General features: G+C 73.5%; 108 protein-coding genes, 3 pseudogenes and 1 riboswitch (1 of these 112 only partly in view). Of the genes and pseudogenes, 71 read left to right on the top strand and 40 right to left on the bottom strand.

The genetic code is table 11. The annotated features are described in order from the left end of the window. The 4 genes in view from IF89_RS0105065 to IF89_RS0105050 are tightly spaced (at most 10 nt apart) and all read right to left on the bottom strand, a layout consistent with a single transcriptional unit that may run on beyond the window. On the bottom strand, positions 1–1355 hold the 5' portion of the coding sequence (locus IF89_RS0105065; RefSeq protein WP_051806803.1) for a GH1 family beta-glucosidase. The gene continues 25 nt to the left of window position 1, outside the view; only the first 1355 of its 1380 coding nucleotides appear in the window; the start codon lies at positions 1353–1355; the stop codon falls past the left edge of the window. Beyond that, positions 1352–2242, bottom strand: coding sequence for a carbohydrate ABC transporter permease (locus IF89_RS0105060; protein ID WP_051806802.1), 891 nt, complete (start codon positions 2240–2242; stop codon positions 1352–1354). The genes IF89_RS0105065 and IF89_RS0105060 overlap by 4 nt, the downstream gene beginning before the upstream one ends. Continuing rightward, a complete protein-coding gene (locus IF89_RS0105055) occupies positions 2232–3320 on the bottom strand; it encodes a carbohydrate ABC transporter permease (RefSeq protein ID WP_078628098.1) in 1089 nt (362 codons plus the stop codon). The genes IF89_RS0105060 and IF89_RS0105055 overlap by 11 nt, the downstream gene beginning before the upstream one ends. 10 nt (positions 3321–3330) lie before the next feature. Then, a complete protein-coding gene (locus tag IF89_RS0105050; protein WP_030761731.1) occupies positions 3331–4689 on the bottom strand; it encodes an ABC transporter substrate-binding protein in 1359 nt (452 codons plus the stop codon). A gap of 195 nt (positions 4690–4884) precedes the next feature. On the opposite strand from IF89_RS0105050, the gene IF89_RS0105045 reads away from it, so the two are divergent. The 4 genes from IF89_RS0105045 (at position 4885) to IF89_RS45830 (ending at position 8456) form a co-directional block, all read left to right on the top strand. Next, positions 4885–6189, top strand: coding sequence for an ROK family transcriptional regulator (locus IF89_RS0105045; RefSeq protein WP_030761728.1), 1305 nt, complete (start codon positions 4885–4887; stop codon positions 6187–6189). A 65-nt stretch (positions 6190–6254) separates the two neighbouring features. Next, entirely contained in the window at positions 6255–7088 is an 834-nt protein-coding gene (locus IF89_RS0105040; protein WP_030761724.1) for a class I SAM-dependent methyltransferase, read from the top strand. A gap of 98 nt (positions 7089–7186) precedes the next feature. Beyond that, positions 7187–7807, top strand: a complete 621-nt coding sequence (locus IF89_RS0105035) for a nucleoside/nucleotide kinase family protein (protein ID WP_030761721.1) — start codon at positions 7187–7189, stop codon at positions 7805–7807. Between the two features lie 124 nt (positions 7808–7931). Next, positions 7932–8456 carry a hypothetical protein gene (locus IF89_RS45830; RefSeq protein WP_030761719.1) on the top strand — a complete coding sequence of 175 codons (525 nt, stop codon included), beginning with the start codon at positions 7932–7934 and terminating at the stop codon, positions 8454–8456. A 60-nt stretch (positions 8457–8516) separates the two neighbouring features. Here IF89_RS45830 and katG read toward each other — a convergent pair whose 3' ends face one another. Then, positions 8517–10712 (bottom strand): catalase/peroxidase HPI, encoded by a 2196-nt coding sequence (gene katG, locus IF89_RS0105025; protein WP_030761716.1) that lies wholly within the window; start codon positions 10710–10712, stop codon positions 8517–8519. 313 nt (positions 10713–11025) lie between these two features. Between katG and IF89_RS0105020 the strand changes: the two genes are divergently transcribed. Then, positions 11026–11454 (top strand): Fur family transcriptional regulator, encoded by a 429-nt coding sequence (locus IF89_RS0105020; RefSeq protein WP_030761713.1) that lies wholly within the window; start codon positions 11026–11028, stop codon positions 11452–11454. Positions 11455–11469: 15 nt separating this feature from the next. Here the strand turns inward: IF89_RS0105020 and IF89_RS0105015 are convergent, their stop codons facing one another. After that, positions 11470–11691, bottom strand: coding sequence for a hypothetical protein (locus IF89_RS0105015; protein ID WP_030761710.1), 222 nt, complete (start codon positions 11689–11691; stop codon positions 11470–11472). A 185-nt stretch (positions 11692–11876) separates the two neighbouring features. Here IF89_RS0105015 and IF89_RS0105010 point away from each other — a divergent pair, with 185 nt between their 5' ends. Continuing rightward, positions 11877–12704, top strand: a complete 828-nt coding sequence (locus tag IF89_RS0105010) for a crotonase/enoyl-CoA hydratase family protein (RefSeq protein ID WP_078628112.1) — start codon at positions 11877–11879, stop codon at positions 12702–12704. A gap of 81 nt (positions 12705–12785) precedes the next feature. Here IF89_RS0105010 and IF89_RS0105005 read toward each other — a convergent pair whose 3' ends face one another. Then, positions 12786–12980, bottom strand: coding sequence for an antitoxin (locus IF89_RS0105005; RefSeq protein ID WP_030761704.1), 195 nt, complete (start codon positions 12978–12980; stop codon positions 12786–12788). Positions 12981–13147: 167 nt separating this feature from the next. Between IF89_RS0105005 and IF89_RS0105000 the strand changes: the two genes are divergently transcribed. Continuing rightward, the gene (locus tag IF89_RS0105000) at positions 13148–13384 is read left to right on the top strand and encodes a hypothetical protein (RefSeq protein ID WP_030761702.1); all 237 of its coding nucleotides are present in this window, start codon (positions 13148–13150) and stop codon (positions 13382–13384) included. Between the two features lie 160 nt (positions 13385–13544). Here the strand turns inward: IF89_RS0105000 and IF89_RS0104995 are convergent, their stop codons facing one another. Next, positions 13545–14042 (bottom strand): C40 family peptidase, encoded by a 498-nt coding sequence (locus IF89_RS0104995; protein WP_030761700.1) that lies wholly within the window; start codon positions 14040–14042, stop codon positions 13545–13547. Between the two features lie 261 nt (positions 14043–14303). On the opposite strand from IF89_RS0104995, the gene IF89_RS0104990 reads away from it, so the two are divergent. Then, on the top strand, positions 14304–15623 hold the full coding sequence (locus IF89_RS0104990) for an MFS transporter (RefSeq protein ID WP_043193020.1): 1320 nt from the start codon (positions 14304–14306) through the stop codon (positions 15621–15623). Beyond that, positions 15620–16882 carry an anhydro-N-acetylmuramic acid kinase gene (locus tag IF89_RS0104985; protein ID WP_078628097.1) on the top strand — a complete coding sequence of 421 codons (1263 nt, stop codon included), beginning with the start codon at positions 15620–15622 and terminating at the stop codon, positions 16880–16882. The genes IF89_RS0104990 and IF89_RS0104985 overlap by 4 nt, the downstream gene beginning before the upstream one ends. Before the next feature lie 28 nt (positions 16883–16910). Here the strand turns inward: IF89_RS0104985 and IF89_RS0104980 are convergent, their stop codons facing one another. Further along, positions 16911–17411: a hemerythrin domain-containing protein gene (locus IF89_RS0104980; RefSeq protein WP_030761690.1), complete on the bottom strand. Its 501-nt coding sequence runs from the start codon at positions 17409–17411 to the stop codon at positions 16911–16913. Between the two features lie 263 nt (positions 17412–17674). Here IF89_RS0104980 and IF89_RS0104975 point away from each other — a divergent pair, with 263 nt between their 5' ends. Then, positions 17675–18871, top strand: a complete 1197-nt coding sequence (locus IF89_RS0104975) for a serine hydrolase domain-containing protein (protein WP_078628096.1) — start codon at positions 17675–17677, stop codon at positions 18869–18871. Between the two features lie 107 nt (positions 18872–18978). Next, the gene (locus tag IF89_RS0104970) at positions 18979–20520 is read left to right on the top strand and encodes a glutamate synthase subunit beta (RefSeq protein ID WP_030761683.1); all 1542 of its coding nucleotides are present in this window, start codon (positions 18979–18981) and stop codon (positions 20518–20520) included. Positions 20521–20587: 67 nt separating this feature from the next. Here IF89_RS0104970 and gap read toward each other — a convergent pair whose 3' ends face one another. Both gap and IF89_RS0104960 read right to left on the bottom strand, forming a co-directional pair. Then, positions 20588–21586, bottom strand: coding sequence for a type I glyceraldehyde-3-phosphate dehydrogenase (gene gap, locus IF89_RS0104965; protein WP_030761680.1), 999 nt, complete (start codon positions 21584–21586; stop codon positions 20588–20590). A gap of 115 nt (positions 21587–21701) precedes the next feature. Further along, a complete protein-coding gene (locus IF89_RS0104960) occupies positions 21702–22658 on the bottom strand; it encodes a GlxA family transcriptional regulator (protein WP_030761677.1) in 957 nt (318 codons plus the stop codon). A gap of 106 nt (positions 22659–22764) precedes the next feature. Here IF89_RS0104960 and IF89_RS37675 point away from each other — a divergent pair. Then, a pseudogene (locus IF89_RS37675) lies at positions 22765–23998 on the top strand (FAD-dependent oxidoreductase). A gap of 57 nt (positions 23999–24055) precedes the next feature. On the opposite strand, the gene IF89_RS0104950 reads toward IF89_RS37675, so the two are convergent. From IF89_RS0104950 to IF89_RS0104930, 6 genes and pseudogenes are all read right to left on the bottom strand, one after another. After that, positions 24056–25780 carry an acyl-CoA dehydrogenase family protein gene (locus tag IF89_RS0104950; protein ID WP_030761674.1) on the bottom strand — a complete coding sequence of 575 codons (1725 nt, stop codon included), beginning with the start codon at positions 25778–25780 and terminating at the stop codon, positions 24056–24058. 90 nt (positions 25781–25870) lie between these two features. After that, positions 25871–26473 (bottom strand): PadR family transcriptional regulator, encoded by a 603-nt coding sequence (locus IF89_RS0104945; protein WP_030761671.1) that lies wholly within the window; start codon positions 26471–26473, stop codon positions 25871–25873. Between the two features lie 100 nt (positions 26474–26573). Further along, positions 26574–27314, bottom strand: a complete 741-nt coding sequence (locus tag IF89_RS48985; protein WP_267882087.1) for a carotenoid oxygenase family protein — start codon at positions 27312–27314, stop codon at positions 26574–26576. Between the two features lie 67 nt (positions 27315–27381). Next, positions 27382–27951 (bottom strand): annotated as a pseudogene (locus IF89_RS48980) (carotenoid oxygenase family protein); the annotation flags it as partial. Positions 27952–28026: 75 nt separating this feature from the next. Then, positions 28027–28503, bottom strand: coding sequence for an SRPBCC family protein (locus tag IF89_RS0104935; RefSeq protein WP_043193017.1), 477 nt, complete (start codon positions 28501–28503; stop codon positions 28027–28029). 35 nt (positions 28504–28538) lie between these two features. Next, entirely contained in the window at positions 28539–30041 is a 1503-nt protein-coding gene (locus tag IF89_RS0104930) for an MFS transporter (protein ID WP_063831246.1), read from the bottom strand. A 127-nt stretch (positions 30042–30168) separates the two neighbouring features. Between IF89_RS0104930 and IF89_RS0104925 the strand changes: the two genes are divergently transcribed. Next, a complete protein-coding gene (locus tag IF89_RS0104925; RefSeq protein ID WP_051806801.1) occupies positions 30169–30882 on the top strand; it encodes an IS5/IS1182 family transposase in 714 nt (237 codons plus the stop codon). Between the two features lie 56 nt (positions 30883–30938). Here IF89_RS0104925 and IF89_RS0104920 read toward each other — a convergent pair whose 3' ends face one another. Next, a complete protein-coding gene (locus IF89_RS0104920) occupies positions 30939–31505 on the bottom strand; it encodes a TetR/AcrR family transcriptional regulator (RefSeq protein ID WP_030761658.1) in 567 nt (188 codons plus the stop codon). A 152-nt stretch (positions 31506–31657) separates the two neighbouring features. Here IF89_RS0104920 and IF89_RS49585 point away from each other — a divergent pair, with 152 nt between their 5' ends. The 6 genes and pseudogenes from IF89_RS49585 (at position 31658) to IF89_RS41785 (ending at position 39802) form a co-directional block, all read left to right on the top strand. Next, entirely contained in the window at positions 31658–36520 is a 4863-nt protein-coding gene (locus IF89_RS49585; protein ID WP_420706880.1) for a DUF6777 domain-containing protein, read from the top strand. Between the two features lie 117 nt (positions 36521–36637). Continuing rightward, a complete protein-coding gene (locus IF89_RS0104910; RefSeq protein ID WP_078628095.1) occupies positions 36638–37102 on the top strand; it encodes a hypothetical protein in 465 nt (154 codons plus the stop codon). 226 nt (positions 37103–37328) lie between these two features. Beyond that, positions 37329–37931 (top strand): ECF RNA polymerase sigma factor SigK, encoded by a 603-nt coding sequence (sigK, locus tag IF89_RS0104905; RefSeq protein ID WP_030761652.1) that lies wholly within the window; start codon positions 37329–37331, stop codon positions 37929–37931. Continuing rightward, positions 37928–38680 carry an anti-sigma factor gene (locus IF89_RS0104900; RefSeq protein WP_030761649.1) on the top strand — a complete coding sequence of 251 codons (753 nt, stop codon included), beginning with the start codon at positions 37928–37930 and terminating at the stop codon, positions 38678–38680. The genes sigK and IF89_RS0104900 overlap by 4 nt, the downstream gene beginning before the upstream one ends. Positions 38681–38785: 105 nt before the next feature. Then, entirely contained in the window at positions 38786–38995 is a 210-nt protein-coding gene (locus tag IF89_RS0104895; RefSeq protein ID WP_030761647.1) for a hypothetical protein, read from the top strand. Next, positions 38992–39802, top strand: a pseudogene (locus IF89_RS41785) (DUF1365 domain-containing protein). Before IF89_RS0104895 ends, IF89_RS41785 begins: the two are co-directional and overlap by 4 nt. On the opposite strand, the gene IF89_RS0104885 reads toward IF89_RS41785, so the two are convergent. Next, the gene (locus IF89_RS0104885; protein WP_043193010.1) at positions 39730–40728 is read right to left on the bottom strand and encodes a GlxA family transcriptional regulator; all 999 of its coding nucleotides are present in this window, start codon (positions 40726–40728) and stop codon (positions 39730–39732) included. The pseudogene IF89_RS41785 and the gene IF89_RS0104885 sit on opposite strands and share 73 nt — an antisense overlap. Positions 40729–40798: 70 nt before the next feature. Further along, positions 40799–42925, bottom strand: coding sequence for an MMPL family transporter (locus IF89_RS0104880; protein WP_030761642.1), 2127 nt, complete (start codon positions 42923–42925; stop codon positions 40799–40801). A gap of 369 nt (positions 42926–43294) precedes the next feature. On the opposite strand from IF89_RS0104880, the gene IF89_RS0104870 reads away from it, so the two are divergent. Continuing rightward, positions 43295–44590, top strand: coding sequence for a ClC family H(+)/Cl(-) exchange transporter (locus tag IF89_RS0104870; RefSeq protein WP_051806800.1), 1296 nt, complete (start codon positions 43295–43297; stop codon positions 44588–44590). Positions 44591–44704: 114 nt separating this feature from the next. Continuing rightward, positions 44705–45220: an SRPBCC family protein gene (locus IF89_RS0104865; RefSeq protein ID WP_030761636.1), complete on the top strand. Its 516-nt coding sequence runs from the start codon at positions 44705–44707 to the stop codon at positions 45218–45220. 34 nt (positions 45221–45254) lie between these two features. Here the strand turns inward: IF89_RS0104865 and IF89_RS0104860 are convergent, their stop codons facing one another. Both IF89_RS0104860 and IF89_RS0104855 read right to left on the bottom strand, forming a co-directional pair. Further along, complete coding sequence (locus IF89_RS0104860) at positions 45255–46226, bottom strand: TIGR03557 family F420-dependent LLM class oxidoreductase (RefSeq protein ID WP_030761633.1); 972 nt, start codon at positions 46224–46226, stop codon at positions 45255–45257. A gap of 135 nt (positions 46227–46361) precedes the next feature. Then, complete coding sequence (locus IF89_RS0104855) at positions 46362–47297, bottom strand: SDR family oxidoreductase (RefSeq protein WP_030761630.1); 936 nt, start codon at positions 47295–47297, stop codon at positions 46362–46364. Between the two features lie 337 nt (positions 47298–47634). On the opposite strand from IF89_RS0104855, the gene IF89_RS0104850 reads away from it, so the two are divergent. The 5 genes from IF89_RS0104850 (at position 47635) to IF89_RS0104830 (ending at position 50820) form a co-directional block, all read left to right on the top strand. Continuing rightward, complete coding sequence (locus IF89_RS0104850; RefSeq protein WP_030761628.1) at positions 47635–47910, top strand: isoamylase early set domain-containing protein; 276 nt, start codon at positions 47635–47637, stop codon at positions 47908–47910. Between the two features lie 6 nt (positions 47911–47916). Then, positions 47917–48318 (top strand): cofilin family protein, encoded by a 402-nt coding sequence (locus IF89_RS0104845; protein WP_030761626.1) that lies wholly within the window; start codon positions 47917–47919, stop codon positions 48316–48318. Between the two features lie 76 nt (positions 48319–48394). Beyond that, positions 48395–48715, top strand: a complete 321-nt coding sequence (gene cutA, locus IF89_RS0104840) for a divalent cation tolerance protein CutA (RefSeq protein WP_030761624.1) — start codon at positions 48395–48397, stop codon at positions 48713–48715. Positions 48716–48725: 10 nt separating this feature from the next. Further along, positions 48726–49391, top strand: a complete 666-nt coding sequence (locus IF89_RS0104835; RefSeq protein ID WP_030761621.1) for a class I SAM-dependent methyltransferase — start codon at positions 48726–48728, stop codon at positions 49389–49391. A 262-nt stretch (positions 49392–49653) separates the two neighbouring features. Next, complete coding sequence (locus tag IF89_RS0104830) at positions 49654–50820, top strand: alanine--tRNA ligase-related protein (RefSeq protein WP_030761617.1); 1167 nt, start codon at positions 49654–49656, stop codon at positions 50818–50820. A 14-nt stretch (positions 50821–50834) separates the two neighbouring features. On the opposite strand, the gene IF89_RS0104825 is transcribed toward IF89_RS0104830, so the two are convergent. Both IF89_RS0104825 and IF89_RS0104820 read right to left on the bottom strand, forming a co-directional pair. Continuing rightward, positions 50835–51101: a hypothetical protein gene (locus tag IF89_RS0104825; RefSeq protein ID WP_030761614.1), complete on the bottom strand. Its 267-nt coding sequence runs from the start codon at positions 51099–51101 to the stop codon at positions 50835–50837. A 68-nt stretch (positions 51102–51169) separates the two neighbouring features. Next, on the bottom strand, positions 51170–51961 hold the full coding sequence (locus tag IF89_RS0104820) for an SDR family NAD(P)-dependent oxidoreductase (RefSeq protein WP_030761611.1): 792 nt from the start codon (positions 51959–51961) through the stop codon (positions 51170–51172). A 148-nt stretch (positions 51962–52109) separates the two neighbouring features. Between IF89_RS0104820 and IF89_RS0104815 the strand changes: the two genes are divergently transcribed. Beyond that, a complete protein-coding gene (locus IF89_RS0104815) occupies positions 52110–52688 on the top strand; it encodes a TetR/AcrR family transcriptional regulator (RefSeq protein ID WP_030761607.1) in 579 nt (192 codons plus the stop codon). A gap of 19 nt (positions 52689–52707) precedes the next feature. Here IF89_RS0104815 and IF89_RS0104810 read toward each other — a convergent pair whose 3' ends face one another. Then, positions 52708–53244 carry an NUDIX hydrolase family protein gene (locus IF89_RS0104810; RefSeq protein WP_199820462.1) on the bottom strand — a complete coding sequence of 179 codons (537 nt, stop codon included), beginning with the start codon at positions 53242–53244 and terminating at the stop codon, positions 52708–52710. A gap of 211 nt (positions 53245–53455) precedes the next feature. On the opposite strand from IF89_RS0104810, the gene IF89_RS0104805 reads away from it, so the two are divergent. Both IF89_RS0104805 and IF89_RS0104800 read left to right on the top strand, forming a co-directional pair. After that, positions 53456–54676, top strand: a complete 1221-nt coding sequence (locus IF89_RS0104805; protein ID WP_030761602.1) for a cytochrome P450 family protein — start codon at positions 53456–53458, stop codon at positions 54674–54676. Positions 54677–54769: 93 nt separating this feature from the next. After that, a complete protein-coding gene (locus IF89_RS0104800; RefSeq protein WP_030761600.1) occupies positions 54770–55726 on the top strand; it encodes an AraC family transcriptional regulator in 957 nt (318 codons plus the stop codon). Between the two features lie 13 nt (positions 55727–55739). Here the strand turns inward: IF89_RS0104800 and IF89_RS0104795 are convergent, their stop codons facing one another. Both IF89_RS0104795 and IF89_RS0104790 read right to left on the bottom strand, forming a co-directional pair. Beyond that, positions 55740–56159 (bottom strand): STAS domain-containing protein, encoded by a 420-nt coding sequence (locus IF89_RS0104795; RefSeq protein WP_158717802.1) that lies wholly within the window; start codon positions 56157–56159, stop codon positions 55740–55742. Between the two features lie 145 nt (positions 56160–56304). Then, positions 56305–57117, bottom strand: coding sequence for a peptidoglycan recognition family protein (locus IF89_RS0104790; protein WP_063831243.1), 813 nt, complete (start codon positions 57115–57117; stop codon positions 56305–56307). Positions 57118–57375: 258 nt separating this feature from the next. Here IF89_RS0104790 and IF89_RS0104785 point away from each other — a divergent pair, with 258 nt between their 5' ends. Continuing rightward, positions 57376–58035 carry a GNAT family N-acetyltransferase gene (locus tag IF89_RS0104785; protein ID WP_078628094.1) on the top strand — a complete coding sequence of 220 codons (660 nt, stop codon included), beginning with the start codon at positions 57376–57378 and terminating at the stop codon, positions 58033–58035. Between the two features lie 10 nt (positions 58036–58045). Here IF89_RS0104785 and IF89_RS37650 read toward each other — a convergent pair whose 3' ends face one another. The 3 genes from IF89_RS37650 to IF89_RS0104770 all read right to left on the bottom strand — a co-directional run bounded on the left by IF89_RS37650 (position 58046) and on the right by IF89_RS0104770 (position 60054). After that, positions 58046–58366: a hypothetical protein gene (locus IF89_RS37650; protein ID WP_234327656.1), complete on the bottom strand. Its 321-nt coding sequence runs from the start codon at positions 58364–58366 to the stop codon at positions 58046–58048. 85 nt (positions 58367–58451) lie between these two features. After that, positions 58452–58841, bottom strand: a complete 390-nt coding sequence (locus IF89_RS46885) for a hypothetical protein (protein ID WP_199820461.1) — start codon at positions 58839–58841, stop codon at positions 58452–58454. Positions 58842–58923: 82 nt separating this feature from the next. Next, positions 58924–60054: an NADH:flavin oxidoreductase gene (locus tag IF89_RS0104770; protein WP_030761588.1), complete on the bottom strand. Its 1131-nt coding sequence runs from the start codon at positions 60052–60054 to the stop codon at positions 58924–58926. 216 nt (positions 60055–60270) lie between these two features. Here IF89_RS0104770 and IF89_RS0104765 point away from each other — a divergent pair, with 216 nt between their 5' ends. The 5 genes from IF89_RS0104765 to IF89_RS0104745 all read left to right on the top strand — a co-directional run bounded on the left by IF89_RS0104765 (position 60271) and on the right by IF89_RS0104745 (position 63594). Then, the gene (locus IF89_RS0104765; RefSeq protein WP_234327668.1) at positions 60271–60708 is read left to right on the top strand and encodes a MarR family winged helix-turn-helix transcriptional regulator; all 438 of its coding nucleotides are present in this window, start codon (positions 60271–60273) and stop codon (positions 60706–60708) included. 121 nt (positions 60709–60829) lie between these two features. Further along, positions 60830–61510 carry a helix-turn-helix transcriptional regulator gene (locus IF89_RS0104760; protein ID WP_030761582.1) on the top strand — a complete coding sequence of 227 codons (681 nt, stop codon included), beginning with the start codon at positions 60830–60832 and terminating at the stop codon, positions 61508–61510. 32 nt (positions 61511–61542) lie between these two features. After that, a complete protein-coding gene (locus IF89_RS0104755) occupies positions 61543–62070 on the top strand; it encodes a DUF3291 domain-containing protein (RefSeq protein WP_030761580.1) in 528 nt (175 codons plus the stop codon). A 65-nt stretch (positions 62071–62135) separates the two neighbouring features. After that, positions 62136–62552, top strand: a complete 417-nt coding sequence (locus tag IF89_RS0104750; protein WP_158717801.1) for a hypothetical protein — start codon at positions 62136–62138, stop codon at positions 62550–62552. Positions 62553–62703: 151 nt separating this feature from the next. Continuing rightward, positions 62704–63594, top strand: coding sequence for an alpha/beta hydrolase (locus IF89_RS0104745; RefSeq protein ID WP_030761574.1), 891 nt, complete (start codon positions 62704–62706; stop codon positions 63592–63594). Positions 63595–63701: 107 nt separating this feature from the next. On the opposite strand, the gene IF89_RS0104740 is transcribed toward IF89_RS0104745, so the two are convergent. Then, on the bottom strand, positions 63702–64823 hold the full coding sequence (locus tag IF89_RS0104740; protein WP_030761571.1) for a nucleotide disphospho-sugar-binding domain-containing protein: 1122 nt from the start codon (positions 64821–64823) through the stop codon (positions 63702–63704). Positions 64824–65124: 301 nt separating this feature from the next. On the opposite strand from IF89_RS0104740, the gene IF89_RS0104735 reads away from it, so the two are divergent. The 6 genes from IF89_RS0104735 to IF89_RS0104710 all read left to right on the top strand — a co-directional run bounded on the left by IF89_RS0104735 (position 65125) and on the right by IF89_RS0104710 (position 70071). Continuing rightward, positions 65125–65367: a protealysin inhibitor emfourin gene (locus tag IF89_RS0104735; protein WP_030761568.1), complete on the top strand. Its 243-nt coding sequence runs from the start codon at positions 65125–65127 to the stop codon at positions 65365–65367. 149 nt (positions 65368–65516) lie between these two features. Further along, on the top strand, positions 65517–66995 hold the full coding sequence (locus tag IF89_RS0104730) for an RNB domain-containing ribonuclease (protein WP_030761565.1): 1479 nt from the start codon (positions 65517–65519) through the stop codon (positions 66993–66995). A gap of 194 nt (positions 66996–67189) precedes the next feature. After that, entirely contained in the window at positions 67190–67705 is a 516-nt protein-coding gene (locus IF89_RS0104725; protein ID WP_030761562.1) for a hypothetical protein, read from the top strand. A 169-nt stretch (positions 67706–67874) separates the two neighbouring features. Further along, positions 67875–68240: a hypothetical protein gene (locus IF89_RS0104720; RefSeq protein ID WP_234327655.1), complete on the top strand. Its 366-nt coding sequence runs from the start codon at positions 67875–67877 to the stop codon at positions 68238–68240. Positions 68241–68533: 293 nt separating this feature from the next. Then, a complete protein-coding gene (locus IF89_RS0104715; protein WP_030761556.1) occupies positions 68534–69406 on the top strand; it encodes an NAD(P)H-binding protein in 873 nt (290 codons plus the stop codon). A 62-nt stretch (positions 69407–69468) separates the two neighbouring features. Continuing rightward, the gene (locus tag IF89_RS0104710; RefSeq protein WP_030761553.1) at positions 69469–70071 is read left to right on the top strand and encodes a TetR/AcrR family transcriptional regulator; all 603 of its coding nucleotides are present in this window, start codon (positions 69469–69471) and stop codon (positions 70069–70071) included. 51 nt (positions 70072–70122) lie between these two features. Here the strand turns inward: IF89_RS0104710 and IF89_RS0104705 are convergent, their stop codons facing one another. After that, positions 70123–72276 (bottom strand): membrane dipeptidase, encoded by a 2154-nt coding sequence (locus IF89_RS0104705; RefSeq protein WP_199820463.1) that lies wholly within the window; start codon positions 72274–72276, stop codon positions 70123–70125. 126 nt (positions 72277–72402) lie between these two features. Continuing rightward, positions 72403–73188, bottom strand: coding sequence for a type 1 glutamine amidotransferase domain-containing protein (locus tag IF89_RS0104700; protein WP_030761547.1), 786 nt, complete (start codon positions 73186–73188; stop codon positions 72403–72405). Positions 73189–73439: 251 nt separating this feature from the next. On the opposite strand from IF89_RS0104700, the gene IF89_RS40635 reads away from it, so the two are divergent. From IF89_RS40635 to IF89_RS0104630, 14 genes are all read left to right on the top strand, one after another. Further along, positions 73440–74552 carry an AraC family transcriptional regulator gene (locus IF89_RS40635; RefSeq protein WP_051806797.1) on the top strand — a complete coding sequence of 371 codons (1113 nt, stop codon included), beginning with the start codon at positions 73440–73442 and terminating at the stop codon, positions 74550–74552. Positions 74553–74605: 53 nt separating this feature from the next. Then, positions 74606–74668: riboswitch (guanidine-III (ykkC-III) riboswitch) on the top strand. A gap of 75 nt (positions 74669–74743) precedes the next feature. Next, positions 74744–75181 (top strand): Ohr family peroxiredoxin, encoded by a 438-nt coding sequence (locus tag IF89_RS0104690; RefSeq protein ID WP_030761541.1) that lies wholly within the window; start codon positions 74744–74746, stop codon positions 75179–75181. Further along, a complete protein-coding gene (locus tag IF89_RS0104685) occupies positions 75174–75608 on the top strand; it encodes a hypothetical protein (RefSeq protein WP_030761538.1) in 435 nt (144 codons plus the stop codon). The genes IF89_RS0104690 and IF89_RS0104685 overlap by 8 nt, the downstream gene beginning before the upstream one ends. A gap of 242 nt (positions 75609–75850) precedes the next feature. Further along, positions 75851–76126: a WhiB family transcriptional regulator gene (locus tag IF89_RS0104680; RefSeq protein WP_051806796.1), complete on the top strand. Its 276-nt coding sequence runs from the start codon at positions 75851–75853 to the stop codon at positions 76124–76126. A 350-nt stretch (positions 76127–76476) separates the two neighbouring features. Further along, entirely contained in the window at positions 76477–77961 is a 1485-nt protein-coding gene (locus IF89_RS0104675) for an aldehyde dehydrogenase family protein (protein WP_030761533.1), read from the top strand. A 15-nt stretch (positions 77962–77976) separates the two neighbouring features. Next, entirely contained in the window at positions 77977–79587 is a 1611-nt protein-coding gene (locus IF89_RS0104670) for a GMC family oxidoreductase (RefSeq protein ID WP_078628092.1), read from the top strand. Continuing rightward, a complete protein-coding gene (locus IF89_RS0104665) occupies positions 79584–80696 on the top strand; it encodes a quaternary amine ABC transporter ATP-binding protein (RefSeq protein ID WP_078628091.1) in 1113 nt (370 codons plus the stop codon). The genes IF89_RS0104670 and IF89_RS0104665 overlap by 4 nt, the downstream gene beginning before the upstream one ends. Positions 80697–80898: 202 nt before the next feature. Further along, complete coding sequence (locus IF89_RS0104660) at positions 80899–82824, top strand: ABC transporter permease subunit (RefSeq protein ID WP_234327667.1); 1926 nt, start codon at positions 80899–80901, stop codon at positions 82822–82824. Position 82825: 1 nt separating this feature from the next. Further along, positions 82826–83815 carry an ABC transporter substrate-binding protein gene (locus IF89_RS0104655; RefSeq protein ID WP_051806795.1) on the top strand — a complete coding sequence of 330 codons (990 nt, stop codon included), beginning with the start codon at positions 82826–82828 and terminating at the stop codon, positions 83813–83815. Positions 83816–84044: 229 nt separating this feature from the next. Beyond that, the gene (locus IF89_RS0104650; protein WP_030761520.1) at positions 84045–84650 is read left to right on the top strand and encodes a hypothetical protein; all 606 of its coding nucleotides are present in this window, start codon (positions 84045–84047) and stop codon (positions 84648–84650) included. Between the two features lie 117 nt (positions 84651–84767). Beyond that, positions 84768–85517 carry a hypothetical protein gene (locus IF89_RS0104645; protein WP_030761518.1) on the top strand — a complete coding sequence of 250 codons (750 nt, stop codon included), beginning with the start codon at positions 84768–84770 and terminating at the stop codon, positions 85515–85517. Between the two features lie 199 nt (positions 85518–85716). Further along, positions 85717–86850 carry an LLM class flavin-dependent oxidoreductase gene (locus tag IF89_RS0104640; protein ID WP_030761516.1) on the top strand — a complete coding sequence of 378 codons (1134 nt, stop codon included), beginning with the start codon at positions 85717–85719 and terminating at the stop codon, positions 86848–86850. Further along, a complete protein-coding gene (locus tag IF89_RS0104635) occupies positions 86847–87554 on the top strand; it encodes a CE1759 family FMN reductase (RefSeq protein WP_030761514.1) in 708 nt (235 codons plus the stop codon). The genes IF89_RS0104640 and IF89_RS0104635 overlap by 4 nt, the downstream gene beginning before the upstream one ends. Before the next feature lie 450 nt (positions 87555–88004). Continuing rightward, on the top strand, positions 88005–89243 hold the full coding sequence (locus IF89_RS0104630) for a M20 metallopeptidase family protein (protein ID WP_030761512.1): 1239 nt from the start codon (positions 88005–88007) through the stop codon (positions 89241–89243). A 27-nt stretch (positions 89244–89270) separates the two neighbouring features. On the opposite strand, the gene IF89_RS0104625 is transcribed toward IF89_RS0104630, so the two are convergent. Next, positions 89271–90485 carry a hypothetical protein gene (locus tag IF89_RS0104625; RefSeq protein ID WP_030761509.1) on the bottom strand — a complete coding sequence of 405 codons (1215 nt, stop codon included), beginning with the start codon at positions 90483–90485 and terminating at the stop codon, positions 89271–89273. Positions 90486–90717: 232 nt separating this feature from the next. Here IF89_RS0104625 and IF89_RS0104620 point away from each other — a divergent pair, with 232 nt between their 5' ends. From IF89_RS0104620 to IF89_RS0104595, 6 genes are all read left to right on the top strand, one after another. Continuing rightward, positions 90718–93282 carry a molybdopterin-dependent oxidoreductase gene (locus IF89_RS0104620; protein WP_030761506.1) on the top strand — a complete coding sequence of 855 codons (2565 nt, stop codon included), beginning with the start codon at positions 90718–90720 and terminating at the stop codon, positions 93280–93282. Next, positions 93279–94250: an FAD binding domain-containing protein gene (locus tag IF89_RS0104615; protein ID WP_043192999.1), complete on the top strand. Its 972-nt coding sequence runs from the start codon at positions 93279–93281 to the stop codon at positions 94248–94250. Before IF89_RS0104620 ends, IF89_RS0104615 begins: the two co-directional genes overlap by 4 nt. A gap of 253 nt (positions 94251–94503) precedes the next feature. Beyond that, entirely contained in the window at positions 94504–95232 is a 729-nt protein-coding gene (locus tag IF89_RS0104610) for a ribosome-inactivating family protein (RefSeq protein WP_030761499.1), read from the top strand. After that, entirely contained in the window at positions 95229–96053 is an 825-nt protein-coding gene (locus tag IF89_RS0104605; protein ID WP_051806794.1) for a hypothetical protein, read from the top strand. Before IF89_RS0104610 ends, IF89_RS0104605 begins: the two co-directional genes overlap by 4 nt. Next, positions 96050–96931 (top strand): class F sortase, encoded by an 882-nt coding sequence (locus IF89_RS0104600; protein ID WP_267882086.1) that lies wholly within the window; start codon positions 96050–96052, stop codon positions 96929–96931. Before IF89_RS0104605 ends, IF89_RS0104600 begins: the two co-directional genes overlap by 4 nt. Positions 96932–97083: 152 nt before the next feature. Continuing rightward, complete coding sequence (locus IF89_RS0104595; RefSeq protein WP_030761489.1) at positions 97084–97377, top strand: WhiB family transcriptional regulator; 294 nt, start codon at positions 97084–97086, stop codon at positions 97375–97377. A gap of 9 nt (positions 97378–97386) precedes the next feature. Here the strand turns inward: IF89_RS0104595 and IF89_RS0104590 are convergent, their stop codons facing one another. Next, entirely contained in the window at positions 97387–97677 is a 291-nt protein-coding gene (locus IF89_RS0104590; RefSeq protein WP_030761487.1) for a hypothetical protein, read from the bottom strand. A 224-nt stretch (positions 97678–97901) separates the two neighbouring features. On the opposite strand from IF89_RS0104590, the gene IF89_RS0104585 reads away from it, so the two are divergent. From IF89_RS0104585 to IF89_RS0104570, 4 genes are all read left to right on the top strand, one after another. Continuing rightward, positions 97902–98378, top strand: a complete 477-nt coding sequence (locus tag IF89_RS0104585; protein WP_030761484.1) for a GNAT family N-acetyltransferase — start codon at positions 97902–97904, stop codon at positions 98376–98378. A 210-nt stretch (positions 98379–98588) separates the two neighbouring features. Further along, entirely contained in the window at positions 98589–99119 is a 531-nt protein-coding gene (locus tag IF89_RS0104580) for a DoxX family protein (protein WP_030761481.1), read from the top strand. Positions 99120–99204: 85 nt separating this feature from the next. Then, positions 99205–99816, top strand: a complete 612-nt coding sequence (locus IF89_RS0104575) for a TIGR03086 family metal-binding protein (RefSeq protein ID WP_030761478.1) — start codon at positions 99205–99207, stop codon at positions 99814–99816. Between the two features lie 60 nt (positions 99817–99876). Beyond that, positions 99877–101259: a mycothione reductase gene (locus tag IF89_RS0104570; RefSeq protein WP_030761475.1), complete on the top strand. Its 1383-nt coding sequence runs from the start codon at positions 99877–99879 to the stop codon at positions 101257–101259. 96 nt (positions 101260–101355) lie between these two features. Here IF89_RS0104570 and IF89_RS41775 read toward each other — a convergent pair whose 3' ends face one another. Further along, complete coding sequence (locus IF89_RS41775; protein ID WP_158717800.1) at positions 101356–103782, bottom strand: bifunctional serine/threonine-protein kinase/ABC transporter substrate-binding protein; 2427 nt, start codon at positions 103780–103782, stop codon at positions 101356–101358. A gap of 180 nt (positions 103783–103962) precedes the next feature. On the opposite strand from IF89_RS41775, the gene IF89_RS0104560 reads away from it, so the two are divergent. Then, positions 103963–105276 carry a hypothetical protein gene (locus IF89_RS0104560; RefSeq protein WP_030761470.1) on the top strand — a complete coding sequence of 438 codons (1314 nt, stop codon included), beginning with the start codon at positions 103963–103965 and terminating at the stop codon, positions 105274–105276. Between the two features lie 59 nt (positions 105277–105335). Here the strand turns inward: IF89_RS0104560 and IF89_RS41770 are convergent, their stop codons facing one another. From IF89_RS41770 to IF89_RS0104545, 3 genes are read right to left on the bottom strand one after another with little or no spacing between them, the layout of a single operon-like run. Then, a complete protein-coding gene (locus IF89_RS41770) occupies positions 105336–105902 on the bottom strand; it encodes a hypothetical protein (RefSeq protein ID WP_158717799.1) in 567 nt (188 codons plus the stop codon). Then, on the bottom strand, positions 105895–107748 hold the full coding sequence (locus IF89_RS0104550) for an alpha/beta hydrolase (RefSeq protein WP_030761465.1): 1854 nt from the start codon (positions 107746–107748) through the stop codon (positions 105895–105897). The genes IF89_RS41770 and IF89_RS0104550 overlap by 8 nt, the downstream gene beginning before the upstream one ends. An 8-nt stretch (positions 107749–107756) precedes the next feature. Next, complete coding sequence (locus tag IF89_RS0104545; RefSeq protein ID WP_030761462.1) at positions 107757–108218, bottom strand: hypothetical protein; 462 nt, start codon at positions 108216–108218, stop codon at positions 107757–107759. A gap of 481 nt (positions 108219–108699) precedes the next feature. Here IF89_RS0104545 and IF89_RS44445 point away from each other — a divergent pair, with 481 nt between their 5' ends. The 4 genes from IF89_RS44445 (at position 108700) to IF89_RS37640 (ending at position 111577) form a co-directional block, all read left to right on the top strand. Further along, complete coding sequence (locus IF89_RS44445) at positions 108700–109290, top strand: hypothetical protein (protein WP_051806791.1); 591 nt, start codon at positions 108700–108702, stop codon at positions 109288–109290. A 103-nt stretch (positions 109291–109393) separates the two neighbouring features. Then, positions 109394–109930, top strand: coding sequence for a serine/threonine-protein kinase (locus IF89_RS40625; protein WP_158717798.1), 537 nt, complete (start codon positions 109394–109396; stop codon positions 109928–109930). A 48-nt stretch (positions 109931–109978) separates the two neighbouring features. Then, entirely contained in the window at positions 109979–110998 is a 1020-nt protein-coding gene (locus IF89_RS40620; RefSeq protein ID WP_051806789.1) for a hypothetical protein, read from the top strand. Between the two features lie 93 nt (positions 110999–111091). Next, positions 111092–111577 (top strand): DUF4232 domain-containing protein, encoded by a 486-nt coding sequence (locus IF89_RS37640; RefSeq protein WP_051806788.1) that lies wholly within the window; start codon positions 111092–111094, stop codon positions 111575–111577. A gap of 238 nt (positions 111578–111815) precedes the next feature. Here the strand turns inward: IF89_RS37640 and IF89_RS0104520 are convergent, their stop codons facing one another. After that, the gene (locus IF89_RS0104520; RefSeq protein ID WP_043192995.1) at positions 111816–112058 is read right to left on the bottom strand and encodes a DUF6400 family protein; all 243 of its coding nucleotides are present in this window, start codon (positions 112056–112058) and stop codon (positions 111816–111818) included. Between the two features lie 190 nt (positions 112059–112248). Here IF89_RS0104520 and IF89_RS0104515 point away from each other — a divergent pair, with 190 nt between their 5' ends. Beyond that, positions 112249–112524, top strand: coding sequence for an isoamylase early set domain-containing protein (locus tag IF89_RS0104515; protein ID WP_030761445.1), 276 nt, complete (start codon positions 112249–112251; stop codon positions 112522–112524). Positions 112525–113139: the final 615 nt, after the last annotated feature.

Below are 113139 nucleotides of genomic sequence, written 5' to 3'. Positions count from 1 at the left end.
ATCCCGGCGTAGTGCCGGCCGCTCGACTTCACCGTGCGCCGCTGGGTGGCGTAGTCGACGTGCACCAGACCGAAGCGCTTGTCGTACCCGTAGGCCCACTCGAAGTTGTCCAGCAGGGACCAGGCGTAGTAACCGGCAACCGGCGCGCCCCTGCGGGCGGCACGGGCACATGCGGCGACGTGCGCCGTGAGGTAGCCGGCCCGTTCCGGGTCGTGGACGCTGCCGTCCGGGGCGACGGTGTCCGGGTAGGCGGAACCGTTCTCGGTGATGTGGACGGGCCCTGCGCCGTAGTCCAGGTGCAGACGCATGATCAGCGTCTCGAGACCGCCGGCGTCGACCTCCCAGTCCATACCGGTGCGCGGGACGCCCGGCCGCGCGACCTGCCGGGCGTACGGCGCGGGACCGTCCGGGTCGGCGGCGACGACCTGCGGGAAGTAGTAGTTCAGGCCGATCCAGTCCAGCGGAGCGGCGATCGCGGCAAGGTCCCCGGCGCGCTCGGGGAGCTCGACCCGGTACACCTCGCGCATGTCGGCGGGAAAGCCGCGGCCGTGGACCGGGTCGAGCCACCAGCGGTTGACGTGCCCGTCCATGCGGCGGGCGGCGGCCAGGTCGGCTTCGCGCGCAGTGGCGGGTTCCACGGTCGACAGGTTGTTGACGATGCCGAGGCGGGCGCCCGGCGCGGCGGCGCGGACGGCACGTGCCGCGAGCCCGTGGCCCAGCAGGAGGTGGTAGGAAGCCCGGACGGCGGCGGTCAGGTCGGTCAGACCCGGGGCCATCCGCCCCTCCAGATGTCCGATCCAGGCCGAGCACAGCGGCTCGTTGAGGGTGGCCCACTGCGTGACGCGGTCGCCGAGCCGGGCGGCCACCACTCCCGCGTACGCCGCGAAGTGCTCGGCGGTGTCCCGTACGGGCCAGCCCCCGCGGTCCTGGAGGGCCTGGGGCAGGTCCCAGTGGTAGAGGGTGACGCAGGGCTCGATGCCGGCCGCGAGGAGCCCGTCGACCAGGCGGTCGTAGAAGTCCAGTCCCTTGCGGTTGGCCGGGCCGTCGCCGCCCGGGACCACGCGCGGCCAGGCGACGGAGAAACGGTAGGCGTTGGTGCCCAGCTCCCGCATCAGGGCGATGTCCTCGCGCCATCGGTGGTAGTGCTCGCAGGCCGTGTCACCGGTGTCGCCGCCGTCGACGGCGCCCGGGACCCGGGAGAAGGTGTCCCAGATCGAAGGGGCCCGGCCGTCCTCGCCGACGGCTCCCTCGATCTGGTAGGCGGAGGTGGCGGTGCCCCAGAGGAAGTCGCGGGGCAGCGCGGCGACGTCGACGGTGTCCGCGCCGGTCGCGGGGAAGCGTGCGGAGGGGGTCATTTGACGGCTCCTGCCGTGAGTCCGGCCACCAAGTACTTCTGGAGCAGAAGGAATCCGGCGACGACGGGGATGCTGACGACCAGCGAGGCGGCCATGATCTGGTTCCAGTACACGTCGTTCTGCGTGGAGTAGCCCTGCAGGCCGACGGCCAGGGTCCGGGTGGCGTCGTTGGTCATGACGGAGGCGAACAGGACCTCCCCCCAAGCCGTCATGAAGGCGTAGACGGCGACGGCGACGATGCCGGGCACGGCGGCCGGCACCACCACGCGGAAGAGGGCGCCGAGAGGACCGCAGCCGTCGACGGTGGCCGCCTCGTCGAGGTCGCGCGGCACCGAGTCGAAATAGCCAATCAGCATCCAGATGGAGAAGGGGAGGGAGAAGGTGAGGTAGGTGAGGATCAGCGCGCCGCGCGAGCCGTGGAGGGCGATCCCGGTGACGTTGCCGAGGTTCACGAAGATCAGGAACAGCGGGAGCAGGAACAGGATCCCCGGGAACATCTGGGTGGAGAGCACCGTCAGGGTGAACAGGCGCCTGCCGCGGAAGCGGTGGCGGCTGACCGCGTAGGCAGCGAAGACGGCGATGACGACGGACGCGGCGGTGGCGCAGCCGGCCACGATCAGCGAGTTCACCAGGTACTCGGCGAGCGGGACCGTGCGCCAGATGTCGGTGTAGGGGCGCAGGGTGATCCCGCTGGGTATCCACCGGAAACGCCCGGTGACGTCCTGGAGCGGTTTGAGGGAGCTCGTGGCCATCACGAAGACGGGCAGCAGCGCGAAGGCGGCGAGCAGCGTGAGGAAGACGGCCCGCACCACCCGGAACGAGACCGGCGGATCGAGCGGGCTGCGGGTCCGGCGGACTCCCCCGGACGGGCGCGTACTAGTGGGCATCGGCGTCCTTCCGGCCGCGACCGGTCAGCAGCAGGTACGCGGCGGTGACGAGCAGCAGGAAGAGCAGCAGCAGGACGGACATGGCCGAGCCGGTGCCGAAGTTCCATGTGACGAAGCTCGATTGGTAGATGTGGACGGCGACGAGGTCGGCGGCCTCGGGGGCTGATCTGCCGAACAGCAGGAAGGGGGTGTTGAAGTCGTTGAAGGTCCACAGGAACAGCACCAGAACCAGCACCTGGTTGACGGCCCCGAGCGAGGGCAGGGTGATGCGGCGGATCTGCTGCCACACGCCGGCGCCGTCGAGTGCTGCGGCCTCGTAGAGGTCGCCGGGGATGTTCTGGAGGGCGGCCGTCACGATCAGGAAGGCGAAGGGCCAGGTCTTCCAGACGGCGACGGTCAGCATCGCCCAGAAGCTGTTGTCGCCGATCAACCAGAAGGTGTGCTCGCCGCCGCCGAGGCCCAGCTGCTCGTGGAGGACGTGGTTCACCAGGCCGTTGTCCCGCTGGAACATGAACGCCCAGGTGATGACCGCGGCGTAGGCGGGCAGTGCGTACGGGACGAAGAACAGCGCGCGCAGCAGCCCCCGGCCCCGGAAGGAGTGCTGGGTGAAGACCGCGGCCGCGGTGCCCAGCAGCCAGCACAGGGAGACGGACAGGAAGGTGAACAGGCAGGTGGTGAGGAAGGAGTCCAGGAGGGCCCTGCCGACGGGCCGGTTGATGTCCACCGCCAGCTCGTAGTTGCCCAGACCAGTCCACGGGGCCCGGGACCAGTCCCGGATGAAGAACTGCGTGAGCTTGCGGAAGCTCATCACGATTCCCATCACCATCGGGACGAGGTGGACGAGCAGTTCGAGCAGCAGGGCGGGAAGCAGGAGCAGGTAGGGCAGGGTCCTGCGGCGCGCCCGTCCCGGGCTGCGGGCGGCGCCGCCGGGCCGGGGGGCGCGTCCGCGGGCGCCGTCCGCGCTGGGGGCCGGGGTGGGTACGGCTGCGGAGGGGCTGCGGGAACCGGTCCGCGGCGGGACCGTGCCGGGCGTACCGGGTGCGGTGGGCCTCCTGGGCGTGCCGGGTGGTGATGTCATGGCCGCCGGCTCAACCGGTCATCTGCTGCTGGGCCTTGGCGAGCCGGGCTCCGACCGATTCCGTGGTCACCGGCCGGCCCGCAGCGGCATCGGCGAAGAGCTCCTTGACGGCGGTGCCGACAGTCGTCTCGAACTGGGACTCCTGCGGCACCTGGGGGAGCGGGGCCGCGCTGGTGGCGAGCGTGTCGCGCAGGACGGTGAGGTCCGGTCCGGCGAAGGCGGGATCGCTCTGCGCCGCCTTGACGGGAGGGATGGATCCGTAGGCCTTGTTGAGGACCTTCTGCTCCTCGTCGCTGGTCATGAACTCCACGAACTTCAGGGCGCCGTCGAGGTTGTCGGTGTTCTTGAAGACCGCCAGGTTGATGCCCGCGACCATGGAGTTGACCTGCGGGCCGTCCGCCCCCGGGGCGGTGCCGGCCGGGACCGGCACGGGCGCGGTGCCCCAGTCGCCCTCCTTCATGCCGTGGGCCTTGAAGGAACTGGCCGCGCTCTGCCACAGCACCATGGCGGTCCGGCCGCTTGCGAAGTCCTGGAGCGACTGGTTCTTGTCGTACTCGGCGTTGCCGGGCGCGATGATCCCGTCCTTGGCCATCAGGTCCACGTACTGCTTGACGGCGGCGACGTTGGCGGGGGTGTCGAAGGTCGGCCTGCCGGCGGAGTCGAAGAAGGACCCGCCGTGCTGGCGGGACAGGACGAAGACCTGGTGGATGTTGTTGGCGAGGTTGGCGCCCTCGGCGCCGAGCGCCCACGTGCCGCGCCGGCCGTCCCCGCTGATCCTGCGTCCGGTCTCGACAAGTTCGTCCCAGGTCGCCGGCGGCTTGTCGATGCCCGCGTCCCGGAACACCTTCTTGTTGTAGTACAGGGCGTAGGCCATCGAGTAGAGGGGCACGGCCGCCGGGTCCTGCCCGGGGGCTCCCGCCGAGCCCACGGCGGACGGCACGAAACGGTCGCGGCCGCCGATCGCCTCGAAGTTCTCGGTGTTCCAGGGCAGCAGGGCCCCGGTGGCCTGGAGCGACGCGGACCAGGTGTTGCCGATGTTCAGCACGTCGGGGCCCTGCCCGGAGGCGGTCGCGGCGAGGATCCGGCCCAGCAGGTCGGGCCAGGGGATGACTTCCAGCTTGACCTTGATGCCGGTCCGCTCCTCGAACTTCTTCAGCTCCGGGCCGAGTACGGCCCGGTCTGCGGCGATGTCCGCGCCCTGGTTGGAGGCCCAGTACGTGAGCTCGCCGGGGGCGGAGTTCGAGCCGGCACCGCCGGTGGATCCGCCGCCGCACGCGGTGGCGGCGGTGAGCAGGGCGGTGGCGGTGAGGGCTGCGACGGCGGCTCGGGCCGCGGTCCTGGCGAGGGGCTCACGGGTGGATCTGCGCATGGCGGCTCAGTCCCTTTCGGAGGGGTCGGGAGGCGGGGCCGGTGTCCTGCGGAACGGTTGCTGCGCTGGACCGAGCGATGCGGCCCACGGCTTAACTTAGGGCGTGAGTTAAGTCGGGGGGAAGGGTCGCGTCAAGGGGGCGGGCAGGGGTATGTTGCGAGCGGTGTCACGCGACGTGACGGCGGAAGGGACCACATGACGACAGGGCGAGGCGGACGCACGGTACGGGACCTGCGGCGCGGCAACCGCAGCGCCGTGCTCCAGCGGCTGTACTTCGGGGGCCCGATGAGCCGCCAGGAACTCGGACCCGCGACCGGGCTGAGTTCGGGTTCCGTCAGCAACGTCGTGGGCGAACTCGTCGCGGACGGACTGCTGGAGGAGGCCGGCGTGGTCGACTCGGACGGCGGCCGGCCCCGCACCCTGCTGCGTGTCCGCCCCGGCAGTGCGTTCATGATCGGCGTGGACGTCGGCGAGACCCGGGTCCGCGTCGAGCTGTTCGACCTCGCACTGACCGAACGCGCCCGCGCGGAGCTGCCGTTGCTGCCCCGCGGCTGCTACGACGTCGGGCCGATCGTCGAGCACATCCGGACGGGCGTCGCCACCGTCCTCGCCGACGCCGGGATCGGCGCGGACCGGCTGCTCGGCGTAGGGATCGGCGTTCCCGGCATCGTGGACCAGGACGCCGCGGGCGGATCCGTGGTCCACGGCCAGACCATCGGCTGGGACGCAGTGCCGCTGGAACGGCTGCTGCGGGCCACCGGGGCGGTGCCCGAGGAGGTCCCGTACCTCATCGACAACGGCGCGCGCACCCTCGGCCAGGCGGAGATGTGGTTCGGTGCCGGGCGCGGGGCCAGGGATGCGGTCGTCGTGCTCTTCGGCTCCGGCGTGGGCGCGAGTCTGATCACCGACGGCTCGCCGGACGGCGGAGCGACCGCCGGGACGCCCCTCGAATGGGGGCACCTGACCGTTTCCGTGCGCGGCAGGCGCTGCCGCTGCGGCGCCCTGGGCTGCCTGGAGGCCTACACGGGTGCGGAAGCGCTCCTGGCCCGCTGGGCGGAGCGGGGCGGCGGCCCGGCGCGGTCCGGGGCGGCGGATGAGGAGGAGGCCCTCGCGGAACTGCTCGCGGGGGCCCGCGCGGCGGACCCGGTGGCCGTCGAGATCCTGGACGAGACGGCGGAATACCTGGGTGCGGGCCTGTCGGACCTCATCAACCTCTTCCAGCCGGAGCGGATCCTGATCGGAGGCTGGGCGGGGCTGATGCTCGGCCCGTACATCCTTCCCGCGCTCCGGGAGCACGCCACCCGCTACTCCCTGCGGCACCCGGCCGGCCGGGTCACGGTGGGTCTCGGCTCACTGGGACCGGACGCGGTCACGGTCGGCGCGGCGACGCTCCCGCTGTCGGCGTTCTTCGCCACCGGCGGCCGCCGGGCCGCGCCGGAACCCCCGGCGGAACCCCCCGCCTGGCACGCATCGCTGTCCGCCCGCGCCGGCGGAGCCTGACACCACCGATCCGGGCCGCCCGTCCCGGTCCGGCGCGCGGGGCCGATCGAGGGGACAATTGCCCCATGGCAGACACAGGGACGCCGCCGGCCGGCGCCGGATCCCCGGCCGGGGGACGCTACGGCGAGCAGGTCTTCCGGCCCGACCGGGGCGGCGAGGGCGACCGGATCGACCTCGGCGCCCTCACCTACGACGACACCACCATGGCCCGGCTCCGCGCACTGGGAGCGGGCCCCGGCTGGAGCTGCCTGGATGTGGGGGCGGGAACGGGCACGGTGGCCCGCCGCCTCCTCGCGGAAGCGGGCGTAGCGGAGGTCGTCGCCGTCGACCGCGACGTGCGCTTCCTCGCCGAACATCCCACGGCCGGACTGACCGTGCTCCAGGCGGACGTCACCACCGCCGGTTTCACCGCAGGCCCCTTCCAGCTGGTCCACGCCCGATTCGTGCTCATGCACCTGCCCTCCCCGCGCAGCATGGTCGCCCGACTGAGCGAACTCCTCGCCCCCGGCGGCGTCCTGGTCATCAGCGACGCGGTCGACCTGACCACGGACTCGGCTCCGCCTACGCCGTACACCCGCGCCATGCGGGCCATGTGGCAGGGCCTGCGCCACACCATCGGCACGGACGTCACCCAAGTGCCGCATCACCCGGAGCTGTTGCGCGACGCCGGCCTGGAAGGGGTGGCCGCGGAGATCCACGTACCGCCCCTCCTGCCGGGCAGCCCGATCAGCCGGTTCTGGGCGGACACCTGGGAGCGTGCCCGCGACGCCATGGTGGGCACCGGCATCGTCGACGACGACGGACTCGACGAAGCCCTGCGCCACCTGGCCGCCTCCGACCGCACCGGCCTGTCGCCGGGAATGCTCACGGCGTGGGGCCGCAAGCCCGCGGCACCCTGAGGAACCGGCGGAGAGTGCGCGGGCGCCGACGCGGCGGGCGGCTGCGCTGCTCCGTGCGCGCACTCCTCCGCAGTCGCGCCGTCGGGCAGGATACGCACGTGCAGACGACGGCGGAGCTGGTGGAGAGGGCGGCCGCGCTGGCCGCCCGGGGTGGTCGGCGGATCCTCGGCGTGACCGGGCCGCCCGGTGCCGGCAAGTCCACCCTCGCCGCCCGGCTGGCCGAAGCGCTCGGTCCGCACTCCGCGGTGGTCGTCCCCATGGACGGCTTCCACCTCGCCCAGGCCGAGCTGAACCGGCTGGGCCGGGCGGACCGCAAGGGCGCACCGGACACCTTCGACGCGGCCGGGTACGTGGCGCTGCTGCACCGGCTGCGCGCATCCGGCGGCGCCACCGTCTACGCGCCGGCCTTCGATCGCTCCCTGGAGGAGCCGATCGCCGGCAGCATCGCCGTGCCTGCGGAGGTGCCGCTGGTGATCACCGAGGGGAACTACCTGCTGCACGACGCGGGGGAGTGGGCCGAGGTCCGGCCGCTGCTCGACGAGACCTGGTACTGCGCCCCGCCGGAGGGCAGGCGCGTCGGGCGCCTGGTCGAACGGCATGTGCGGCACGGCAGGGAACCGGCCGAGGCGCGGGCCTGGGTGGCCCGTTCGGACGAGGCGAACGCCCGACTCGTGGCCCCGGGACGCCACCGCGCCGACCTCGTCGTCGACCCCGGCTGACCGTGGGCGTGGGCCTCAGGGCGCCGGTGTGGCGAAACAGCGTTGTCCGAATCCGCTGTTAGGGTGACGTGTGCTCGTCAAGGCGGGCGTCTTTCGGTTTCTGACATTCCAACGGGGTTCACACGTGAAGTTTCGTCATGTCCGTGCAATAGCCGTCTTCGGCATCGCCATCGTCGCGCTGACGGGTGCCCGCGGTTCCGGCGGCGGCAGCTGCAGTGGCGGCAGCAGCTCCAGCTCCAGCTCCAGCAGCTCCGGCGGCAGCACCAGCGGCGGCACCGACAGCACCAGTGGTACCAGCGGTTCGAGCAGCAGTTCCGGCGGCACCACCACCACCGGCGGTACCAGCAGGGACAAGGCCGAGCGCGACATCCGGATCGACAGCTGCAAGCTGGACAGTACCGGCAAGAACCTGGTCGCCCGGCTGACCGTCACCAACAGCGGTTCGCTGGACCAGGCCTACAACATCACCATGAAGTTCAACCCGGCCGCCGGATCCAGCGCGGTCGCGGCCCAGGCCCGGGTGAGCGGCCTCAAGGTCAAGGCGGGCGCGTCCCAGCAGACCGAGGCCACCACGCCGTACACCGGCAAGGGCGACGGAAGCGAGTACAAGGAGTGCGTCGTCTCCACGGCGTCGAAGAGCTCCCTCTGACACACCGCCCGAGGTCCCGGCCGGCCGCTGCGCGCAGCCGGCCGGGCCCGGGACTTCGCGTCAGGCGAGGTCGAACCGGTCGAGGTTCATGACCTTGTTCCAGGCCGCGACGAAGTCACGGACGAACTTCTCCCGCGCGTCCTGGGCCGCGTAGACCTCCGCGATGGCCCGCAGCTGGGAGTTCGAACCGAAGACCAGGTCCACGGCGGTGGCGGTCCACTTGGGTTCGCCACCCTCCACGCCGGCGGCGCGTCCTTCGAAGACGTTCTCGTCGGTGGCCGACGCCTTCCACTGCGTGCCCATGTCGAGCAGGTTGACGAAGAAGTCGTTGGTCAGGGTCTCCGGCCGGTCGGTGAACACACCGTGCGCGGACTGCCCGAAGCCGGTGTTGAGGGCGCGCATACCGCCGACGAGCACCGTCATCTCGGGCGCCGTCAGGTTCAGCATGCCGGCACGGTCGAGCAGCAGGGTCTCCGGCGACAGCTTCTCCCCCGCCGACAGGTAGTTGCGGAACCCGTCGGCCCGCGGCTCCAGGACCGAGAACGCCTCCACGTCCGTCTGTTCCTGCGTGGCGTCCGTGCGTCCGGGCGCGAACGGGACCGTGATGTCGTGCCCGGCGTTCTTCGCGGCCTGCTCGACCGCCGCGCACCCGCCCAGGACGATCAGGTCGGCGAGCGAGATCTTGGTCCCCCCGTTCTGGGAGGCGTTGAAGTCCTGCTGGATCCCTTCGAGGGTCCGCACGGTCTCGGCGATCTCCGGCAGGGCGTTGACCTCCCAGTCCTTCTGCGGCGCGAGCCGGATGCGGGCGCCGTTGGCGCCGCCCCGCTTGTCGGTGCCGCGGAAACTGGCCGCCGACGCCCAGGCCGTGGTGGCCAGTTGGGAAACGGTCAGTCCGGAGGCGAGGATCCGGCCCTTGAGGGCGGCGATGTCCCCGGCCGTCACCAGCTGGTGGTCGACCGCCGGTACCGGGTCCTGCCACAGCTGCGGTTCGGGGATCCACGGACCGAGGTAGCGCGAGATCGGTCCCATGTCGCGGTGCAGCAGCTTGTACCAGGCCCTGGCGAACGCGTCGGCGAGCTTGTCCGGATTCTCGTGGAAGCTCTTCGAGATCCGGGCGTAGACGGGATCCACCTTGAGCGCGAGGTCCGTCGTCAGCATCATCGGAGCGTGCCGCTTGGCGGGATCGTGCGCGTCGGGCACCGTGCCCTGCGCCGCGGGATCCTTCGGGGTCCACTGCTGCGCCCCGGCGGGGCTCCTCGTCAGCTCCCAGTCGAAGCCGAACAGGTTGTCCAGGTATCCGTTGTCCCACTTCGTGGGCTCGTTCGTCCACGCGCCCTCGAGCCCGCTGGTGATCGTGTGGACACCCTTGCCGCTGCCGAACGAGTTGTGCCAGCCGAGGCCCTGCTGCTCCAGCGGGCCGGCCTCCGGTTCCGGACCGACGTACTCGGGATCGACCGCGCCGTGGCACTTGCCGAAGGTGTGGCCGCCGACGATGAGCGCGACCGTCTCCTCGTCGTTCATCGCCATGCGCGCGAAGGTCTCCCGGATGTCGCGTGCAGCGGCGAGGGGATCCGGATTTCCGTTGGGCCCTTCGGGATTGACGTAGATCAAGCCCATCTGCACCGCACCGAAAGGACCCGTGAGTTCCCGGTCACCGCTGTAGCGCTCGTCTCCGAGCCAGGTGTCCTCCGGCCCCCAGAAGACCTCCTCCGGCTCCCAGATGTCCTCCCGGCCGAAGCCGAATCCGAACGTCTTGAACCCCATGGACTCCATGGCGCAGTTGCCGGCGAAAACCAGAAGGTCGGCCCAGGAGATCTTCCTCCCGTACTTCTGCTTCACGGGCCACAGGAGCCGGCGCGCCTTGTCCAGACTCGCGTTGTCCGGCCAGCTGTTGAGAGGGGCGAAGCGCTGCGCGCCGGAACCGCCGCCGCCGCGGCCGTCGGCGATGCGGTATGTCCCCGCCGCGTGCCAGCTCATCCGGATGAAGAGCGGTCCGTAGTGGCCGTAGTCGGCGGGCCACCAGTCCTGCGACGTCGTCATCACCTCGAAGACGTCGCGCTTCAGCGCGTCGACGTCCAGGGTCGCGAATTCTTCCGCGTAGTCGAAGTCCTCGCCCATCGGATTGGCCTGGGGCGGGTTCTGGTGGAGAACCTGGAGGTCCAACTGGTTCGGCCACCAGTCCCGGTTCGTCCTGGGACGAGTGGTCGCGGGAGTGGGGGAGGGGATTGCTGGGTTCTCGCTTTCGCTGCCGGACACGTCCGTCCTTCTTCCTGTCTCGGAGTCTCGGTGCTTCCATCTGGCTGCTCGCTCTTGACGGCGTCCGTATGGTCGCGCACCGCGGACCGCCCGGCGGAGAGAACACGCAGGGCTTCCCCGCCCAAGAAACTTTCCCGCTCCGGCCGGGCGGGACCGGGAAAGAACGGGAAAGATCGTACGATCACCGATATCGCTGGCGCCGGTATCGGAAAAGCCCGGCCGTATCCCGCCGGGTACCCTGTAGCTGCCTTTTCGGCCCCGTCACCGGTCGCGCCGAAATCCTGTCCTGCCTAACCCGAACTGGTGAACCAAGATGAGTGACCTGCTGGAGCGGCTGCGGGTGCGTGGCTGGCGCATGACGTCCCAGCGGCGTGTCGTCGCGGAGGTCCTCGACGGCGAGCACGTGCACCTCACCGCCGACGAGGTGCACGCCCGCGCGGCCCAGGCGCTGCCCGAGATCTCCCGGGCGAGCGTATACAACACGCTGGGCGAGCTGGTCGCCCTCGGTGAGGTCGCGGAACTCTCCGCGCACGGGCGGGCCAAGCGCTACGACCCGAACGCGCACCGCCCCCACCAGCACCTGGTGTGCTCCGGCTGCGGCCTCATCCGCGACGTCCGGCCGACCGGCGACCCGCTGGCCGGCCTGCCCGCGCAGGAGCGTTTCGGTTTCGCCGTGTCCGACGTCGAGATCGTCTACCGCGGGCTCTGCCCCTCCTGCACGGCGGCTCCGCCGCACGCGTGACGCCAGGGCGCGGAGCTACCACTCGGGGTGGACGTCATGGCTGTCGTAGCGCTCGCCGGCCGAGGTGATCCAGGGGCGGAAGCGGCCGGGACCGGTGGTGTCGTGGGCGTAGTCGACCGGCTCGCGCGTGTCGTCCGTAACGATGACCGCGCCGGCCCGCTGCGCACTGCGCAGGGCATGGGTCCAGTGGCGGCCGCGGTGGCCGGTGCGGTAGTCGGGGATCTTGCACTGGGACATCTCGGGTCTCACTGCCTGGGTCTCGTCATCGGATCCGGACAGGTCGTCTACCCCGTTCGACCCGCTCCGAACGTGCGGGTCCGGGCCGGTGGCGGGCGGCGGGCGGCCCTCTCGTGCGGCCCGTGCGCGTGCGCCAGAGTGGTCTGCGCACCCTCCCACCCGACGGATGGAGCTTCGCCGTGGCCATGTCCTCCGCAGCACCGGGAACCACGCCCACCGCGGCGGCCCCTCCCGCAGCACCGGCCTCCGCCGTCCGGATCGAACGGGACGGTCCCGTGACGACGGTGATCCTGGACCGTCCGGAGGCCCGCAACGCGGTCGACGGCCCGACCGCGTCCCGGCTCGCCGACGCCTTCCGTGCCTTCGAGGCGGACGACGAGGCCTCCGTCGCCGTCCTGTGGGGAGCGGGCGGTACGTTCTGCGCGGGCGCGGACCTGAAAGCCGTCGGGACCGACCGCGGCAACCGGGTGCGGCCCGACGGGGACGGGCCCATGGGCCCCACGCGGATGCGGCTGACCAAGCCCGTGATCGCCGCGATCAGCGGCCATGCGGTGGCGGGCGGCCTGGAGCTGGCCCTGTGGTGCGACCTGCGGGTCGCCGAGGAGGGCGCGACCCTCGGCGTCTTCTGCCGCCGCTGGGGCGTGCCGCTGATCGACGGCGGCACCGTACGGCTGCCGCGCCTGATCGGCGAGAGCCGTGCCATGGACCTGATCCTGACCGGCCGCCCGGTGACGGCCGCGGAGGCCCACGGGATGGGGCTGGTCAACCGCCTCGTACCCGCAGGGGAGGCCCGGCGTCAGGCCGAACGCCTCGCGCACGAGATTGCCGGGTTCCCGCAGCTGTGCCTGCGCCACGACCGTCTCTCCGTACACGAACAGTACGGTCTGGAGGAGCGGGAGGCCCTGGCGGCCGAGCACCGGCACGGGCTCGTACCCCTGACCGCCGGCGAGACGCAGGCCGGCGCCGACCGCTTTGCGGCCGGAGCCGGCCGCCACGGCACCTTCCCCGGCTGACGTCGTCGCTCGGGCCGGCTCGCGGGGGAGGCCGGCGTCGGGTACGAGGGGGGCGTGGAAGGGGGCGCGCCGGGCGGCGGGTCAGGCCTGGGGCGGGGGCGGGTTCCCCTGGTCGCGGCGCAGCTGCTCCTTGAGCTTGTCCTGGCCGGTGTCCACGTGCCTGCTGTACTTGCCCTGGGTCCTGCCGTCGACGTAGTCGCCGGCCTTGTCGATGCCCTGGTCGGCCTTGCTCTCGTGACCGCGCAGCATCTGCTTGAGCTTGTCCATCATCGACATGTTGGTCCTCCTTTGCGTCATTTCCCCCACGGCAAGGGTTGCCGATGATCCACCGGGTCGCATCCGCGAGGCTGTGACCTGCGCGGATATCGACCACTTCGGTTGGGTTGGTGCACCCCCGGGCCGCCGGAGGAGCGGCGCAGGGGTCGGCGTGGAACGATTTCCGCATGACAGAGAGCATGAGCCCGTACATGTCCACGGCGCGGGTCACCGTCCTGGGGGTGCAGCCCGGTGACCCGCCCTTCCGGATCGTCGAGATCGACGGGGAGGTGGTCCGCATGGCGACGTCCATGACCGATGTGATCCTGGCTGCCGCGGACGCGGGGATCACCATCCACGACCTCGACGACCCGGACTCGGTCCGCTGGGTCGGCGGCGGGAAACTCACCTGGCGGCTGCACTAGCGTGACTGTGCCTGCCGTCGTCCGCCTCCGGGCCACGCGTACCACCGAGAAGGATCGGTGGCCAGGGGTCGGTCGACGGTCACACGCGCGTGCGGCAGCAACGGCCGGTCAGGCGGTGCACGCGAACACGGTGCGAACGGGGGGTGGTTCGGGCGGCGGATCAGGTGGCGCGTCCGTAACGGACGGCGTCGCTCCAGATGCGCTCCAGTCGCACGGTCGTGCCGGGGCGGGGAGCGTGCCAGATCCGGTCGTCGCCGGCGTAGATGCCGACGTGGGTCATGGTCGCTCCCCGGGGGAAGAAGACCAGGTCACCGGCCGTGCGATCGGCCTTGGGGATGTGGCGGGTGTGCTCGTACTGCTGGTCGGCCGTGCGCGGGAGGCGCTTGCCGGCTTTCTTGAAGGCGTAGAGAGTCAGGCCCGAACAGTCGAAGCGTCTGGGGCCGGTGGCGCCGTAGGCGTACGGCGAGCCCTGTTTGGAGGCCGCCACCGCGACGGCTTTCGCGCCGTACGACGGTGTCGCGTGGGCCGGGTCGACGGGGCCGGCCAGAGCGCCGGCCGCGAGGAGCAGTATGCAGAAGACGGCGCGTGCTCGGGGGCAACAGCCGGTCGGACAAGTGCCCTTGAGGGCCTTTCGGAAGTCGGTCCTGGAGCAGGACATCGTGACACCTCCGCAATCGGTTGGCAGGCGACGATTCAGATCAGCGGCCTGGTCCTGTTCTCGGTGGCAGTCGTCTTGGCTCTGACGGCGGACCAGTTTTCCCGCACGCCCCGTCCCGGACGCATCGGACACGGTGCAATTTGTCCCGATTTTGCGTTCGATTAGAGATGATCATGAATGATGATCGTCATACCACCGCCGATGTGCTGAATCGGGCCCCCGGCAGGCATCGGCCCGCCCCCGAGCGGGCACGCAGCACGGGTGACCCCGACCGAACTGCTCCCGGCGCCACCGCCCCGCGCCGTCGCCCGCAGGGCCCTGATCGCCGGTTCGGCCGGCAACCTCGTCGAGTGGTACGAGTTCGGCGTCTACGGCTGCTTCGCCACCGTCATCGCGGCCAACTTCTTCACCCCGCACCCGGAAAGCCACGGCGGCGCAGCCGAAGCGCTGGTCGCCACCTACGCCTCGTTCGCCCTCGCCTTCTTCTTCCGGCCCGTCGGCGCGCTCGTGTTCGGCCGCATCGGTGACCGCCTCGGCCGCCGCCCCACCCTCGTCCTCGTCATCGGCCTCATGACGCTCGCCACCACCCTGATCGGACTCCTGCCCACGCGCGCCGACATCGGCGCCGCCGCCCCCTGGCTGCTCACATTCCTCCGGGTGCTCCAAGGGCTGTCCGCAGGCGGGGAGTTCGGCGGCGCGGTGTCACTCATGGTGGAGTACGCACCGCCCGGCCGGCGCGGCCTCTACGGCGCGTGGCAGTCCTTCACCGTGGCCCTCGGACTGCTGGCCGGCGCCGGTACGGCAGCCGCCCTGGCCGCGCTCCTGCCCGCCGCAGCGCTGTACGACTGGGGTTGGCGGATCCCGTTCCTGCTGGCCCTGCCCCTGGGAACGGTCGCGCTGTGGCTGCGTACGGCGCTGCAGGAACCCCCGGACACGCCCCCCGCACCCCCCGACGGCCCACCCGCGGTGACCGGCCCGACCGACCTGCGCGAGCAGGTCCGTGCCGTCGTGCTCGGCATCGCAAGGATCATGGGCTGGTCGGCAGCCGGATACGCCTTCCTCGTCGTACTGCCGTCGCACCTCCAGACCGCGACGGGCGCGTCCTTCCGCGACGCACTGCTCGCCACCACCCTCGTCAACCTCGGCTTCGCCGCGGCGATCCTGCCCGCCGGAGCCCTCAGCGACCGCATCGGCCGGCGCCCCGTGATGCTCGCCGGTGCGCTCGGCGTCGCCGTACTCGCTTTCCCGCTCCTGCAGTTGCTCCAGTCCCCGGGGGCGTCCCCGCAGGTCCGGGCCGCGGCCGTGCTCGCGGCCGGCGCGCTCGTCGGCCTCCTCGCCGGACCGGGACCGGCCATGCTCGCCGAGATGTTCCCGCGCCGCGTGCGCTGCACCGGACTCGGACTCTCCTACGCCCTCGCCAACGCCGTCTTCTCCGGTTGCGCCGGCCTGTTCATCACCGCGCTCACAGCCCGGACCGCGGACACCGCCGCCCCCGCCCACTACGCCGCCGGAGCGTGCGTCCTCAGTGCCGCGGCGCTGTCGACCCTGCGCGGCAACGACCACCGGGAGCCGCTGCGATGAGAGTGATCGGCCTGATGTCCGGGACCTCGTACGACGCCGTGGACGCCGCCGCCTGCGACCTCGACCACCGGCCGGGCGACGGCGCCCTGCACCTGACCCCGCTCGGCATGGTGAGCGAGCCGTACCCGGCAGACCTGCGCACCGCGCTCGCGCAGGCCATGCCGCCCGCACCCACCACCTTCACCGACGTGTGCCGGCTCGACACCGGCATCGGGCAGGCCTTCGGACGGCTCGCCCTGCTGGCCGACCGCGAACTGTGCGGGGGAAGAGCCGAGTTGATCGCCTCACACGGGCAGACCGTGTACCACTGGGCGGAGCGCGGACGGGTCCACGGCACCCTCCAGCTCGGCGAACCGGCCTGGATCGCCGAGGCCACCGGCCGTCCCGTCGTCTCCGGCTTCCGGACGCGCGACGTCGCGGCCGGCGGGCAGGGCGCCCCCCTGGTCGGCCTGATCGACCAGATGCTGCTGCGCGACCGCCCCGGCGTGCCCGCCGCCCTGAACCTCGGGGGCATCGCCAACGTCACCGTGGTGCCCGGTGACGGCGACCCCGTGGCCTTCGACACCGGCCCCGGCAACGCCCTGATCGACGCCGCCGTACACGAACTCAGCGGCGGCCGGCTCGCCTACGACGAGAACGGCGCGCTCGGCGCCGCCGGGCAGGTCCACGACGGCCTGCTCCGGCGGCTGCTCGCCGAGCCGTACTACGGGTTGCCCGCACCGCGGACGACGGGGAAGGAACTCTTCCACCGGGAATACCTCCGCGCCCACCTGGCGCAGTTCGCCCCGCTCCCGCCGCAGGACGTCGTTGCCACGCTCACCCGCCTCACCGCCCGCACCGTCGCCGAGGCGCTGCGCCCCTTCGCTCCCACCGAGGTCTTCGCCTCCGGCGGCGGAGTGCGCAATCCGACGCTCACGGCGATGCTCCGCGCCGAACTGCGCGGTACGCGGCTGCGCGCCTCCGACGATCTGGGACTGCCCGCCGCGGCGAAGGAGGCCTACGCGTTCGCCGTGCTCGGCCACCTCGCCCTGCACGGCCTCCCCGGCAACGCCCCCGGCTGCACCGGGGCCGCCGGCCCCCGCGTCCTGGGGTCGATCACCCCGGGCCGCCGACCTCTGCGGCTGCCCGCCCCGCCGCCGTCCGCCCCGTACTCGCTGCACGTGGCAGCGGCCGGGGCCACCGCAGCCACGCCCTGTGGAGGCAGCGCGCCGTCCGCGCGGCACCCCGGCGCGGAACTCCGCGAGGGCCCCGCCCTCTGAGAGTCCGGCCGGGGGGCCGGCGCCGGCATCACCTTGCGACGATCTTGCGCACGTTCTCGATGCTGCCGCAGTCCGAGGCCAGCTGCCTCTCCCGCTCCGCCAGGAAGGCGGCACCCAGCTCGGCCCGGCGCTCCGCCGGGACGTTCTCCCTGGTGCCGTTGAGGATGGTCCGCTCCTCCTCGTCCAGGTGGTGGGAGACCGCCTGGACGAGGTCCTCCAGGCGCTCGTCCCACTCGTCGGAGCCCACCTCGTCCACTTCCAGGAGCTTCAGCAGCGCCTCGTTGCCCTCGGCGTGCTCCTCCTCGCCGTGTTCCACCTCGTCGTCGTCGACGCCCCGGAAGCGCTTCAGGGCGCCGTAGACCTCGGCCTCCTCGGCCTCGCCGTGTGCGATGAGCAGCGCCGAGAACTGGTCCCGGGCCGCCTCGCGGTCGGCCTCGACGCTCCGCATCCGGCGGAACAGCTCCTCCATCGTGCGGTGGTCCTCGAGGATCGCCTCGACCACGTCCTGGCCCTTGCCCTCGCCCGCCATGCGCCGTGCCTCCGATCAATCAGGTTTTCGGTCCTCTGGCGCTTGCTCCGTCGACGCCGCCTGAAACCTTCCCCCTGCGGCGCCGGCACCGGCCGCGGAGCACCATCGGAACACCGCGGGGCCGGGCCGTTGCGCCGACCGGACCAGGGCGGTCAGGGCCGGACGGGCCACGGCCCGCCCGTACGCGGCCGTGTCGGCACCGGTGACGCCGCGGCTCCTGCCATCGTGGGCCACCGCCCAGTGTCTCCCCCTGGAGGTTCCGCGTGTCCCCACGCCCGAACGGCCGCGCCCGCCGGATCCGCCCCTCCGTGCGCCTGGCGGCCGCCACCGCCGTGTGCGCCGCCCTGCTCGGCGCGGCCGCACTGCCGGCGCAGGCAGCGGCCGACCGCAACCCGCCGCCGCCCGCGCCGGACCTGCGCCAGGAACTGCGGGAGCTGGTGGACCGTCCCGACGGGCCGCCCGGAGTCATCGCCGTCCTGCGCGACGGCGATCGTACGAGCGTCTACCGCGCGGGCGTGGCCGACGTGGAGAGCGGCAGGCCGCCCGGCAAGACCGACCACATGCGCATCGCCAGCGTCGCGAAGGCCTTCAGCGGGGCCGTGGCCCTCACCCTCGTCGACCGCGGCCGGCTGCACCTGGACGACACGATCGGCAAGGTCCTGCCCGGCCAGCCGGCCGCCTGGCACGCGGTGACGCTGCGCCAACTGCTCCACCACACCAGCGGCCTGCCGGACTACTCGGCGTCCCAGGACTTCATCGACATCGTCACCGCGAACCCCCGCCACCGCTTCGACTCCCGGCGCCTGCTGGAGTTCGTCGCCGACGAGGACCTCGAATTCCGGCCGGGCAGCCGCTACCACTACTCCAACTCCGACAACATCGCCGTCGCCCTGATGGCCGAGGCCGTCACGGGCACCCGGTACGAGACGCTGCTGCGCGAGCTCGTGTACCGGCCGCTGGGCCTCACCGCGACCAGCCTGCCCCAGGGCTACCGGCTGCCCGAGCCCTACCTCCACGGCTACCAGATCGACCCGCAGGAAGGCCCCGTCGACGTCAGCGAGGCCATCAGCGCCTCAGGGGCCTGGGCGGCCGGCGGCATCGTCTCGACGCCGCAGGACCTCACCGCCTTCATCCGGGGCTACGCGGGCGGCGCCCTCTTCTCGGAGCGCACCCGACGCCAGCAGTTCACCTTCATCCCCGGCGCGCTGTCCCAGCCCCCCGGGCCCGGCCGCACCGAGGCGGGCCTGGCCATCTACCGCTACACCACCCGCTGCGGAACGGTGTACGGCCACACCGGCAACACGCCCGGCTACACGCAGCTCGCGGCGGCCACCGCCGACGGCAGGCGCTCGCTGACCTTCACGATCACCACCCAGACGTCCCTGACCAACAACCCCGACCTGCTCGCGCAGGTCCGGGAGGTCCAGGAGGACTTCGTCTGCGCGCTGCTGCGCGGGTAGCCCCGGCGCAGGCGGCGTAACCTGGTCGGACCGCCACTGAAAGCGCGCGCCGGACCGTGGCGCGCGCACCCGTACACCCCGCCGCGGACGAGCCTGGGAGGCGGCGCGTGACCGATCCGTTCGGCTTCCTCAGGATCCCCCGCGAGCCCGTCCCGGCCCGGCCCGTCGAGGAGCGGCTCGGCGACTGGCGGGAGGTGTACGCGGGCCAGGCCCTGCTCCCGCTCGTCTCCCGGCAGGCCGACCGCTGCATGGACTGCGGCATCCCCTTCTGCCACACCGGCTGCCCCCTCGGGAACCTCATACCCGAGTGGAACGCGTACGCCGCCCGCGGAGACTGGCGGGCGGCGTACGAGCGGCTGCACGCGACCAACAACTTCCCCGAGGCCACCGGAAGGCTCTGCCCGGCCCCCTGCGAGGACGCATGCGTCCTGACGATCAATGCCGATCCGGTGACCATCAAGAACGTGGAGCAGGCCATCGCGGACGAGGGCCTGCGGCGCGGCTACCTTGCTCCGAGACCGCCGGGTGCGCTCAGCGGCAGGACCGTCGCCGTCATAGGCTCCGGTCCGGCCGGACTCGCCGCCGCACAGCAGCTGACCCGGGCCGGGCACGCGGTCACCGTCCACGAGCGGGCCGACCGGATCGGCGGCCTGCTGCGCTACGGGATTCCCGAATTCAAGATGGAGAAGGCGTACCTGGACCGCCGGATCGAGCAGATGCGTGCCGAGGGCACGGTGTTCGTCACGGACCACGACGTCGGGGGCGCGCCCCGGGCGGACTGCGCGGGCGACGACCACGGCGCAGACGCCGCCGCGCTGCGCAGCCGGTGCGACGCCGTCGTCGTCGCTGTCGGAGCCGGCGAGCGCAGGGAACTGCCCGTCCCCGGCCGCGAGCTCCACGGCATCCACCAGGCGATGGACTACCTGACCGGCGCGAACCGGGTGCAGGAGGGCGACTGGGCCGAGCCGCACGTGAGCGCCGAGGGCCGGCACGTCGTCATCGTCGGAGGCGGCGACACCGGCTCCGACTGCATGGGCACGGCCCTGCGGCAGGGCGCGATCTCCGTGGTTCAGCTGGACATCAACCCGGAGCCCGGTCGTGGCCGTACCGACGACGAGCCCTGGCCGGTGTACCCCAGGACGTACCGCATCTCCCACGCCCACCACGAGGCCCGCGGGCGCGCGGGGCGCGACCCGCGGCTGTTCGCCTGCGCGACCCTGCGCTTCGAGGGCGACGCCTCGGGCCGGGTACGGGCCCTCCACCTGACCGCCGTCGAGCCGGTGGACCGTAGGCCCCTGGCCGGCACGGAACGGGTGCTCCCGGCCGGGCTGGTCCTGCTGGCCCTCGGCTTCCGCGGCCCCGAGCGGGCGGGCGGCCTGCGCGAGCAGCTCGGCCTGGAATACGACGAGAGCGGCAACTTCGCGCGGGACGCCGGTTTCGCGGCGCGCGGGCAGCGGGCGCCCGGGGTGTTCGTCGCCGGCGACGCCGGCCGCGGCCAGTCGCTCGTGGTGTGGGCTGTCGCCGAGGGCCGGGCGGCGGCCGCCGCCGTGGACCGCTACCTCACCGGCTCCACCTGCCTGCCCGCCCCGGTCGCCGCGCACGACCGCCCGATGACGGCCCTGGGCCGCCTGCGCTACGGCGACCTCTGACGACGGCGCGCTCCGGCCGCCCCGAGGGGCCGGCCGGAGCGCGGGTCACTGACGGCGGGGCGGCTACTCAGCCCGCGGCCAGGAGCGTGAGGGTGTCGATCACGCGGTTCGAGAAGCCCCACTCGTTGTCGTACCAGGCGACGACCTTGACGTGGCGGCCCTCCACGCGGGTGAGCTCCGAGTCGAAGATCGACGAGGCGGGGTTGCCGGTGATGTCGGAGGACACCAGCGGGTCCTCCGAGTACTCCAGGACGCCGGCCAGCGGACCCTCGGCCGCGGCACGGTACGCCTCCAGGATCTCCTCGCGGGTCACTTCGCGCGCCACGGTCGTGTTGAGCTCGACGATGGAGCCCACCGGGACCGGCACACGGATCGAGTCGCCCTGCAGCTTGCCGTCGAGCTGCGGCAGCACCAGGCCGATCGCCTTCGCGGCACCCGTGGAGGTCGGCACGATGTTGACGCCGGCGGCGCGGGCGCGGCGGGGGTCGCGGTGCGGACCGTCCTGCAGGTTCTGCTCCTGCGTGTAGGCGTGCACCGTCGTCATGAAGCCGTGCTCGATGCCCGCGAGCTCGTCGAGGACCGCGGCCAGCGGGGCCAGCGCATTGGTGGTGCACGACGCGTTCGAGACGATGGTGTGCACGGCCGGGTCGTAGGCGTCGGTGTTCACGCCGTACGCCAGCGTCGCGTCCGCGCCGTCCGACGGCGCGCTGACCAGGACCTTCTTCGCCCCCGCCTTGAGGTGGGCGCGGGCGGCACCGGCCGACGTGAAGCGGCCGGTGGCCTCCAGCACGATGTCGACGCCGAGGTCGGCCCACGGCAGCTGCTCCGGCTCCCGCTCGGCCAGCACGGTGATCCGGCGGCCGTCGACGACCAGGGTGTTCCCGTCGACGGTCACCGGGCGGCCCAGCCGGCCCGAGGTGCTGTCGTACGCGAGGAGCCGCGCGAGGGCCTTCGGCTCGGTGAGGTCGTTCACGGCGACGACCTCGAGGTCGCTGTCGCGCTCCAGCAGCGCGCGCAGCACGTTGCGTCCGATGCGGCCGAATCCGTTGATGGCGATGCGAGTCATGAGCGAGTCCCTTTCGTTCGCCATCAGGTTCGCCTTCCGCATCCGCCGGCGACAGCGGCGTGATCGCCACTGTTCAAAAGGATCTCGCCAGGGGGGTGGCGGGATCCTCGCGGCCCTACTCGCCCTTCGTGAAGGTGCGCCGGTACTCGGTCGGGCTGGTCCCCAGGATCCGTTGGAAGTGCAGCCGCAGGTTCGCGCCCGTCCCCAGGCCCACGTCGGCGGCGATCTGCTCCACCCCCCGCTGCGAGCGCTCCAGCAGCTCGCGCGCCACGTCGACCCGGGCGCGCATGACCCACTGCATCGGCGTGTAGCCGGTGTCCTCCGCGAACCGTCGCGAGAACGTACGGGGCGACACTCCCGCGTGCCGGGCGAGGGACTCCAGGGTGAGCGGCTCGCCGAGCCGGCGCAGCGCCCACTCGCGCGTGGCGGCGAACCGCTCGCCCAGCGGCTCGGGCACGCTGCGCGGCACGTACTGGGCCTGGCCGCCGCTGCGGTAGGGCGCGGCGACCAGCCGCCGCGCCGCGTGGTTGGACGCGGCGACGCCGAGGTCGCCGCGCAGGATGTGCAGGCACAGGTCGATGCCGGAGGCGGCGCCCGCCGAGGTCAGGACGCTGCCCTCGTCGACGAACAGGACGTTCTCGTCGACCCGCACCAGCGGGTGCTTGGCCATGAGCGCCCGCGCGTAGTGCCAGTGCGTCGTGGCGCGCTTCCCGTCGAGCAGTCCCGTCGCGGCCAGCGCGAACGCGCCCGTCGAGATCGCGGCGAGCCGGGCGCCCCGCTCGTGCGCGGCGATCAGCGCGTCGATGACGGGCGGCGGCGGATCCTCGCGGTCCGGGAAGCGGTAGCCGGGGACGAAGACGATGTCCGCCCAGGCCAGGGCGTCCAGCCCGTGCGTCACGTGGTACGCGAGGCCGTCGCCGCCGGCCACGAGCCCGGGGGCCGCACCGCACACCCGTACCTCGTACGGCATGCTCGCACGGGTCGTGAACACCTGCGCGGGAATGCCGACGTCGAGGGGTTTCGCGCCTTCCAGGACGAGGACGGCAACACGGTGGAGGCGGGAGGCTGGCACGGGGTCGAGCCTACGCGGCCCCGGCGGGTGTCCCGCCGGGGCGGCCGCCCCCGGTGCGGTATACGTGCCTGGGGATCGCCGGATCTCCCCGAAGGGAGTGGTTGCCGTGGAGCGAACGACCTGCTGCGTGGTGGGGGGCGGCCCGGCCGGGATGGTGCTGGCGCTGCTGCTGGCCCGCGCCGGCGTCGAGGTGACGGTGCTGGAGAAACACGGTGACTTCCTGCGCGACTTCCGCGGCGACACCGTGCACCCGTCCACCCTGTCGCTGCTGGACGACATCGGCCTCGCCGAACGCTTCGCACGGCTGCCGCAGCGCCGCGTCACCACCGTCCAGCTGCCCATCGGCCCGGACCGGTCCCTGGTCACCGTCGGGAACATCGGGGCGCTGCGCGGCCCCATACAACTACATCGCGATGGTGCCCCAGTGGGACCTCCTGGATCTCCTCGCCGACGAGGCGGCCCGGGAACCCTCCTTCCACCTGCGCATGGACACCGCGGCGACCGGCTTCCTCGTCGAGGGCGGACGCGTGCGCGGGGTCCACCACCGCACGGCCGACGGCACCACCGGCACGCTGCGGGCCACCCTGACCGTGGCCTGCGACGGCCGCGGCTCCCTGGCGAGGAGGCTGCCCGAACTGCGCCTGGAACGCTTCCCGTGCCCCATGGACGCCTGGTGGTTCCGCCTGCCGCGCCACGCCGACGACCCCAGCGGACTCGTCGGCGGCATCGGCGACCGGTTCTTCACCGCGCTCATCGACCGCGACGACTACTGGCAGTGCGCCGCGCTCATCCCCAAGGGCACCGACGCCGAGCGCCGCGCCGAGGGCCTGGAGCGCTTCATGACCCGCTTCGCGGAGGCCGCCCCCTGGCTCGCCGACCGCAGCGACGCCGTCACCTCGTGGGACGAGGTGAAGCTGCTGGACGTACGCCTGGACCGGCTGCGCCGCTGGCACCGACCGGGGCTGCTGTGCATCGGCGACGCCGCCCACGCGATGTCACCGGTCGGCGGCATCGGCATCAACCTCGCCGTGCAGGACGCCGTCGCCGCGGCCCGCCACCTCGTGCGCCCGCTGCGCGAGGGCACCCTCGGCCTGAACGACGTCCGCCGCGTCCAGTACCGCCGCTGGCCCACCACCGTGGCGACGCAGCGCCTCCAACGCCTGGCCCACGCCCAGGTCTTCGAACCGCTCCTGGCGGGCCGCACCGCCTTCGGCGACCCGGCACGCGCCAAGCGCATGACGGAACTGGTCACCGAGTCGCGCTGGCTGAACCGCGTCCCCGCGTACTTCATCGGCTACGGAGCCCTGCGCGAGCGCCCGCCGGCCGAGTCCCTGCGCTGAGGGAAACTCCGGCGGGCGCCGCGAACGGTGTCGCGGCGCCCGCCGGTCGACGGGGTCCTACTGCGCCATCTCGTACGCACCGGACAGGACCTCGACCCGCGACCACACGCGGGCCGAGCGGGCCTCGTCGACGACCGGGCGGCGGACGGCGGCCAGGGCCCAGGCCTGCTGCTCCGGCGTGCTGGAGTCCTTGCCGTGCAGTTCGACGGCGTGCTGGGAGAAGTCCCGCACGAGCACCGAGAACAGCTCGTCCAGCACCGACTCGTCCAGGTCCGTCAGGCGGGCCTGCTCCAGGATCAGCTGGCCGTGCACGACCAGCGCGAACAGCTGGCCCACCGACAGCAGGAAGTCCAGGTCGCGGCCCTGCGCCTCGTCGGGTGCGATCGTGGCCGCGAACTCGGCCAGGGCATCGGCCTGTTCCCGGAACCGCGCGACGTTCGGCACGGCGGCGTACGCGTCGTAGGCCGGGCGCCAGTCGTGGAAGCGTACGGAGCCCAGACCGCGGGCCGGCCCCTGCCGGAAGAGGAACGCGTCGTCGGCGGCGTCGAGCCGCGTCGGCACGGGCGCGTACTCGGCGGGCTCCAGCAGGTGGTTGCGCATGAACTTGAGGATCAGCGCGAGGTTGACGTGGACCGTGCCCTCCAGCTTCGGCAGCCCCCGGATCTCGACGGCCGCCTGCGCGAAGTAGTTGTCCTTCTCGAAGCCCTTGGCGGCGATGACGTCCCACATCAGGTCGATGACCTTCTCGCCCTCCGTCGTGACCTTCATCTTGGTCATCGGGTTGAAGAGCAGGTAGCGGCGGTCGTCCGGCCCGGCGGAGCGGAAGTAGTCCACGGCCCGGTCGCTGAACAGCTTCATCCCGACGAGGCGCACGTAGGCGTCGGCAAGCTCCCGGCGCACGTGCGGGAAGGCGGTGACGGGCCGGCCGTAGAGAATCCGGTTGTGCGCGTGCGTGACGGCCTCGTACATCGCGTGCTCGCAGATGCCGATCGAGGCGGTGCAGAGGTTGAACTTGCCGACGTTGACGGTGTTCAGCGCCGCGTCGAAGGCGGCGCGCCCGGTGTGCAGGACGTCCTCGGCAGTCACCGGGTAGTCCTCCAGGCGGAACTCGCTGACGTACTTGGAGGAGTCGACGACGTTCTTCACGAGCCGGTACGCCGGGTGGCGGCTGTCGGCGGCGAAGAAGACGTAGCCGTCGGGGCCCTCGACGTCGGTGCGGCGGCCGAAGACGGACACGAGGCCTGCGGCGTTGCCGTTGCCGATGTAGTACTTCGAGCCGGTGGCGCGGAAACCGCCGTCGCCGTCCGGCTCCAGCAGCATGTCCGTGGAGTAGATGTCCGCGCCGTGGGACTTCTCGGACAGGCCGAAGGCGAACACCTCGCCGTCCGCGAGGAGTTGCGCGGCGCGCTCGCGGGCCGCGGCGTTGTCGCTCTGCCAGACCGGACCGAGGCCGAGGATGGTGACCTGCCAGGCGTACCAGTAGTCGAGGCCGTAGAAGCCGAAGATCTCGTTGAGAGCCGCGATCCGCGCCGTGTCCCAGCGCTTGTCCGGCTCGTCCTCACCGGCGGCGGCCGCCGGGGTCAGGAAGGTCGCGAAGAGTCCTTCCTTGGCGGAGAAGGCGAGGAAGTCGGCCAGCCAGGCACGCGTGCGGTAGTCCTCGATGATCCGCCGCTTGCCGCGGGCCTCGAACCAGTCGACGGTGGCGCGCAGCAGCCTGCGGGTCTCGGGGTCGAAGTGGGCCGGGTCGTAGGTGTGCGGGTGGAACAGCAGAGGGTCGGACATGGCGGATCACCTTCCGAGGGGTCGGGTCGGGTGCGCGCGGGTGCGCGCAGGGATGGGGAAGGAGGGACGGCGGTCGCGGTCCCAGCGGGCTCAGAGGTCCGTCGCGGCCCGCGAGGTCGCGGTCGGCGGCGCGGGCGGTGCGCTCCGGCCGAGCCGGTGCAGCGTGGCCAGGACATCGTCCAGCCAGGCGATAGTCATCCGTTCCTGCGCGATCCCGCCGCGCAGCACGACGTGTTGCAGCTCCTGGCCGGCGTCGAGCGGCGCGGGTGCGCCCGGACCGGTGAAGTCCCGCACTTCGCCGGCGAGGTAGCGCGCGAGGCGGTCCCGGTGCGCCTGCTGGTGGCGTTCGACCTCGCCGATCAGGGAGGCGGGGTCGTCGAAGGCCGCGCCGCGGATCTTCACGGCGAGGTCGTGCCGCAGGCTCTCGGGCTCGATCGGCTCGTGCAGCCACTGCGCGAGGGCGTCCCGGCCGGGACCGGCGACCGAGTACTCCTTCTTGTCCGGCCGGCCCTGTTGCGGGACCGTACGGACGACGAGCAGGCCGTCGCCCTCCATGCGCTTGAGCACGCGGTAGATCTGCTGGTGCGTGGCGGTCCAGAAGTAGCCGATCGACCGTTCGAACCGGCGGGCCAGCTCATAGCCGGAGCCCGGTTTCTCCAGCAGGGAGACGAGGATCGCGTGTTCGAGCGCCATGCCCCGATCCTGCTATGCAACTCGTTGCATGGACAAGCGGCGGAGCCCAGGTGAGACGTGGCTCACCCGGGCACCGGTCACGCGTCGGGCCATGTGTCGCTCACGCGGCCGCGTCGGGGATCCAGGACCCGTGGATCATGGCCGGGACCCGGCGGGGCAGGTGGACCGTCGCCACGGGCGGGACGCTCAGGTCGGAGGCGTCCAGGACGAGGAGCTGTGAGGCGTTCGCGTTCAGGTCGCTGACCACCGTCAACAGGTACCCAGCGTCCTCCTGCGCGGTGCCCGTGCCCTCGGCGGGTACGAACACGGCCTCGCTGGGGAGCCGGCCCGCGCCGAACGGCAGCAGCTGCCGGGCTCCGGTGGTGCGGTCGTACTTGACGAGCGTGTGGGCGGCGATCCCCAGGTCGTCGGGGAAGGCCAGGGCGTACTGGTAGCGGTGCTCGATGCCGAGGAAGGCCTCGTTGATGGTCGGGAACTCCACCGTGAGGTCGTCGGTCAGCTCCTCCTTGACCGATCCGGCCGCGAGATCCACGGTCCAGCGGGTGCTGCGGGAGCCGGAGTTCGGTTCGGCCCCCCGGTCCTCGGCGCCGACCCACCAGTTCCACGAACGCTGCCAGCCGTCCCGGCCGACGGTCGGCCCCTCGACGACGATGCGCCCGTAGGGGTCCTCGTAGGCGTTGGCGAAGTGCATGCCGTAGCCCTGGCCGATCTCGAACCAGCGGATCTCGCGGGCCCGGCCGCCCGCTCCCGCCGCCGTGCGCGGCATGACGCCGATGCGGGAGACCTGCTCGTCGTTCCAGCTGTACGGGATCCCCGAGTGCTCGGCCGGGTCGAAGGCCACGGAACCCCTCCAGGAACACCACATAGTGCTCGGTCAGGGCGAAGTCGTGCTTGAGCGCGGCGCTCGCGCCCGGTACCTCCTGGCTCTCCAGCACCTGCCCGTCGGCGGACGCGACGTGGTGGATCAGGTACGGAGGGAAGGGGGAGGAGGCGAAGAAGTGCAGCTCGCCGGTGACCGGGTCCTCCTTGGGGTGGGCGGTCATCACCGAGGTCAGCCGGCCCCCGAAGTCGTAGGTGCCGACGGTCTCCAGGTCTGCCGTCAGCTCGAAGGGCAGGGCCGCCTCACTCAGGGCGAGGAGCCGGCCGGCGTGCTCGATGACGTGCGTGCCCGCCGTGCTGGCGGTGAGGTCGGGGCCCCTGTCGGTCATGTAGGGGGCGCCGTCGAGGGCCGGGGTGTGGACCCAGCGGTTGCGGTACCACTCGGCGCGACCGTCGCGCAGGCGGATGCCGTGGACCATGCCGCTGCCCTTGAACCAGTGGGTGGGGGTGATCCCCGGCTTGGGGTTGTGGCTGTTGCGGATGAGGCGGCCGGTCAGCTCGGGCGGGAGGGTGCCCTCGACGCGGAGCCCGGTGGCGGTGATCTCGTCGGCGACGGGGGTGTAGTGGCCGGTCAGGTAGGGCTTGGCGGTGCTGGTCATGGCGGTTTCCTCAGCTCGTGGAGGGGGAGTGCGACGGTCGGGAGGCAGTGCGGGGTGGGAGCGGTGGTGTTGCGGTCAGTGCCGTTCGGCCGGGGCGCCGGCCAGTGCCTCGGCCCGGTCCTTCAGAGCGCGGAGCCAGGCGTCCAGCGACTGCCGCAGCAGCTGCTCCAGTTCCGCGGGCCGGGCCTCGACGGGGGCCCCGCTCCAGGACTCCTCGGTGCACACCGTCACGGTGCCGGGCGCCGCCTCCTGGAAGGTCCAGACGTGGATGCCGTCGATGCCGTGGGCCGGGCCGCCCCAGACGATCCGCTCCCGGGGGACGACCTGGTGGAGGGTGGAGGTGATGTCGAGTCCGTGGGTGAGCCAGCGGAACGCCGTACCCGGGGCGAGCGGACCGGCGTATTCCACCCGGTCCACGTCGGGGTTCCAGCCGGCCCAGGCGGCGATGTCCGTGTGCAGGTCCCAGACGGTGGACAGCGGCGCCTGCACGGTCGTGACGGCGCGGACGACGACGGGGGCCGTGGTGTCGACGGCAATGGGGTGCGTGGTCATGGAGGACTCCTGGGGCGGTGTGATCGGTGGGGTCATCAGCGGTGTGACGAGTGGGTTCGGGAGGACGGGCAGAGGGCTGCCCGCGCCGGGGGAGGGGTGGGCTGCGGCGCCGGCCGGGCCCTGCGGGCCAGCACAGGCGTGAGGGCGGCCCCGACGCCGAGGACGGCGGCCGAGAGGAGGAAGGCCGTGCGGTACCCCTCGGTGAGGGCCGCGGTGCGCGGCAGGTCGGAGGCGGCGGTGCGGGCGGCGGCCACGGTGCCCAGGACGGCGAGCCCGACGGCCCCGCCGATCTGGCGGGTGGTGTTGACGAGACCCCCGGCCAGTCCGGCGTCGGCGGGCTCGACATCCGCTACGGCCGATCCGGTGAGCTGGACGAAGGCCACCCCGAGGCCGACTCCGACGAGGAGGACGGGGCCGAGCAGGTGCGTGAGGAAGCTGCCGTCGGCCGGGACCCCGGCCAGCCACAGGAAGCCGGCGGCCTGGACCGCCAGGCCCGCCAGGAGGGCCCGGTGCGGGCCGATGCGGCGGGCCAGTACGGGGGCCAGAGCGGATCCGATCATGTTGGCCGCGGCGAGCGGGAGTTGGGACAGGCCCGCTTCCAACGGGCCTGCTCCGAGGACCTGTTGCTGGTAGAGGGGCAGGAAGAAGAACAGGCCGACCCAGACCGCCCCGAGCAGCGCCATCACGAGGTTGGCGGGGGCCACGGCGCCGCGTGTGAGCAGCCGCGGCGGAAGCAGCGGGGCGGGGTGCCGCCGTTCGCCCCGTACGAAGAGGGTCAGCAGGACGGCCGCCGCGCCGAGGGCGCCGAGGACGAGGGGATCGGTCCAGCCCGAGCCCCCCGCGGCCGTGAGTGCGTACACGAGCGCGACCAGGCCGGAGGTGACGGTGAGGGCGCCGGCCACGTCGAGCGGCGGGCGGGATCCGTCGACCCGCTCGGGGTCGGCGGGTACGAGGCGCAGGGTGGCGGCCAGCACCGCCGCCGCGCCGATGCCGGAGGCATGGAACACCCAGGGCCATCCCGGGCCTTCGGTCAGGACGCCCCCGAGCAGTACCCCGGCCGCGCCGCCGGCGCCGGAGACGGCACCCCAGACGCCGAGGGCCCTGGCGCGGGCGGGGCCGGGCGGGTGGAGCCGCATGGCGAGGGAGAGGGCGGCGGGCGCGACGGCGGCGGCACCGATGCCCTGGGCCGTACGGGCGGAGATCAGCATCCAGGGGTCGCTCGCCAGTCCGGCGGCGGCGGCCGCCCCGGCGAAGAGGGCGAGTCCGGCCGCCAGCACGCGGCGGCGCCCGAGGAGGTCGGCCGCCCGGCCTCCGAGGAGCAGCAGCGCGCCGAAGGCGAGTCCGTACGCGTTGACGACCCAGGACATCCCGCTCTCGGTCAGCCCGACCCCGTCGCGTACCGCGGGGAGTGCGACGTTCACGATCGAGGTGCTGAGGGTGACCGCGAACTGGGCGGCGGCCAGGGCTGCGAGGGTCGCCGTGGCGGTCGTCCTGGGGGCTGCGGACCGGCCGTCGGGCGTCAGGGCGGGGGAATGCATGCGCGATCTCCTGTGTGTGGTTGACCACTCACTCATGGGGTCGAAAAAGTGGGCGGACCGCCGGCGTCGTCCGCCGGCCGTCCCGCTGGCTGAGCCGCTGTGGGTGGAGACGTTCACCGGGTTGCGGATGGACCGGTTCGAGCGGCTGCTGAGGGTGGTGAGGGAGCGGGGCGGCAACGGCCCGGGTGGCGGCCGGCCGTGGTGTCTGCCGCTGGCGGACCGGGTGCTGCTGGTGGCCGTGTACTACCGCACCAACCTCACGATGCGGCAGCTCGCGCCGCTTTTCGGGATCTCCCCGGCCACCGTCTGCCGCGTCATCCAGCGGCTGCGTCCGCTCCTCGCGCTGGAGCCGGCCCCGCGGCCCGTCGCCGGTGTCGAGCGGTTGTGGATCGTGGACGGCACGCTGGTCCCGGTGCGGGACCGCACCGTCGGCGCGTCCTCGCGTAATTACCGGTTCTCAGCGAATGTGCAGGTCATCATCGACGCCGACACCCGCCTGGTCGTCGCGAGCGCCCGACCGGCGCCGGGCAACAAGGCCGACGCGCATGTCTGGCGGGAGTCGGACCTGCCCGCCGCGGCCGCGGGGACGACGGTGATCGCGGACGGCGCCTACCTGGGCACCGGGCTGATCGTCCCGCACCGCAGAAGGGCCGGCCGCCCCCTCCTGCGCGGCCAGGAGGAGGACAACGCCGAACACCGCCGGGTCCGTGCCCGCGTCGAGCACACCTTCGCCCGGATGAAGAATTGGAAGATCCTGCGCGACTGCCGCCAAAGGGGCGACGGCCTCCACCACGCCGTCCAGGCCGTCGCCGTCATGCACAACCTCGCCATGGCACGGTGAAACAGCAGGTCAAGCACCGCGCAAGCCTGCCCGAATCGGACCTTCTGCAACAACCTTTAGTAGTGCCGGATGCCGGCCGAGAGTGTCCGCGACCAGGGCGCGTCCACCTCGTGCGCGTCCAGTGACACCAGCAGGTGGCAGAGCATGCCGGTCGCGAAGAACTTCTGCACGTCGGTCTCGTCCGCACCCGACGCGCCGCGCACGTACTCAACCATCCGGGCGTAGCCGACGCGTACGGCCTCGCGCACGGCGGTCTCGGACACGGCCGCCGCCTGGGCGTGGGTCAGGACGAGAAGCAGGTCCTTGTCGGCGATCAGGCGGGCGTAGGTGTCGCCCATGGTGTGCAGTACGGCCTCGGGGCTACTGCCCTGTGCCTGTGCGGCCCCCTCTTCGAGGCTGGTCCGCACCCGGGCGAAGCACCGCTCGACGACGGCGGTGAAGAGCGCCTCCTTGTTCGGGAACAGCCGGTAGACGTAGGCCTGGGAGATCCCGGCGGCCTTGGCCACCTCCGTGGTGGTCGTCCCGAAGTAGCCGCGTGCGGCGAAGGCGCCGATGGCGGTGCGCAGGACGGTCTCGCGCCGCTCTTCGGCGGAGGAGAGTTGGCGTCGTCGTTCCGTTGTCATATGAGTAATGAACCACTCACACTTCGAGCTGTCAAGAATCACCGGCGAGCGGACTGCGGGGCCCTGTCAAGTCCCGAAACCACGCGACGTGACGGGTCCCTGGGGCAGGGGGCCTACTCGTAAGACGAGCCACGTCGTATGTGGCCCCACCGATGTCGCAGGTGAAGGGGCGGACCCGTCCGGGCCGTCCCTTCGCCGACTCCCACGGCGCGGCACCGGTGTTCCGAAGATCCCCTCCGGGATGTGGAGGCGTTGACGGCCAGAAGGAGCGAGCACATGCGCGTCACGATCCTCGTACCAGTACCACTACCAGTACCAGTACCCGTACCCGTGTCCCGTTTCGGGGGGCGAGTGTCGTGAGCTCCCCGCCCCCGCCTCCCTCGTCCGAGCAGCCCACCGGCCCGCCGCCCGGTCCGCTGTCGGGCCGCGGTGCTCGACCGCAGCCGGCACCCGCCCCCGAGGCCCCGCCGCCGGTGCCTGCGCCCCCGCCCCCGTCTGCGTCCCTGCCCACGCGGCCGCTCGCGGCACCGGCCGACGGCGACGCAGAACGCCCCAAGAGGCGATGGCGGTCCCGCAGGACCGTGCTGAGCGCGACCACGGCAGCCGCCGTGGTGTCGGCGGCGGTCGTCGGTTTCACCGTGCTCGGAGGCAACCCCGCCGCTGGTGGCGAGGTCTTCCTGGAGGCCGCCGCGGCCGCCGGGCCCGATCCCTTCACCCCGTCGACGGCCACCGACCCGGAACCGATCGGCCCGCCGCCCGGGGCGACCGGGGTGGCCCAGGGCGGTGCGAGCGGTGCGCGCACCCTCGCCGTCGACGGCAGCCACCCGGGCCTGTACGGGGGCACGCGGAACGTCGCGAGCTGCGACGTGGAGAAGCAGATCAGGTTCCTCACGGAGCACACCGACAAGGGCAGCGCCTTCGCCACCACGCTGGGCGTCCGGCAGGCCGGGATACCGGCGTACCTGCGCTCGCTCACGCCGGTCCGGCTGGGCTGGGACACCCGCGTCACCAACCACGGGTACAAGAACGACGCTCCGACCGGCTACCAGGCGATCCTGCAGGCCGGTACGTCCGTCCTCGTGGACGGGCGTGGCGTCCCGCGGGTCCGGTGCGCCTGCGGCAATCCCCTGACGCCGCCTGTCGCGGTGCAGGGGAAGGCCAGGCTCAGCGGGACGGAGTGGTCTGCGTTCCGGTCGGCCGAGCTGGTCGCGGTCAGGCCCGCGGCGAAACCGGTGAAGGCCGTGACGGTCTACGATCCGGGTCGCAAGGCCTGGTACGAGCGGCCCAGCGGTGCGGTGCGGGGGCGTTCGGACCGCCAGGTCGAGCCGCCACCGAACCACCCGGCCGGCTTGCCGTACCCGGCGCTGCCGCCGGCCCCCGGAGGAACGGCCCCGACGCCCCGCGGCGACACGGGCACGGCCCCGGGCAAGGCGCCTGCGAAGGACACCGGCGAACGGCAGGGCACGGGCCGGGTGGAGGAGTGGGGAACGGGCGGGGAGAAGGCCCCCGGCAAGGAGCCGGGTCCGCCCCCGGGCAAGGTGCCCGGTCAGGACACGGGACCGGACCACGGCGGCAACCCGGGCGAGTCCCCCGCGAAGCCGCCGGAGAAAGCCCCGGACCAGGGCCCCGGGCAGGGCGCCGGCGAGCAGCCGGGCACGGCCCCCCGCGGGGACGCGACCGAGCACGCCGAGCCGAACCAGGACCGCACACCCAGCAAGGCCCCCGAGAACGAACCGAAGCAGCCCCCCGAAAAGGCACCGGGCGGAGCCCCCGAGAAGCAACCGGGCCAGAACCCGGGCAATGGCTCGGGCCAGGACCCCGGGAAGGGATCCGGCCGGGACCCGGGTAGTGGCTCGGGCCAGGACCCCGGGAAGCAGTCGGGCACCGCCCCGGGCGGGGGGTCGGGCAAGGATGGTGGGTCGGGCCAGGGCCGGAACCCGGGCGAGGCCCCCGAGAAGGTGCCGAAGCAGGCCCCCGGGAAGGGGTCGGGTCAGGACCCCGAGAGGGGATCGGGTCAGGACCCCGGGAAGGGATCCGGCCGGGACCCGGGTAATGGCTCGGGCCAGGACCCCGGGAAGCAGCCGGGCACCGCCCCGGGCGGGGGGTCGGGCAAGGATGGTGGGTCGGGTCAGGGCCGGAACCCGGGCGAGGCCCCCGAGAACGCGCCGAAGCAGAGCCCGGGGAAGGGATCGGGCCGAGACCCCGGTACGGAGCCGGGCACCGCCCCGGGCGGGGAGTCGGGCAAGGATGGTGGGTCGGGCCAGGGCCGGAACCCGGGCGAGGCCCCCGAGAAGGTGCCGAAGCAGGCCCCCGGGAAGGGGTCGGATCAGGACCCCGAGAGGGGATCGGGTCAGGACCCCGGGAAGGGGTCGGGCCGGGACCCCGGCCCTGGGTCGGGCCAAGACCCCGGGAAGGGGTCGGGCCAAGACCCTGGTAAGGCGCCGGGCACCGCCCCGCGGGGAGAGTCCGGTAAAGATGGTGGGTCGGGCCAGGGCCGGAACCCGGGCGAGGCCCCCGAGAAGGTGCCGAAACAGACCCCCGGAAAGGGGTCGGGTCAGGACCCCGAGAGGGGATCGGGTCAGGGCCCCGAGAAGGGCGGGAAGGGGTCGGGTCAGGGCCCCGGGAAGGAGCCGGGCACCGCCCCGCGCGGGGCGTCCGGCAAGGATCCGAAGTCGGGCCAGGGTCGTACTTCGGGCGAGGCGCCCAAGAAGGTGCCGAAGCAGGCTCCCGGGAAGGGATCCGGTCAGGGCCCCGGGAAGCTGCCGGGCACCGTCCCGGGCGGGGAGTCGGGCAAGGATGGAGGGTCGGATCAGGGTCGTACTTCGGGGGAGGCGCCCGAGAACGCGCTGAAGCGGCCCCCCGGGAAGGGGTCCGGTCGGGACCCCGGGAAGCTGCCGGGCACCGCCCCTGGCGGCGAGTCGGGCAAGGACGGCGGGTCGGGTCAGGGCCGGAATTCGGGCGAGGCGCCCGAGAAGGTGCTGAAGCAGGCCCCCGGGAAGGAATCGGGTCAGGACTTCGGCCCGGCGCCGGGCCGAGACCCTGGGTCGGGCCAAGACCCGGGGAATGGGGCGGGCCGCGACCCCGCGAAGCAGCCGGGTACCGCCGCCCCGCGTGGGGAGTCCGGAGAGAGGGCAGGGTCGAGCCAGGGCCAAACTTCGGGGGAGGCGCCCCAGAAGGTACAGAAGCGGGTCTCCGGGAAGGAGTCGGGCCGGGATCCCGGGCACGGGTCGGGCCACGACCCCGCGAGGGGGGCCGGCCGGCGGCGGTCCGGCGAGCAGCCGGGCACGGCCCCGCGTGAGACGTCGGGCAAGCTTCCCGGTACGAGTCAACGCCGGAATACCGGCAAGGCGTCCACGGAGGTGCCGAAAGGGGATCCCGAAAAGGGTCCGGGCCACGGCCCCGAGAAGGAACCGGGTCGGGCAGCCGGGCAGGGCTCGGCCCAGGACCCCGCGCAGGGGTCGGGCCGGGATTCCGGCCCGGAGTCGCGCCAGGGTTCCGAGCCGGGGTCGGGCCGGGAGACGGGCCGGAGGTCAGGCCGGGACCCTGTGAAGCAACCGGGTGCCGCCCCGCGCGCGGAGTCGGGCAAGGGCAGTCTCCCGGCCGGAGGACGGGCAAAGGATCAGGGCAGGGGTCGGGTGGGGCCCGGGAGCAGGGCTCGGATGAGGTCCCGGAGCACGCTCCCGGGCGAGACGCCGGTAAGGCTCCTGGTCAAGGCACTGACACGGGCTCTGGCCAGGACGTGGGCAAGGCCCCCGGGCAACCTCGCGGCCGGATTGCAGCCAGAGGTTTCGGGCAGGGCCCGGGTGAGGTCCCGGAGCAGGCTCCCGGCCCATACACCGGTAAGGCGCCTGGTCACCGTACTGGCACGGCAGCCGGCCAGGGCCCGGGCCATGCCTCCCGCCACGGTCGCGACGGGGGTCCGGCACAGGCCGGCCGGGAGAAGGCCGACGTATCCGGCAGTGGCCCGGCTGCAGCGCCGGACCAGGGCTCTGGGCAAACCCCGGAACCGCCTCCTGGCCAAGGCACGGGCCAAGGCTGGGGCAGTGGCTCCCGCCAGGGCAAGCATTTCCGCCGGTGTACCGATGCCCGCCCGGCCAAGACAACAGGCCAGGCCCCGGGTGAAGTCCCGGAGCAGGCACCCGGCCAAGGCTGCGGCCACGCGTCCGGCCAAGGTGCCGGCCAGGCTCCCGGCCAAGGCTGCGGCCACGCGTCCGGCCAAGGCTCCGGCAACGCGTCCCGCCAAGCCTCCGGCAACGCGTCCGGCGAAGGCGCCGGCCAGGCTCCGGCCCACGGCGTCGGCCATGCGTCCGGCCACGGTACTGGCCATGCGTCCGGCCCGGCCCCGGGCGCAGCCTCGGAGCAGGCTTCCGGCCAAGGTGCCGGCCAGGTACCCGGCCAAGGCGCCGGCAACGCGTCCAGCCAAAGCACCGGCCGGACTCCGGCGCCGAGCACCGGCAACGCCTCCAGCCAAGGCACCCGCCAGGCGCTGGACCAGAGCACCGGCAAGGCCTCCGCCCTGGGCACCGGCAAGGCCTCCGGTTGAAGCACCGGCAACGCCTCCAGCCAAGGCACCCGCCAGGCGCTGGACCAGAGCACCGGCAAGGCGTCCGCCCTCGGCACCGGCAAGGCCTCCGGTCGAAGCACCGGCAAAGCGGCCGGCCAGGGCGCTGCTCGGTCGGCGGGCCAGGGCGCCGCCGGGCGCGCCGTCGGCCGGGGCAGCGGCGAGGCGGCCGGGCGGGTGGGCGGTCCGGGCGGCATCGGCCACGGCAGGGGGTCGGGCCGGGGCGCCGGCGGGGGAGCGGGGAGTCGGGACGGCCGGGGTCAGGACGGGCGTGACCACGGGAGCCCGCAGGGGCAACCGAGCGGCTCCGACGGTTCGAGGAGCCGGAAGCAGGGGCCGTTGCCCGGGAAGCGGCCCACCCGGCCCCGTACCCGGCGGCGGGCGCAACGCGCTCCGAGCAGGGTCGACAGGGTTCACTGCACGCACTCCGAAGGGAGGAGATATGGAGGTTTGACGCTGTTGGCAATCCTTCACTCCGTTCGTCACGAATCCGTGGTGACGCTCCAGATGGTGAAGAAACGGACGAAGCCGAATGCTTGATGAACCTCATGAAAGGGAGGAGGTGAGCCCGATGACCGCTTCGAGGCACATGGAGCGCCTGGCCGTCGCAGCCGCATCCGCCGCGCTGCTGGCAGGCGGCTCGCTGCTCGGGCTGTCCGGAACGGCGAACGCCGCCCCGACGGCCGTGACGACCGCACCGGCGGCACCGACAGCACCGGCAATGATGGACTCGACACCCACCAGCGACCGCGACCGGGACAACCGCCGCGACCGCCACGACCGCGACCGGGACAACCGCCACGACCGTTGGGGCGACCGCCACCATGATCGGTGCGCCTGGGGGAAGAAGAAGAACCACAAGGGCCACTGGGAGCGCCAGTGGCACCCGGGCACCTGGCACCACGGCTACTGGGACCACCACGGCGAGTGGCACCATGGCTGGTGGAGCAAGGGGCACTGGAAGTGGCACTGGGTGCCCGCACACTCGGTGAACCACTGGGTTCCCGGCCACTGGGACTGCCACGACAAGTGGTAGCGGTTCGGCCGCGCTACGGGTTCCGGGGCCCCGGCCCCGGAACCCCACCCGCACCCCACTCAGCCCCGGAATCGCTCCGATTCCCAAAAGTCCGGCCATCCGCCGGCACTTCCGCTACGAAGAACCCTCGGACAGACCACCCCCGCCACCGCGCCCGGAACGAGGACCACGACATGGACAGGACACCCAGGGGGCGGACCCCCCGGCCCCACCCGGAGCCCGCCCGGTGAACCAACCCCTCCCGTTCGGTCCCGGTCGCACCGGCCGCGCCGGTCACGCCGGCCGCAGCGACCTCGCCGAGGTCATGGCGCAGGTCGCCCACGGCGACAAGCAGGCCTTCGCCGCCCTCTACGACGTACTCGCGCCCATGGTGTTCGGGATCGTCATCAAAGTCGTGCGCGACCGCTCCCAGTCGGAGGAGGTGGCGCAGGAGGTCATGATCGATCTGTGGCGGCAGGCCGCCCGCTACCGTCCCGACCGCGGCAGCGTCACCGCGTGGGCGGCGACCATCGCCCACCGGCGGGCCGTGGACCGGGTCCGCTCCGCCCAGGCCTCCGCCGACCGGGAACAGGCCCAGGCCGCGCGCGAGCACCGGACGGCGTTCGACGAGGTCGCCGAGCAGGTCGAGACCCGCCTGGAGAGCGAGCAGGTACGCCGCTGCATGCACGGCCTGACCGAACTCCAGCGCCAGGCCGTGACCCTCGCCTACTACCGTGGCCTGACCTACCGTGAGGTCGCCGAAGCCCTGCGCACACCGCTGCCGACCATCAAGACACGCATGCGCGACGGGCTGATCCGGCTCCGCGACTGCATGGGGGTGACCGCATGAAGCAACACCACTCCGACCTCCACACCCTCGCCGCCGCCTACGCCCTCGACGCCCTGGACCCCGCCGAGCGGGAGGCCTTCACCGACCACCTGCCGCAGTGCCTCGTGTGCCGCGAGGAGGTGGCCGGGTTCGAAGCCACCGCGGCGCGCCTGGCGGACGCCGCCGCCCACACCCCGCCCGACGCGATGAAGCACCGCGTCATGGCCGCCGTGGACGGCGTACGCCAACTGCCCCCGCGCGTCACCCACACCGCACCGACGGCCCCGTTCGGCAGGAGGCTGCGGCGCCGCGCCGTACCCCTCGCGTTGGCCGCCAGTGTGGTCGCGGCGGCGTCGTTCGCCGGTCTGGCGGCCTGGCAGAACCAGCAGAACGACCAGTACCAGCAGCGGGCACGCCAGGCCGAACAGCGCCTCGACGACGTCAGCACCGTACTCGCCGCACCCGACGCCCGTACGGTCCACGGCCGGACCGCCAACGGAGCGGCCACCACCGTCGTCGCGTCCGAGCGCCAGAACAGGGCCGTCTTCACCGCCTCCGGCCTGCCCGCAGCCGCCCCCGGCACCACCTACCAGCTCTGGCTCGACCACGACGGCACCATGCGCCCCGCCGGGCTGATCCGCCAGGACGGCAGCGTCCTCATCGACGGGGACCCCGCCGACGCCGGCGCCGTCGGGCTCACCCTCGAACCCGCCGGAGGCTCGCTCCACCCCACCAGCGCCCCCCTGCTCCTGATGGCCCTTCCCACCTGACGCACCGGGCCCACCCGCCACTCGAACCCATCCACGCGGCGCCGCGCTGCGAAGAACGGGTGAGCGACCGCACCCGGCGGCGCGGCGAGTGGCGGGAGTGCTGAGGTGGACCACCGGAAAGCAGAGAGGAACGGCGCCGGGACAGCGGGCCTGCCGGCCGCCCCCGTCCTGGCCCGCTCGTACGAGGCCACCCTCCACGAGACCCTGAGCACCGGGGTGACCGCGTCCGTGGAGGCGTGGCACGTCCGGCGCTCCCACGGGGACGGCCGCCGCCGCGGCGCGGCGGCCGTCCGCACCCTGGTGGTGCCCCGGTGACGGCCGGGGAAGCGGCGCCCGCCGCCGCACTGTACGAGTGCGTGGTCGTGCACAGCCCCACCGCGCCCCTGCGGCACGACGTCCGCCGCCGCACCCACCTGTGGTGCGTCGACCTCGACCGGCTGCCGGTGCTGCCCCTGCCGCTGCGCCCGCTGGCCCGCTTCGACCCGCGCGACCACTTCACGGGCCGGCCCGACACCATCCGCGCCGGACTGGAGGAGTTCCTCGCCTCCCGCGACATCGACATCGAGGGCGGGCGCGTGGTGATGCTCGCCACGCCCGTGTGATCGGGCTCCCCTTCACCCCCCTCAGTGTCTACTGGTGCCACGACATCTCCGGATCCCTGGTGTGCGTGGTGGCGGAGGTCCACCACACGTACGGGCAGCGGCACTGCTACCTGCTGCACCCCGACGCCGGTGGCAGGGTGCGGGCGGAGAAGAGGTTCTGCGTCTCGCCGTCCTTCCCGGTCGAGGGCCACTACCGGATGCGGCTGCCGTACTCCGAGGAACGGCTCGACCTGACCGTGCACCTCGACACCGAGGCCGGCCGGCCGTTCACCGCCACCGTGCGGGGACGGGCCCGCCCCGCAACGGCCCGCACCCTCCTGCGGGCCGCCGCCCGCCGCCCCTGGTCGACCGCCGCCGTCTGGGCGGGATCCGCTTCCACGGCGTACGCCTCCTGGGTTCCCCTTGCGCTCCAACGATGAACAAGAACGGGGGAGGGGGACGCATCCGTCAGGCCGAAAACGTTGGGGAACCACTCCCCGGGCGCGTTCCCGCCGCGTCGTGCCGGAAGGAGCGTCGATAGGCGGCGGGCGTGGTGTGCACCAGGGCGTGGAAGCGCCGCCGGAGATTGGCGGCCGAGGAAAGACCGGTCCTGGCCGCGATCGTCTCGACCGGCAGATCGGTCTCCTCCAGCAGGGTGAGGGCCGCCATGACCCGCTGACGCAGCAGCCAGTTGCCGGGACTCGTGCCGAGCTGCTCGGCGAACCTGCGGGCGAGCGTGCGGGGGGAGACAGCACCGAAGGAGGCGAGGTCGTCGACGGACAGCGGCTCGTGCAGCCGCTCGGCCGCCCAGTCGAGTACGGGAGCCAAGGAGTCGGGCGTGCGTTCGCCGCCGAAAGGGAGCGTGGCGTACTGCAGTTGGCCGCCCTCGCGGTGGGGAGGCATGACCATGTGCCGGGCCACCTGATGGGCGTAGGCAGCACCCTGGTCGGTGCGGATCAGGTGCAGCAACAAGTCGATGCCGGCGGCCGCCCCCGCGCTCGTGGCGACATCGCCCAGGTCGACGTAGAGCACGTCGGGCTCGACCCGGACCCCAGGATGTCGCGCGGCGAGTTCGTCGGCCATGCGCCAGTGGGTGGTCGCCCTGCGGCCCTCCAGCAGTCCGGCCTCGGAGAGCAGGAAGGCGGCGGAGCACAGCGCGACGATCCGGGCGCCGCGGCGGTGTGCCCGCCGTATCGCATCCACCGCCCGTGGCGAGGGGGTGCTCGCGCGCTGCGACCAGCCGGGGACGAGCACGGTCCCTGCGCGCTCCAGGGCCGGCAGCCCCTGCGTGACCACCATGTCGTACCCGCCCAGCGTCGGCAGGGGGCCGGGCTGTTCGGTGCAGACCTCGAACGTGTAACGGATGGGCAGGCCGGGCCGGTTCAGGCCGAAGACCTCGGCGGCGCAGGCCAGCTCGAAGGTGGACTGGGGCGGCAGGAGGAGACACACCACGCGGTGAAGGCTCATGGCAGGAAAGTACCTCTGCGCGTCGATCCCGACTCCGGGCCGCGGGTCGCAGCCGTGGCCGGCCCGCCGATCACCGCGCCTGCGCCGCCGGAGCGGTGTGCGCTCCCCTTCCCTTCTCCGGCCGGGCCGGCGCGCTGGGCCACCAGGCGCGCGGGCCGATGTCGAGGACGAGGGCCGGGACGAGCAGGGAACGCACGACGAGGGTGTCCAGCAGGACCCCGAAGGCGACGATGAAGGCGATCTGGACGAGGAAGGCCAGCGGGATCACCATCAGCGCCGCGAACGTCGCGGCGAGGACCACACCGGCGGAGGTGATGACCCCGCCCGTGGTCACCAGCCCCCGCAGCACGCCCTCGCGGGTGCCCGACCGTACGGTCTCCTCGCGCACGCGCGACATCAGGAAGATGTTGTAGTCGACGCCGAGGGCGACCAGGAAGACGAACCCGTACAGCGGCACGGAGGCGTCCGTACCGCTGAAGCCCAGCAGGTGTTCGAAGACGAGCGCGGACACGCCCAGCGTCGCGAGGAAGTTCAGCGCGACCGTCGCCACCAGCAGGACGGGCACCAGCAGGGACCGCAGCAGCGCCACGAGGATCAGCAGGATGATGCCGAGGACGACCGGGACGATCACGGCTCGGTCGCGCGCCGAGGTCTGCTGGGTGTCGAACTGCTGCGCCGTATAACCCCCGACGAGCGCGTCGGCCCCCGCCACGGCGTGCACCCGCTCGCGCAGCAGCTCGACCGTCCGCTTCGCGTCGTCACTGTCCGCCGCCGCCTCCAGCGTCGCGTCCAGCCGCACCCGGCCGTCCACGACGAGCGGAGCGCCCGGGCCCCCAGGCCGCCCGCCCGCGGTCACGGGTACGACCGCCGCGACACCGTCCGTGCCCTCGGCGGCCGCCCGTACCTCGGCGGCCCGTCCGGCATCGGCGATGACGACGGCCGGGTTGCCCGAGCCGCCGGGGAAGTGCCGGGCCAGCGTCTGCTGCGCACCGACCGACGGGGCGTCGTTGACGAAGATCTCGTCCAGCGGCACGCCCTTGGACGACAGCGCCGGTGAGAAGCCGGCCAGCACCACCAGCAGCACGGAGGTGGACACCCAGACGCGCCGCGGCGCCCGGTCGATCAGCCCGGCGACACGGCGCCACACCCCGTGCCCCTCACCCGCGGCATCGGCCGGACCGGGCACGGCCGGCCAGTACGCCGTACGGCCCAGCAGGACCAGCACGGCCGGCAGGAACGTCAGCGAACTCAGCACCGCACACACGACGCCGATCGCACCGACCGGCCCGAGGGCCCGGTTGTTCGTCAGGTCGCTCGCCAGCAGGGCCAGCAGCCCCAGCGCCACGGTCGCGGCACTGGCCGTGACCGCCCCCGCCGACCGGCGCACGGCCGCCAGCGCCGCGTCCGCCCGCTCGCCCCGTGCGGCGAGCTCCTCGCGGAAGCGCGCCGCGACGAGCAGGGCGTAGTCGGTCGAAGCCCCGATCACCAGGATCGACAGGATCCCCTGCACCTGACCGTCCACGCGGACGGCGCCCCGGTCGGCCAGCGCGTAGACCACCGCGCAGGCCAGTCCCAGCGCGAACACCGCACTGATGATGATGATCAGTGGCAGCAGCACGCTGCGGTACACCAGCAGCAGGATCAGCAGCACCGCCCCCAGGGCCACGCCCACCAGCAGCCCGTCGATCCCCGCGAACGCGTCGGACAGGTCCGCCTGGGTCGCCGCCGGGCCGGCGATCCCCACCGACGTGCCCGGCACCTGCTGCGCCGCCGTGCGCACCTCGCCGAGGACCACCGCAAGCTCCTCGCCCAGGTCGGGCGCCAGCGGGACGACCGACTGCACGGCCAGCCCGTCGTCGGAGACCACGGCCGGCGAGGGCGGGCCGGTGACGCCGGGCCGGCCGGCGAGCGCCCCCACGGCCCGGGCGGCGGCCTCCTGCTGCCCGGCCGCCACCGGGGCCCCGTCCGACGCTGTCCACACCACGATCGCGGGAACGGACTGCGCCCCCTCGAACGCCCTGCGGGCCTCGATGACCTTGGTCGACTCGGCGCTGCGCGGCAGGAACGCCGCCTGGTCGTTCGTGGCGACCTCGCCCAGCTTCCCCGCGTACGGTCCGAGCGTCCCGCCGATGCCGAGCCACACCAGCAGCAGCGCGAGCGGAACGATCCAGCGGGCCCAGCGGGGTGCGTTTCTCACAGCAAGTCCCTCGGTCATGACGTGTGCATCGGTGGGCGAGGACCGTCGCCGACGACGGCTGTCCCTCACCTCCACTTCCGGTGCAGGACCCGATCGGGTTGCACCCGGGCGGAACCGGGGCCGCCGCGCGGGTGGATGCCCGGGAACGGCCGCCGCGTGGCCTTGGATGGGCCCGTGCGCGAACGGGCCGACCGTGTGACCGGCCGCGTGGCCGACCGAGGGAGCAACCGTGTGACCGGCCGCCTGACCGGCCCAGGGACCGACCTACCGCAGCATGCTCAGGAGACCGGTATGACGAAGATCAGGTCACAGCAGTCCACCTCGCCCGGCGGCGCCGCCGACGCCGCCCGCCTCCCGCGGCACTGAGCCGTGGCGCGCACGGGCCCCCGCAGGGCGGACGGCCGCGCCTTCGTCGTCGCGGCCCTCGCCGGATGCCTGGTCGGGCTGGTCGGCGGCGCCTTCCGGTGGTGCCTGGTCCACGCCGACCTGCTTCGGGCGTCGGTGCTGGAGGCGGCTGCCGGGTGGGGCGGTGCGGCGCGTCTGCTGCCCGTCGTCCTCACCGCTGTGGGCGCCGCCGTCGCCTGTGCGATCGCCCTGCGGGTCCCGCACGCCGCGGGGAGCGGGATCCCCCACGTCGAAGCGGTGTGGCGCCGGGAGGCGGAGGCCGGTCCGGCCCGGCTGCTGCCGGTGAAGTTCGCGGGCGGACTCCTCGCGATCGGCTCGGGCCTGGTCCTGGGCAGGGAGGGCCCCGTCGTCCACATGGGCGCCGCGATCGGATCGGGGGCCGGGCGCCGCTGCCGGCTGGACACGGAGGACGCCCGCATGGTGCACACCGCGCTCGGGGGAGCGGGTCTGGCGGTGGCCTTCACGGCCCCCCTGGGCGGATTGCTGTTCGTCTGCGAGGAGGTCACCGGCACGGTACGGGCCCGCCTGGTGCTGCTGACGCTCGTCGGCACCGTCACCGCGGTGGCCGCCTCGCGGCCGCTCGTGGGAGAGGCGCTGATCCTGCCCGCCTCACACGTCGCCGCCCCGCCGCTGTGGATGCTGCCGGTGTTCCTCCTGTGCGGGGTGACCGCCGGGGCCCTGGGAGCCGCGTACAACGCCCTGGTCCTGGGGACCTTGGAGGTGTGCGACCGGTTGACGCGGGTGCCCGTGGTCGTCCGGGCGGCCCTCATCGGGGCGCTGGTCGGCGCACTGATGGCCTTCGATCCGCTCCTCACCGGTGGCGGCGACCAGCTGAGCGCAGGCCTGCTGGCAGGCGGGAGCCTGTCGGCGGCAGGGCTGGCCCTGTGCCTGGCCGTCCGGTTCGTGGCCGGACCGCTCAGCTACGCGGCCGCGACTCCGGGAGGGCTCTTCGCTCCGCTGCTCGCACTCGGCGCTCTGTGGGGGGCGCTGCTCCATGTGCTGGCCTCGCCCCTCCTGCCGGCCGCTGCCGCCGACGCGGCCGGACCGGTCGCGTTCGCGGTCGTGGGGATGGCCGCCGTGTTCACCGGCGTGGTGCGCGCCCCGCTCACCGGCATCGTCCTGGTGATCGAGATGACCGGTGCCGGCGCCCTGCTGCTGCCCCTGCTGACCGCCTGCTTCGCCGCGGCCGTGACCGCGGACCGGCTCGGGAGTGAACCCGTCTACGACCGTCTGCGGCGGCGGATGACGCAACGGTCCTGACGGGCGGCGGCCAGGGCGGGTGGCGGTTCGGAAGGGAGCGGCACCGTGCGGCAGGGGCGCCCGCCGCGGCGCGATCGGCGACCGCTACCGTCGTTCCCCGAGGAGGGAGCCCCCATGCCCCGTACGTTCAGCGTCAGCGACTCCATCATCGTCGAGGCCGACCCGTCGACGGTCTACCAGCACGTCTCCGACCCCGCCCTCATGGGCCGCTGGAGCCCTGAGAACCTGGGCGCGACGCCGGCCGACGGCCCCGGCACCGCGACCCGGGTCGGGATGGTCTTCGACGGCCGCAACCAACGCGGTCCTTTCCGCTGGACGACCCGCTGCACGGTGACGGCCGCCGATCCGGACGCCGTCTTCCGGTTCCGGGTGCACGCCATCGGCCTGCGCCGCCCCTGGCTGCGCGGGCCGATCGCCACCTGGGAGTACCGTTTCACCGCGGTCGCCGGCGGCACCGAGGTGACCGAGACGTGGACCGACGACCGGCGCAGGTGGCCCGACGCGGTGGCCAACGCCTTCGACAGGATCGCGACACGGGGGCACACCTTCGCCGAGTTCCAGCGCAAGAACATCCGGCTCACCCTGCGCAACCTGAAGTCGGAGCTGGAGGGGCGCCCCGCCGCTTCCTGACGGGCGGACGGACGGCCCGACCGGCGGACGAGCGCTACGTCCCGGCCCCCTGCCCGCCGAGGGCGGGCAGCAGCTTGTCGCGCCAGGCGGCGAAGAAGGCGTCCTGCTCCGGCCCGATCTGCCCGACGTACACCTCGTCGAAGCCGGCCCCGAGATAGCCGCGGACTGCTTCCACGTGCTCCTCCACGTCGTCGCCGCACGGCACGTTCGCCGACACCTCCTCACGGGGCACCAGCCGGCTCGCCTGCTCGAAATGGGCGGGCGTCGGCAGGATCTGCGCCAGTTCGCCGGGGAGGTGCTCGCTGGGCCACAGCCGGTGCGCGGTGTCGACGGCCTTGTCCCGGTCCTCGCCCCAGCACACCTTCAGGCCGCCGATGACGGGCTTGCCGCCGCCGCCCGCGTCCCGGAAGCGGCCGATGGCCTCCTCGTCCGGGCCCATGGTGACGAAGCCGTCGCCGATCCGCCCGGCCAGTTCCGCCGCCTTGGGGCCGAAGCCGGAGACGTGCACGGGCAGCCGGCCGTGGGGAGCCGTGTAGAGGCGGGCGTTGTCCACCGTGTAGTGCGTTCCGCGGTGGCTGATCCGGCGGCCGGTGAACAGCTTGCGCATCACGTCGACCGCTTCCTCCAGCATGTCGGCGCGCTCGTCGAAGGAGGGCCACCGGTCCCCGAGGACGTGCTCGTTCAACGCTTCGCCCGTCCCCACCCCCAGCGCGAACCGGCCGTCCAGCAGCCGGCTCGACGTGGCCGCCGCCTGGGCGGTCACCGCCGGGTGCAGGCGCATGGTGGGGCAGGTGACCAGAGTGGTCACGGGCAGGTCCACGGTCTGCGACAGCGCCCCGATCATCGACCAGACCAGCGGGCTGTTGCCCTGCGCGTCGTTCCACGGATGGAAGTGGTCGGAGATGGCCAGGCGCGTGAAGCCCGCGTCGGCGGCCTTGCGTGCCTGGTCCAGAAGCTGGGCGGGGGTGAATTCCTCGCAGGACAGGAAGTATCCGAACGACGTCATGGGTCTCGTGCCTCCAAGGGTGGCAGACAGCGGCCGTCGGTTCGCGCGTGCCCGTGGCCCCGACGGCCAAACGTCCCGGTCCGGCCGCGCCGGACACGATGTCGGGGAGCCCCGGGTCTCGGCAGGGCCGGCGCCTCAGTGGCCACGGTCGCCGGGCGCGTTGCGGGCGTTCCAGTCGGCGAGACCCCCGGCGCCCAGCACCGTGGCCTGCGCCGTCAGTTCACCGCGCGCGGGCGTGCGCAGCTCACGCCGGGCGATGTGGGCGACGATCGCCGGGAACAGCGGCCGCAGCGGCTGGCACCAGCGCAGCCACGGCGGGGCGTAGACGGACCGGGAACGGCGCGTGATCCCGTCCGCGAGCCAGGCGGCGACCTGCTCGGGCGAGCGCACGCGGCGGGCGAAGCGGGGCTGGTGGCGGCGCAGGGCCCGCAGCACCGGCAGCTCGTCGAGGCCGCTGATCATGTCGGTGCCGGTCCAGTGGACGTAGGCGATCCCGACGGCCACCCCGTCGGGTTCCACCTCGCCGCGCAACGCCAGGGCGAAGGACTCCACCCCCGCTTTGGAGGCGCAGTAGGCGCTCATCATGGGGGAGGAGCCCAGCGCGGCGGTGGAGGCGACCTGGAGGAAGTAGCCCCGCGTGCGGGTCAGCTGCGGCAGGAACGCCCTGGCGGTGTTGGCGGACCCGGTGAGGTTGACGTCGATGACCCGCTGCCACAGGTCGGCCGACGTACGGTCGAAGGGCCCGCCGACGGCGATGCCGGCATTGGCGGCGACCACGCTGGCCGGCCCCAGTGCCTCCTGCACCTGCCGGGCGGCGGCCCGCAGCGCCGCGTCGTCGGTGACGTCCGCCTCGACGCAGAGGCTCGGGTTCGGCAGGGCGCCCGCCGTCGCGCGCAGGGACGCCTCCTCGCGGCCCAGCAGCGCCACGGACATCCCCGCGTCGGACAGGTTCCGGGCGAGCGCCGCCCCGATCCCGCGGGCGGCGCCGGTCACGACCGCGACCCGTCCGGCCAGCGGGCCACCGGCGTGGCGGTGCCGGACGGCCGTGGAAACCGTCGAGATGTCGCGCATGGCGCCCCTCGTTCCTCGTGCGGGCCGGCCGGTCTGCGGAGTCGAGCAGCCCCGGCCCCATCTCTAACATCCCGCCGCCCCGCAGCCGCCGCACGGCAGCGGCACGGCCGCCGAGTCGCTCCGGGTGGCGTACACCGGCCGCACGGACGGTGCCGGTCGGCGTCCGCACGGCTCGGGGAGCGAGGAGCAGAGGTGCGCGGCCCCCGACCCGGCCGCGCGCAGGCCGCCGCCCGGGTGACTTCTGTCCGCACTGCGGCCCGGTACCGCCGCACCGCACGGGCGTCGGCGTGAGGATGCACGGGCCGGTTTCCCGTCCCCCACGGCTGGAGTCCACCCCGTGCTCGAACGCAAGAAGCTCAAGGGCCGCACGCAGGTCACCTTCGTCCTCCCCGCGGAGACCCCGGCCGGGCCGGTCAGTGTCGTCGGGGACTTCAACCACTGGAACCCCGCCGCCCACCCCCTGGAGCCCCGCGGCGACGGCACCCGGGCCGCGACGGTCGCGCTGCCCGCCCACAGCGCCCACTCCTTCCGCTACCTCGCGGCGGGCGACTACTGGTTCGACGACGAACAAGCCGACGCCCACGACGGCACCAACGGCCGCATCCACACCTGAAGCCCGGTGAGCAGCCCGACCGGCCTGTCGGAGGCCGGCGTCGCCGCCGTCCACCACCTGCGGGAACTGCGGGAGGTCAACACCGTGGTCCTCCGCCAGGAGGGCCCGCCGGACGTTCTGGTCCCGGAGCTCGAAGCGAATCTGACCCACGACGAACTCGTGCAGGGACTGCCCTCGGACCAGCCCCGGCTGGTCCTGCACGAGCTGTCCTTCGCCAGCCCGGAGGGCACGCGCCGCAACCAACTCCTGCTGATCCTGTGGATGCCGCCGGCCGCCGCCGCACAGGAGGACACGTACACGGCCGGCTATTCCGCCCTGAAGGACTACCTCCCCGACGTCCACGTCCACCTCACCGCCCGCCGCGCGGACCAACTCGCCTACCGCAGGCTGGTCGCGCTCGCGGGTTGAGGGGCCGGTCCTCTCCCCCCGCCGGTCCGGCCGTAGGGTGGGGGCGACCCGACCGAGGAGGAGCGGCGTGGCCGGCATGGTGACAGCGCACACGACCCTGAACGACGAGGCGCAGGCCTACGAGATCGCGCAGGGCGCGGTGGAGGCCAGGATGGCGGCCGCGGCCGACGTCGAGGCGCGGATGACCCTCTTCCACCGGAGCGGGGACGCCCTCCGGCACGAACGGGGCTACCGGGTCACCTTCACGACGACCGCGGAGCGGGTCGCGGACCTGGAGGTATGGGTGCACGACCGCCACCCGTCGGACCTGCCCCCGTGGATCGTGCTGCCGGCCGCCGGGACCACGCAGGCGTACCTGGCGTGGGCGGTGCGGGAGACCGCGCGCCGGGAAAGCTGAGGCCTCCCCGGTGAACGAGCTGCCCGCGTACCTCCGGGCGACCGGCGAGGCCTACGACTCGGTGGTCGCCGCCTACGCGGACCTCGCCCGCGACCACCTCGACGGACATCCTCTGGACCGCTCCGTCCTGACCGCGTTCGCCGACCACGCGCGGGCCGCCGCAACCGGGCCCGTCGCCGAACTGGGCTGCGGCCCCGGCTATGTGACGGCGCATCTCCGTGGCCTGGGACTCGACGCCTTCGGCGTGGACCTCTCGCCCGCCATGGTCGACTTCGCTCGTGCGGCCCACCCTCACCTGCGGTTCGACGTCGGATCGATGGACGCCTTGGGCCTGGCCGACGGTGAACTGGGCGGCATCGTGTCCTGGTACTCGGTGATCCACGCCCCACCGCGGGAACTGCCCTCGTACCTCGCGGAGTTCCGCAGGGTGCTCGCTCCGGGCAGTCCGCTCCTGCTGGCCTTCTTCGAGTCCGAAGGCGGCCCGGTGGCGGCCTTCGACCACAAGGTGACCACCGCCTACCGGTGGCCGATCGACGAACTCGCCCGGCTGGCCCGGGAAGCCGGCTTCACCGAGGTCGGGCGGATGCTGCGCGAGCCCGGCGCGCAGGAGCGCTTCCGCCGGGGGCACCTCCTGATGCGGGCCGAGCCCCGGCCGCCCGGCGAGACGACGGACTGATGGATTCCGCATACGTCGGGGCGGGCGAAAAGCGCGTGCCCCGACGGATCGGACGGGCTACCGTTGCCGCATGAACGTCAACGGCCCCCGTACCACCGCGACCGCGCGAGCGACCAGCTCGCCGGTTGCCGCCGTCTGACCTTCTCCCCTCCCCGGCGACCGGAAACGGTTCGTCGGCCGTGCCGTGGCCTCCCCGCCCGGCCGGAGACCCCACGGTCCGTTCTCCGGTGCCCTTCCCGCTGTGATGCGAAGGAGCCACCCCATGAACACCGACCACCTGGTCACCACCTTTGTCGACTACTTCGAGGAGCGCGGCCACCGCCGCATCGTCGGCTCGACGCTCCTGCCCCCGCCCGGCGACCCCGTGCTCTTCACCACCTCCGGCATGCACCCCCTCACCCCGTACCTGGAGGGCCGACCCCATCCGGGGGGCGGGCGGCTGGTCGGCGTCCAGCGCTGCCTGCGCACCACGGACCTGCAGGAGGTCGGCGACGCCACGCACCTGACGGTCTTCGAGATGCTCGGCACATGGTCGCTCGGCGACTACGACGGACCACGCAGCCTCGACTGGGGATACGGGCTGCTCACCGAGGGACTCGGAGTCGATCCCGGCCTGCTGCACGCCACCGTCCACGCCGGCGACGACCGGACCGGTCCGGACACCGCTTCCCTCCGGCTGTGGCAGGACCTGGGCGTCCCCGTGGAAGCCACCGCCGACGCCAACTGGTGGTCCAACGGCCCCGTCGGCCCCTGCGGCCCCGACTCGGAGATCTTCCTCTGGAGCGGCGACGGCCCGCCCCGGTCGACCCCCACCCGCGACGACCGCTGGGTGGAGGTGTGGAACCACGTGACCATGACCCACCGCCGGCTCGACGACGGCTCCCTCGTACCCCTGCCCCGGCGCAACGTCGACACCGGGCTCGGCCTGGAGCGCCTCGCCTCGCTGCTCCAGGGCAAGCCGTCCGTATTCGACTGCGACGTCTTCGAACCCTGGCGCCGCCTCGTACCGCCCCTGTGGCAGCTGGACGAGACCTCCCTGCGCATCGTGTCCGACCACCTCCGCTCGGCCGTCGTGGTCCTCGGCGACGGCGTACGCCCGACCGCCGACGGACGCGGCTACGTACTGCGCCGGCTGGTGCGCCGGCTGCTCACCGTGCTCTGGCGGGACGATCCCTCGCGCGGCCTCGGGGACCTGCCGGGGGAGCTGGTCCGGCACACCCTGGACCACTTCCGCCAGGACACGCCGCCGCAGGAGGTGCTCCGGCTGCTCCGCGAGGAGGAACACCGCTTCCGCCGCCTCCTCGACCGCGGCCGGCAGGTGCTCGCCCGCCCCCGCTTCCGCGGCCCGCTGACCACGGAGGACTTCCACTACCTCCACGACACCCACGGTCTGCCGCGCGACCTGGTCACGACCCTGCGGCAGCAGTGACCGGACCGCCGGCATCACGCAGGGCGGCCGCCCCGGCCCGGTCCCGGAAGAGCTCCCTGGCCGGCGCTGATGGCCGACACGTGCGTGGTGCCGTCGCGGAGGGCGGTGATGTGGACCTGGCCCGCGGGGAAGGGGTCCCTGCCGTCCGGGCCGGGTACCCGGCCGGCCGGGGTCCAGGACCCGTCCGGCCGCCTGACGTTGTGCCAGATCCGCCCGTCGAGCCCGACCGCCACGACCTGCGCCCCGCCGTCGGGCGTTCCCGCGATGCGGACGTCGGGCAAGAGGTGCGAGGTGCGGGGGCCGGGACCGTGCGCATGCTCCCGGGGACGGACGGGAGCGCGAGAGGCCCTCAGCGGCGTGAGCGCTGGGCGTCGACGATCTGCCGGACGGAGCCGTCGATGTCCGTCCGGGCCTGGATCCGCTCGGCGAACCCGGGGAACTGCCCTGCGACGGCGCTCAGCAGCCGCAGCTCCAACGGTGCGACGTTGACCTCGCACAGGTCACGGCGCACGGCCCGTACGACGCCCTCGGCGACCTGTCCGGGCGTGACGGTCCTGATGCCGTTGGGGGTCGCGGCGCCGGTGGCCGCAAACATCCCGGCATCGCGGACGAATCCGGGCTGGACCAGGGAGACGCCCACCCCCGTGCCCCGCAACTCCTGGCGCAGGGCGAGGGCGAAGCCGCGCAGCCCGAACTTCGTGGCGTTGTACAGGGACGTCGACCTGGTCGCCGCCTTGCCCGAGATGGAGCCGACCAGCACGATGTGTCCGCGGCCGCGCGCCACCATGTGCTCCGCGAGGAGCCGCGACAACAGCACGGGCGCCCGCAGGTTGACGTCCAGGGCGCGGTCGAGCTGTTCCTCGGTGTAGTCGAGCAGGTCGCCACTGGCGGGCAGGGCGGCGTTCGCGACGAGGACGTCCGACTCGGTACAGGATTCGGCGAGGCGCACGACGTCCGACCGGACGGCCAGATCGGCGACGACGGTCCGCGCCCCGCAGGACTCCGCCGCGGCCTTCAGGGCGGCCTCCTGCCGGCCGGTCACGGTGAGACGGGCCCCTTGCGCCGTCAGGCGCGCGGCCAGGGCGGCGCCGATGCCTCCCGTGGCCCCGGTGAGCAGAACATTAGATCCCGACATCTCCACGACGACTCCCGTACGGCGTCTCGGCGTTCACCAGCTGTTCGTTCGAACGAACAGTAGGGATCGCGCGGTTGCTTGTCCACACCCCATCCGCCCTCGGCGCCCCGCCCCCCGAGGGCCGGCGGCGGGGCCGATGGGGCAGAATGCGGACATGCCCCACGCTTCCGCCACCCGCCAGAGCATCATCGACGCCGTGCTGCGGATCATCGGGCAGGACGGCATCGCGGCCGTCACCAACCGGCGGATCGCCAAGGAGGCGGCGGTCTCACTGGGCTCCGTCACCTACCACTTCGCCACCCAGCACGAGCTGTTGCGCGAGAGCCTGCTGCACTTCGTGGCCGAGGAGACCCGGCACTTCACCGAGCTCGCCGACGAATGCTCCGACGAGCCCTTCGACATCGGCCGGGCGGCCGAGGTGGTGGCCCGGGTCGCCGGCGGCAACGCCTTCGACAGCCGCCACATCGCGCCCTTCGAGCTGTACGTCCAGGCCGGCCGCGACGAGCGGCTGCGCGCCGCCGCGGCCGACTGCTTCGCCGCCTACGACCTGCTGGCCGCCAGGATCCTGACCCAGCTGGGCGTGCCGGACCCCGAGCGCCTGGCCGGCGTCGCCGTGGCCCTGGTGTTCGGCCAGCAGCTGCGCCGCCTGGCGACCGGGGCGCCCGCCGAGGAACTCGTCGACACGCTGCTGATCCTCACGAACTTCGCCCCGGCCCCGGCCGAGATCCGCTGACCGCGGGCGCGGCGCGGTTTCAGTACGCGTGTCCCACGTGTGCGAGGGCCTGCTTCAGCAGCACCGCGTGGCCGCCCGGCATCTCGCCCTGCACGGCCGGTGAGGCCGCCTCCTGCGGGCTGAACCAGACCAGGTCCAGGGCGTCCTGCCGCGGTCGGCAGTCACCCGTGACCGGCACGACGTAGGCGAGGGACACGGCGTGCTGGCGGGGGTCGTGGAACGGGGTGATACCGGCGGTGGGGAAGTACTCCGCCACGGTGAACGGCTGGAGGGACGCCGGGACCAGGGGCAGGGCCACCGGCCCGAGGTCCTTCTCCAGGTGGCGCAGCAGGGCGTCGCGGATCCGCTCGTGGTGCATGACCCGGCCGGACACCAGAGCCCGGCTCATCGTCCCGTCCGCGCCGATCCGCAGGAGCAGCCCGATACTGGTGACTTCGCCGGTGTCGTTCACGCGCACGGGAACGGCCTCGACGTACAGGATCGGCATCTGGGCCCTGGCCATGCTCAGCTCGTCACTACTCAGCCAGCCGGGCGTAGTTTCGGTCATGTCAGCCATTTCTTGATCATACTTTCCGCAGGGGGCTTGGCCCAGATCACCCGTCCACCCGAAATCGACCGACCGTCAGCCGTGCCGGTCGCGTGGCCGGTCGACCGGCCGTCGGGACGAAGTCACGGCTCGTCCGCCATGACCGAAAAGCAGCATTCATAGAGACTCGGGCGCATATCCTCGCTTCCCATACAGAGGGCCACGTATTCCGGGAGGCACGATGAGTGAGCGGCCGGTCCTTCTTCCCTACGCCGACCCGGCCTTCCTCGCCGACCCGTTCCCGCTCTACCGGGAGCTGCGCGAGGAGGGTCCCGTACGCCGCGTCGTCCTCGCGGGCGGCCTGGACGCCTGGCTCGTCACCCGCTACGAGGACGCGCTCGCCGCCCTGTCCGACCCCCGCCTGAGCAGCGACGTGCGTGACGCCTCCGACCCGAGGCTGCTCGCCCAACTGCCGCAGACCGAGCGGGAATCGATGCTGAGCAACATGCTGCGCAGCGATCCGCCCGACCACACCCGGCTGCGCCGCCTGGTCTCCAAGGCGTTCACCGCCCGCCGGGTCGCCGGGATGCGGCCCCGGATCCAGGCCGTCACGGACGGCCTGCTCGACGCGGTCGTGCCGGCCGGCCGGGCCGACCTCGTGGCGGACTTCGCCCTGCCGCTGCCCGTCACGGTCATCGGAGAACTGCTCGGCGTGCCGGTGGACGACCGCCACGAATTCCAGCGTTGGACCGACCGCATGACCATGCGCGGCGCGGAGCCCCCGGACATGGCCGTCGTGAACGAGGCCTGGCAGCACATGCGCGCCTACGTCACCGACCTCATCCGCGCCAAACGGGCCCACCCCGGCGACGACCTGCTCAGCGGCCTGATCACGGCCCGGGACGAGGAGCAGCGGCTGAACGAGGACGAGCTCATCGCCATGGTGTTCCTGCTGCTGGCCGCCGGCTACATCACCACGGTCAACCTGATCAGCGGCGGCATCGCGATGCTCCTCGCCCACCCCGGCCAGCTCGACCTCCTGCGCGCCGACCCGGAACTCCTGGACGGCGCGATCGAGGAGTTCCTCCGCTACGACGGCCCCGTCAACCCCGGCATCGCCCGCTTCGCCCGCGAGGACATCGAGATCGCGGGCGTGAGCGTCCCGAGCGGTGCGACGGTCCTGATCGCCTCGGCCGTCGCCGACCGCGACCCGGCCCGCTTCCCGGACCCCGACCGCCTGGACGTCACCCGCCGGGACAACGCCCACCTCGCGTTCGGGCACGGCATCCACTACTGCCTGGGCGCCCCGTTGGCCCGCCTGGAGGGGCACATCGCCATCGGCACCGCGCTGCGCCGGCTCCCGGGGCTCGCACTCGCCGTGGATCCGGACGAGATCCGCTGGCGCCCCGGCGCACTGCGCGGCCCCCTGAGCCTCCCGGTCACCTTCGAGCCGGGCGGCTGAGGCTCCGTCCGGACCGGGCGCGACCTGCGCCACGGCATACTGGAGGCGCCTGCCGTCGGCAGGCCGTACCGAGCGTCGACGAGGGAGGGCCCGGTGCCGAACCTCTTCTTCGAAAGCGGGAACCTGGACGCCACGGAGGCGTTCCTGTCCGCCGCGTACACGCCCATGCAGATCGGTGGGCGCCCCGGGGACACCCGGGCGCGGATCTCCCGTACCGAGGTCGGCGGGCTGAGCGTGGACCGCCTCTCCTTCGGCTACACGATGGGCTACGACGCGGGCTGCCTCGGCAAGGTGTGCCTGGTGACCATGCACAGCGGCACCATCGTGGACACCACCGGTGGCCGCGAGGAGGTCTTCGGCCCCGGGGAGACCTTCCTCCTCGCCCCGCACGACCGGCCGTACGAGGGCGAGGTCCGCGAAGCCCGGTACACCATCACCATGTTCGATCCGCGCCTGCTGGGCCGGGTCGCCGCCGTTCCTGGGGAGAAGGAGGTGCGGATCACCGGGGCCCGCGCCGTCGGCCCCGCCGAGAACCGGCGGCTCGGGGCGGCCGTCGCCTACCTCCGCGACCATGTACTCGACGACGGCGCGGCCTCCGCCGCACCCGACGGGCTGGTCGTCGCGACCGCCGCCCAGCACCTCGCGGCCACCGTGCTGGGGGCGCTGCCGAACACCGCCCGCAGCGGTGAGGCCGTCGGCCCACGGGACACGCGCGACGCGCACAGCGACACCCTGCGCCGCGCCGCGGCGTTCATCGAGGCCAACGCCCATCGCGACATCACCCTGGCCGACATCGCCGCCTCGGTCCCGGTCACGCCCCGCGCGGTGCAGTACGCCTTCACCCGCCACGCCGGTACGACGCCGCTCGGCCACCTCCGCCGGGTCCGGCTGGCCCGCGCCCACGCCGAACTCCGCTCCGCCGACCCGGCGGGCACCACGACCGTGGCCGCCGTCGCCGGACGGTGGGGCTTCGCCCACCAGGGCCGCTTCGCCGCCGCCTACCGGCGGGAGTACGGCGTGGCACCCTCCCGCACGCTCCGGTCCGGCTGACCGGCCGCCGCCTTCACCGCGCCGCGTCGGTCGAACCGTCCGCGGCTCCGGGCCCCGAGACGTCGAAGAGGGCGTCGGTGCCCGTGATGCGCATCAGGCGGTGGAACTGCGGGCCGGGAGCGGAGAGGATCAGGGAGCGACGGTTCTCCTCGCACAACAGTCGCGCGTGGAGGAGGGCGTTGAGCCCGGCGGAGTCGCAGAAGTCGAGCTGCGAAAGGTCGACGACCACCCGGTGCGGGGCGGCAGGGGTGGCGCACGCCTGCACGAGCACCGTGCGCAGGGGATCGACGTGGTCGAGGTCCAGATCGCCGGTGAGGGTGATGACACTGCAGTCGGCGCGGGTGGCGAGCGTGACACGGTGCGGACCGCGGGCGGCCAGGGGGTTCATCTCGGTCCTGCCTTCGGGTGCACGGTGGGCCTCGGCAGTGGCCACCCCGAGCGACGCTATGCGGCCGGGCGGGGCGTGCACAGCCTCGCAGGCGAAGACCTGGCGGTGTTCGTTTCGTGGACAGGACGGTCCGCGGCGGGCGCCTTCCTGCCTGGTGAACCGACAGCCGGTGACCCGACGGCCCGCTCCCTCAGGGCAGCAGGCCCGCCGGCAGGTGTTCCCCGACGGTCGCACGGGGCTCGCCCCGGCCCGTGGCCTGGCGCACCAGATCCCACACCGAGTCCTGCGCCGGGTCCTGCGCCGGCTCCGACAGGGGCGTGCCGAGGCGGGCGGCGACGTCCTTGCGGAGGCCCGGGAGCAGCGCGTACAGCCGGTCGCCGGGACAGGAGGTGGCGTTGAAGTCGCGGTGGCCGTAGATCTCGGACGCGGGCAGACCGTACTGGTCGCAGATGTGCGCGCACAGGTCCGCCAGCGCCGCGTACTGCGCCGCGGGCGGGGTCTGCGAGGTGTAGGTGCCCTCGTTCTCGATGCCGATGGACACCGTGTTCTGCCCCACGCAGTGCGCCGCGCGCACCTGGCGCGCGCCGGTGCGCAATTCGGCGAGGCTGTTGTGGCGGCCCTCCAGCACGAAGGCGCCGCGGCTGACCGTGAAGTGCTGACCGGTGTCGATCCAGCCATGGGCGTCCATGTGGTACGTCTGGATTGCCCGGGCGAGTGCGAAGGCGCGCTGCTTCGAGTAGTCCGTCACGTTCGCCGTCGCCGTGTGGTGGACGACGATCCGCTCCGGGCGGTTGGCGACGACCACGACGGGCTCGGACGCCGCCCGCGCACCCCAGGTGCTGCAGGCGATGATGTCCGGACCGGCGGCCGCTCGGGCGCGCCCGGCCGCGGCGACGGGCAGGGCCGCCGCGGTGGCCAGGGCGAAGACGCCCGTGAGGACGGACCGGCGGGTGGACCGGCCGAGGTCGGACGGCGACTGCCGGTGCGGTGCAGGGAGGGTCATACGATGCCCGTTTCGTAGAGGGCTGCCCATTCAAGGGAGCCGCACCGACCCGGCTGCGCAGACACACCGAACGGCACCGGGAGTCTCCCCGACCGGCCGCCGAACACGTTCATATGACGGGCTCTCGGGCAACGGCTCCGCCCTGCGGGCGGAGCGCGTGGCGCGTACGGCATCCGCCGCGCAGGGCACGCTCGGCGTGTACGGCGTGTCTGCGCCGGACGGCGGGGCGGGCACGGTGCGGCTGCCTACCGTGACCCCATGAACACACGCCCAGGCATGCCGGTGGGCGGGTACGGCATCCGGCCCGCCCGGCCCACCGAGTCCGCAGCCGTCGCCGCGCTCCTGGCGCGCGCCTTCGCCGACGACCCGGTCATGGCGTGGATGGTCCCCGCAGTCGGCCGGGAACGCCGGATCGCCCGCTACTTCCGGCTGTCCCAGCGCCAACAGCGGCCGCGCGAAGGCGCCGTCCGGGTCGCAGCCACGGCGGAGGGGCGGCTGTTGGCCGCAGCGCTGTGGTCGGGCCCCGGGTGCTGGAAGACCTCGACGGTGCAGGAGGTGGCAGCGCTGCCCCGGTACGCGCGCATCTTCGGCCTGCGCGGCATGCCGCGGGCCGGAGAGGTCCAGAACACCCTGCATGAGGCCCACCCGGACACCCCGCACTGGTACCTGCCGACGGTGGGGACGGACCGCGGGCTGCAGGGGATGGGCGTCGGATCGGCGCTGCTGCGCCAGCAACTGGACCGGTGCGACCGGCTCGGGCAGCCCGTCTACCTGGAGTCCAGCAACGTCACCAATATCCCTTTCTACGAAGGGCTCGGTTTCCGCGTCATCGACGAGGTCCGGCTCCCGGGTGGCGGGCCGACCCTGTGGCCCATGTGGCGCGCGCCCGCCGCCCCGGACGGCCGGCGCCGCGGCTGACCCCCGTTCCTCAGGTCTGGCACTGCCTCGTCGCCGCCGGGGACCAGCCGCTCCATGCTGCCCCGGCGGCCCGTGCGTGGACGCGGATCTCGACCTTCACCGGTCCGCACACCCGGGTGCTGCTTCCGACTTCCAGCGGCCCGACGGCCTCGCCGGCGCGTACGTACGTCCGCCCGCTCCCCAGCTTCTCCCAGTGTCCGCCGTCGACGACACGGAAGAAGGCCTCGTAGGCGACGTCGATGCCCTTGCTCCCGGTGTTGCGTGCCTGATGTACGCCGTGATCTCGCGCGTGGGGAACCTGCCGGCGGATCCGCGCTGGGCGCTGATGCACCCGTTGACGGCCACCCGGCCGGTCGACGTCCCACCACCGCAGGCGATGGCCGCCGCGTCGGCGCGGGCCGGGATCGCGAGTACGGTCAGCGCGGCCGCGGCCAGGACCGTTCCGATGCGCCTCGAATGCAACGTTCCACGCCCTTCGCCGAATCCGCCGTCTCGCCACCGACCATGGCCCGGGTCGGGCCGCAGGGGCGAGCTTCTGCTGGATCTTTCGCCCGAACGGAGTCCTGGTGGGTTTCCGCGCAGTGCTTCATCGAGGCGGCCCGGCGCAGCTCGACGCCACCGGCCCGCCACCCGGCCGGAGCGGCCCAGTGCGGATGGGTCTGCAGACGGCCGGAGAGGGCGATCAGCCGCCGGCGCAGCGGCGTCGTGCTGCCGTCGCCGGCCACCTGCGCGAGCTCGTCGTAGGTACGCAGCCAGGCCTCTTGCAGGGCGACCAGGTCATCGGGGAACCGGAACGATGGCGTCACCCTCCTATTCCAACACATGTTCGATTTGCGCGGCGAATGTACGCCCCGCGCCGTCGTGACGTGCGCGGGGCGTCCCGGCCCCCTAGCGGCTGAGCGACCTGAGGGCCGCCGCGTCGTACGGCTTCAGCTCGTCGAAGCGGTTGCCGAGGACCTTCGCCGCCCACTGCGGGTCCTGCAGGAGCGCCCGGCCGACGGCGACCATGTCGAACTCGTCGCGCTCCATGCGGTCCAGGAGGTTGTCGATGTCGCCCAGGGCCGCGCCCTCGCCGGCGAAGGCGCGGATGAAGTCCCCGTCGAGGCCGACGGAGCCGACGGTGATCGCCGGCCGGCCGGTGAGCTTCTTGGTCCAGCCCGCCAGGTTGAGGTCGGAGCCCTCGAACTCCGGGATCCAGTAGCGCCGGGTGGAGGCGTGGAAGGCGTCGACGCCCGCTGCCGCCAGTGGCGCCAGGATCGCCTCCAGCTCCTGCGGGGTCTGCGCGAGCCGGGCGTCGTAGGCCTCCTGCTTCCACTGCGAGTAGCGGAATATCACCGGGAAGTCGGCCGGGACGCGTTCGCGGACCGCCGCCACGATCTCCGCCGCGAACTTCGTACGGGCCACCGCGTCGCCGCCGTAGGCGTCGGTGCGGCGGTTGGTCCGCTCCCACAGGAACTGGTCCAGCAGGTAGCCGTGGGCGCCGTGCAGCTCGACGCCGTCGAAGCCGATCCGCTCCGCCTGCGCGGCGGCGTCGGCGAACGCGCCGATGACGTCGTCGAGGTCGGCGCGGGTCATCGCCCTGCCGGTCCCCTCGGTGCCGTCGACGCGGATGCCGGAGGGGCCGACGGCGGGCGCGTCGGCGTAGGGCGCCTCGCCCTGCTTGCGCACCATTCCGATGTGCCACAGCTGGGGCACGATCGTGCCGCCCGCCTCGTGGACGGCCGCGGCGACCTTGGCCCACCCGGCCAGCTGGTCCTCGCCGTGGAACCGCGGGACCCGGTCGCTCTGCCCGGCGGATGCGTGGCCCACGTAGGTGCCCTCGGTGACGATCAGTCCCACGCCTGCGGCCGCCCGGCTGGCGTAGTACGCCTGTACGTCCTCGCCGGGGACGCCGCCGGGGGAGAACATCCGCGTCATCGGGGCCATCGCGATGCGGTTGGGGACGGTCAGGCCGTTCAGCGCGATGGGCCGGGACAGGATCTCGGCCGCGCGGGAGGCGGCGGACGGGGTGACGGACATGCGGGTCCTCCGGAGTGAGGCGGTAGCTCGTCGGGTGACGGCGAGAAGTGCATAGTACACACGCTATGTATCATGCATATTGCAGTCATGGGGTCGATCCCCCGGCTCACCGGCCTGCTGGTCGAGCGTGACGCGTTCACGGGTTCCCGGGTCCGCGATAATGGAGCGCCGGAAGGAGTGGGAGGCGCAGTGCTGGAAAAACTGGAGCGGGAGCTGATGCTGCTCTCTCGGCACCAGGTGCTGGCCCGGCGTGAGCGCGACCCGGAACGCCTGGAGCGGTCGGCGTACCTGCTGCTCAGCCGGATCGATACCCAAGGCCCCATGTCCATCGGGCAGTTGGCGGAGGCCTTCGGTCTCGACACCTCGACAGTGAACCGTCAGACCGCCGCACTGCTGCGCTGCGGGCTGGCCGAACGCGTCGCGGACCCGGACGGCGGCATGGCCCGCAAACTCCGGATCACCGCCGAAGGCGGGCGCCGGCTGGCCGCGGACCGCGAGGTCAACCGGTCCTGCCTGGCCCGCGTGGTCGCCGGCTGGTCCCCGGAGGAGGTGCGCGAGCTGGAGGACGTCCTGATCCGACTCAACCGCAGCGCCGAGGCCCTCGAAGGACGCCCCTGGCCGCGCACGGAAGACGCCGCCGTCCCCGCCCCGTAGTCGTATGCCCCCGGCCGTGACGGGCGGATCATCATCCGACCGGGAAGCGGCCCCGCCGCCCGGTCCGCGCGCCGTCTTCCGCCCTTCTATCGCCAATCGGTGTTATTTCTAGAATGGCCGCGTGGAAGACATCGATGTGATCGCGGTGCTGCAGGACCCGGTGCGCCGCCGACTGTACGAGTACGTGGTCGCCCAGGGCCGCGAGGTCGGCCGCAACGAGGCGGCCGAGGCCGTCGGCGTGGCGCGCACCCTCGCCGCGCACCACCTGGACCGGCTGGCCGATGCGGGGCTGCTGGAGAGCGGGAGCCGCCGTCTGACCGGGCGCTCGGGCCCGGGGGCCGGCCGCCCCGCCAAGGTGTACACGCGGGCCCGCGTCGAACGGTCCGTCTCCCTGCCCGCGCGGGACTACCGCACCGCCGCCGAACTGCTCGCCGAAGCCGCCGAGGAGGCCGGACTGGACGCCGGGCTGCGCGCCGCGGCCCGCCGCCGCGGCGCATCCCTGCGCGGAGCGGCGGCGCCCTGCGAAAGCCTCGATGAGGCCGTGGAGCTGCTCGCCGCCCGTGGCTACGAACCGCACCGCGAGGACGGCCCGGAGCAGGAGGGCGGCCCGGGCGACGTCGTCCGCATGCGCAACTGCCCGTTCCATTCCGTCGCCGAACGCTTCCCGCCGCTGGTCTGCGGCATGAACCTGGCCCTCCTGGAAGGGCTGATCGGCTCCGACGGTCCGCTCCGCGCCAGGATGGACGCCCGGCCGGGGGAGTGCTGTGTCGTGGTCCAAGCCTCTAAAAACAACAACCATTGACATAGAAACGAGGGTCGTGTTGGGATGACGCCATGACCGCATCCACGCCCGCCGCCCACCTCGCCCAACTCAACGTCGCCACGCTCCTGCACCCCCTCGACGACCCGCGCATCGCGCCGTTCGTCGAGCTGCTCGATCCGGTCAACTCCGCCGCCGACGCGACTCCCGGTTTCGTGTGGCGGCTCGTGGCGGAGGGGGAGGCCGACGCCACGGGCCTGCGCCCCGCCGGCGAGAACGTCATCGTCAACCTCTCCGTCTGGGAGACGCAGGAGGCCCTGTGGGACTTCGCGTACCGCAGCGGGCACCTGGAGGCGATGCGGCGGCGCCGCGAATGGTTCGAGCGGCACGTCCAGGCGCACATGGTGCTGTGGTGGGTCCCTGCCGGCCACCTGCCGACCGTCACCGAGGCGCTGGAGCGGCTCGACGACCTGCGGGCGCACGGGCCGTCCCCGCGCGCTTTCACCTTCACCTCCTCGTACACCGCCGCCGATGCGGGCTGCCCGCACCTCGACGACCGGGCCCGGCCCGTGCGGCCGGCCGGCGAGTCGGCGGCGGTCTGAAGCGGGGTGCTCCGCCGCAGCTCCCCGGGTCGCCTCCCGCCCCGCCGGACAGCACGATGGGAAGGGTGATGACGGTCCTGGTCGTCGGCGTGCCCGAGGGCGAGCAGCTGGAACTGCTCCGCTCGGGCATCCAGCGCAACCCGCACTTCCAGGTCGTGTCACACGCCGACGACCCCGACGTCGCCCTCGCGCACGCCCGCGTCCTGCTGCCCGACATCACCGTCCTGTCCCTGCCCGCCTGGATCGACAGCCTCGACTCGGACCCGGAGGTCCTGCGGGTGTTCCGCGGGGTACGGGGGCTGGACCCGCCGTGCGGTGTGGTGCTGCGTACCCCCGCCGCGCGCGTGCCCCGCGCAGTGTCGGGCCTCGTGGCGGAGGGCGCCGTACACGTCGTGCGCGAGGGGGACCACGAGGCGTTGATGCGGGCCCTGCGGACGATCGGGCTGCGCCGGGCCAGCTGCGACCCCGACGAGATGCCCTGACCCCGACGGCCGCCCCGCCCGCCCGCGGTGGGGCGGCCCGGCTGTGCGGGGAGCGCAAGCGGAGGGCGTCGTACCTCTTGGTTGCATGATCATTTTCTGCGTACTGTCCGGGGACACCGACGTGCCCGACCGAAAGCGAGTGAGCAGACCGATGCAACCGACCCCGACGTTCGTACTGGTCCACGGCGCCTTCGCGAACTCCTTCTCCTTCGCGCCCCTCCAGGCCGAACTGGGCCTCCTGGGACACCGCTCCGTCGCCGTCGACCTGCCCGGCCACGGGTTCGCCGCGACCTACCACCGTGCCTACCAGGCACCGCAGGACCCCGCCGGCCTCGCCGCCGCCCCCGGCTCGATCCGCGGCGTCACGCTCGCCGACAACGCCGAGCACCTGATCGGGGTCCTGGAACGGGCCAAGCAGAACGGGCCGGTGATCCTCGTCGCGCACAGCCGCGGCGGAATCACCGCGACCGCCGCCGCCAACGCCCGGCCGGACCTGGTCGACCGCATCGTGTACGTCGCCGCCTGGGCCCCGGTCGACCTCGACGTCAACGACTACTACGCCGAACCGGAGATGGCATCCGTCGACGCCGCTTCCCTCGGCCTGGCGCTGGCCGGGAACCCCGCGGAACTCGGCCTGCTGCGCGTCAACTTCCGCACGGCGGACCCCACGGCCCTCGCCGCGCTCAAGGCGGCCTTCCTCGCCGACGGCACCGACGAGGAGTTCCTGACCTTCCTCAACACCTTCCAGCCCGACGAGAACCTCGACGTCGGCACGTCGGCCGACCGGGCGCAGGCGCAGACGTGGGGCAGCATCCCCCGGACCTTCGTACGCCTGGCCGACGACGCGAGCATGCCGCCCGCCATGCAGGACCGGCTGATCCGCGAGGGGGACGCCCTCACGCCCGGCAACCCGTACGACGTCCGCACACTGGCAGGCAGTCACCTGAAGTGGCTGGTCGACCCGGCGCCGGCGGCCCGGGCCCTCGCCGACCTCGCCGCGATCACGGAACCGACCGGGGCCGACCGCGTCACCGCGCCGTAGCCCGGGACCGCGGCGCCGGACGGCTGTCAGCGCGTCCGGCCCGCAGCCGGGGTGGACGACGTCGTCCCGGTCGGCTCGGTCGTTCAGGGGCCCGTCGTACGGGGACCTCAGGCGGTGGCCAGGGCCTCCAGGGACGGAACCGTCTCGGCCGGGGTCGGCAGAGCGGCGTTCTCGGCGCGGAGGCGCTCGGCAGCCTCCCGCAGATCCGGGTCGGCAAGGAGCCGCGTGAGCAGCGCCGCATCGACCCCGTCGGAGGTGGACCGCAGGCCGGCGCCCGTCGCGGTCAGGGCGTCGGCGTTGGTGAAGTGGTCGGCGCCCTGGGGGAGCAGGAGCTGGGGCAGCCCGGCCTGGAGGGCGGTGAGCAGGGTGCCGGATCCGCCGTGGTGGATCAGCGCGTCGGAGGTGGCGAGCAGCTCGGCCAGCGGTACCCACGGCAGCGGGCGGACGTTGTCCGGGAGGGTGCCCAGGGGGGCGAGATCGGTGTCGTCCACGGCCAGCAGGAACTCGGCGTCCACCGACGCCGCGGCCTCGACCAGGCGGACGATGGCGCGCACGCCGTCCATCTCGGTGAGTACGGTGCCCAGCGTGACGGTGACGCGCGGGCGGGTGCCCCGGCGCAGCAGCGCACGGGGGACGAAACCACCGCCGTTATAGGGCACATAGCGCATCCGCAGGCCGGTCGGGTCACCGCCGAGGGAGGCCGGGACGACGTTCAGGGCCGTGCCCTCGGCGGGACCGTCCACCCCGTACGTCTCGTAGGCCTCGGTGAAGTGGGAGGCGAGCCGGCCGACCATGGCGTGGCCCGACGTGACGCCGAAGTTCTGGATCACCGACGGGATCTTGAGCTTGGCCGCGACCAGCGGGGCGGAGGCCTGGAAGGAGTCGTGGACCAGCAGGTCGGCGCCCCAGCTCTCGGCCGTCTCCAGCAGTCCGTCCACGGTGGTACGCGACAGGTGCGCGAAGCCGTGGGCCGCCCTGTCGAGTATCTGGTCCGAGGTCATGTCCGGCGTGACATAACGCACTTCCTCGTCCAAGGCCTGCTCGAACACGTCCCGGATGGAGCGTCCGTCACCTATCTCGACGACGGGGAAGCCGGCCTGGCGCAGCTGGTGCAGGGGCTGCGAGCCGGCGAACAGCACTTCGTGGCCGGCGGCGCGCAAGGCCTGCGCGGTCGGGATCATCGGAAAGAGATGCCCGGCCGAGGCCGGGCCGGTGAAGAGGATGCGCACGGTGTCTCCTTGCCCATGGGTGTGCCGGTCGGGGAGGAGTCGCGCGGGCCCGCCCCCGGTTCCACCTGTGTGAACTCGCGGGACAGCAACGGGTGTTCCCCCCGGAAGGTCGATAATCGGACGTTCTCGCAGGACCGTGGACACCCTGCTCGAAGGCGGGCAATCGGTCGGGAGACAGCGGTTTCCGGCCGTTTGCGCGGTGCGGGAGCCGATGCGGGGGAGTGGGACGCCGCTCGGGGCATGCGCGGCAGTGGCTGCGATGCGCAGCCGTACGCCACCCCAGCGAACAGGAGGAACGGCCATGCTGATCACGGTCACCCGCTCCGGAGGCTTCACCGGCCGGGAGAAGCTCAGCGCACTCGACACCTCCGGCCGTGCGGACGCGGCGGACCTGGAGGAACTCGCGAAGCGCGCGGTCGCCCCCGTGGCCGACGGCTTCCGCTACCGGATCACCGTCGACGACGAGGTCCTCGACCTCCAGGACCCCTGCCTGTCCGACGCCCAGCGCACCCTGATCCGTACCGTCCTCGGCACGGGTGCCTGACCGGCCCGCGGCGGGGCCGGGCGTACCGTCCCGTGCGCCGACCGGCGGCGGTGCCCCCGGCCCGGCCCCACCCGGCGCCCCGACGCAGATCCCCACCCGGACGGATCGCCCGCGGTGCCGGGGCGTGCCCGGCGTCCTACGCTCGGGGCATGCCACGCCGCCCGATGCGCATGTCCGAAGCGGCCGAGGCCGCGCTGGCCACAGCCCTGAAGAAGCTCCGGACCGATCTGCAGGCTCGTTCCGCCTTCCCCGATCCCGTGCTCGCGGCGGCCGAGGCAGCCGCCCGCGCACCCCGCCTGCCCGACAAGGACGCCACCGACCTGCCGCTCTTCACGATCGATCCGCCCGGCTCCAGCGACCTGGACCAGGCCATGCACTTGGCGCGACGGCCCGGCGGCGGCTTCCGCGTGCACTACGCCATCGCCGACGTGGCCGCCTTCGTCACCGCCGGTGACGCGCTGGACGCCGAGGCTCGCGAGCGGATCGTCACGCTCTACTTCCCCGACGGCAAGGTGCCCCTGCACCCGCCCGTCCTGTCCGAGGGCGCGGCCAGCCTGCTGCCGAACCAGAAGGTTCCCGCCCTGCTGTGGGAACACGACCTCGACGCCCACGGCCGGGTGATGCGCTCATCCGTGAGCCGTGCCCTGGTCCGGAGCAGGGCACGGCTCGACTACGCAGCCGTCCAGCAGGCCATCGACTCCGGCACGGCCGAGGAGCCCGTCGCCCTGCTGCGTGAGATCGGCACCCTGCGCGAGGCCGTCGAGGCCGAACGGGGCGGCATCTCGCTCAGCCTGCCGGACCAGGAAGTCACCGTCGAGGACGGATCGTTCCGGCTGCGCTATCGGGCCCCGCTGCCCGTGGACGGTTGGAACGAGCAGATCTCCCTGATGACCGGCATGGCCGCGGCCGCAATGATGCTGACCGGCGGACCCGGCATCCTGCGGACCCAGGAGCAGGCCCCCACCCACGAGGTCGGCCGGCTGCGCCGCATCGCCCTGGGCCTCGGTATCGACTGGCCGCACCACGTGTCCTACGCCGAGCTGATCCGCTCCCTGGATCCGCACGACCACACGCACGGGGCCTTCCTCCACGAGGCGGCCGGCGCGCTGTTGCTGAAGTCGGTCTACAGGTCCTTCCGTGACGGCGACCACGTCCCCGCGCAGACCGTCCACGCGGCGATCGCCGCGCCGTACACGCACTGCACGGCGCCGCTGCGGCGCCTGGTCGACCGCTACGCCGGCGAACTGTGCGCGGCCGCCTGCGCGGACCGGGCCGCGCCGGAGTGGGTGCTCGCGGCCCTGGACGAGTTGCCGGCCAGGATGGAGAAGGCCAAGGGCGGCGCCGCGGACCGGCAGTCCGTGGACCTGGTGGAGGCGGCGCTGCTCATGGACCGGGTGGGCGCCGTCTTCGACGCCGTCGTCGTCGACACCGACGCCGAAGGGGCCCGCCCGAACCCGAGAGCGGGACAGGTGCAGCTCGCGGAGCCCGCCGTGCTGGGCAGGGTCACCTCGGCCGCTGCCCCCCTCGAACTCGGCGTGCGCGTCCGGGTCAGGCTCGAACGGGCCGACCCCGCCTTCCCTGACAAGCACCAGCGCGTCCTCTTCAGCCTGGTGCCGGACGAGGGGTGATCCGGCCCGGCATATGAAGACGTTGGCACCGCTTTCGACCTGCATGTTCGTCACGCCTGGCATGGCGTGGCGTCAATTATGGCTCGACATGGCGCCATCGATGCGCCATTATGGCGTCATGGGTGGCGCGCACGTCGGTCTTCGGGGCCGGCGGGGGTGCGCGTCAAGGGGTAGGGCGTCGAAGGGTGGGGGACATGGGAGCGGTAGTGCCGAGCGGGCAGCATGCGACGGCGCGGCCCGGAGTCGTCACCGCGTTCGCGCGCTTCGCCCTCTGCGGCGGTGGCGTGGGCCTCGCCTCCAGCTTCGCCGTGGGGGCACTGGCCTCCCTGGCCCCGTGGGCCTTGGCCAACGCCCTGGTCACGGTGGTCTCCACGCTCCTCGCGACCGAACTCCACGCCCGCTTCACCTTCGGGGCGGGCGGGCGTGCCACCCGGCGCCAGCACGCGCAGTCGGCCGGGTCCGCGGTGGCCGCGTATGCGGTGACCTGCGCCGCGATGCTGGCGCTCCAGCATCTGGTGGCAGCGCCGGAGCCGGTGCTCCAGCAGGCCGTGTACCTGTCGGCCTCCGCGCTGGCCGGCGTCGCCCGGTTCGCGGTGCTCCGGCTCGTCGTCTTCGCGCGGCAGCACGCGCAGGGCGCAGGTGGCTCCCGCGGCGTCCGGCCCGTGCCCGTCCCCGTGTCCCTGCCCGCGGAGCTGTGCCGCGCCGCATGACCCGCCCCCGGTCGGCCGCCGCTCCCCGGCGGCGGCGTCAAACGATCGTCGAGTTATGCCCAAAAGGTGACTTTCCGCAGTTTGGGCCGCTCGGATAGCAATGACTCGGCGCCCGGCACGGCCCGCCGACGGTCGGCGGCGATACGGTGCGCCGAGGAAGGGACGTCCCGTGATCCGCACCCGCTTTGCCGTCTCCCTGGCCACCCTGGCCGTTACTGCCCTGGCCGTCTCCGCGAGCCCCGCCGCAGCGGCGCCCGGCGACACGGTCAACATGTGCGCCAGTGCGCTCACCCCGGACGGCTGGGTCGACGTCCAGTGGTGGAACAGTGCCGGGTGCGGCTCCGGCTTCACGCCCAACATGAAGCAGATCAAGGACCTCAGAGGCTATCCCGTGGGCACGCAGGTCAACGCCTGTGCATCGACCTGGCCGCCCGCCGGCTGGACCATCGTCAGCACCTACTACTCGAGCGGCTGCCGCTACTCCGCCGTCCCCAGCTTCAACGCCAACACCTGGACGCTGAAGCGCACTTCCTGATCCCTCCGATGCCGCGCCGCAGCCGTGGCCGACCGCCGGTCGGCCACGGCTGCGTGCGCCCCGGGGGCCCGGCTTGCTGAGCGGACCGCCGGTCCGTATGCTGGCGTCATGCGGACCGATGGTCCGTTTGTGTGGCGCACCTGCGCACTTCACGCCATCGCCGTGCTGCGACGCCGTGCCGCATGCGCCACTCCCGACCACGTTGCCCCGCACGACGTGCCCGGGGTGAAGGTCCATCAGATCCTCGCTCCCCGCACGATCGTGTTCCGCGCCGACCGCACCGGAGCCGACCGATGACCCCCGCCCCCACCGGCCCTGCCACCCCCGCCACCCTGGTCGTCGGGGCCACCGGCACCACCGGCCGCCGCGTCACCGCCGGACTGCTCGCCGAGGGCCGGCGCGTCAAGGCGGCCGCCCGGACCGCGACCCCGCACCCGGGCGCACAGTCCGTCCGCTTCGACTGGAACGAGCCCGCGACCTGGGCCGACGCCCTGGACGGCGTCGACCGCGCCTATCTCGTCCCGCCCACCGGTTCACCGGACCCGGCCTCCGTCATGCTCCCGTTCCTCCATCGGGCCCGCGCGGCCGGCCTGCGCCGCGCGGTGCTTCTCAGCTCCTCGGCGATCCCCGCCGGCGGCCCGGCCGTGGGCCGGGTCCACGAAGAACTGCCCCGCCTCTTCGGGCAATGGGCGGTCCTGCGGCCCTCCTGGTTCATGCAGAACTTCGCCGGATCCGCTCCGCACGCACGCACCATCCGCGAGGACGGCACCATCCTCACGGCCACGGGAGACGGACGCGTCGGATTTATCGACGCCGAGGACATCGCCGCCGTCGCCGTCCGCTGCCTCACCGGCGAAGACGCCCCCGACACCGACCTGGTCCTCACCGGCCCCGAGGCACTGAGCTACGCCGACGCCGCCACGGTCATCACCGAGGTCACCGGACGCCCCGTCGTGCACCGGCAGCTCACCTTCGAGCAGTTGCGCGACCGCTGGGCCGCCGCGACACCGCTGGAGTTCGCCACCATGCTGGCCCGCATGGACCGCGCCATCGCGGACGGTGCCGAGGACCGTACCTCCGACACCGTGGAGCGCCTCACCGGGCGCCCCCCGGGCACCCTGCGCTCCTTCGTCGAACGGGAGATGCGCGCGGCAGCGAGCCGCTGACACCGACTGCCCGAATACCATCTGCGGGGGCCGCAGAGGCCGAAGACCGAGGAGGACGACCTGTGGACCGGCGAGCGGAACGTACGGAGCGCGCGGACGCCCAGCGCAACCGGGAAGCCGTCCTGGCGGCCGCCGACGCCCTCTTCGCCGCCAGCAGCAGCCCCCACAGCGTGTCGATGGACGACATCGCCGCCGCGGCAGGCGTCGGCAAGGGCACGCTCTTCCGCCGCTTCGGCGACCGCGCCGGCCTGATCGCCGCCGTGATCGCCTCCCGCCTCGAACCGCTCCGGCAAAGGGTGCAGGAGGTGCAGGAAGCCACCGGTTCCGCGCCGCGGCAGCGGGTACTGGACCTCCTCGACACCTCGCTGACATTCAAGATCGAGAACCGGAACCTGATGGCGGCCGCGGAGGACGCCGGACTCAGCAGCCCCTACCGGGCCCAGCACTACGGCTGGTGGCACGAAACGCTCCGCGCGGCACTCGACCGGGTACCGGGCGTCCACGACCCGGACTTCACCGCCCATGCGCTGCTGGCCGCCCTCCGCGCCGACCTCGTCGCCCACCTGATCGACGAGGGGAAGATGTCCCCCGAGGACCTGCGCTCCTCGCTCGCCGCCCACGTCGACAACGTCCTGGGCGGCAGCAGCCACCCGGACCGGACATGAGGGGGGTGCCCCCGGCGTGTACCCGCCGGAGGCACCCGGGCCCGCTCGCGGTTACGGCGCCGCCGGCATGACGTGGCCGAGCAGACCCTCCCGCGTGTACGGGCCCTCGCAGTCGGCACGCTCGGAGACGAAGTGGTCGAAGACGGACGGTATGTAGCACCGGTAGAGGGGCACCGACCCCGGCACCGGCTTCGTGTACACGTATCCGACCGCGCCCAGGGCCTGCTGGCCCTCGCAGCCCGGATCGGGGGTCAGCAGCGAATGGTTCGCCGCCTTGCACTCGTAGAGCCGGACCGTGCCGGGTGCCGGATCCCGCAGCACCTTCCAGACCGCCTCGGGGGTGAACCCCGCGGGCAGCGGCCGTGACGAGGCCAGGTGCCCGGCGTGCGGGCGGTATCCGCGGACCAGCGGCGTGTACGGGGCGGTGTGGCCGTGGGCGCGGCCCCACGTGCGCAGATAGCCCTCGGCACCCCGCATCAGCTCGTCGACCACGTCCTGACCACCCGTCACCCGGATGTCCTCGATCCAGTCCGGCACGAGGCCGTAATGGGCGCCGCCGCCGTCCGTGTTGACGTCCCAGACGCGTGAGCCGGTGACCTGCCGGTCGAGGAGCGAGCCCCCGTCGGGGCTGCGGAAGGGGTAGCGGACCTGGTCGCCGGCCGCGGCCCGGGGGCCGGGCAGCGACGCGAATCCGTTCATGTCCGTGCCGATGCCGTACCCGGCGCCGTACCGGGCGCGCAGCGCGGCGTGTTCCCGCGCCTCGGCCGCGAAGGCGGGCGCCTGGTGCATGTGGCCCGTGATGAAGCCGCCCAGCCGGTAGACCCGCTCGGTCCAGTTCTCGTCCATCCAGCCGTGCGTCGACAGGACACCGGAGTAGCGCTCCGCCTCCAGTACGCGCAACGCCCGGTTCGCCGCCTTGACGCTCATGTGGTCGATCTCCAGCATCATGCCGCGCTTCATCATGCCCAGCACCGCGTACTCGCCCAGCGCCGTCAGACCGCGGCGGTTGCACTGCGCCGCCTGCAGGGAGGTGCTCCCGTACTCGGGGAACGTGACGCCCGCCGGGAGGGCGGCACGGATCCGTGCCTCCGCTTCCGCCTCGGATCCCCCGGCCGGCCCCGTGCGCACCCCGGAGGCGTCGGCTGTGGCGGTTGCGGTGCGGGCGGCGGCGTGCCCCGCAGGTCCTGCGGTCAGCCCGAACCCGATCGGGTTGTCGTGCTCGGGACCGGAGCAGGGCTCCGTGCTCCAGAAGGTGCCCGTCGACAGGAACTGGCCGGCATTGATGGCCATGCCCTGCGTGCCGCTGTCGAACCGCACGCCGCACAGGGCATTGTCGAACTTGTGGCACAGGAACATGCTGCGCACGCCCAGGCGGTGCAGTTCGTCCAGGCCGCGGTCGATGTCGGCCATGGTGCACCGGGCGCTGTCCAGCACCTGCTTGCAGCCGAACGGTTCGGAGGTCTCCACGCCGAGGACGACGGCGAGCTTGCCCTCCTCGATGACCCTGCGCGCCTGATCGGGGTCGGTGACGACCCGGAACCAGCCCTTGCCGGCGCCGCCGTACATGCCGTCGACGTAGGACTGCAGTTCGTACGTCTTCTGGATCTGCAGCCTGATCGCCGTCATCTCGTCGCACCCGCGGTCCTTGAAGAAGTACAGCGAGCAGATGACCCCGTTGGTGACCATGTCGTTGACCAGGACCCGCTGTCCGCCGCGCCAGGCCCGCTCCACCCAGGCGTAGTACGTCTGCTGATGGGTGGCCGAGTCATGGGCCGGCCAGTCGCGGAAGGTCGGCCAGCCGTTCGGGTCGTGCCGTCCGTCACCCCCCTTGGTGATCATGTCGAAGAGGGCGAGGACACCGTTCGGGTAGTGCTCGGGGCAGTCCTTCAGGGCGTCCGCCACCCCTGCCGTGGAGAAGACCTTGCCGCAGACCAGCCGTCCTCCGAAACCCTCGTCGGACATCAGGTGGACGTGCCCGTCGACGTATCCGCGGACGCGGCCCTGGGCGTCGGTCCCCTTGAACGGCTCTCCTGTGACGTTGACCTGGGAGTCCGGGGCCGGGCGGGCCACGGGATCCCACCACTGCGGTCCCGAGGACGACGCGCCGGCCGTCGCGGGGCCGAGGGCCAGCGTCACCAGCGCGAGGACCAGGCCGATCAGGAGGTACCGGCTCCGGCCGGTCCGTCCCGATGCTCTTCGTCGCATCATCCCCATCCCTTCCACGAAGCGTTCACGACACTGCGGAGACGGTCTTGTCGGGCCCTCGGAGGCGGCCCGCCCTGCGGGACGGCGGGGGCGGTCCGGGCGGTGCGGTCGGGCAGCGCCGGCGGGTCAGACCGGGCGGTCCACCGCTCCCGCCGTATGGGCCCGGACCAGGGCCAGGTAGTCCGCCGCAAGGCGGTGGCAGTCACCGGGCCACCGCGCCGAGACGTAGTTGCCGTCGGTGACCGTGAAGCCGCGCCCGGGCCGGGCGGCGGTGTCGCGTACGGGCAGCGGCGGACCGGTGAGGAAGTGGCGCGGATCGGCGAGTGCCGCGGTGACCTCCTGCTGCACGGTGGTGCGGTACGTGCGGTAGTAGCGCCCGAGCCACCACCGGGTGAGGTTCCACCCCGTCAGTTCCAGCAGGGCCGTCAGGGCCGTCGTACGGCGGCCGTACAGGACCGAGCGCCCGGTGGCGGGATCCTGGGCCCGGGCGGCGAGCAGCACCCCGTGGCAGACGGCCCCCACCGGGAGCCCCCTGGTGAAGGCGCGGGCGAACAACCGCTGCGCGGTGGCGTCCTCCAGCAGGGTGCGCATGCCCGGGGCATGGCCCCCCGGTACGAAGAGACCCGTGATGTCGGCCGGGTCGACGTGCGCCTCGACGTCCCCGTAGGCGTACGGGGCGAGGAAGCCGGGGTCCTCGGTGAGGCGCCGGTAGGCGGCCAGTTCGGCACGGCGGGTCATCAGCCAGGGCGAAAGCCAGGAGAAGCCGAGGTCCGTGAGGCGGCGATCGGCGAGCGCGACCTTCCCGGCGGGCGTCGCGAAGCGGACCTCGAAGCCGGCGTCCCGCAACGCGGCCCAGGGCACCGCCGCCTCGGTCGGGTCGTAGTCGCCTGCCGGCAGCAGGAAGAGAATCACGGCGTACTCCTCTGAGCAGTGGCGATCAGGGCAGCACGGCCGCATCCGCGGCGCCCAGCGGGCCCGGCCCCGATTGCCCCGACCCCTCGGTGGTCCGAAGGACGACCCTAGGAGCGCCCCGCGGCGCCGTCATTGACTGCGACGGCCACGGCGTTGACTCTTCCGGCCCGCGACAGGCCCCGCCCCGTGCCGGGGAGAGGCTGTCGCGGCGGCTCTTGACGGTTGCGGTGCCCCCGCCTTGACTGACGGCCGTGTCCACCGTCGAGCCGCCCTCCCGCACAGGACCCGCCGCCCCAAGTCCTCCTGCCCCCGGCCCGTCCGCCGCCGACCTGCCCGCACCCGCGCCGCCCGCGGACGGCGCTCGCCTCCCCGGCCCGCCCGCTCCCGGGCCGTCCGTCAACGCGACCTACGCCCTTGCCGTCCTCAGCGCATCGGCCGAGGCGGGCAGCGGAGGGTCCGGCTCCTGGGCGCTGCCCACGGACCGGCTGGAGTACGGCGAGATGCGGGCCCTGTGGGACGAGGTGCTCACGGCGCGGGACGCCGGCCCCCACACCGGACTGCTCGTGGGCGACCGTATCCGGCCCGACGGACTGCACATCCTGGGCCACCTCATCCTCACCTGCGCCAGCCTCGCGGACGCCGCGCAGGCGGCCGAGCGCTACCACCCCCTGGTGAGCCAGGCGGGCACCGTGACCCTGCACCGCCGGGGCGGCGTCGGCCGCGTCTGCTACCGGCCGACCGTCGGCCCGGCCGCCATGCACCCCCAGCAGGTCGAAGCGGTCGTCAGCAGCATGGTGCGGGCAGCCCGCTGGATCGTGGGCGACGACTGGACCCCGCGCGCGGTGTCGTTCACCCACGCCCGCGCCGGCTCCGCCGAACCGTACGCCCGGGTCCTGGGCTGCCCGGTCACCTTCGGCGCCCCGGAGAACGCGGTCACCATCGCCGACGAGGACCTCGACCGGCGCCGCCCCGTCCACGACCCGACGCTCAACGCCCTGCACCGGGCCTACGCCGACCGCCTCCTGCACCAGCTCTCCGCGGCCCCGACCGTGGCCGAACGCGTCCGGCAGTGGCTGGAGCGCGCCCCACTGGAGGACGCCGGCCCCGACGGCCCCGCCCGGCAGCTGAACCTCAGCGTCCGGACCCTGCGCCGCGCCCTGCACGCGGAGGGCACCTCCTGGCGCGCACTCCTCGACACCGCACGCCACGGGCGGGCCAGGCGGCTGCTGGAGACCACCGCCCTGCCGCTCGACCGGATCGCCCCGCTCGTCGGCCTGAGCGGAGCGACCGCCCTGGTGCGGGCCTTCAGCCGCTGGGAGGGCATACCGCCGGGGGCGTACCGCAGCCGGTTCCGGCACGGGTGAGGAACCCCGCCCGGGGCGGGCCGCCCGGCCGCCGGGACCGGTGCTAGATTGTCCGGCGGCCGGCTCCCAGGCCCCGGACGAGATGCGCCGTACCCGGTTATGCACGACGACGCGCGAGGTGCCGCACGCGCGGCACCGCCCGCTGTCCGCACCCGGGCAGCGTCCTCGTCGAGCAGGATGGGCCGAACGCCATGACCGTGCCACTCACCCGCAGCCTGTACCGGACCACCGCGCACGCCGCCGGGGGCCGTACCGGATCCGTCCGCACGGACGACGGACGCCTCGACGTCCGCCTGGCGCCGCCGCGCAAGAAGGTGCCCGGCACCACCAATCCCGAGCAGCTGTTCGCGGCGGGCTTCGCGGCCTGCTTCACCTCCGCGTTGGCGGAGGTGGCCGCCGAGTTCGGCGCGGACGCGTCCGCCGCGCGGGTGGCCTGCGAGGTCGAACTCGGTACGACGGACACCCCGGCCGGCTACGGCCTCGCGGTGACCCTGACCGTCGGCCTGCCGGGATGGCGGGCGGCGGACCTCCAGCCGCTGCTCCACCGGGCCGACGCGGTCTGCCCGTACTCGCAGGCCGTACGCGGCAACGTACCGCTGACGCTGCGGGCCGTGGACGACAGTGCCTGAGCCGGAGGAGGCCGGCCGCGGCATCCCGGCACCCGGGCGGGGCGCCTGGTTGCGGCGCGGCATCAGCCGCAACGGCGGCCCGCTCGTGGAGGAGGGGGAGGGCGAAGTGGTCTGGCTGCAGGCCGGTTCGTCCTACGCCGACAGCCGGGGCTTCGCCGGTACGACCTCCTTCGACGGCTCCCGGGTGCGCTTCCACCACCTCACGGGCGAGCCCGGCGACGACACCGGCACCCTGACCAGGGACGGCGCGAACCTCGTCGAGCGCGGCACCAACCCGGACGGCAGCACCTTCCTGGAGATCTGGACCCCGCTGCCGGACGCGGAGGGCCCGACCGGCTCATGGACCGGCCCCGGCCACCACGTGGTGCGCGTCGGCCGGCACGTGGTGCACGTCGACGCGGACGCGGGCACGTACTGGCGCCTTTGACGGACGAGCGGCGCCGCCCCCGTTCTGCCCGGCCGCGAGCATGTGGACCGGGCGCCCGGCGAAGCCCGGTCCTCCCACCCGTACTGCGCGCCGACGACGCTCCCGACAACCCGGCGCTTCCGCAACGATCCGGCCAGTACCGTCATGTCACGCCTGAGGGCGCATGGACGGGCGGGATCCGGTGATACGGGTGGGGACAGGCGGTCACGACGGACGACCGCCCCTGCCGGAAGGAACCGGGCGTGAGCGACAACTCCCGTACGGACGTGCTCCTCGACCCCCGCTACGACGCACCGCTCGACGGGCCGTGCCGCTCCGGGGAGCGGGAGGTCTTCGAGCGGGGGGCCGGCGAGCCGGCCGAGGCCGCCCGGCAGCGTGAAGAGGCGGCCAAGGCGGTCTGCCACGGCTGCCCGGTCCGGCTGCCGTGCCGCCGCCGGGCCCTGGCCGACCGGGTCCTGCACGGCGTGCGCGGTGGCCTGACCCCCGACGAACGCCACCTTCTGCTCGCCCACAGCTAGACGGTGCCCGCCACTCCCGCCTCCGCACCCCCGCCTCCGCCTCCCGCCCCCGGTCCACGCCGGTGGGCCCGGCCGCCCGCCCACACCTCCCGTACGGCGGCCGGGTCACCGCCCCGCCCCTGCCCGGATGCCTCCGCACCCCCGCTCCCGCCCCGAGAACCGGGGGCGGACTCCGCCCCACTGGTGACCGATTCGCCTGGATCTGCCCCAAATCGGCACAGGGCGACGGAGAGTGACTCCCGTCACTTCCAGTGACGCATGGGACATGACCTCGGCCGACCGGGGCAAGCGCGCCCGAACACCATCACCGCGGGGAGGCCGCGGTGCCGGAATCGGAGGTACAGCGCGTCGTGTCCGAGCAGACGACCATCCACATCGCCGGAACCTGGCGTTCCGCGATATCAGGGGCCACCCGAGAGGTCCTCGACCCGGCGGACGCCACCGTCCTCGCCGTCGTCGCAGAAGGCGGCACCGCGGACACCGACGCGGCCGTCAGCGCCGCCCGCGCGGCCTTCGACGGCGGGCCGTGGCCCCGGACCCCGGTTCTGGAGCGGGCCGCCCTGCTGCGCCGCACCGCCGTCCTGCTGCACCGCGACCGCGAACGCCTCGCGCTGCTGGAGAGCCGTGACGCGGGCAAGACCCTGGAAGAGGGCCGCGTGGACGTGGACTGCGTCGCCGACGCCTTCCTCTACTTCGCCGACCTCGTCTCCGGTGAGAGCGCGGGCCGTGTGATCGACGCCGGTACCTCCGACGTCCACAGTGTCGTCGTCCACGAGCCCGTCGGGGTCTGCGCCCTGATCACGCCCTGGAACTACCCGCTGCTCCAGGCCTCCTGGAAGATCGCCCCCGCCCTCGCCGCCGGCAACACCTTCGTGATCAAGCCCAGCGAGACCACCCCGCTGTCCACGGCCGCCCTCATCGGCCTGCTGGTGGAGGCGGGCCTGCCGGCCGGCGTGGCGAACCTCGTCACCGGCCCCGGCGACCCCGTGGGCGCGCGGCTCTCCGCCCACCCCGACGTCGACCTGGTCTCCTTCACCGGCGGTCTGGCCAGTGGTACGAAGGTGATGCGCGCGGCCGCCGACTCCGTCAAGAAGGTCGCCCTCGAACTGGGCGGCAAGAACCCCAACGTCGTCTTCGCCGACGCCTGCTCCACCCCCGACGGCTTCGACACCGCCGTCGACCAGGCGCTCAACGCGGCCTTCATGCACAGCGGCCAGGTCTGCTCCGCCGGCTCCCGCCTCATCGTCGAGGAGGGCGTCGCAGAGCGCTTCGTCGCCGAACTGGCCCGCCGCGCCGACCGGATCCGCATCGGCCGAGGCACCGACCCGGGCGTGGAGTGCGGGCCGATGGTGTCCGCCGCCCAGCGCGAACGCACCGAGGAGTACGTGGCCTCGGCCGTCGCCGAAGGCGCTGTCCTCCGCGCCGGCGGCGTACGGCCCGACGAGCCCGGCTACTTCTACCGCCCCACCGTCCTGGACCGCTGCCACCGAGGGATGCGCGTGGTCCGGGAGGAGGTCTTCGGTCCCGTCCTGACCGTGGAGACCTTCCGTACCGAGGACGAGGCCGTCGCGCTCGCCAACGACACCGAATACGGCCTCGCCGGCGCCGTGTGGACCTCCGACGCCGGCCGCGGCAGGCGGGTGGCGGGCCGGCTGCGCCACGGCACCGTATGGATCAACGACTTCCACCCCTACCTCCCGCAGGCGGAGTGGGGCGGCTTCGGCAAGTCCGGCACCGGGCGCGAACTCGGTCCGACGGGACTGGCCGAGTACCGCGAGACCAAGCACGTGTACCAGAACCTCGCCCCGCGCCCCGTGCGCTGGTTCGCGGGCTGAAGGAGGACCGTCAGCATGACCAACCCCCCGCACATCCCCACCCCCGCAGAGCACGCTCCCGGACAGCGCGAGCAGGGCGGCGAGCGCGCGTCCGCGCCCGAGTACCGCTACGACTACGTCGTCGTCGGCGGCGGCACCGCCGGCTCCGTGATCGCCTCCCGCCTCACCGAGGACCCCGACGTCACCGTCGCCGTCATCGAGGGCGGCCCCAGCGACGTCGACCGGCCCGACGTGCTCACCCTGCGCCGCTGGATGGGCCTGCTCGGCGGCGAACTCGACTACGACTACCCCACGACCGAACAGCCCCGCGGCAACTCGCACATCCGCCACAGCCGGGCCCGCGTCCTCGGCGGCTGCTCCTCCCACAACACCCTCATCGCCTTCAAGCCGCTGCCGTCCGACTGGGACGAGTGGGAGGAGGCGGGAGCCGAGGGCTGGCACGCCTCGGCCATGGACCCCTACTTCGACAAGCTCCTCAACAACATCGTCCCGGTGGCCGAGCAGGACCGCAACGCCATCGCCCGCGACTTCGTCGACTCCGCGCAGCGCGCCCTGGGCGTGCCCCGCGTCGAGGGCTTCAACCGCAAGCCCTTCCACGAGGGCGTCGGCTTCTTCGACCTCGCCTACCACCCCGAGGACAACAAGCGCTCCTCCGCCTCGGTGGCCTACCTCCACCCCGTCATGGACGAACGGCCCAACCTGCGCATCTTCCTGGAGACCTGGGCCCACCGCCTCGAACTCGACGGCACCCGGGCGCGCGGCGTCCACGTGCGCAGCGCGGACGGTACGGAGTCCCTGATCACCGCACGCCGCGAGGTGCTGGTCTGCGCCGGCGCCGTGGACACCCCCCGGCTCCTCCTGCACTCGGGCATCGGCCCGCGCGCCGACCTGGAAGCCCTCGGCATCCCGTCGGTCCACGACCTGCCCGGAGTGGGGGAGAACCTGCTCGACCACCCCGAGTCCGTGATCGTCTGGGAGACCGACGGCCCGATCCCCGAGAACTCCGCCATGGACAGCGACGCCGGTCTGTTCGTCCGCCGCGACCCCGAATCCGCGGGCCCCGACCTGATGTTCCACTTCTACCAGGTCCCCTTCACCGACAACCCCGAGCGCATCGGTTACGAACGCCCCGCGCACGGCGTGTCGATGACCCCCAACATCCCCAAGCCGCGCAGCCGCGGCCGGCTCTACCTCACCAGCGCGGACCCGGAGGTCAAGCCGGCCCTGGACTTCCGCTACTTCACGGACGAGGACGACTACGACGGCCGGACCCTGGTCGACGGCATCAGGCTCGCCCGCGAGATCGCCGCCACCGAACCCCTGGCGGGCTGGCTCAAGCGCGAGGTGTGCCCCGGCCCCGACATCACCGGTGACGAGGAGCTCAGCGCCTACGCCCGTTCCGTCGCGCACACCGTCTACCACCCCGCGGGCACCTGCCGGATGGGCGCCGCGGACGACCCCGGGGCCGTCGTCGGCCCGGACCTGAAGATCCGCGGACTCCAGGGCATCCGCATCGCGGACGCCTCCGTCTTCCCGACCATGCCCGCGGTCAACCCCATGATCGGAGTGCTCATGGTCGGCGAGAAGGCAGCGGAACTCCTCAAGAGCGAGGGGGGCACCCGATGAACACCGCCCCCGTGAACGTCCCTGCGAACACCGGCGTCCGCAACCGGACCGGCACCGCCCCCGCGGCGTTCTCCGTGGACGGCCTCTGGAAGGTCTTCGGCCCCGACAAGGCCGCCGCGAAGGTCCCCGGCTCCGCCGACGCCGACCTGTCCGCAGCCGAACTGCGTGCACGCACCGGCTGCACCGCGGCCGTCCGCGACGTCACCTTCGACGTCCGCAAGGGGGAGGTGTTCGTCGTGATGGGCCTGTCCGGCTCCGGCAAGTCCACCCTCGTCCGCTGCCTCACCCGGCTGATCGAGCCCACCGCCGGAAGCCTGGCCATCGACGGCGAGGACGTCCTGGCCATGGACGCCACCCGGCTGCGCGCGCTGCGCCGCCACCGCGCCGCCATGGTCTTCCAGCACTTCGGCCTGCTCCCGCACCGCACCGTCCTCGACAACGTGGCCTACGGCCTGGAGATCCAGGGCGTCGCCCGCGACGACCGCCGGGACAAGGCCGCCGAACTCGTCGCCAAGGTGGGCCTGGACGGCCTGGAGCACCGGCGCCCCGGCCAGCTCTCGGGCGGCCAGCAGCAACGCGTCGGGCTGGCCCGCGCCCTAGCCGCCGACCCCGAAGTGCTGCTGTTCGACGAGCCGTTCAGCGCCCTCGACCCCCTGATCCGGCGCGAGATGCAGGAGGAGGTCGCCCGGCTCCACCACGAGGAGGGCCGCACCATGGTCTTCATCACCCACGACCTCGCCGAGGCCCTGCGCCTGGGCGACCGGATCGCCCTGATGCGCGACGGCCGCATCGTCCAGCTCGGCACGCCCGAGGAGATCGTCGGCTCGCCCGCCGACGACTACGTACGGGACTTCGTCCGCGACGTCCCGCGCGAACAGGTGCTCACCGTCCGCTCCGCGATGCGCCCCGCAGCCGCCGGCGAAGCCGAGCAGGGTCCCGCGCTGGCCCCCGCCGCCACCGTCGCCGAGGCCATCCAGGCCGTCGCCGTCAGCGGCGGACCGGCCCGCGTCGTCGACGGCGGCCGCTGCCTGGGCGTCGTCGACGACGCCGGCCTCCTCGCCGTCGTGGCCGGACTGCCGGTCCCGACCGGACGGGGGGTGGCGGCGTGACCTGCCCCGCCCGTTCCACGACCCCCGTCCCCGACGCACGGAGGCGGTGCGCGTGACCTCGACCCCGGCCCACACACCGGCCCGCACCCGCACCCGCATCCCCGGTCCCGCCCGCGCAGCGGCGCCCTCCGGCGCCGACCGGTCCGCCCGACCGGCCCCCTCCCGCACCGCGTCCACCCCGCAGGACCGCCCCCGCAGAGGCCTGCGCGGCCTGGCCGCGGGCCGCGCGTTCCTGCTCCCGATGGGCGTCGCCGCCGCCCTGCTGATCCCCCTCGCCCTGGCCTTCCCGGGCGCCGGCAGCTGGCCCGCCGCGCTGGCCGTGGACCTCTCCGGCCCGCTCGGCCGCGCCGGCGACTGGATCATCGACCACCGCGACAGCCACCCGCTCTTCCTCCACTTCTTCGGCCACGTCAGCAACGCCGTCGTGGTGTCCGTCCGCGCCGTCTACGTCGTCCTGCTGGCCGCCGGATGGACCGGGGTCACCGCCCTGGCCGCCCTCGTCGCCTGGCGCCTCGCCGGCACCCGCCTCGCGCTGACCTGCGCCGCCGCCTTCGCCACCTGCGGAGTGCTCGGCATGTGGGTGCCGACCATGCAGACCCTGGCGCTGATGGCCGTCGCCGTCACCGCCTCCGTCGTGGTCGGCGCCCTGCTCGGCCTCGCCGCAGGGCTGTCCCCGCGCGCCGACCGCGTGCTGCGCCCCGTACTCGACACCATGCAGATCCTGCCGGCCTTCGCGTACCTGCTGCCGATGGTGCTGGTCTTCGGCATCGGCGTGCCCGCCGCCGTCCTCGCCACCGTGGTGTACGCCGCCCCGCCCATGGCCCGCCTCACCGCGCTGGGCCTGCGCGAGGCCGACACGGGCGTCATGGAGGCCGTCGCCTCGCTCGGCGCCACCGGCCGCCAGCGGCTGCTGACCGCCCGTCTGCCGCTCGCGCGCCGGCAGCTCCTGCTCGGCGTCAACCAGGCCATCATGACGGGCCTTTCCATGGCCGTCATCGCCTCCGTGATCGGCGCCGGCGGGCTCGGCGACCGCGTCTACCAGGCCCTCGCCTCCGTCGACGTCGGCGCCGCCCTCGCCGCGGGCATCCCGATCGTGCTGCTCGCCGTGGTGCTCGACCGCACCGCCGACGCCGCGGGCCGCCGGCTCGGCGCCGGGCCCGTACCCCTCAGCGAACAGCACTTGCTGCGGCGGGTCTTCGCCGGCTGGTACGGCCGCCTGCTCACCGTCCTCGCGGCGGTGGCCGTGGCCGTCGTCGGCCGGATGGCCGGAACCTCCGTATGGCCCGAGTCGTGGACCGTCTCCGTGGCCGAGCCGGTGAACGCCGCCGTCGCCCGGATGACCGACCACCTCTACTCCGGCGTACCCGTGGTCGGCGGCACCGCCGACTGGGCCGCCCGCTTCACCGGTTGGGTACTCGACCCGCTGCGCAGCGGACTCCAGGCCACCCCCTGGTGGCTGCTCCTGCTCGTCGCCTGCGCGCTCGCCCTGCTCGCCGGCACGTGGCGCACCGCCCTCACCGCGGTCCTCGCCCTCGCCGCCGTCGGCGTGCTCGGCGTGTGGGACGCCTCCCTGGACACGCTGTCCCAGGTCCTGGCCGCTGTCGCCGTCACCCTCGTGCTGGGCTTCGCGATCGCCGTGGGCGCCGCCCGCAGCGCCCGCGCCGAGCGCCTGCTGCGGCCCGTGCTCGACATCTGCCAGACCCTGCCGCAGTTCGTCTACCTCATCCCCGTCGTCGCGCTGTTCGGCGTCGGCCGCGCCCCGGCCGCCGCGGCCGCGGTCGTGTACGCGCTGCCCGCCGTGGTCCGGATCACCGTCCAGGGCCTGCGCGAGGTGGACCCGGCCGTCGTGGAATCCGCCCGCTCCCTGGGCGCGACCCGCGCGCAGCTGCTGCGCCAGGTCCAGCTGCCCCTCGCCCGGCCCGCGCTTCTGCTGGCCGTCAACCAGGCCGTGGTCCTGGTCCTCGCCGTCGTCATCATCGGCGGCCTCGTCGGCGGCGGCGCCCTCGGCTACGACGTCGTCCTCGGCCTCGCGCAGGGCGACCTCGCGACAGGCCTGGTGGCGGGCGCCGCGATCGTCTGCCTCGGCCTGCTCCTCGACCGAGTCACCCAGCCCGCGAAGGGGGCCTGACATGCGCGACGACACCCGCCACCGGCGCTTCCCGCGCCACCGCCGCGGCGCGGCCGTCCTCGCGGCCGCGACCGGACTCGCCGTCCTCACCGGCTGCGGGGCCGCCGACATGACCCGGCAGGCGTCCCCGTACGCCGCCGCCCGGGGCGCGAAGACCGTCACCCTGTCCGTCCAGTCGTGGGTCGGCGCCCAGGCGAACACCGCCGTCGCCGCCTACCTCCTCGAACACGAGCTGGGCTACCGCGTGGACACCGTCCAGGTCGACGAGGTCCCCGCCTGGGACGCCCTCAGCCAGGGGCGCGTCGACGCGATCCTGGAGGACTGGGGCCATCCCGAACAGGAGAAGCGGTACGTCGAGGGCAAGAAGACCATCACCCGGGGCGGGGACCTGGGCGTGACCGGCCACATCGGGTGGTTCGTGCCCACCTACTTCGCGGAGGCCCACCCCGACGTCACCGACTGGAAGAACCTCGACAAGTACGCCGACCGGTTCCGTACGCCCGAGAGCCGCGGCAAGGGCCAGCTGATGGACGGCTCACCGTCCTACGTCACGAACGACAAGGCGCTCGTGAAGAACCTCGACCTGGACTACGAGGTGGTCTTCGCCGGCTCGGAGGCCGCCCAGATCACGCAGATCAAGCAGTTCGCCAAGGAGCGCAAGCCGTTCCTGACGTACTGGTACGAGCCGCAGTGGCTCTTCGAGCGCGTCCCCATGACCGAGGTCAAGCTGCCCGAGTACACCGAGGGCTGCGCCGACGACCCCGAGAAGGTCGCCTGCGCCTACCCGCACACCCCGCTGCAGAAGTTCCTCAACACGCGCTTCGCGCAGTCGGGCGGAAAGGCGGCGGACTTCCTGAAGAAGTTCCGCTGGACGAAGGCGCAGCAGAACGAGGTCTCCCTGATGATCGCCGAGGAGAAGCTCTCGCCTCAGCAGGCGGCGAAGAAGTGGGTCGAACGCAACGAGGCCGTCTGGAAGCCCTGGCTCCAGTGACCCCCCGCGGGGCCCTCCCCACTCGGGGAGGGCCCGCCTGCCGCCCGCTCCGGGCGGGGGAGGGAGGCGGCGGGGACGGAGCGCTGCGCCAACGCGGCATCGTCTCGCCGGTCCCCGCCCGGGACGCCCGGGGGAGGGGGCGGGTGCGGCGTACGGTCGAGCAGCCGGCCCGGCCCGTCGCCGGCCGGGTCGAGCCCCCTCGACGCCACGACCGGAACGGGAGCAGACGTTGCTTCTCTACGCCCAGACCCCCGCGCGGCGCCGCCGCCAGATCCTCGCGGACCTGACCGCCGTGCTCCTGATCGCGGCCGCGGTGACCCTCGCCCTGGCCGTCCACGACGCGATCATGCTGCTGGCCGAGCCGGGACGGAAGGTGGAGAGCTCCGGCGACAGCCTGGCCTCCGCCCTCGACGACGCCGGGGAGACGGCCTCACGGGTACCGCTCGTCGGCGACCTCCTGCAGCCGCCGCTGCGCTCCGCCTCCGACGCGGGCACCGGGCTCGCCGACGCCGGACAGTCCCTCCAGGACATCGTCGGCCAGGTCGCCTTCCTGGCGGCGCTGGCCCTGATCGTCGTCCCCGTGGCGTGCGTGCTCCTGCTGTGGCTGCCGCTGCGCGTGCGCTGGATCCGGCGCAGCGCCACCGTCCGGCGCCTCCTCGACGTCCCCGGCGGCGCCGACCTGCTCGCCCTCCGCGCCCTCACCGGCCCCCCGGCCGACCTCTGCGCGATCCCCGCGCCGCCCGGTGGCCTGGCGGACGCCTGGCGCCGCGGCGATCCGCAGGCCCTCTCCGTCCTGTGCGGCATCGCACTCCGCAGGGAGGGCCTGCGGCCCTGACGGACGCGGCCGGCCCGCGCCCGCCGCCGGCGTCCGTGCAGCGGTCGGCAACGCCGGCGGCCTTCTGGAAGGATCAAGGCCTACGGTGCCCTGGATCGCTGCGACGAGGAGGATCTGATGAGCATGGCCGACGGGGGGCGGCAGTGGCCGGACGAGGTCAGCGTGGAGAACGCGAGGGCGACACTGCTGCAGCTCCTTGCCCGGGCGGGGGTCCCGCCCGATGACGCGCGGCAACTGATCGGGCTCCTGGAGGCGGGCGCACTGGCGCTCGCGCACGAGGAACTGAGCGGCCGTGGCGGCCCCGGCGCGACGCCTGACCGGGACGAGCCGAAGGGCGAGCCGTACGCGTCGGGTCGGCTCGACGGGGTCCGCGACGTCCTCGACGAGCTCGGCGCCGTCACCGAGCGGACCCTGGCACGGGCCGTCGGCGAGGCAGGGGAACAGGGCCCGGCGGGGGAGCGGCCGCGGGCCAGGCGCATGGAGGTGGAGCGGGCGCGAGTGGCGGTGACCCCCCTGTACCTGTCGTTCACCGCGGTCTCCGAGCTGGACCCGGAGGTGACGGACGAGGTCCTCGCCGCCGTCCTCGGCACGATGAGCCCGCGGCAGCGGGCCGGGTACGCGGGGCGGCTGACGGAGTTCGCCGGGGACCACCGGGCACACCTGGAGCACCTGTTCGCCGGGTACGGGCCGGGCAGCGCCATCACGATGCACGGCCGCTACTCGCTCCTGCACTCCGCCACGAGCATCGCCGTCCTGGAGCGGCTCGTGGCCGCGCCGGAGGAGCTGCGCGAGGAGTGGGAGGCCGTGGAGCTGCCGCCGGCCTGGCTGGACGGGCTGACGACCGCCTGGAACGACGCTCCGCGCTGACCGGGCGGGACCGCGCCGACCGGGCCGACCCGCAAGGCCGGGAAGCCGCGTGAGTCATCACCGGGCCGCCCGGCACCTTCTGCCGGGCGGCCTCTGCGTTCCCGGCTCCGCGTCCGCCGCTTCCCGGGAGGGAATAGCACGCCCGCACCTCTCGTTCCCGAGTATAGTTGAATCGTAAACAACCTTGGGAAGGGGAGCCATGCAGTTCGGGATCTTCACCGTCGGCGACGTCACGGCCGATCCGACGACCGGACGCGTGCCCAGCGAGCACGAACGCATCAAGGCGATGCTCGCCATCGCACAGAAGGCCGAGGAGGTCGGCCTCGACGTCTTCGCCACCGGCGAGCACCACAACCCGCCGTTCGTCCCCTCCTCGCCGACCACGATGCTCGGCCACATCGCCGCACGCACCGAGCACCTCATCCTGTCGACCTCCACGACGCTGATCACGACGAACGACCCGGTGAAGATCGCCGAGGACTTCGCGATGCTCCAGCACGTCGCGGACGGCCGCGTCGACCTGATGATGGGCCGCGGCAACACCGGACCGGTCTACCCCTGGTTCGGCAAGGACATCCGCGACGGCATCGACCTCGCCGTCGAGAACTACGCGCTGCTGCGCCGCCTCTGGGACGAGGACGCCGTCACCTGGAAGGGCAAGTTCCGTACGCCGCTGCAGTCCTTCACTTCCACCCCGCGCCCCCTGGACGGCGTCGCGCCGTTCGTGTGGCACGGATCCATCCGCTCCCCGGAGATCGCCGAGCAGGCCGCGTACTACGGCGACGGCTTCTTCCACAACAACATCTTCTGGCCGGCGTCCCACACCGAGCAGATGGTGAACCTCTACCGGCAGCGCTACGCCCACTACGGGCACGGCACCCCCGAGCAGGCCATCGTCGGCCTCGGCGGCCAGGTGTTCATGCGCAGGAACTCGCAGGACGCGGTGCGCGAGTTCCGCCCATACTTCGACAACGCGCCGGTGTACGGGCACGGCCCGTCCCTGGAGGAGTTCACCTCCCAGACGCCCCTGACCGTCGGATCGCCCCAGCAGGTCATCGAACGGACCCTGTCGTTCCGGGACTACGCCGGTGACTACCAGCGCCAGCTGTTCCTGATGGACCACGCGGGCCTGCCCCTGAAGACCGTCCTGGAGCAGCTCGACCTGCTCGGCGAGGAGGTCGTGCCGGTGCTGCGCAAGGAGTTCGCGAACCTGCGCGCACCCGGCGTGCCCGACGCTCCCACGCACACCGCCCGGGTGGCGGCAGCGGCGGCCCAGGACACCGCGAATGACTCGAAGCAGGAGACGCAGGAGACACAGGAGACACAGGCATGAAGATCGTCGTCGTATCGGCCGGGCTGAGCTCACCCTCCTCCACGCGGCTGCTCGCCGACCGGCTCGCCGCCGCGACCCTGGAGCACGTGGACGCCGAGACCGAAGTGCTCGAACTGAGGGACCTGGCGACGGAGATCGCCCAGCACTTCGTCACCGGGTTCCCCTCCGCCCGGCTGGCCGCCGCGCTCGACGCGGTGGCCGCCGCGGACGGACTCATCGCCGTGACGCCGGTGTTCGCGGCCTCGTACAGCGGCCTGTTCAAGTCCTTCTTCGACGTCATCGACAAGGACGCCCTCACCGGCAAACCGGTGCTGCTCGGCGCGACCGGCGGCACCGCCCGCCACTCCCTGGTCACCGAACACGCGCTGCGCCCGCTCTTCACGTACCTGCGCGCCCTCGTCCTGCCGACCGCCGTCTACGCGGCCTCCGAGGACTGGGGCCAGGAGGGACTGGCGCAGCGGATCGCCCGCGCGGGCGGGGAGCTGGCGCGCTTCACGGCACCCGCCGCGGCCGCAGCCGCCGCCCCGGCCGCCGCCCGCGGCGGGGCGGCACGGACCACCGGCCCGGTCGGCGCCTTCGACGTCGACACGACCGCCGCGATCGCCCCCCGGTCGCTGACCGGCGCGATCACCTCGGTGGACCCGGGGGACGGTTTCGTGACGGTGCCGTTCGAACAGCGCCTGGCCGCGCTCCGGGTCCCGTAACCGCACCGCCGCTGCACGCCCCACCCGCTGCCCGCGCCCCGAGCGCGGGCAGCGGTGCGCGTCCGGCTCGCCCCGGCCTCCGCCGCGGGACTCGCGCTCGGCGCCCCCGGCCTCTCCTGGTCCCTCGGCCACCGCAGGCGGCGGAGGGTACGCCCTCGCCACAGCCCTGGAGCACCGGCGCGTCCGCGCCCTGGAACGCACCACCTCCCGCTGACGCCGTTGCCGGCGGCGACGCGTCGTCGGGCGCGGTCCGGCGGCGCGGCGGGCGGGCGCGCGGCACCATGGGGGCGTGCCGATCGTCCGTCCCCGTGGAGGAGGCGCCGTGTACGTCACCACGCCGTCCGCCGCCGGCCCCGGCTCACCCGCCGGTGGTGGCGCCCCTGCGCCCGGCGGCGACCCCGCCCGGCCCCACGCGCGCCGGGCCCGTCCCCCGGTGCGGGCGGCCCGCCGATGACCGCGGGGCCCGACGAGGGACTGCTCGCCGCGGCGCGCGCCGCGCTCCCCGGCATGGTGGCACTGCGCCGCACCCTCCACCGCCACCCCGAAACAGGCGCGCACCTGCCCCGCACCCAACAGGCCGTCCTGGAGGCCCTGGACGGCCTGGGACTGGAGGTGGTCCCCGGGGCGCACTCCAGTTCCGTCACCGCACGCCTCGACGGCGCCCGGCCCGGCCCGTCGGTCCTGCTGCGGGCCGACATGGACGCCCTGCCACTGCACGAGGAGACGGGCCTCGCCTTCGCCTCCGCCGTACCCGGCGCCATGCACGCCTGCGGGCACGACCTGCACACCGCGATGCTCGTCGGAGCCGCCCGGCTGCTCGCCGCCCACCGCCGGCACCTGGCGGGCCGGGTCGTCCTCATGTTCCAGCCCGCGGAGGAGTCGGGGGGCGGTGCCCGCCACATGATCGACGAAGGCGTGCTGGAGACCGCCGAAGGCGGCCGTGTCACCGCCGCCTTCGCCCTCCACGTCACCACCCGCTTCCCGAGCGGCACCCTGCACCTGCGGCCCGGACCCACCTTCGCCGCGTCCGACGGGCTGCACGTGACCGTACGCGGCCGCGGCGGCCACGCCTCGGCCCCGCACCGGGCCCTCGACCCGGTGCCCGTCGCCTGCGCGATCGTCCAGGCCCTGCAGACCCTGGTCACGCGCACCGTGGACGTCTTCGATCCGGCCGTCGTCACCGTCGCCTCGATCCACGCCGGCACGGCGCCCAACGTCATCCCCGAAACCGCCGAGATCCACGGCACCTTCCGCACCCTCACCCCCGCCACGCGGCACCTGGTGCGCGACGGCATCACCCGGATCGCCCACCACGTGGCCGCCGCGCACGGCGCCCGCGCCGACGTCACCCTGACCGAGGGCTATCCGCCCGTCGTCAACGACCCCGCCCGCACGGCGGCCCTGCACGACGCCGCGGCCACGCTCCTCGGTCCCCGCCGGGTCCACCACCTGGCCGAACCGATCATGGGCGCCGAGGACTTCTCGTACGTCCTGCAGCAGGTCCCGGGCGCCATGGCCTTCCTCGGGGCGTGCCCGCCGGGCACCGCGCCCGAGCACGCCCCGGACATCCACTGCGACCGCGTGGTCTTCGACGAGGACGCCATGGCCACCGGCGCCGCCGTCCACGCCTGCGCGGCCCTGCACGCCGCCACCCTCCCGGGCCGCGACACCGGCGGCCGGGACACCTGACCGGCAGCCCGGCAGCCCGACCGGCCCTCAGTCCTGCCAGTAGAACAGCAGCGTGTGCACGTCGAGCGGCTCGCGCGCACCGAAGTAGTAGACGCCGAGGCCGGTCACGCGGACCGCCCCCGTGGTCCCGTCGATCCAGCGGAAACCGGCCCCCTCCAGAGCGGCCCGGGCGGCGGGGTCCTCCACGGGGCCGCCCGCGAACGGCCCCAGCGTGCTGATCAACACCTCGCTCCGGCCGCCCTCCCCGTAACGGATGACGTGGTACGTCCCGCCACCCTGGCGGTGGACCTCGCCGCAGGAGAGCGCAGGACGCGGCACCAGACCGGCCCCCGCCAGCGCCGCCGTCGCCGCGGCCAGTTGCCGCTCCTCGTCCGGGGGACGGGGCGGCTGCGTGCACAACGCCTCGATCCGCCAGCGCGGATCGCTCTGCTTCTCGCACTCGGGCGCGTACGCGTGCACGATCGCCCGGCGCAGCTCCTCGTCCAGCCCCTCCACCTCCACCCGCGGACGGCCCAACGCCGTGTTCACGGCCCGGGTCTGCGCCGCGTCACCGGTCAGCCGGTGCAGGGCGTAGGCCGCCCACAGCGCGGCGTCGGCGGTCGGAGCACCGGCGAGGTAGGCGCGGATCCGGTCCGGGCAGGTCAGCAGGGACTGCGCGAGGTGGGCCACCCCGGGGTCGGGGTCCGCGAGCGCGTCGACGACGTCCGCTCCGGCCCGGTGCCGGACGCGCACGGCCACGGCGCGGTCCTCGGGCCGCCCGTCCGCGAGTTCCGCGAGCACCGCCTGCGACCCGTACCGGTCCGAGAGCGCGTCGAGCCCCGCCTCACCGACCGCCCGCCACGACCCCCAGTGGCTGAAGGCCAAGGTCGCCAACTCGCCCGCCGCCGTGAGGTCCCCGAGGGCGCCCCGCGCCCGCAGGACCGCCTCCGGCATGCCGTACGCCTCCTCCTGCCGCCGGTCCTCGTGCCGCAGCCAGGGCAGCAGTTCGGCCCGGTCCGACAGCACGCCGAGCAGTGCCTTGCGGACCGTGCCGGTGTCCCCGGGGTCGCGGACGCACGCGAGCAGCTCATCCAGGCGCGCCTGCGGCACCCGGCCCGCCAGCGCCTGCGCACAGGCCGTCCGGCGCCACCACGGCTGCCCGCGGTCGACGGCGCAGCGCGCCAGCAGGTCGGCGTCGTACGCCCGCAGCGCGGCCGCATCGGTCCGGCCGGCCTCCGGCGTCAAGCTGGTGATGTTCGGCATCCCGGGATGCTACTGCGCACCCCCGCGCCCCCCGCAGCGGATTACGGCGCACCGCGAACGGAGCAACCACCGGCCTGCGCCCCTCGGGCCCGCAGCCCGGTCCCGGGGGTCCCGGGCCCGCGCGGGCGGCCGTACGCCGCACTGCGCCGGCCCGTGGAGCGGGATATCAAGGAGCGTGACGGTGCGCGCGCGGCCCCCGCGCCCACCACCCCACGCTTGAGGAGTACGACTCGTGGACTTCGAGGTCAATGGCGCCCGGCACACGGTCGACGTGGACGACGACCCGGCCGCGGTGGAGGTGGTGCGCGACCGCCTGGGCCTCACCGGCACCAAGCTGGTCTGCGGGGGCGGCGTCTGCGGTGCCTGCACCATCCAGGTCGACGGCGAGCCCCGGGTGTCCTGCCTGACTCCTGCCGCCCGGCTGGCCGGACGGCGGGTGACCACCGTGGAGGGTCTCGCCGACCACCCCGTGACGCGTGCCTTCGCGGCCGAGGACGCCCTCCAGTGCGGCTACTGCACCCCGGGATTCGTCGTCGAAGCGGCTGCCTTCCACGACCGCCGGCGCGCCGAGCACGGCCCCAACCGGCCCGACCGCGGACAGATCGCGGAGGCCCTGGCCGGCCACCTGTGCCGCTGCGGCGCCTACGAGGGCATCTTCAGGGCGGTGGCCGCCGCCTGCGCGGGCGACTACGACACCACACCGGCCGGCGGGGAGGCCGCAGCGGTGCCCCGCACCGAAGCCCCGCAGAAGACCGACGGATCGGCCCGCTACACCACCGACCTGCGCCCCGAGGGCCTCCTGGAGGGCGTGATCATCCGCTCCCCGCACGCCCACGCCCGCGTACGCTCCCTCGAAGCGGGCGACCTGCCCTACGTGCCGCTACTGCCCCCCGACGGCGTGGTCCGCTACGTCGGCCAGCCGGTCGCCGCGGTCGCGGCACCCGACCGGGCCGCCGCCCGCGCCGCCGCCGCCCGCGTCACGGTCGACTACGACGTGCTCCCGGCCGCGTTGGACGGACGCCAGGCCCGCACCGGCGAAGGGCCCCCGGTCTACGAGGACAAGGCCGCGCGCAAAAGAGCACCCGGCTCCGGCGAGACCCCCCAACTGGTCCCCGCCCGCTGGCGCGGCAACCTGCGGGGCCCGTCCGCCATGAGCCGGCGCCCCGCCGCGGCCGTACGCCGCATCCGGAAGGCCCGTAGCGACCACCCGGAAAGGGTCGTCGAGGGCGTGTTCACCACAGCCTCCCAGACCCACACCCCGCTGGAGCCGCACGCCTGCCTCGCCCACTGGACCGACGGCACCCTCCACATCCACGTCTCCACCCAGTCGGTCGGACGCGTGGCCGAACTCGCCGCCGAACGCTTCGACCTGCCCCCGGAACGCGTCGTCGCCCGGGCCGTCCACGTGGGCGGCGGCTTCGGCTGCAAGATGGGCCTCACCGCCGACGTCGTCGCCGCGGTGGAGCTGGCCCGGCTGCACGGCGCCCCGGTACGGGTCGTGCTGGACAGGGACGAGGAACTCACCGACGGCGGCCACCGGCCCGGCGCCCGCATCCGGCTGGCGATGGCCGCCGACGCCTCCGGCGACCTCAGCGCGCTCGCCATGGACGTCGACAGCGACGGCGGCGTCTCCGTGGGCGGCAGCGTCGCCGCACTGGCCCGCTTCATGTACGGCCGGGCCCCCCGCCGCCTGCGCGACTTCGACACCGTCACCCACCGGCCCCCCGGCGCACCCTTCCGCGGTCCGGGCGGACCCACCATGTGCTGGGCCCTGGAACAGGCCGTCGACGAGATGGCCCACCGCCTCGGACAGGACCCGATCGCCCTGCGCCGCCGCTGGGACGGCAACTCCAAGCGGCACGCCCTCTACGAACGGGCCGCGGCCCTCCCCGTCTGGTCGGGCCGCCGCGGCGGCACCGGACGCTTCCGCCGCGGAGTCGGCGTCGCGGCCGCCAACTGGCTGTACTTCCTAGACCCCGGCACCGAGGTCGAACTCACCGTCGAGGACGGGACCGTCGTCGCCCGCTGCGCCGTACAGGACATGGGCACCGGCTCACGGACCGTGCTGCGCCGGGCCGTCGCCGAGGCGCTCGGCCTCCCCGAGGCCAGGGTGCGGGCCGACATCGGGCGCAGCGACACCGTCCACGGCCCCCTCTCGGGCGGCAGCCGCACCACCCCCTCCCTCGTGCCCGCCGCCGCGGACGCCGCCGCCCGGCTGCGCGAGGCGCTCGGCGGAAGGGACGTAGGGGCCCGGCTGGACGCCGCCCACGGCGTGCGGGTCGTCGGCCGGCGCCCCCGCGACCGGCGGGGCTTCGTCACCCCCTTCGCCCTGGCCGGCCTGTCCGTCGGCCGCGGTTTCACCGGATCGGTGCAGGTCGCCGAGGTCGAGGTCGATACCCGGCTCGGCCGGATCCGCCCGCTGAGCGTGTGGAGCGGCATCGCCGCCGGCCGCATCCACGAGGACCGGCTCGCCCGCGGCCAGTGCGAGGGCGCCGTCATCCAGGGCATCGGCTACGCCCTGTTCGAGGAGCGGCGCACCGACCCGGCCACCGGCCGGGTGCTCACCGAGAACCTGGAGGACTACCGCATCCCGGGGATCGGCGACACCCCCGAGATCACCGTCCACTTCCACCAGGAGGGCTTCGACCACGTCCCCGGGGGCGGCGTCGGCCTCGGCGAGATCGCCACCCTGCCCACCGCGGCCTGCCTGGCCAACGCCGTCCGCGACGCCACCGGCTGGCGCCCGTACGACATGCCCATCCGCCCCGACCGGCTCCTGGAAGGACTGCGTACGTGAGCACCGAGCCCGATCCCACCGACCTCTCCGAGGCCGTACGGGCCGGCGGCGGCGAGCTGCGCGCCGGCGGGACCGACACCGGCGCGCGGCAGCGCAGCGGCCTGTCCACCGGACCGTTCACCGATCTGGACGGCACCGCGGAACTCCGGGGCACCGGGCCGCTGCCCGGCGGCGGGCTGCGGATCGGCGCCCTGACCACCCTCGCCGCGCTGACCGCCGACCCCCGGGTCCGGGACGGCTGGCCGGCCCTCGCCCTGGCCGCCGGGACCGCGGCCACCCCGCAGATCCGTGCCGCGGGCACCGTGGGCGGCAACCTGCTCCAGCGCAACCGCTGTTGGTACTACCGCAACCCGCACATCAGCTGCCTGCAGAAGGGCGGGGCCGGCTGCCCCGCGCGCGAGGGCGACCACCACTTCGCCGTGGTGTGCGGGACAGGCCCCTGCATCGCCCCGCACCCGTCCACCCTGGCGATGGCCCTGCTCGCCCACGACGCCGAGGCCGAGATCCACGGCGAATCCCCGCGCGCCGTCGCCGACTTGTACGGCGACGGCGACCGGCTCCACCACACCGACCACCTGCTGCCGCCCGACCGCATCCTCACGGCGGTCCGGCTGCCGGCACCGCTGCCCGGCGAACGCGCCGCCTGCCACCGGACCACCGCTCGCGCCCACGCGGAGTGGCCGCTCGTCGAGGCCGTCGCCCGCGTCACGCTCGACGGGACCACCGTGACGCACGCCGCCGTCGCCGCGGGCGGGGTGGCCCGCGTCCCGCTGCGGCTCGGGGAGGTGGAGTCCGCCCTCATCGGCCGCGAAGCCACCCCCGGGACGCTCGCCGCGGCGGCCGCGACCGTACTGGACCGCTGCCGGCCGCTGCCGCAGACCGGGTACAAGGCCACCCTGTTCCGCGACACGGTCCTGGAAGTCCTCGAACGGGCGGTCGCCCCGGACGCCGCCCGCCCGGCCCGCTGACCGCATCGCACCCGCCGGGACCACGCGCTGATTTTTTGGCAACAGAGGCCAAGTATTCGTCCCGTCGCCGCCGCGAGGACTACAAAGGTCGAGACCGAACCGAAACCGAAACCGGCGGCGGAGATCCAGTCCCCGCGCGCCGACGATCGGAATGATGTCGAAGGCGGTGGATGCGCGTGCGTGAGTACAGCAGGACCGAACCGATTCCCTTCAGATTACTTCCGAGGAGTCCGGGATCCGGCTCCTCCACCTGATGCAGACGGCCATGCTGAAACCCGTGTCGTTTTCCTCGGCGTACGCATCGGTGGACGAGTACCGGCTCCTGATGTCGGCCATCCGGTCGAGAGCAGCGGATGCTCACGGTGTTCTCAGCATGGCCGGCCGGGGGGAAGGCGGGGAAACCCACCTCCCCCTCCGCATTCAACTTCTGGGCTTGTTCATAGAGCTCTACATCGAGCTCCGCCCGCCCGCTGCGGGCCCTCGCATCATCGGATTCCGCAACACCTTCGAGAACGGGCAGGCCCCGCCGGAGGCGTACGTACGCCACGTGCGCGACGCGGCCGCGCCGCCGGGCGTCAGTCGAACGCAGGAACTGCCCTTCGGCGGGCGCTGCCCCGACCTGGAGGCGGCAGCCGGTGTGCGGCGTACCGGGGTCCTCCTGGGGCGCCGGCCCCTGGGCGACGCGGTCATGCGACTGCACCGCAACCGTGATCCGAAATCGACCGCGCACGGAATGCTCGTGCTCTCGGTGATGCTCTGCGAGGCCGCCCGCTTCCCCTCCCTGGCCGATGCCATGTCGCGCATCTGGATGACCGGCGGAAGGCTGCCGGACGCAGGGGGCGCCGCGAAATTCCCAAAGAGAAACCCATCCACAGGCGTTGGGGCGCCGAAGAAGGAACGAGTTCCTCTCCGGGGACTCGTCCCGACCCCGTACGATCTGCGATTCCCGTCCCGGGGATCCACGGAACAGGAGCGAATGTGATAGTCAAGCGCGCCGGTCGCCACGTGGTTCTCGCCGCTGTACCCGCCGCCGTGTTCCTGACCCTCGGTCTTTCCGGACCAGCTCTCGCGGAGGGCGCAAAGGCGTACCAGATCGACCTGGCGCAGCTGAACGATTCGGGAGCACGCGGCACGGTCATGCTCAGCCTCAAGGGGAACCAGCTGACCGTGCAGATCGAATCCGAAGGCATGGTGCCCGGATCGCCGTCGGCGCAGCACCTGCACGGCTCGACCAAGGGACACGACTTCAAGTGCCCCGACGCGACGGACGACACGAACCGCGACGGGATCCTCGACAACACCGAAGCCACGCACGACTACGGCGACATCAACATCTCGCTCACCACGACAGGGGACACCAAGCCCGCGAGCGGCCTCGCCGTGGACCGCATGCCCGTCGCGGACAAGAAGGGCAAGATCTCCTACAAGCGGACCATCACCGTCGGCCAGGACGTGGTCGACCACATCAAGGACCTGCACGTCGTCCAGCACGGCATCGACCGCAACAAGAACGGCAAGTACGACTTCGAAGGCGCCGGCAAGAGCGAGCTCGACCCGAAGCTGCCCCAGGAGGCCACGGCCCCGACCAACTGCGGAGAGGTCAAGGGGGCGGCCGTGGGATCCATTCCGGTCGGCGCCATCGAGACCGGCGGCGGATCGGTGGGGAACGCCACGGTGGAGGTGACCATGCGCGACGGCGTGGCGATCACCGTGCTCGCCGTGGCGGCCGGTGCCGTGGCCCTCTCCCGCAAGCGGGCCTCGGCCGTCCCCGTCCGCCAGGAGAGCACGGGGGGCGGCGCGTGAAGCGAGCCCCCGTACCCGGCCGCGCCGACCCCGCCGGACGGACCGAGCCGACACATCCGACCGGCCCGACCGAGCGCACCGGCCCGACCGCCGCGACCGCGTCGACGCCCCCGGCCCTCCCGGCGTCCCGGACCCTCCCGGCGCCCCCGACCGCCCCACCCCCCGTCCGGCACCTCCGGCCGGCCGCGCGCCGGACCGTACGCCCCCTGGCCGCCGCGGCCCTCGCCGGGCTGCTCCTGGCCGGCTGCGGAGGCCAGAACGCGGCGAAGCCCCCCGCACCGCAGGGGCAGGCCGGGCAGGCCGGAGCCCCCGCCCCCGCCGGCGGTGCCGCGCAGCCGGCGGACGGATCGCAGAGCGCTACGGGCGCCGACGCCGCCACCGGCACCGGTACGGGCGCCGGCGCCGGCCGGGCCGCGCCGGCCCTCGCCCGGTCGGAGCCGCAGAAGATCACGATCCCCTCCCTGGGGGTGACCAGCTCCCTGGAGACGCTGCGGCAGAACGCCGATGGCACCATGCAGACCCCCAAGGACCCCGCCCTCGCCGGCTGGTACGAGCCGGGCCCGACGCCCGGCTCCCAGGGACCGGCCGTGATCGCAGGGCACGTCACGTGGAACGGAGCAGCAGCGGTGTTCGAGAAGCTGAAGTCGATGAAGGGCGGAGACACGATCAAGGTGACCCGCAAGGACGGCAAGACGGTCACCTTCACGGTGGACCGGGTCAGCCAGTACCCCAAGGCCGAGTTCCCCACGCTGGAGGTCTACAAGAACCTCGACCACGCCGGCCTGCGCCTGGTGACCTGCGGCGGCGACTTCGACCCCAAGAAGCACTACTACGACAGCAATGTGGTGGTCTTCGCCCGGATGTCGGGCGCCGCCTAGCCGGACGGCACGCCCGCGAAGACGTCCGTCGGCCGCACACCCCCCACTGCGGTCGGCGGACCCGTCGGCGGCCCCGTCGCGACGGACGTTTCATCCGCCGGATCGTGAGCAGGCGAGCCATCGTCATCACCGTCCCACGGAAGGAGCAAGCAATGTCCGACGTGTCGCGACTCCCGGGCCTGGCCGAGCACCACTGGGCGTGGCAGACGGAAGCGGCCTGCCGCGGCATGGGATCGCGCCAGTTCTTCCACCCCACGGGAGAACGCGGGGAGGAACGAGCCGCCCGCGACCAGGCGGCCAAGGAGATCTGCGCCCGCTGCCCGGTGGTCGCCGCCTGCCTGCGGCACGCGCTGAGCACCGGCGAGACGTACGGGGTGTGGGGCGGGCTCACCGAGGAGGAACGCCGGGCCCACGCGGCCCGCAGCACCATCGGCGCAGCCGCCTGAACACGTCGGTCAGTGCAGCCCCGGCGCCAGCGGAAGGCGCGCTCCCGCGCGCACGGACTCGATGACCGCTTCGTGCAGGGCGCGGCTCGCCTCCTCACTGGGACACGGGACGGGACTTCCCTCCAGGGGGAGCCACTCGGCGGCCCCGCTGTACTGCACCGTGACGTGGGCCAGCCCCTCCACCTCGGTCCACGTGGTGTGGATGTCGAGCTCGCCGGTGAGGACGGGGCCCGACCCGCCCGTCACCACTCCGTCCCGACCGGCGAAGATCCCGCACGTGGTCCATGACGCCCAGCTCATCCGGCCTCCTCGCCGCACTGCACACCCAGCACTGCACTCGTCGTCCTGCCAGTGTGAACGCGCCGGGCCTCCAGCGCCCTGCGGAGCCGGCTGCCCCCGCCGCGGCGGCCGCACGGCGCGCGCAATCCGGGTGCGACGGCCCGGCCGCAGCACGTACTGTCGCCCCTGGTCATCCCCGCCGGGGAGGCGACCGGCCGGACGTGACGCTCGGAGGCTCGACGGGCATGGATCTTCTTCCTTTCTCCGCAGCTCACGCGGCCGTGGTGGCCGGCTGGCCGACGTCGGCCGGCGAGGTGTCCCTGTGGTGCGGGCGGCAGGAATTCCCCTTCTCCGAGCAGACGATCACCGCATGGCAGCAGGACGCCGACGTCCGGGCGCACGTACTCGTCGAGGACGACGCGGTCGTGGGGTACGGAGAGCTGTGGCTCGACGCCGACGAGGACGAGGTCGAGCTGGCCCGGATCATCGTGGCGCCGGACAACCGGGGCAGAGGCCTGGGCCGTGCCCTGGTACGCGGCCTCCTCGCCCGGGCCGCCGCAGCGGGCCACGCCGACGTCTTCCTGCGCGTGCACCCGGACAACGCCGCCGCCCTGCGCTGCTACCGGGCCGCCGGCTTCGCCCCGGTGGCCCCCGATCTGGCCGAGGCCTGGAACGCACCCCAGCCGGTCGCCTACGTCTGGCTCCGGGCCGCCACGCCCTGAGCCGTCCCCGCGAGGGGACCGCGCGCGGGGCACGGGCCCGGCGGGCCCATCCGCTCAGTGGCACCCTCTTCCCCGGCGTGGGCTGCTCCGCCGGGCGGTCCTCCGTTCGGCGGACCTCCCGGCCGGCGCGGGGTGGCTCCCGCCCGGACGGGATACGGATGTCGTCGCCGCACCCCACCCGACCCCGGCCACGGCCTCAGGGAGACTTCGATGAGCTGCATCAACCGACGCGACCTCGCGCTGCTGGCGCTGCGCGCAGGCACCGGAGCCGTACTGATGGCGCACGGCACGCAGAAGCTGTTCGGGTGGTTCGGCGGCCCCGGCCTCGAGAAGACGGCCGCCGCGATGGAGCACATGGGATACACCCCCGGCCGGCCGAGCGCCATCGCCGCCGGCCTCGGCGAGACCGGTGGCGGGGCGCTCCTCGCCCTGGGCCTCGCCACGCCCGCGGCGGGAGCCGCTGCCGCAGGGGCCATGGCGGGCGCCGTCGCCGTCCACGCACCGGCAGGCTTCTTCGCCCAGGGCGGCGGCTTCGAGTACCCGGCCTTCCTCGGGTTCACCGCGGCCACCATCGGCCTCGCCGGAGCCGGCCGCTACTCCCTCGACCACGCCACCGGCCACACCTTCGACCAGCGGTGGATGCTCGCCCTCGCCTTCGGCGCCAGCGCCCTCGCGGCCGCCGCCGTCGTCACCAGGCGCGCACAGGGCCGGCAGGGCGACGGGCAGCAGGAGGAGGAGTGAAACGGCCCGGCCCGCGCCCGACCGCCGCCGCCCCGCAAGAAGCGCCCGACCGCCGCCGGGCACCCTCGACCCGAAGGAGCAGCAGATGACGGGTACGGCGAACGGTACGGCGAGCCTCGACCTCGGAGCACAGACCCGGATCGTGACCCGCCTCGCGGCAGGCGTCCCCGACTCCCGCCTGGACGCCCCGACACCCTGCCGCGCGTACCCGGTCGGCGTCCTGCTGGTCCACCTGACCGGCCTGGCCGTCGCCTTCCGCGACGCCGCACGCAAGGACCTGGGCCCCACGACGGACTCCGCCCCGGACCCGGCCGCCACCCCGCTCCCCGCCACGTGGCGCGAAGATCTGCCGCGGGCCCTCGACGAACTGGCCGGAGCCTGGCGGGACCCGGCGGCATGGACGGGCATGACCCGCGCCGGCGGTGTGGACCTGCCCGGCGACGTCGCCGCCGCGGTGGCCGTCGACGAACTGGTGATCCACGGCTGGGACCTCGCCCGGGCGACCGGCCAGGACTACGCACCCGACGAGGCCGCGCTGCGCGCCACGTACGACTTCCTGCAGGCGGCCACCGCGGACGCCACCCGCGGCGGGGGCATCTTCGACCCGGTCGTGCCCGTACCGGACGGGGCCCCGCTGCTCGACCGGGCCCTCGGGCTCAGCGGACGCGACCCGGCGTGGACGCCGCCGCATCCGTGACCGCCGGTCGGCCGCGCGGCATACCGGATGGACGCGGCGCGCGGGGGTACGTTCCGCCGCATGCGCACTCATGATCTCGTGATCGTCGGAGCGGGCTCCGGCAACGCCGTCGTGGACGAACGCTTCTCGCACCTGCGCGTGGCCCTCATCGACGAAGGGCCCTTCGGGGGCACCTGCCTGAACCGCGGATGTATCCCCAGCAAGATGCTCGTGCACGTCGCCGACCTCACCGACACGGTCCGCGACACCGGACGCTTCGGCGTGGCCGCCCGGCTGGGCGGCGTGAACTGGCCCGCCGTACGCGAGCGGGTCTTCGGCCGACTGGACCAGGAGGCCGCCGAGGGAGAGCAGGGGCGGCGCGGGGCTTCGAACATCGACGTCCTCACAGGCCGTGCCCGCTTCACCGGCGACCGGACGCTGACCGTCGGGGACGGCCCGGACGCCGTCACGGTGCGCGGGGAGCAGGTCGTCGTGGCCGTGGGCAGCCGCCCGGCCGTCCCCCCGCCGGTCCGGGACAGCGGACTGCCGTACGAGACCTCCGACACCGTGATGCGCCTGGACCACCCGCCACGCCATCTCGCCGTACTGGGCGGCGGCTACGTCGCCGCCGAACTCGCGCACGTCTTCCACGCCGCCGGCAGCCGCATCACGATCATCGAGTTGGAGGACACCCTGCTCTCCGCCCAGGACGAGACGGTCGCCGCCGCCTACACCGCCATCGCCTCCGACCGCTACGACGTCCGCACGGGTGCCGCGCTGACCCGGGTCGAGGGCGAGCCGGGACGGCTGCGCCTCACACTGGACGACGACAGCACGGCCCCCGTCGAGGCGGACACCCTGCTCGTGGCGGTGGGACGCGTCCCGAACAGCGACCGGATCGACGCCGACCGGGCCGGGATCGCCCTGCACGAGGACGGACGGATCGTCGTCGACGCCCAGCAACGGACCAGCGCGGCGGGGGTGTTCGCCCTCGGCGACGTGTGCACGCCCTTCCCGTTGAAGCACGTGGCCAACCGCGAGGCCCAGGTGGTCGCGCACAACCTGCTCCACCCCGACGACCCGGTCCGCACCTCCCACGAGGCCGTGCCCGCGGGCGTGTTCACCCACCCGCAGATCGCCCAGGTCGGCAGGACCGAGCAGCAGTGCCGCGAGGAAGGCCTCGACTACGCCGTCGCCGTACGCCGCTTCGCCGACACCGCCTACGGCTGGGCCCTGGAGGACACCACGGGCTTCTGCAAGGTCCTGGCCGACCGCCGCACGGGCCGGCTCCTGGGCGCCCACATCCTCGGCCCGCAGGCGACGAGCCTGATCCAGCCCCTCGTGATCGCCATAACCCTCGACATCAGCGCCCCCACCCTCGCCCGGTCACCGCTGTGGATCCACCCCGCGCCCACGGAGGTGGTCTCCAACGCCCTCCGCGACCTCGCCCTCGGCCCCGCCTGACACCCGGTCCGCCGCGCCCCCGCTGCGTCCCGGCGTGGTCCCCCGGCCGTCCCGGCGGTTCTCCGCCGGGGGACCGGGGCTCACCGCCGGGCGACGTCAGCGGGTGGCCGATCCGCTCCTCGTCGCGGTCCAGCTGCCTCCGCTCACCGTGTACACCGTCAGCCGGCGGTTGACCGTGTCGCCGTTGCCGTCGAAGGCGACCCGGCCGGTGACACCGTCGAAGGACACGTCCGCCACCGCCCCCGGCAGCTTCGCCCGGGCGTTGTCGGGGAGGGTCCCGCCGTTGGCCGCCACCACGGCCTTGACCGCCTCGATGATCGACCAGGTCGCGTCGTAGGCGTAGGGGCCGTACCAGCCGGCCTCCTCCCGATAGCCGGCGTCCCGGTACCGGGAGAGGAAGTCCCGCCCCGCCGCGGAATCCTCGGCGGGTTCACCGATGTGGGTCGCGAGGTCGCCCTCGGCCGCCGGGTTCGAGGTGAGGTACTGCTGGTCGAAGATGCCGTCGCCGCCCATCAAGGGGACGCGTACCCCGGCCTTCTCGAGCTGCTCGGAGATCGGCGCCGCGGTGTCGTAGTAGCCGCCGAAGTAGACGGCGTCGGCCCCGGAGGAGCGCACCCTCGTCGCGAGGCCCTCGAAGGCGCGTTCCGCGGGATCGACCTGCTCGGTGCCGACCACGGTCCCGCCGAGCTTCGTCAACTCGGCCGTGAAGCCGGCGCTGAGGGCCGTGCCGTGGGCGCTCGCGTCGTCGACCACGTACAGCTTGGTCTTCTTCGCCTCGCCGTGCAGGTACCGGGCGGCGAAGGGGCCCTGGTCGATGTCCGTGGCGAGGGTGCGGAAGTAGGTGGAGTACGGACGCGCCCTCGTGCCCGCCGCCCAGTCGGGGCCGAGCGTCAGCACGGGGTCGGTGTTGCTCGGTGACACGACGGCCATGTCCGCCCGCGCGAGCGGCGGCACCAGGGTCTTGGCGACGCCGGAGGTGAGCGGCCCGACGACGCCCAGCACCTTCTCGTCGGACACGAACCGGGCGGCGTTGGAAGCCCCCTTGGCGGGGTCCGACCCGTCGTCCAGGGCCTTGACCTCGAAATTCACGCCGGGAACGTGCCGCGTCTCGTTGGCGGTCCTGGCCGCCAGCTCGGTGGCGTTCTTGATGCCGACGCCCATGGCCGACATCCCGCCGCTCAGCGGTGCGTCCACCCCGATCATTACCGTGACGGAGGAGGCGGGCGCCCCGCTGCCGGCCGCCTTGCCGCCGGGTTCGTCGTCCCGGGTGAGGGTCCAGGTCAGCACGGAGCTGGTGGCGAGGGTGGCCAGCGCCGCCCCCAGGACCACCGAGCGCCGGGTGAGGGCGCGCCGCCGGTCGGACACCTGCTCGGGGGGCTGCCGATCGGTCGGCTGTTCCGGCGCCGTACCGCGCGTGGGCAGGTCGCCGGTCGGAGCCTGCTGCGGCAGCGGGAGCCGGGCGGTGCCGGCGACGGCCCCGGAGTCGAGGACCGTCGGGGTCTGCTCCGACGGCTTCTCCGGGGGCGTCCGGTGCCGCTCCCGGCCCGGCTCGGACCCCTGCTCGGCCCCGCGCTCGGACTGCCGCTCCCGCCCCGGCTCGGACTCCTGCCCCGCTTCGGGCTCCGGCGCCCGCTGCGGTTCCTGCTCGGGTACGGAGGGCGTCCGCGGATCGGTGGGCACGTCACCGGGGCGAGCCGGCGAGGACCGCAGCACCGATGCCAGCATCGCGGCCGCCTCCGCGGCTTCCACGCGCTGCTGCGGATCCTTGGTGAGGAGCGCGTTCAGCAGCAGCGTCAGCGGCCCGGCGTGGACCGGTGTCCGGTGCGGTCGGGTGAACACGGCCACCGCGAGGGCGTGCAGCCCCTCCGCGTCGAAGGGCGGTCGCCCCTCGACGGCGTGGTAGAGGGTGGCCCCGAGCGCCCACAGGTCGTTCGCCGCGGTCGGGCGCTTGCCCTCCAGCTGCTCCGGCGCCATGTACTGGGGCGTGCCGATGACGGTCCCGCTGTGACTCAGCCTGGTCGTGGCGTCCGCGAGATGGGCGATGCCGAAGTCGGTGAGCACGACGCGGTCCTTGGTCAGGAGCACGTTGTCCGGCTTGATGTCGCGGTGGACGATCCGCGCCCGGTGGGCCTCGGTCAGCGCGTCGAGGAGGGCGGCGCCGATCTCCGCCACCCGCTGCACGGGCAGCCGGCCCCCGCTGCGGATCGCGGCGGCCAGGGACTGCCCCCGGACCAACTCCATGACGATGACGGGGGAGCCGTCGTGTTCCACGACATCGTGGATGGTGATGATCCCGGGGTGGCTGAGCGTGACCGCCGCGCGGGCCTCGCCCATGAACCGCCGGAGCAGCGCCGCACGGTCGCCGTCGTCCATCCCTGGCGGAAACAGGATCTCCTTGACGGCGACCTCGCGCCCGAAGAGGTGCTGGTCGATGCCACGCCAGACCCGGCCCATACCGCCTTGGCCGATGCGTTCGACCAGCTGGTACCGGCCGGCGATGAGTTCGGGATTCTGCTCGGTCACGCGCACACTCTAGATCCTGCTGAGCCGATCAGGTGACGGAAGCCTGGCCTGATCACGCCCCTGGTGGGTCCCGGCCCGTTCACCGGCCCGGCCGGGCCGATCGGGCCGGTTATCGCATGGTGGGGTGCTCTTCTCCGGGTTTGGTACGGGAGGCGGGCCCGGTGTGGATAGCGTCGGCGCATGGGTTTCGGTGGTGTGGGCGACGGTGGCGGTGCGGGTCGGGCGTCGCGGGGACATGTGCTGCTGCTGGCGGCGGACGCGGCCGTGCGGCGCGGTGCAGTGCTGCTGGCCCCGGGGGCGAACGTCGCCGCGCTGGCGATGGTTCCGGCCGACCTGCTGCTGGGCTCCGGGCTGCCCGCCGACATGGTGTGCCTGGAGGGGGTCCGGGATCCGAACACGGTGTTGGCGCGTTTGCAGGCGGCCGCGGCCGCCGCGGGTCCGGTGTTCGTGTACGTGTCGGGGCGGCTGACGGCGGATCGACGGGGCCGGCGGTTGTTCGTGGCGCTGGCGGGGACGACACCGGGCAGTGTCCGGTACACCTCCCTGCCGTGGGAGTGGCTGGCCGGGGAGCTGCGCGCGCGCCCGGCGGGCACGGCCACGGTGGTGGTCGACCTGGTGGCGGACAGGGGGGCGTGGCCGCCGGCGGGGGAGTGGCTGGGAGCGCCGGACCCGTCGGGACCGGCAGGGTCCTCAGGACCGGCGGGGGTGCAGCTGTTCGGGGTGGTGCGCGGACCGGACGCGCCGGCTCAGGGTGGCGGCGTCAGCGCGTACACCCGGCAGTGGATCGACCACCTCCGGCGGGCTCCGGTACGGCCGTCCGACATGGAACTGCACGCGCTGGCGGCGGGGTCCGCGGGCCTGGCACCGGGCACGCTGGTACTGCCGTCGGCGCGGGATATGGAAGGGCGCCGCGCTCCGGCCCGGGGGCGACCCCGGCACGAGCCTCCTGCCGTAGCGGAGCCCGCAGACGCGCCCCTGCCGGAGCCCGTACCCGTACCCGTATCCGAGCCGGCGGTGCCCGCCGCCGACACCGGCGCGGGCGCAGCCGCGGAGCCCGATCCGCGGGCGCTCCTGCACGCGTTGGCGGTGGGGGGCCGCCACGGGGAGGCGGACGTACTGGCGAGGACCTGGGAACGCGGCGTGGTGCAGCGGTCGGGGCGAGCCTCGCCGGAGGCGGTGCGGTGCACGGAGATCCGCGCGGACCTGGCGCGGATGGCCGGTGACTTCGAGGCCGCGACGCGCTTGTGGACGGCCGCGGGCCGCGCGCGGCTCCAGAGCCAGGGGGCGCACGCGGCTGAGGTACGCGAAGCGGCGGCGGGAGCCTTGTACTGCTGGACCCAGGTCAAGGACCGGTCGCAAGCCCTGGCGACGGGCCCGGAGCTGGTCGCCCTCCTGCGGGAAGTGCCGCTGCCCGATCCGGGGCACCTGCGGCTGGCCGAGCGCCGGCTGGAGGCGCTCGCCACCCCGGACCGTTCCCGCGCGGCGCACCCCTGACCGACGCCTCGCGCGGTGCAGGGGTGCGCTGCCGGGCCGGGACCGGTTCCCGAGCGGGGTCAGTACTCGCCGTCGAGTGCCGCCGCGGACTCGGCGCGGTAGCAGTGCGAGATCACCTTGAAGAGGAGCATGGGGCCGCCGGTGGCGGACTGCTTGCGACCGGTGACGACCATGGCGAAGCCCTGGCTGTCGTTCTCGGCGTAGATCTCCGGGCTCTGGGCGGTGCTGTTGGCCTTGCCGTCCTTGGTGATCTTCCAGCCGTTCGCCACCAGCTGGGTGCGCAGGGCGGCCATGCCCGTGTCGACCTGCTCGTCCGTGATGCCGTACACGGACCAGGGGTGGGAGAGGGAGAACAGGTCGTCGCCGTACTCGCGGCAGCGCGTGACGGTCGGACCCGGTTCGGTCACCTTGCCCTGGACGCCCGTCATCTCCAGGAGGCTGGAGGAGACCTCCTTGGTCTTGGTGCGAGCCGGGTCGGGATCCATCCGGACCGGCGTGTAGCTGAGTTCCTTCACGTTCGAACACCCCACGGACAGCACGGACAGGGACGCGATGGCGGCGGCCAGGACCAGGGCCCTGACGGCGGCGCGGGCTCGGTGGCGGGCCGAGCGGTACGGGTCAGCCACGCTGGACATCGTCGTACCTGCCGGCGACCACGCTCGCCTGGTTGCGGATGCTCAAGGAGTGGTCTCTCCAGTAGTCGGTGTGGCTGTTCGAGTCGTTCGCCATGATATTGGCTCCGAAATCTTCGTCCGACGGCACGTTCTGTCCCCAGACGCTGCCGAAGGGGAGCATTTCCTTCCACCACTTGTTGCCGCCGCCGAGGCCGGCGAACTTGCCGCCCGCCGGCACCTGGTCGTCCAGTGCGCCCGCGGACTGGGACCACACGTGGCCTTCGCCCGCGTCCAGTTCCCGGGCGTGGCCGACCAGCATGCCGGGGCTGCCGACGGCGATCATGTCGTCGGCACGCAGGTCGCCGGCGTTCGACGCCGCGCCCAGGACGGTGGAGCCGTAGCTGTGGCCGATGATCGTGGTGTGGCTCTTGTCGTCGCCGCCCTGGAGGTTCTCCAGGCCGGCCATGAAGCGGTTCAGGTCGGGAGCGGCGTCCTCGGCGTAGTGCTTCTTCATCGCCTCGGGGACGATGCTCTGCGGCGCGTCGTAGCCGATCCAGGTGATGGTGGAGACCTGCCGGCCCTCGGCCTGCGCGTTGGTCTCCTTCCACAACTCGCTCATGTGGTGGATGTAGTCCTCGGTCTTGACGATGCTCGTGTACGTGCCGGGGACGAAGACGGCGGTGTGGGCGGCGGTGTCGGGGTTGCCGTTGGCGACGATCGCCCGGCCGCCGTCCTTGGTGTCGAAGCCCAGCAGGTACGCCTCGGGCAGCCCCTCCTTGCCCGTGGAGTCGAAGCGGGCCTGGATGGCATTCATGCCGTCGAGGTTCTTCTCCAGCATCGCCTTCTCGTCGCTGTACTTCTTGTCCCAGCGGGACCATTCGGGGTTCAGCACGACGGCCGGGTAGTCACGCCCGGAGGGAATGTACTTCTGCGGCTGCGGCGGGATGGCGTCCAGCCTGATCTGGAACTCGGCCTTGCGCTCGGCGAGCACCGTGCGGTTCGCCTCGTCACGGGTCACCGACGGCAGCCCGTCCAGTGCGCCGACCTGTGCCGCGTTCAGCGACAGGTACGCGGCCTGCTCGTCCGCGCTCAACCCCTTCCACCACTCGGCGTTCGCCTTGGGGTCACCGCCCGCCGGCGGGGGTTTGATGTGGCTGAGGTAGTCCGCTGCGCCGCTGCGTACCTCGCCGGTGTCGGCCTGGACGTCGGCCCAGTCCTTGTCGGTGACGACGAGGTCGTCGTCGGCCTTGAGCTTGCGCAGTTTCGGGGCCCACTGGGTGTCGGCCTCGGTGGCGTCCGCGACGGCCTGGGCGATGCGGTTCGCGATGTCCACCGCCTTGCCGAAGTTGGGGTTGGGGTGGATGTTCGCGGCCTGGCGTTCCAACGCGGAGGACAGGTCGTTGGCGTCCTTGGTGGGGTCGATGACGTTCCCTGACGGTTTGCCCTTGGCGCTGCCGGAGACGGTGCCGCCGTCGGGCAGCTTGCCGTCCTTCTCCTGGCCGGCGGGCGGGTAGCTGACCGAACCGTCCGGCCCCACCGAGAACTTGGCGGCCTCGGCGTCCGAGAGCGCGGCGTCCAGCTTCGACTTGGCGGTCGTCAGCGAGGCCGCCAGGGCATTGAGCGCGGTCGCGGCGAGCCCGCACTCGACCTGCGTGTAATGGAAGTTCTGGGCCAAGAGGCCCAGTTGGACGACCGCCTCGTCGACGGCCTCACCGCGGAGCCCGGCCCGCAGGCGGGTGGGGATCTGGCTCTCGGCACTCGCGTACGCGTGGTCGGCCATGCTGCTGACCGCCCGGTACCCGTCCGCCGCCTCGGTGAACTCCGAGGGCTTCAGCGCCTTCAGCGTCGCGTAGTCCATCCCCGCCCTCACCGGCCGCCGTTGTCGCCGCCGGTGGCGGGGGTGTCCTTGTACTGCTGGTTCATCCGGGCGAAGTCGGCTCGCAGCGCTTCGTCGTTGGCTGCCTGGCCCTTGCCGGCCTCGACCATCGGCCCCTGCAGCGCACTGCATTTGCCGGAGAGCCCTTCGAGGTAGGTCTTCCAGGACTGGTAGAGCTCGCGCTGCGCGGCCGCGCTCTCCACGCCGGTGATGGTGGCGCCGTTCTGCCCGGTCTCGAACTCGGTCTGGGCCTTCTTGATACCCGATATCAGCTGGCCGACGTCGCTGCTGGCCTTGTTCCACACCGCCTGGTTGGACTTGAGGTCCTTGCCACCCCCGCCCCCACCTCCTCCGCCGCCGTCCGGCGCGGCGCTCGCGAGGCGCATCTGCGCCGCGGCTGCCGTCCCTTCTTTGAGACCGGCCCATTCCGCGTCGAAGGAAGTGCTGCTCATCGGGGCCCCCGTAACAATCTGCGAATGCAATGATCAAGGGCTCATCCTACGAGTCGGACCGGCCCTGCCAACCCCCGCCCCGTCGCCCGTCCCTTCACCCGGCCGGTATGCCCCGGTTGGCGCTGATCGCCCCCCGTGCGGTGCCGATCCGGGGCGCGAAGTACGTTCTGCAAAGCCCGAGTTGCGGCGATCTCCGCTGGCGTCGGAGCGTACGGGTGTCGGGGTGCAGGGGTGACGGGGGCGACGACGGGCGGTGGGGCGTCGTGAACCGCCGGGGGAGCGACGTCGGGTGTCGGCGGGTGGGGGAGGGCCGAGCGGTGGTGCGCGGATGGCGGGCGGCCGGCCGGGGACCGGGTCGGGCGGCCGATCGGGGGCCGGCCCGGATCGGGGCGGAGCTGGCCGGGGGCCGGCCCGGATCGGGTCGGGGGGCAGGTCGGGGGCGACGAGGGTCGGGTCGGGGTGGGCGTGGATACTGCTGGGCATGAGGATGTCGCCGTTCGCCCGTATCCACCTGATGATCACTTTCGCGCTGGTGATGTGCGGGGTGGCCGGCGGAGCCTGCTTCGGATGGGTGTGGGGCGGGCGGACGGCGGGCGTGCTCGCCGCGGCGGCGGCCGGTCTGGGGGCGGCGATCGGCTCCTTCCTCTCGCGCCGGCAGGTGGCCGCCTTCCTGACCACGCCCCCCGGCACGACCACTGCCCCGCCCGCCGTCTTCCCCGCGCCTGCTCCCGCTCACGTCACCCTTGTCGCGCCCGGCACGGGGAGCGGCTATGCGGAAGGCATCGCGGATGCGGTCGTGGCGAGTCTCGCGATGTACCAGGCGGCGGCCTTCCCGCTGACCGCGTTCGGAGTCAGCGAAGAGGAACGGGCTGCACGCCGCAGTGTCGCCTACCGGGTGTGCGCCCACGAGGGTCTGCCCCAGGCGGTCCGGGTGTCGGCTGCCGCCGCGCTGGAAGCGGTCGACCACGGTGAGGACGCGGAGCGCGCGCACGCCGCGATGAGGGCGCTGTCGCTGGCCGTCTACGACCACCGGGCGAGCGGAGCCGCTCAGGTCGCCGAGCGGCCCCACTGACCCCGCAAGCCCGGCAGGACCGGCGGGACACCCCCTAAGGTGGCCGCATGGAGCGGCCCGCCGTGCGGTGGCGCCGTAGCCATGGGGTGGGGGAGTGGGCTTGGTGGACGTTCTGCGGCCCGGAGATCCGGTGGAGATCGGCGGCTACCGGTTGCTGGGGCGTCTGGGTGAGGGCGGCATGGGCGAGGTGTTTCTGGCCCGTACCGCCTCCGGCCGGCCGCTGGCGCTGAAGACGGTGCACCGGGACCTGAGTCTGCACGGGGATTTCGCGGAGCGTTTCGACCGTGAGATACGCACCAGCGACCGGGTGCGCGGCGCGTGGATGGTGTCGGTGGTCGATTTCAGTCCGCCGGGAGCCGTACCGCAGTGGCTGGCGACGGAGTACGTGCCCGCCCCGTCGCTCGCCGACTGGGTCGGCCGGCAGGGGCCGCTCCCAGCGGACGCCCTGCACTGCCTGGCCCGGGAGCTGACGGCGGCTCTGATCACGGTGGGGGCGGCCGGCGTCGTCCACCGCGACATCAAACCGGCCAACGTACTGCTGGGCGGTGCCCGTCCCTTCCTCATCGACTTCGGCATCGCCCGCGCCTCGCACGATGCCCGGTACACGCAGACCGGCACGGTCGTCGGAACCCCGGGCTAACTCGCCCCGGAGCAGGCCGTCGGCGCCGCCGTCTCTGCTGCGGCCGATGTGTTCTCCCTCGCGGCGGTCCTCGTGTACGCGGCGACCGGACGCAGTCCTTTCCTTGCAGCGGGGGAGGAACTCCACCTGCCCGCCCTGCTGTACCGCATCGTCCACGACGAGCCCTGCCTGGACGGCGTCCCGGCCCACCTGTCCCCGCCGCTGGCGGACTGCCTGGCCAAGGACCCGGCGCAGCGCCCCACCGCCGCGGAGTTCTACCGCTTCCTCACCGCCGCTTCCGCTGCGGGCGCGGGCGCGGACGCGGGGCACGCGGAGGACGCGGGGGACCCGGAGGGGGCGTGGGGTGACGCGATGCCGCCGGGCCTGTCCGCGGACGTGGCCCGCCGCGAGGGTGAACTGGCCCGGCTCCTCACCCCGCCACCACTGCCGCAGGTCCCCGTGCCGCTCCCGCCGCCGCCTGCACCTCCCGCGGCCCCTACGGCGCCTGTCGGCACCACCGCCGACGGCCGGTCGCCCGTACGGGGCCGACTGATCGCCGCGGCCGGTGCGGCCGCCGTCCTGGCCGTCCTTGCCGCGTTCCCGCTCCGGCTGCTCATGGACGGCGACCGCGACGGCTCCGACGGCGGCACGACCCCGCCGGGTCCGACCGCCTCCGCGTCGGGTCAGGCGGTGCTGCCGTCCGCGTGGGTCGGAACCTGGTCGGGCACCGGCCCCGGTACGCCGGACGCGGACGGCATCACCCGGGCCAGGGCGGGCGCCTTCCATGTGACGGTCACCCTGAACGCCGCAGCCGTGGGCGAACTCGTAGGTCGGCAGGTCAGCGACGTCAAGGAGCTGTCCACCGGACGCAACCTGGGCTGCACCGAGGCCCTGGAACTCCGCCAGGTGCGCCAGGACTCCGCCGTCTTCGCGGCGGTCACCAGCCACCCCACCGACCGCGCGGCGACCTTCGAGTGCCCCCGCGGAAACCTGTACGTGCTCACCATGACCCAGCCGGACCGGGTGACCCTCGAAGCGGAAGGAGCCCAGTCGGCCGGCGCCCCGGACACCCTGACGCGACGCGGCTGACGCCCGGTGCCACGCTGGAGACGGTGGTGGTGTGCGAAGACGTGGAACCACAGGGCTGCGACGCTGCGCGGGGCGGCCGCCACCGCGGCCGTCATGATGACCGCACTGGGTGCGGTGGCCTCGCCCCCGGCCTCTGCCGCCGCGACCGCCGCCGACGCGCCCCCTCCGTGTCGCGGCGAACAGCTCGCGGCGGGCGGCGCGGAGCGGGTGGGCGCGGACGTCGTGCAGGTGACGCTGGTGAACCAGGGGCCGGCACCGTGCGTGCTGCGGGGGTATCCGAGCGTGGCCGTAGCCGGCCAGGGTGCACCGGATCGTGCGCGAGCCCTGGCGGTGATCCGCGAAGGGCCGGCGTACCCGGTTGAGCTGGAGGCCGGCGCCGCTGCCCGGACGCGGATCGCGTTCACCCCGGTCCTCGGCGAGGCCGACGGCTACTGCGCCTCCGGCGCCGAACCGCTTGCCGCGCCCTCGGTGGTCATCGGCGCGGCGGACGCCCACCTTCAGCTGGCCCCCGACGACGGCGGCACCTTCGCGCTGGGCGGGGACACCGTCCGCGCCACCGCCTTCCGCCCGCCCTCCTGACACCGAGAGCCCGGGCCGGGTGGGTCACCGCCGGCGGGGCGTGTGGCCGAAGTGGGTGTGGTGTGTCCACACGTGGGTGCACGTCCGGCACTGCAGGTGCAGCCGGGTGCCGGTGTTGCCGAGGAGGTAGCGCCAGTGGGTCGGGCAGGTCCGCTGTTCCTGGCACGGTTCGCACTGCTGGTGGTCCCTGCACCGGGGGCAGGGGATCCAGGCGCGCCGGCCGGGGTCGGCCTGGGGATCAAGGGGCAGCATGTCCGTGTCCCCGTGCGGGCAGCACACCGGCGGTGACGAGCTGGTCGTAGAGGCGCTGCTGCTCCGCATCGAGCCCCGAGTAGAGCAGGTCGTAGGCCGCCTCCTCGCCGCGGAGGACCTCGACCGGATCCCAGTCGGGTCCGAGAGCCTCCATGACGTGGGCGCGGCGCTGCATCTCCTGGGCGGTGAGATCGAGAGCGAAGTCGGCCGGGGTGGGGTGGGGGGTCATGCGACCGAAGTTAGGTAACCCTTCCTCCGCTGGTCAAGAGGGGGTGGGCGGTCTCACAATCCACGGCCTCTCCGGCGTCGCGGTCGCCGACGGGGGTTGTTTCCGGGTGCGGCGGAGGGGAGGTGGGCCGAGTATGGGCGAGTACCTCCCCGGTACGTTCCCGTCGGTTTCGCCAGTCAGGAGTTGCTTGATGTTGGAGCGCACGCTGCGTAAGGACCGTACTGAGGTCACGTTCGTGTTGCCGGTGGACTGTCCGCCCGGGCCGGTGAGCGTGGTGGGCGACTTCAACGACTGGCAGCCCGGCGTGCATACGTTGCAGCCGCGCACGGACGGCAAGCGTGCGGTCACGGTCACCCTGCCGAGCGAGAACACGCACTCGTTCCGCTACCTGGCGGCCGGCGACTACTGGTTCAACGACGAAAGCGCCGGTGACCGCGACGGCCCCAACAGTCGCCTCCACACCTGACCCGCCCGCACCTCCCGGCCACCCCGCACCGCGGGCCCCACCGAAAGCCGAGCCGGACCGGCAAGCCGGCCCGTCCGCCCCACACCGCCGCCCCACCGCAAGCCGGCCCGCGACCCGAACCGCGAACCGGAGCGGGCCGGACGCCCTGAAGGTCCCGGACCGGACCGGGCCGCCCCCCCCTCCGGACGGCCCGCCCACCGACGGCGAAGCCCCGCCGCGACCCACACCCGGGTACCGCGCCGCCCGCACGCCAGGCCCGGCAGGGAAACACCCGCCCGCCGCACCCCTTGCACCTGCGCGTCGAAACCCTCCATCAGGCACCCCGGACCCGGCGCGGTCGCGCCCTCTGGGCCTGGGGCGCCGGCGATGATGCCTGCTCGGGACGGGGTGGGGTGGTGGTGGGGGGTGGTTTGGTGTGTTTTGGTGGCTTGTGGCGGGTTTGTTACGTGGGGTGGATGGTTTGGTGAAGGGGGGTGGTCAGGGTGGTGTGTGTCGGTATGAGGGCATCTCGTTGGCGGGGTGTTCTTTCTGCTTCCGAGGGTGTGAGCAGTGGTGGCCGGGTCTGTTTCGGCGGAGGTTGTCGATGATTGCCACTTTGATCACTCGTGATGTGTC

The sequence above is a fragment of the Streptomyces sp. NRRL F-2664 genome (genome assembly GCF_000719345.1).
Taxonomy (GTDB): domain Bacteria; phylum Actinomycetota; class Actinomycetes; order Streptomycetales; family Streptomycetaceae; genus Streptomyces.
Note: the sequence above shows the minus strand (reverse complement) of the source record. Positions and strands in the feature narration are given on the sequence as shown.

What these genes read in the sequence shown, in the direction of transcription:
- IF89_RS0105005 (WP_030761704.1), bottom strand. Translation starts at nt 12,980, where the DNA reads ATGTCGATGATGGACAAGCTCAAGCAGATGCTGCGCGGTCACGAGAGC.
- IF89_RS0104520 (WP_043192995.1), bottom strand. Translation starts at nt 112,058, where the DNA reads ATGACCCCCCACCCCACCCCGGCCGACTTCGCTCTCGATCTCACCGCC.
- IF89_RS0104645 (WP_030761518.1), top strand. Translation starts at nt 84,768, where the DNA reads ATGAGCATGGCCGACGGGGGGCGGCAGTGGCCGGACGAGGTCAGCGTG.
- IF89_RS0104715 (WP_030761556.1), top strand. Translation starts at nt 68,534, where the DNA reads ATGACCCCCGCCCCCACCGGCCCTGCCACCCCCGCCACCCTGGTCGTC.
- IF89_RS0104785 (WP_078628094.1), top strand. Translation starts at nt 57,376, where the DNA reads ATGAACACACGCCCAGGCATGCCGGTGGGCGGGTACGGCATCCGGCCC.
- IF89_RS0104950 (WP_030761674.1), bottom strand. Translation starts at nt 25,780, where the DNA reads ATGTCCGACCCTCTGCTGTTCCACCCGCACACCTACGACCCGGCCCAC.
- IF89_RS0104655 (WP_051806795.1), top strand. Translation starts at nt 82,826, where the DNA reads ATGCGCGACGACACCCGCCACCGGCGCTTCCCGCGCCACCGCCGCGGC.
- IF89_RS49585 (WP_420706880.1), top strand. Translation starts at nt 31,658, where the DNA reads ATGTCGCAGGTGAAGGGGCGGACCCGTCCGGGCCGTCCCTTCGCCGAC.
- IF89_RS0104855 (WP_030761630.1), bottom strand. Translation starts at nt 47,297, where the DNA reads ATGCGCGACATCTCGACGGTTTCCACGGCCGTCCGGCACCGCCACGCC.
- IF89_RS44445 (WP_051806791.1), top strand. Translation starts at nt 108,700, where the DNA reads ATGAGGATGTCGCCGTTCGCCCGTATCCACCTGATGATCACTTTCGCG.
- IF89_RS0104790 (WP_063831243.1), bottom strand. Translation starts at nt 57,117, where the DNA reads ATGACCCTCCCTGCACCGCACCGGCAGTCGCCGTCCGACCTCGGCCGG.
- IF89_RS0104920 (WP_030761658.1), bottom strand. Translation starts at nt 31,505, where the DNA reads ATGACAACGGAACGACGACGCCAACTCTCCTCCGCCGAAGAGCGGCGC.
- IF89_RS0104580 (WP_030761481.1), top strand. Translation starts at nt 98,589, where the DNA reads ATGAGCTGCATCAACCGACGCGACCTCGCGCTGCTGGCGCTGCGCGCA.
- IF89_RS0104730 (WP_030761565.1), top strand. Translation starts at nt 65,517, where the DNA reads ATGCCACGCCGCCCGATGCGCATGTCCGAAGCGGCCGAGGCCGCGCTG.
- IF89_RS37640 (WP_051806788.1), top strand. Translation starts at nt 111,092, where the DNA reads ATGATGACCGCACTGGGTGCGGTGGCCTCGCCCCCGGCCTCTGCCGCC.
- gap (WP_030761680.1), bottom strand. Translation starts at nt 21,586, where the DNA reads ATGACTCGCATCGCCATCAACGGATTCGGCCGCATCGGACGCAACGTG.
- IF89_RS0104945 (WP_030761671.1), bottom strand. Translation starts at nt 26,473, where the DNA reads ATGGCGCTCGAACACGCGATCCTCGTCTCCCTGCTGGAGAAACCGGGC.
- IF89_RS0104985 (WP_078628097.1), top strand. Translation starts at nt 15,620, where the DNA reads ATGAGAGTGATCGGCCTGATGTCCGGGACCTCGTACGACGCCGTGGAC.
- IF89_RS0104805 (WP_030761602.1), top strand. Translation starts at nt 53,456, where the DNA reads ATGAGTGAGCGGCCGGTCCTTCTTCCCTACGCCGACCCGGCCTTCCTC.
- IF89_RS0104725 (WP_030761562.1), top strand. Translation starts at nt 67,190, where the DNA reads ATGGGAGCGGTAGTGCCGAGCGGGCAGCATGCGACGGCGCGGCCCGGA.
- IF89_RS0104815 (WP_030761607.1), top strand. Translation starts at nt 52,110, where the DNA reads ATGCCCCACGCTTCCGCCACCCGCCAGAGCATCATCGACGCCGTGCTG.
- IF89_RS0104560 (WP_030761470.1), top strand. Translation starts at nt 103,963, where the DNA reads ATGGGTTTCGGTGGTGTGGGCGACGGTGGCGGTGCGGGTCGGGCGTCG.
- IF89_RS0104770 (WP_030761588.1), bottom strand. Translation starts at nt 60,054, where the DNA reads ATGTCCGTCACCCCGTCCGCCGCCTCCCGCGCGGCCGAGATCCTGTCC.
- IF89_RS0104635 (WP_030761514.1), top strand. Translation starts at nt 86,847, where the DNA reads ATGAAGATCGTCGTCGTATCGGCCGGGCTGAGCTCACCCTCCTCCACG.
- IF89_RS0104640 (WP_030761516.1), top strand. Translation starts at nt 85,717, where the DNA reads ATGCAGTTCGGGATCTTCACCGTCGGCGACGTCACGGCCGATCCGACG.
- IF89_RS0104670 (WP_078628092.1), top strand. Translation starts at nt 77,977, where the DNA reads ATGACCAACCCCCCGCACATCCCCACCCCCGCAGAGCACGCTCCCGGA.
- IF89_RS0104570 (WP_030761475.1), top strand. Translation starts at nt 99,877, where the DNA reads ATGCGCACTCATGATCTCGTGATCGTCGGAGCGGGCTCCGGCAACGCC.
- IF89_RS0104900 (WP_030761649.1), top strand. Translation starts at nt 37,928, where the DNA reads ATGAAGCAACACCACTCCGACCTCCACACCCTCGCCGCCGCCTACGCC.
- IF89_RS0104930 (WP_063831246.1), bottom strand. Translation starts at nt 30,041, where the DNA reads ATGCATTCCCCCGCCCTGACGCCCGACGGCCGGTCCGCAGCCCCCAGG.
- IF89_RS0104830 (WP_030761617.1), top strand. Translation starts at nt 49,654, where the DNA reads ATGAACACCGACCACCTGGTCACCACCTTTGTCGACTACTTCGAGGAG.
- IF89_RS0105040 (WP_030761724.1), top strand. Translation starts at nt 6,255, where the DNA reads ATGGCAGACACAGGGACGCCGCCGGCCGGCGCCGGATCCCCGGCCGGG.
- IF89_RS0104550 (WP_030761465.1), bottom strand. Translation starts at nt 107,748, where the DNA reads ATGGACTACGCGACGCTGAAGGCGCTGAAGCCCTCGGAGTTCACCGAG.
- IF89_RS0104995 (WP_030761700.1), bottom strand. Translation starts at nt 14,042, where the DNA reads ATGTCCTGCTCCAGGACCGACTTCCGAAAGGCCCTCAAGGGCACTTGT.
- IF89_RS0104755 (WP_030761580.1), top strand. Translation starts at nt 61,543, where the DNA reads ATGACCGCATCCACGCCCGCCGCCCACCTCGCCCAACTCAACGTCGCC.
- IF89_RS0104515 (WP_030761445.1), top strand. Translation starts at nt 112,249, where the DNA reads ATGTTGGAGCGCACGCTGCGTAAGGACCGTACTGAGGTCACGTTCGTG.
- IF89_RS0105045 (WP_030761728.1), top strand. Translation starts at nt 4,885, where the DNA reads ATGACGACAGGGCGAGGCGGACGCACGGTACGGGACCTGCGGCGCGGC.
- IF89_RS0105055 (WP_078628098.1), bottom strand. Translation starts at nt 3,320, where the DNA reads ATGACATCACCACCCGGCACGCCCAGGAGGCCCACCGCACCCGGTACG.
- IF89_RS0104735 (WP_030761568.1), top strand. Translation starts at nt 65,125, where the DNA reads ATGCTGATCACGGTCACCCGCTCCGGAGGCTTCACCGGCCGGGAGAAG.
- IF89_RS0105000 (WP_030761702.1), top strand. Translation starts at nt 13,148, where the DNA reads ATGACAGAGAGCATGAGCCCGTACATGTCCACGGCGCGGGTCACCGTC.
- IF89_RS0105060 (WP_051806802.1), bottom strand. Translation starts at nt 2,242, where the DNA reads ATGCCCACTAGTACGCGCCCGTCCGGGGGAGTCCGCCGGACCCGCAGC.
- IF89_RS0104910 (WP_078628095.1), top strand. Translation starts at nt 36,638, where the DNA reads ATGACCGCTTCGAGGCACATGGAGCGCCTGGCCGTCGCAGCCGCATCC.
- IF89_RS0104585 (WP_030761484.1), top strand. Translation starts at nt 97,902, where the DNA reads ATGGATCTTCTTCCTTTCTCCGCAGCTCACGCGGCCGTGGTGGCCGGC.
- IF89_RS0105020 (WP_030761713.1), top strand. Translation starts at nt 11,026, where the DNA reads ATGAGTGACCTGCTGGAGCGGCTGCGGGTGCGTGGCTGGCGCATGACG.
- IF89_RS0104925 (WP_051806801.1), top strand. Translation starts at nt 30,169, where the DNA reads ATGGACCGGTTCGAGCGGCTGCTGAGGGTGGTGAGGGAGCGGGGCGGC.
- IF89_RS0104590 (WP_030761487.1), bottom strand. Translation starts at nt 97,677, where the DNA reads ATGAGCTGGGCGTCATGGACCACGTGCGGGATCTTCGCCGGTCGGGAC.
- IF89_RS0104860 (WP_030761633.1), bottom strand. Translation starts at nt 46,226, where the DNA reads ATGACGTCGTTCGGATACTTCCTGTCCTGCGAGGAATTCACCCCCGCC.
- IF89_RS0104980 (WP_030761690.1), bottom strand. Translation starts at nt 17,411, where the DNA reads ATGGCGGGCGAGGGCAAGGGCCAGGACGTGGTCGAGGCGATCCTCGAG.
- IF89_RS0105010 (WP_078628112.1), top strand. Translation starts at nt 11,877, where the DNA reads ATGTCCTCCGCAGCACCGGGAACCACGCCCACCGCGGCGGCCCCTCCC.
- IF89_RS0105050 (WP_030761731.1), bottom strand. Translation starts at nt 4,689, where the DNA reads ATGCGCAGATCCACCCGTGAGCCCCTCGCCAGGACCGCGGCCCGAGCC.
- cutA (WP_030761624.1), top strand. Translation starts at nt 48,395, where the DNA reads ATGGTGACAGCGCACACGACCCTGAACGACGAGGCGCAGGCCTACGAG.
- IF89_RS0104885 (WP_043193010.1), bottom strand. Translation starts at nt 40,728, where the DNA reads ATGAGCCTTCACCGCGTGGTGTGTCTCCTCCTGCCGCCCCAGTCCACC.
- IF89_RS0104745 (WP_030761574.1), top strand. Translation starts at nt 62,704, where the DNA reads ATGCAACCGACCCCGACGTTCGTACTGGTCCACGGCGCCTTCGCGAAC.
- IF89_RS0104690 (WP_030761541.1), top strand. Translation starts at nt 74,744, where the DNA reads ATGACCGTGCCACTCACCCGCAGCCTGTACCGGACCACCGCGCACGCC.
- IF89_RS0104545 (WP_030761462.1), bottom strand. Translation starts at nt 108,218, where the DNA reads ATGAGCAGCACTTCCTTCGACGCGGAATGGGCCGGTCTCAAAGAAGGG.
- IF89_RS0104810 (WP_199820462.1), bottom strand. Translation starts at nt 53,244, where the DNA reads ATGGCTGACATGACCGAAACTACGCCCGGCTGGCTGAGTAGTGACGAG.
- IF89_RS0104575 (WP_030761478.1), top strand. Translation starts at nt 99,205, where the DNA reads ATGACGGGTACGGCGAACGGTACGGCGAGCCTCGACCTCGGAGCACAG.
- IF89_RS0104625 (WP_030761509.1), bottom strand. Translation starts at nt 90,485, where the DNA reads ATGCCGAACATCACCAGCTTGACGCCGGAGGCCGGCCGGACCGATGCG.
- IF89_RS0104765 (WP_234327668.1), top strand. Translation starts at nt 60,271, where the DNA reads ATGCTGCTCTCTCGGCACCAGGTGCTGGCCCGGCGTGAGCGCGACCCG.
- IF89_RS0105015 (WP_030761710.1), bottom strand. Translation starts at nt 11,691, where the DNA reads ATGTCCCAGTGCAAGATCCCCGACTACCGCACCGGCCACCGCGGCCGC.
- IF89_RS0104610 (WP_030761499.1), top strand. Translation starts at nt 94,504, where the DNA reads ATGCAGACGGCCATGCTGAAACCCGTGTCGTTTTCCTCGGCGTACGCA.
- IF89_RS0104705 (WP_199820463.1), bottom strand. Translation starts at nt 72,276, where the DNA reads ATGCGACGAAGAGCATCGGGACGGACCGGCCGGAGCCGGTACCTCCTG.
- IF89_RS0104665 (WP_078628091.1), top strand. Translation starts at nt 79,584, where the DNA reads ATGAACACCGCCCCCGTGAACGTCCCTGCGAACACCGGCGTCCGCAAC.
- IF89_RS0104630 (WP_030761512.1), top strand. Translation starts at nt 88,005, where the DNA reads ATGACCGCGGGGCCCGACGAGGGACTGCTCGCCGCGGCGCGCGCCGCG.
- IF89_RS0104865 (WP_030761636.1), top strand. Translation starts at nt 44,705, where the DNA reads ATGCCCCGTACGTTCAGCGTCAGCGACTCCATCATCGTCGAGGCCGAC.
- IF89_RS0104595 (WP_030761489.1), top strand. Translation starts at nt 97,084, where the DNA reads ATGTCCGACGTGTCGCGACTCCCGGGCCTGGCCGAGCACCACTGGGCG.
- IF89_RS0104935 (WP_043193017.1), bottom strand. Translation starts at nt 28,503, where the DNA reads ATGACCACGCACCCCATTGCCGTCGACACCACGGCCCCCGTCGTCGTC.